Here is a 115,343-nt window from a genome sequence, read left to right on the forward strand (position 1 = left end):
CCAAATTTTGCTGGACTATTAGTTATTCCTGCTAACATAGCGCATTCAGCTAAGTTTAAATCTTTAACATCTTTACCAAAATACACTTTAGCACCTTTTCCTACCCCATAGGCTGATTTACCTAAATATATATTATTTAAGTATATACCTAATATTTCATCCTTAGATATGTTTTTATCCATGGAAGTTGCATTAAACATATCCTTAAGCTTTCTTTTTATAGTTTTATCATCACTTGTAAGTAAGTTTTTAGAAATTTGCATTTCTATAGTGCTTCCGCCCTGAGTTGTATCTGTTAGTAAATTATGTACTACAGACCTTACTAAAGATATAGTATCTACACCATTATGTTTATAGAATCTTTCATCTTCTATAGATACAATAGCATCTTTTAAATACTTTGGTATATCATTATTATCTACCACTTCACTACTTATATAATTTTGCTCTAATAGCTCTTTAGTTACTTTAGGTGAGCCTTTGACCACTGTAAATACATAAATACTAGAAACTATTGATACTAAAGCTAATACTAATAACATTGCTATTAGTAAATTTTTAAATAATTTTAATAACTTTTTATTTTTTTTCCTCTTGCTTTTTTTAGCTCTTGAACGAGAACTATAAGTACTACTTCTTGTTCTTCTATTTATAGTGTTTTCATTTTTTATTTTTTCACTTACACTTCTATTATTAAATACTTTATTATCCGTTTTATTTGTTGTTTTACTTGTACTTGAGCTTACTCTTTTCCGTCTTATTTTATTATCATCATTATTATAACTCATAAAACCTCCTTATTTATAAAGTAATTATACATTGTTATACAAAATAAATCAAAGAACAAATTTGTAAGATTATGACTATACTTAGTTTATGCAACTTTATATATTATTTGTATATTATTTGGCTAAAAAAAATGATTTTTGGAAATTATATAATATATATAATAGCAAAGGAGATTTTGTTATAGCTTATTTTATACATGATACTTGTATAGGTTGCGGCACTTATGAACCAGAGTGTCCTGTTGATATTCATCAACCTATGGAATAATACATAAAAAAAAGAAAAGCAACGCTTTTCTTTTTTACTTTATATTTATGCTATGTACAATTTGTTCTTTACTTTTATCTTCTATATTATTTAACTCTAATTTTATAGGATCTTTAGTATTATGAAGTGTTATTCCCATTTTTATATCTTTATCTTCTCCACCTTTTATATTTCCTATAAATCCTTGTATATCTTCATTAGCTGTTGAAACAAAATACTTAACTGGTTTTCCGCCTTGATATGGATATACATCTATATTAGATAATTCTATGTCGTATTTACTATTATTTCTAACATTCATACTTATTATAGCAGAAGAATTGTAAACATCTCCTACACTTATTTTTTCCTCTACTATATTTATATCCTCTATGCTTATTTTTATATCATCTTTTTCTACATTATTTATTAATATATCTTTATTTAGTATATTGTTTTTTTCTATACATATTGATGTATTTGACATAGCTATAAAAAATAATAAGGTTAAAAGCAAACATTTAGATTTTTTCATATATACCTCCTAGATTTTTATAGTTTATCCAGAAGATGTATTTTTATACATTTTTATTTAAACTAAATTTAATTTTTAATTAAATTTAGTTTAAATAAAAATTTTATAAAACTTTTTTTAAATTTACTATTGCTTTTTTTGTCGAATCTTGTTATTATAAATACAAGGTTATTCCCCTAATAACCGATTATTTACTCCCCAAATAAAATATATTCCCTAATAAACCCCTTTTTATAATATATTTTACCCCTTTTTAATGACCTTACTTGATCGGTTTAAAGTAAGGTCATTTTTTTATTCTTTATAATACTTCTTATAAGCTTATATCCCTTAGCCTTTGTGTCTACTGTATAAATTTTCCCATCACTCAATACTTTCCATACTGTATCTTCTTTGTATAACCTTATATAAGTATTGTAGTTTTTATCTTCTAGTTCCCATACAAAGTCATTTTCTTCTAATTTTTTATATCTCCAATCTAAGTTTCTACTTACACTAGATAAATCATTCATTATTTCTAAAACATCTTCATACCTATCCCTTGGATCTATCATAAGACATTTTTCTATTATATTTATAATTTCTCTTGGTACATGAGGCAAATATTTTTTTCTTATAGGGAACTTCCCTTTAGCGCATGCTATTTTTAAACTATTTAAGTCCTTATATTTTCTGGCTTGATTATTATATTCTTCATTTCCATTACACATTCTATATAATGTAGTACCTATTTGATATATATCAATTTTTTTATCTATTATAGAATTTGTACACTGCTCTGGAGCTATATGCTTATAATATACATTTCTAAGCCTTGCATTTCCTGAATTATTTAAATACAATGCCGAACCAAAATCGGTTAGTATTGCATTATCATTATCACTTATAAGTACATTATTTGGCTTTATGTCACAATGTATTATACCCAAAGAATGGATATATTGTATTGCTGATAAAAAGTCTAATGAATACTTTATAACTTCTCTAATGGTTAAGCTTTTATTCTCTAATAAATTATATAAAGATCCTCTTTCTAGGTATGGCATTGTTATATATATATTATTTTCATCTTGAGATGCTGTATTTATATTCATTATATTTGGATGATTGCACCTATATATCTTCTTAGATTCGTCAAAGTATTTATCTGCAGATTTTAATTTTTTTTTACTTATTTGCTTTAGTATAAATTTACATCCAAGCTGAGTATCTTCTACTAAATATAAATTTGAATTAACCCCTTCAGATTTAATCTTTTTTATTACCTTTAAGTTAACATTTGGATTTATTTGCATATTTCCACCCCACAATTAAATAGAAGTTCCTCTACTATACCTTCTATCTTTATTAACTGTATAGTATCTTCATTTTCTGATTCATTTTTATTTATATAGGATTTATTAATATCATGCTCTTTTATAATAGTACTTACTAATTTTTTTATATAATTTAATCTATTCCCGATATCAAAAGACTTCGGTATAATTAATTTATTTTTAACGATATATATCTTCTTATTTTTTATTTTTTTAAATATTGAAAACTCTATCTCACTTACAGATATATTAAATTCTATAAAATTCATATGTCTAACCCCCTAAAGGTTTTTTAAGATACTATATACTATGAGTTTTAATAAAAATTAACCACTAAATATAATTAGTTTTAAAAATTTTTTATTTTGAATGATATAAATTTATGTCTTATATGAAAATAATTTAAATCATAAAATTCTAACAAAAAAGCAAACTATATTTAAATAATAGTTTGCTTTTTTGTTTATTTTATTTTTAAAAATAATTTAGCTGTAGCTAATGTATCACTATCTGCTCTATGTGCATTTTTATTTTCTATTCCATAATATGCACATGCTGTTTCTAATTTTTTATTTTTGCCTTTATAGTCCTTATTAGCCTTTAACATTTCTAATGTACATATATGGTTAGTTATAGGTTCTAAATTTAATTTATCTAAATAATAATTTAAAAATTTTAAGTCAAATTTAGCATTATGAGCTATTATAGTCCTATTTCCTATATATTTTCTAAATCTAGGTAAAACTTTTTCTATAGGGTCTTCATTTTTAACCATATCATTAGTTATGTTAGTTATATCTGTTATAAATGGCGGTATATCTGAAGTTGGTTTTACAAACCTTGAATAATTCCTAATTATTTCGTTATTTTTTATCTCAGTTATTCCGATTTCTATTATTTCGCAACCCTTATATGGGTCAAGACCCGTGGTTTCTAAATCCACAACTACATATTCTTCCATGTGTAAAACTCCTTTTAGATTCTTGTTTATCTAATCATATATTATATGATAACATGTATTATGTTTTAGCACAAAATTTGCTAATATTTATTTAAATGTACAACTTAATTCATTTATTTCTAAATAAAAAAATAAGTATCTATTAAATTATTTTTTAATAGATACTTATTTTTTATTACCCTATGTATGGCATAGGATTTGTATGCTTTCCATTTATTCTTATTTCAAAATGTAAATGTGGCCCTGTTGATCTTCCTGTATTTCCTATTTTAGTTACTGCTTGTCCTTTTTGAACCTTCTGTCCAACAGATACTAGTAATTGATCGTTATGTGCATATAATGATACCTTTCCATTATCATGTTGTATCATTACAGTATTTCCATAACTTCCTTTAGGTCCTGAATATATAACTGTACCACTATCAGTTGCTACTGCTGGGGTTCCTTTTGGTGCGGGTATATCAATACCTGTATGTATCTTTTGAACATTTAATACTGGATGAAGCCTATATCCATATGGAGAGCTTATTCTAGTATGTCCTGGGACTGGCCAAGATCCACTTGATATTATTGCTCCATTTAAATTTTCATCAATTGATGCAGCACTTTGTTGTGCTTCTTGTGCTTGTTTAGCTGCTGCTTCTGCTGCTAATTTTTCAAGTTCATTTTGTAAATTATCTTCTTCAGTTTCTAGTTCTCTCTTTAAAGCTTCTAGTTCACTTTTATCAGATTGTACCTTTTCATTATTTTCTACTAGAGATATTTTTAAATCTTCTTGCATTTTCTTTTTATAATTTAAATCTTTTTCTTTTTTCTCTACTTCTGATTTATTTTCATCTAATTCTTTTAGTATCTTCTGATCTTGTTCTACAACTTGCTTAACTACATATATGTTATTGAAAAAATCTGATATAGAAGTACTACTTAATATAACCTTAATATATCCCATAGAATAATTATTGTTTATTGCTTTTAATCTTTTACCTAGAGCTTCTTCATTTTTACTTATATTTTCGTTTAGTTTTTCTATTTCAACTTTAGTAGTTTCTATTTCACCATTTAAATTTTCTATTTTATCATTAGTTTCTTTTATATTTCCTTCTATTTCTTTCACTTTAAAATCTAAATCTCTTATTTTAGATTCTAAAGTTGTTTGCTCTTCTCTGTTTTTGTTTAATTTATCATCTACACTCTTTTGTTTAGTTTCTATATTTTTATCTTCAGTATCTGCATATATATATGTTGTTCCAAATACTAAAGAGCATACTGTTAGCACTGTCAATATTTTTTTCACTCAATCTTCCCCCTATTACTTTATACTTTTAAATGTCTTTTAACTGATATAACACTTCCTAATACCCCTATAACTACTCCTGTTATAAGCAGCGTCGATATTAGTGAAGATGATATAGAAGCCAATGGAAGGACTGCACCCGACATAATATTGTTTATTGGATTTATAAATTGCTTTAAATTTTCTACTATATATCCATACATAACCAAACATATACCAATAGCTAAAGTAGCTCCTACTAATCCAATAAAAAAGCCTTCTACTATAAATGGAGATACTACAAATAAGTTACTACCACCTACATATTTTATAATTTGTATTTCTTCTTTTTTACTATATACTCTACTTTTTATCGTATTAGATATTATTACTAGGCATATTAATAGTAAGCCCCCTATTAAAATTGACCCAAATTTCTTAACTGTACTTGATATACTTAAGAAATTTTGTATTATATCTTGAAAATAAGTTATCTCTGTTACACCTTCTAACTTAGATATCTCTCTTGATATTTGCTTTATATTCTCTGGATTATCTATTGTAACAAGGAAGGAATCCTCTAAAGGATTTTGTACACCTTCAAGTAGATATGCTTCTTCTCCAAAACTTCTTTTAAGATCGTTAAAAGAAGCTTCTTTTGTTTTAAACTCAACACCTTTAACACCATTTATATCTTTAATTTTATTTTTTAATTCTATTCTCGCATCATCATTAGTGAATTCTTCTATAGATACCCTAACTTCATTTATTTCGTCTTGTGCATATTTTATAAATTGGTTTATATTTAATACTATAGTTAAAACTATTCCTAGTATTATTAAAGATGCAGATATAGAAATTGTAGATATAATAGTCATAGTTTTATTGTGAAAAGCACCTTTTATTCCTTGCTTTAGACTGTATAAAAATTTAGACATTAATTTCATATTTTTCCCTCTTTGTATCTTTAATTATTTTTCCTTCTTTAAGCTCTATGACTCTCTTTGGAAATAGCTTTAATATTTCTATATCATGTGTTGCCATTATGACGGTAATACCTTCTTCATTTATTTCATTTAATAATTTTAAAATTTGAATAGAATTATGTATATCTAAATTTCCCGTACATTCATCTGCAATTATTATAGATGGTTTATTGACTATAGCTCTAGCTATACCAACTCTTTGAGATTCCCCACCTGATAATTCATGTGGATATTTACTATGTTTTTCAGCTATGCCAACTCTTTTTAACACTTCCATAACTCTTGGTCTAATTTCTTTGGCATTTGTACCTACAACCCTAAGCGCTAATTCTACATTTTCATAGACTGTTTTTTCATTTAATAGTCTAAAATCTTGAAATACTATTCCTAAATTTCTTCTGTAATTATGTACTTTGCTTGCTTTTATTTTAGTTATATCTTCCCCTAAAACAGAAAGTCTTCCTGATGATATTTTTTCTTCTCTAGTCAATAATTTAAGTAAAGTAGACTTTCCTGCTCCTGAATGTCCTACTAAAAACACAAATTCGCCTTGTTTTATTCCTAAATTTACATTATCTAGTGACTTATTACCATCTGAATAAAATTTATCTACATTAGTAAATTTAATCATTTTCATCACTCCAATTTTGCTTTTGTTGCCCTATTTTTTATTTACTATACCATTATACACAATTTAGCATTTTTTTGTAACCTTTTTGTAACTTTAATTGCAAATTTTTATCATTTAATATCAAAAAACTTCGCATATCTAATTTTTTTATAGATATGCGAAGTTTTTTAATTCTTTTTCTTATTTTTAGTTTTAACTTGCGCTAGATATACAAGCCCATTACCTTGAATAGTTCTTGGATAGTTAATAGATTTTGTATGCTTTATAAGTTGAGCATATAATTCAGTTTCACTTAAATCTCTTTGAAATTCTTCCCTTGACCAGTTTTTAAGTAAAGCTAAGCTTCCTGTCACATGCGGTGTTGCCATACTTGTTCCACTTAGTACTTCATATTTGTTATTTGGATAGGTTGAAAGTATTTCTACCCCCGGCGCAATTACATCTATAACTAAATTTGCATTACTAAAACTAGCAGGATTTCCTTTTTTATCAACTGCACCTACTGATATTACTTCTTCATAAACAGCTGGATATGAATATTCAAAACTATCAGCATTTCCATCACCACTATTTCCAGCTGCACATACTACTAATATTCCTTTTTTGACAGCTTCCTTTACTGCCCTTTCTAATTTATCTGAACTTCCACCCATTCCAAGTGACATAGATATTATATCTACCTTTTTTTCCACAGCATAATTTATGGCATTAACTACCCAACTTAATTTTCCTAGTCCATTACCTTCTATAGCTTTTAATACATATATCTGTGCACTAGGTGCTATACCTACTATATTATTATTTGGATTATTTGCCACAATAGTGCCTATAACATGAGTACCATGTCCTACTCTATCAGTTACAATATTTGGATTTTTATTATCTTCATTTGTAAAATTTCTAACTTCTACTATATTATTTTTTAAGCTTTCATGATATATATCACATCCTGAATCTATTACTGCTATACGTACTCCACTTCCTTTATTAGATTCTTTCCACATATCTCTAGCTTTTATCATATCCACTCCATATTGGTTAACTGTATTTCTTCCTCTTGAGTTTGATTCTATTTTAAATGGCAACAACTTAATGTTTAAATCTTCAGATTTATTTTTCATAGATACCACCCCAAAATTTATTCTTATAATTAATTATATATTTTTGAAGTGATAATGTGATTCTGTTCTTTATCATTTTCGAGGTAGTTTTCTATATTATTTAATAAATATTTTTCATTTATTTCACTTACATCTATATTATGTAGGTATCTTTTATTTTCATTACATATATATACACCTTGTGTTATAATATTTTCTTCTATAATTACTTCTAAAATAATATTATTACTTAAGTAGTAGGTTCCTACCTTACCTTTTTTATCTTCTTTAAATTCGCCTACATATTTATATAACTCACAAGTGTATGTTCCTACTCCATGTTTTTTACCTTCTTTAAACTCTCCTTCATAAGTACTTTTATCTTTATATGTATATCTTCCTCTTCCATTTATAATATCATCCTTAAATTCACCTTCATATATTTCACCATTTCTATATTTCATCATACCCTTGCCTTTTTTTAATCCATATTTATACTGACCTTCATATATATTCCCATATTTATCTATGTAGCATCCATGACCATGATATATATTGTCTTTAAATTCACCATTATATTTGCTTCCATCTACAAATTCATATCTGCCTTGTCCATTTTTTTTGCCTTCTACAAAATCCCCTTCATAAATCTGCATATTTACATCAATAAGCCTTCCTTGCCCATGTTTAAGGTTATCTTTCCACATTCCATTATATTTGCTTCCATCTTTACAATATAAAATTCCCTTTCCATGTCTTTTTCCGTCTTTAAAATATCCTTTATATATGTCTTTGTTTTTATAAGTATAAGTTCCTATTCCTTCTATCTTATTTTCTTTAAAATCACCACTATACGACCCTTTATCATGATAAGTATATTTACCTATTCCATGCATTTTATCATCTTTCCAAAGCCCTTCATATCTATCTTTATTCATGTATATACATATACCAAAACCCTCTCTTTTTCCATCTTTAATCTCCCCTTTGTATACATCCCCATTATCATATTGCATAGTTTTCTCTTTACTTGATATACTAGAGTTTTCTATTTGTCTTATATTTTCTTTTACTTTCTTTGTATCTACATTGCTTCTGTCGTCTATCATTAAGCTATTTCTTGTATATCCTCTTGTATGTCCTTTATTTTTAGGCTTGTTATATTTTGCTTTTAATATAATACTTACACCATAAAATAATATAAATATTGATGATAAAGATATAAATACCTTAAATATTATAGAAAAATAATTACTTATTTCTTCCACAAAAACTCCTCCTATTTCCTTTTTTGGTTTCTTATAATTTATATTTATTCTTGTACATATTTATTCATATTAAAAAGCTGTTGATATTTAATTTTATCAACAGCTTTTTTCCAGTATATAGTCAAATTCTATTTCTTCATACTTTAAATCATCAGAAAATAAGTTTATTATACTATTTATTTCTTCTACGTATTCCTCTTGCTTTAGCTTATAAAGCATTAAATCATCTATTAAATCTTTCATATCAAAATATACATTCTCAAGTATATAAAAATGCCCAGTTCTAATATCTTTTAACTTATCTATTGTGTCCATTTTTCTACTTATATCTCTTATTATATCTATATTGTATATTTCTATGTTATTTATAGATTCCAAATACAAATATACAGTTTTTATAACTTCTATGGATATATCAAATTTGCTAGCCTCTTTTGGATTTTTATAGTATATATTTGTGTATTCATCAAAAACTTTTTCTAAGTTTTCATTTAATATTATAAATGGTGGTCTTATAAAATCTTTTATTATTAGTATGTCCCTTATACCTTCATTTTTTTCTAAAACTTCATCTAATACATATAAATTATATGCATCATATAAAGGATCATGTGCGTCTCCTTTAAATTCTACGTTTGCACATTCTAGTAAATTTTTTAACGAAACATAATTCATACATTTTATCCCGCATTCTAAATATTTGTCCTTTATATCTACGAATAAACCTTTTATATTATTTATAAATCTTGGGTGATTGTTTTTTTGAGCGCTCTTTTTATCTGTATTATTAAAGCAAGTTAAATCTAGATTTCCAAAGGTATATATACCCTCTATTTGAGAAAATGTACCTAACCATTTTTTAAATTTTCTCATAACTTCTTCATATGTTGGAGCATCTTTAATATCATCTTGCTTTATATGAGTTAATTCTTCTATATGTGGATATATTTCTTGGTTAGTTACAGGCTTTATTAATGACTTAAATTCTTCTATATTACCTGTATCCGTATCATATTGTATAGCCCCAATTGCAATTATATCTGCATTTAGCATATCTCTTTTATTTCTTACACTTGGCATATTCATTTCAAAGTCTATATAAACTCTTTTCAATCCAAACTCCCACCTTCTAAATATCTTTACTTATATTTTATCATTTTATGATATTTTTTCACTATACATTTATAAAATTTTCGCTTTTCTTGCTTATTCAAATATATTTCATAAAATCAAAAATAAAAGGAAGAATAAAAATTCTTCCTAAATCTATAAATATATTATATCTAATTATACTAAAAATAAATAATGTAAACTTTAAAGAATTTCTAGTTAGTCTTCAAAATTTTCCATAAATGAATGCTTTACTCCATCTTTTTGCCATCCAAGTACAGAATCTATATTTACATTTTCCGCTGCTTTAAATATTGATTTTTCTACATCCTTAAAGTTTTCTCCAAGGCTTTTGATTAAATCTTTTATTTCATATCTCTTATTACCAGTCTTTTTAGCCGCTACCATACATGCACAATTTAGTGGCCATATACCACTATTTTGTATAAATCTTACTATATGCTCTTCTCTTATATAATAAAGTGGTCTTATTATTTGTATACCATCAAAGTTTGTTGAATGTAGTTTAGGTAACATTGTTTTAAAATTAGCCGAACATAGTAGGTTAAGCATTGTTGTTTCTATAACGTCATCATAATGATGTCCAAGTGCTAACTTATTACACCCTAGTTCTTCAGCTTTAGAGTATAGTGCTCCTCTTCTCATTCTTGCACACATATAACATGGATAATCTTTAGCTATTTCATCTGCTATTTCAAATATTCTTGAGTCAAATAAGTGTATTGGTATATCTAAGTATTCACAGTTATCTACAAGTAGTTTTCTTATGTCTTCATGATATCCTGGATCCATAGCTATAAACTCTAATTCAAAGTTTACTTGTCCATGTCTTTTTAACTCTTGAAACATCTTAGCCATAAGTAGACTATCTTTTCCTCCAGATATTGCAACAGCTATTTTATCGCCTTCTTCTACTAGATTATAATCTCTTATAGCTTTTATAAATTTTGACCATAAATGTTTTCTATATCTCTTTATTATACTTCTTTCTATATCTTTTAATGGTTGTCTTTCATCAAAAGGTACTATTATCTCACAGCCTTTTCCCGCTAAGTTGCTCATACTATCACCTCTTATTTATATTTTGGTTATATCTATAATTCATTTTCATTAAATTTCAAATTTAGACTATTTTTAATAAAACATGCAAATTATTTTATCATATATTAAGCTAATAATTCAAGTAATCTACTCATTTATTTTAATGTGTATTTTTGCTCTAAATATAGTTTATATATTTATTAGTAACACTTTTTTACAACTACAATATATTATTATTAAGTTCATTCTCACTTTAAGACAGGAGGTTTAATTTATGCAAGATGATAATAGAAAAAACTGTATGGAACCTAGATATTCCTTAGCTAGACCTTATATTAAGCGTCAAGTCTACACTAAAACGTATAGCTTACCTAAAGCCTTTCAACGTGGTACTCTATTCCCTGAGCTATATCTAATAGATTCTCCAATTTATAACAAGAATTTATATTCAACTCCACTAAGAGAAAAAGGAGGTAGAGAATAATTATGAGTGACTCTAGAAATGAATTAATGCGAAAAATTCAAGAGCTTTGTTTTGCATGTTTAGATATGAATTTATATCTAGATAATAATCCTTGTGATAAAAATGCAATTGCTACTTTTAATTCTCTATGTAATCAATTTTTAGAAGCAAGATGCTTATATGAAAATAAGTATGGACCTTTAACTAACTTTGGATTTTCACCTAGCAAGTATCCTTTTAGATGGGTAGAAAGCCCATGGCCTTGGGAAAGAGAATTTAACGACTAATAATTAAGGAGGATTTAATTTATGTGGATATATCAAAAAACATTACAACATCCTGTTAATCTTAAAACTAAGGATATAACTATGGCTAAATATCTTATAACTCAATTTGGTGGACCTAATGGAGAGTTAGCAGCTGCCCTAAGATATCTTAGTCAAAGATATACTATGCCTACAGGGAAAACTAAAGCACTTTTAACTGATATCGGAACAGAGGAATTAGCACATGTTGAAATGGTAGCTACTATGGTTTATCAACTAACATATGATGCTACTCCTACTGAGTTAGAAGAAGCAGGACTTGGATCTAATTATGCTCAAAATGGATTTGGTATATATCCAACAGATTCAACTGGAAATCCATTTAGTGTTTGTCCTATTGCTGTTATGGGAAATGCCGTTACTGACTTACATGAGGATATGGCCGCTGAACAAAAAGCACTAGCTACCTATTATCAACTTATAAATCTAACTGATGACGCTGATATAATAGAAGTTTTAAGATTTTTAGGTCAAAGAGAAATTACTCATTATCAAAGATTTGGGGAAGCTTTGATGGACGTTTATGATTTTGAAGAAAGTAAACATACATTTTAATCTATAAATTTGTTTTTAATGTCTAAGGCAACCTTTTGATTTGCTTTAGACATTTTTTATGTATAATATTTTTTAATTTAAAACTTTATAATTTAACTTATAATAAAAAGGAGCTAAACTCTATTTTCTTTGAGATAGCTCCTTTTTAATCGGATTCATTATCTATATTCACTTTATTTCTCCTTTTGATATATAATATTACTTATGCTTTAATTATTATTCATTTTCATGTTCAGGTATATAATCATATGCCATTTCCTTTTCATATTCAAATATCATCAAATCTATATTTCTCTCCATTTTTTACCTCCATTTTTTATTTATATAAATTACATTAGTTGATTTAGCAAGATAATTTTTATTTTATTCTTTACTTAATCTAAACTTGAAAAATCCTTTTTACTTTATTCACTTCCACTATCTGGTGTATAATCATATTCTATTTCTTTTTCATATCCAAACATTACTAATTCTAATCTATTATCCAAATTAACATCCCTCCTTCTTTTTATAATACATTAAATATGAAGGATTAATTTTAAATGTTTCATATTTAATGTATTATATGCAAGATATTTATAAATATTTCCTTTTTTGAATTTAATTATTTTATATATTTGAAAGTATCCTTATCTTTACGTCTTCGCTTAGTGTTATAAAATTTGCTATATTTTCTATATCCTCTACTATATATAAATGAAAATAATCACTTAACTCCTTTAAAGCTCTATACTCTTTTCTATCAAAAAAATATAGATATAAATTATTTATATATCTCAAATAACATTTGTGTATTTTTATTTCAGCATAAACATGGCTTGTACTTTTTCTTGCCTCTTGAAATAATTCTTTTAATTTCATATATGCACATTGAGAGTCTTTAGGTATATATTTATCACTTAGAATTTCATTTAAGGCTGATTCAATATTTGGTATTGCTCCTTTATTTATAAATACATCTAAATAATAGTGATCTTTTCTGTATTTGAATTTATAAAAATCTGTTACTACACCCATAGAAACACTCCTTGTTAATCTATAAATTTAATTTACACTATATATTATTTTCAATATATTAGATTATTTATTCATCAAAAATCTTTTTACTTAATATATTAGATTTTTTTATTTTCAAATTTATTCATCTGTATATATTCATAAACAATCAATTATTTTATGCCTAATATAAAATCATTGCATAAAAAAAATAGATGTTTTATTAATAATACATCTATTTTTTATATAGTGAGAAAATTTTTAAGTTATTTATAAGACTCTTCTTGCATTTACATATGCATTATTATAATAATTACTTAATTCGGATATAACTACTTTTCCTTTACTCGATGATGCATGTATCATTTTATTATTACCCATATATATTCCAACATGACTTACATTTCCATCATTTGAACCACTTGTATCAAAAAATATTAAATCTCCTTTTTGAAGGTTATTTTTATTTACATATTGTCCAAATTTTGATTGATCTTTTGATACTCTTGGTATATTTATTCCAGCAGACTTTTTAAATACATATTGAGTAAATCCTGAACAATCAAAACTACTAGGTCCTTCTGCTCCCCATACATATGGCTTTCCTAATAATGTTTGAGCTAAATTTATTACCTTATCGGCGCTTTGAGATGTTGTTCCACCACCATTAGGCATATCTGCTGTTAAGTACTTGCTTGATACATATCCTATTTGTCCATTATATTTTATCTTTGCCCATCCATTTGATTCTGATATTACCCCTACCTCAGCACCATACGGTATTGAACCTATTTTTGAGTGACTTGTACTTGGTCCTTTTCTAATGTTTAGTGAACTTGCATTTACTTTTCTATTATATTTTACTTTTTCTTCACTTGGTGAAGTTGAATCTTCACTACTCTTTAAATATTGACTTGATACATATCCTATTTGTCCATTATAACTTACCTTTGCCCACCCATTTGACTCAGATATTACTCCTACTTTTGTTCCATTAGGTATTGAATCTATCTTTGAGTAACTAGTCCCCGGACCTTTTCTAACATTTAAGGAACTTGCATTTACTATCTTATTGTATTTTATAGTATTATCTGATGTATTTCCTTCAGAAGAGTTTGAAACGTAATTTCCATGTACGTATCCTACTTTTCCATTATACTTAACATTTACCCATTCTCCACTTTTTCCTATGTACTCTACTTTGTCTCCTTTATAAAACTTACCAATTGAACTATAGCTAGTACTTGGTCCTTTTCTAAAGTTTACCGAATTTCCAGTTATCGTTTTATATTCTATGTCTGCTTTTTGTATAGTATCAGCATTTGATACACTAACTGACATTGGAAGTAATATTGATGTTGCTACCAATCCCATTTTTATACTTTGTTTATTCATATTTTATTACTACAGCTTAGAAGCTATAGTATACTCAACTCCTCTCCTTAATTGGTATTTATACCCTAGCTTTAAATTTCATTTTATAATACTTTTTTACTTTATATTTTAACGTTTTGCCCATGCTAATATTATTTCAAATTTGTAAGTTTTTGTCTATATTTTTCGATAACTGTTATATATTTACAATTTATATATATTTTTCTTCTTATAAAATTTTCTTAACATTTAAATCTTATATATCATTTTTAGCTTATAACAAATTGGCATAAAAAAAGAACCTTAAAATAAGGTTCCTTTAAATAAATATAGTCTAATATCCAGTTGATCCAAATCCACCATTTCCTCTTTCAGTGTCATCTAAATCATTAACTTCTAATATATTTATATCATATATAGGTTTAACTACCATTTGAGCTATCTTCATGTTTTTATTTACTGTGAAATCTTCTTTACCATGGTTTATAAGTATTACACCTATTTCGCCTCTATACCCTTCATCTATAGTTCCTGGCGTATTTAGTACTGTTACAGAATGTTTAAGTGCTAATCCACTTCTTGGTCTAACTTGAGCTTCTGTATTTTTAGGAAGTGCTATACTTATTCCTGTTTTTATAAGTCTAGATTCTGAAGCAGGAATAACCACTTCTTCTATAGAATATAAATCCATACCAGCATCTCCCTTGTGGGCGAAATTTGGTATTATTGCATCATCATGTAATTTCTTTATTTTTAATGTATACATTTTAATGTCTCCTTTTATAATTTAATTAAGGGTTATTTTAATATTGTATTAAAATACATTAAATTTAAAATACTAATTCTAGGAGGAACAAATATGAATTTATTACATGCCCCTTGGATGAAAAAAAAACTTGAGGTTATTTACAATAAGAGTATAAACGGTAATCTCTATATTATGTATAATGATATTAAATTTTTAAATTATACTCCAACTACAACTAGTATTTTGATTAATCTATTAGAAGATTATAACATAAATATAGACATAAATAATAAACTTTATCTATATTTACCATTTAACTTAAATATCTTTTTAAAAGATTTAATAATTAATCTAAAATCACTATATGAAAATAACTTATATATAATGCTCTGTGGATATAGTGAAGAATTAAATAATTTAAATCAAGATAATACTTTAAGTAATATTTATTATAAGTATCCAGAACTTAAAGGTCTTATTGATTATTTATTAATTACTGATAAATCAAAATGCTATGAAATATTTACAGCACTATATGATACACAAGGTATTTATATAAGTCCAGATTCATCTTTAACTATATCTTGTGTTACCTTAAATAAACTATGTGATTTAGAGGTAAGTGACTACAACCACATCTCTTTTGTTGAGATAATAGATAATGAAGATAGCAACTATTATTTTAACTCATATATAAAGGGACTTACTAATCATAATAATAATTTTAACTATTATTTATAAAAGACTGCCTTGCAGTCTTTTATTTTTTTATGATAATATATTTAAGTTACAAATGTAGTATTTAAGCACCTTGAAAGGAGTTTTACATGAAACTTATACTAGCAGAAAAGCCATCTGTGGCTAAAACTATCGCATCTTTTTTAGGAGCTAAAACTCGTCTTGATGGTTATTTTGAAGGTAATGGATATATAGTTACTTATGCTGTTGGGCATTTGGTGAGTCTATATGATGTCAAAGACTATGATAAAGATAAATACTCTGGTTCTTGGAAAATGGCTAATTTTCCATTTATTCCACCAGAAAAGTTTAAGTTCAAAGTAGATAGTTCTAAGAAAAAGCAATTTAATACAGTAAAAAAACTGTTACATAGAGATGATATTGAATATGTTATAAATGCAACAGATAATGATAGAGAAGGAGAATTAATTTCTTTTTTAATATTTTTATTATCTAAGAACAAAAAACCTGTAAAAAGAATTTTAGTAAACGAATGGACACCAGAAGATATAACTAGGGGTCTTAATAATTTAAAAGATGATAATGAAATGAGAAATTTACAATCAGCAGGTTACACTAGACTTATAACTGACTGGCTAATAGGTATAAATTTTACATCAGTTGCCACATTAAAGTATGGTAACGGTAAACTACTAAATATAGGTCGTGTAATACTACCTACAGTCAAATTAGTTTATGATAGAGATATGGAAATTAAAAATTTCGTACCAAAAACCTACTATGAAATAGAAGGAAATTTCAAATGCCAAAATGGAAAATATAAAGGTAAGTATATAAAAGGAAAAGAAAGTAAATTTGATACTATAGAAGATGTTAATAAAATTATTAATAGCATAACTTCTAATCAAGGTAAAATACTTGATAAAAAAGTTACAATGTCTAAAGAATATGCACCTAAACTTTTCAGTTTAACTTCACTACAAGGATATATAACTTCTAAACATGCTAATTTCACTTCAGATAAAGTTTTAAGCGTGTGTCAGTCTCTTTATGAGGGTAAAGGTAAGGGTGGTTATATTACTTACCCTAGAACCGATTCTATTTATTTAGAAGAAAGTTTAGCAACTAAAGTGTCTCAAGCTTTAGATAAATTAAAGGCAACAGTTCCTTATAGTGACAAAATCAAATTTACTAAAACTAAAAGGGTTTTCGATTCTTCTAAGGTAGATAGCCATAGTGCAATAATACCTACTTATATAATACCTACTAATCTAACACCTGATGAACTTATAGTATATAACGCCATCAAAGATAGATTCATAGCAAACTTTATGCCTCCTGCAGAATATGAAAATACTGAAATTAAAACTGATGTAGATAAAAATATATTCTTAACTAAGGGTAAAGTACTTAAAACTAAAGGATACTTAGAAGTATACAATAAGGAAGAAAAAGATGATTTACTCCCTATGGTAAATAAGGATGAAATAGTTGATGTCATAGATATTAAACCGATAACTAAACAAACTACACCACCTAAGCCTTATACAGAAGATACCTTACTTAAAGCTATGAAAAATTGCGGTAAAAATGTACCTGATGATGATACTACAGTTTTATCGGGTTATTCAATAGGTACATCTGCTACTCGTGCTGATGTATTAAAAAAGATATCACAAGTAGGATATGTTAATAAAAAAGGTAAGTCTTATTCTGTAACTGATTTAGGTAAAAATTTAGTTGAAATATTCCCAGTAAAAGAGCTATTTGATGTTGATTATACTGGCAAATTAGAAAAAAGTCTAAGTGATATTCAAAAAGGAACTTTCACTAGAAAAGAGTATTTAACCAATATATTTAACTTTATATATAAAAATGTTGAGCTAATAAAACATGATAGCCCTAAAAGCATAAGTACAGAAAATTATGTTTATAATCCTAAAACTAAAAAATTTACTAAAAATATATCTAATACTAAATCTTCTAATAAAAGTGGTGCTAAGAATGATTCTCCTTCAAATGAATCTCTTGGGAAATGCCCTATATGTGGTGGCGATGTTGTTGAGATTCCTAAAGGATATATATGCAACAACTACAAAGAATGTAAATTTGGTATATGGAAAAATGATAAATTTCTAGAATTTTATAAGAAAAAACCTAACAAAACAATGGTTAAAGGTATATTAAAAAATGGTCAAGCCAAAGTTAAATCACTAACAAGTAAAAATGGTACTAAATTTGATGCTATACTTAAATATTCCAAAAAGGCTAATGGTTACTTTGGATGGGATATTGAAATAGAAAAATAATTACTTAAGTGTAACTAATATATAATAATTTACATACTTATATATTAATAAATGTTTTCTTTTCATGTATTAAGTCCTATCTTAAAGAAACCAATTTATGTAAACTTCAATTCTTTCCAAATAAAGGTTGCTCTAAATGCAACCTTTATTCTTTTTCATTTAGTTTATCATCTATTTTACATCTTGCCATTTTTATAAATTCTGTTAAAGTATAATTTTTTAACTTACAGCCACATTTTGGGCAATATTCAAACTTTTTAGATACTAATGCTCTGCAACTTGTTTCTGGGCATCTTATTTTTTCGTTTACTTCTGATACTTTTAGCCCACATCTAGGGCATATACTTCCTGGTCTTGATGATACTTCCTTTGAGCATCTTGGACACTTAATCATACAATCTCCTCCTTACTTATTTATACATCTTATAAGTACATTAGTATATTGTATGATAAATTTATTTTACTGTGATATATGTTAAAATCATATTTTAGTTAGTATGATTAAATCATATCATTTTTAGTATCTTCGCAAAGCTCTTTACTTGCGCTAATTAAAAAACTATGCATAAAATTTGTATTTTGTTTTCTAATAAATTTATATAGTTTGCATCTATATTGTTAATAATTATAATAAGGCATTAGTGTGTATAAAAATACAGGTTTGTGATATAATCACAAACCTGTATTTTTATAGATATTTTATTAAATTTATTTATTTTTCATTTTTTATTACTGCTTGTGCTGCTGAAAGTCTAGCTATTGGTACTCTATATGGTGAACAAGATACATAGTCTAATCCAGCTTTGTAACAAAACTCTATTGATGAAGGTTCTCCACCATGTTCTCCACATATTCCAAGCTTTATATTTGGCTTAACGCTTTTACCTAGTTTAGCTCCTAGCTCTATAAGCTTTCCTACTCCTCTTTGATCTAACACTTCAAATGGATCTTTTTCTAGTAACTCTCTATTTACATATTCGCCTAAGAATTTACCTGCGTCATCTCTTGAATATCCAAATGTCATTTGCGTTAAATCATTAGTACCAAAGCTGAAAAAGTCAGCTTCTTTAGCTATTTCATCTGCTGTTAAACAAGCTCTTGGTACTTCTATCATTGTACCTATTGTATAATCTATTTTCATATTTTCTTTTTCTAATATATTATCTATCGTTTCTTTTATATCTTCTTTTATAACTTTTAATTCTTTAGCTTCTCCAACTAAAGGTATCATTATTTCAGGCATTACTTTTATACCTTCTTTAGTAGCTTCTATTGCACCATTAATTATTGCTTTAGCTTGCATTATATATATCTCAGGGAAAGTTATAGCAAGTCTACAACCTCTATGCCCAAGCATTGGGTTAAATTCATCTAGATCTACTATTCTTCTTTTTATTTCACTAACTGAAACTTTCATTGACTCTGAAAGGCTTTTTATAGTTTCATCATCATGTGGTAAGAATTCATGTAGTGGTGGATCTAATAATCTTATGTTTACAGATTTACCATCCATTACTCTAAATATATCTACGAAGTCTTTTTGTTGCATTGGAAGTAATCTTTCAAGTGCTACTAGTCTTTGTTCTAATGTTTTAGAAAGTATCATCTCTCTTACTGCTGGTATTCTATCTTCGTCAAAGAACATATGCTCAGTTCTACATAATCCTATACCTTCGGCTCCAAACTTTATGGCAGCCTTAGCATCTCTTGGATTATCTGCATTAGTTCTTACCATTAAAGATTTATATTTATTTGCCCAATTCATTAATTTTTCGAAATTTCCAGTTAAAGATACTTCAGTTTTTTCTACCTTACCTATATATACACATCCACTAGAACCATCTAAAGATATATATTCTCCTTCTTTTATAACTACATCTTCAGTTCTTATTTCCTTGTTATACTCATCAACCTTTATGTCTGAACATCCTGCTACACAACATTTACCCATTCCACGAGCTACAACTGCTGCATGAGATGTCATTCCACCTCTTGCTGTAAGTATACCTTCTGCACATACCATACCTTCTATATCTTCAGGTGAAGTTTCAAGTCTTACAAGTATTGATTCTTCTCCCCTATTTTTAGCATCTACTACATCTTCTGCATTAAAGTATACTTTTCCACAAGCAGCACCAGGTGATGCTGGAAGTCCTTTTGCTATAACTATTGCTTCATTTAAAGATTTACTTTCAAATCTAGGATGAAGTAATTGATCTAATTGCTTAGGCTCAATTCTCATTATAGCTTCTTTTTCATTTATTATACCTTCTCCTACTAGGTCTACAGCTATATTTATAGATGCACCAGCTGTTCTTTTTCCACTTCTAGTTTGTAATATATATAATTTTTCATTTTCTATAGTAAATTCTATATCTTGCATATCCTTGTAGTGATTTTCAAGTATAGAAGTAATTTTCATAAATTCATCATAAGCCTTTGGCATCACTTCTTTTAGTGAAGATATGTCCTTTGGTGTTCTTATACCTGCAACAACGTCTTCACCTTGTGCATTCATTAAAAATTCTCCAAATATTTTATTTTCACCAGTTGAAGGATTTCTAGTAAATGCTACTCCAGTTCCACTAGTTTCTCCCATGTTTCCAAATACCATTGATTGTATATTTACTGCTGTTCCTAAATCACTTGGGATATCATTTAATTTACGATATACTATTGCACGTGGATTATTCCATGATTTGAATACTGCTTTTATAGCTAACATTAGTTGTTCTTTTGGATCTTGTGGGAATTGACTTTTTATTTCTTTTGTATATATTTCTTTATATTTTTTTACTAATTCTTTTAAATCTTCTACATTAAGTTCTGTGTCTAAAGTGTATCCTTTAGCTTCTTTTATTTTATCTAGGGCATTTTCAAATTTATATTTTGGTATTCCCATAGCTACATCAGAAAACATTTGTATAAATCTTCTGTAACTATCATATGCAAATCTTTCATTTTGAGTAGAATTTGCTAAAGCTACTACACTTGTATCATTTAAACCTAGATTAAGTATTGTATCCATCATTCCTGGCATTGAAAATACTGCACCAGAACGAACTGATAATAATAGAGGATTAATTTCGCCTCCTAATGTTTTTCCTTGCTTTTCTTGTAATTCTTTAAGCTTTTCTTCTATTTCATTTATTATATTATCACTTATAGTCTCATTATTTTTGTAATAATCATTACAAGCATCTGTGCTTATTGTAAAACCTTGTGGTACTGGTAGACCTATATTTGTCATTTCTGCTAAGTTAGCACCTTTACCACCTAAAACATATCTCATGTCTTTGTTACCTTCTTCAAAACTATAAACATATTTAGCTTCCATTATTTAACCCCCATCATTTTGTATTTTGGTTAGTTTAATATAATTAGCCTTTATGCATCTTAGTTAGTTTAATATAAGGTTTTATTTACTATAAATAACTTGTATTAAATTAACTAAGATGTTTTTAAGGTTTTTCTCTTTAAATTTAACTATCTATCACTATCTTTGTATATGTTTAATCCATTTTCTTTGATAATATCAAGAATTATTCCAGCTGTTTCTTCTATTGCTTTACTTGAAACATCTATTACTGGACATCCTATTTTTTTCATGACTTGTTCTGAGTAGTCTAATTCTTGTAGTATTCTATCTAAGTTAGCATAGTTTGCATTACTTGATAGTCCTAATGCTTTAAGTCTTTCTGCTCTTATTTGATTTAACTTCTCTGGAGTATTAGTAAGTCCTATTATTTTTTTATTATCTATTTCAAATACCTCTTTAGGTATAGGTATTTCTGGAACTAAAGGTACATTTGCTACTTTTATGTTTTTGTTTGCTAGATACATACTAAGTGGTGTTTTAGAAGTTCTAGATATCCCTACTAAAACTATATCTGATTTAAGTATACCTCTTGGGTCTTTACCATCATCATACTTTACTGCAAACTCTATAGCTTCTACTCTTTTGAAATAGCTTTCATCTAACTTTCTGATTATACCAGGCTCTCTTTTAGGTTTCATTTGAGTTTTATTTGCTATTTCTTTTAAAATTGGTGTCATTAGGTCTATATTACTTAAATTTTCTTTTTCACAGAATTTTTTAGTAACATTTAAAAGATTTTCGTCTACTAATGTATATACTATTATAGCATCTTCACTTTTTCCACCTTCTAAAATTTCTAATAAAAAGTTTTCATCCATAACATATGGGAATCTTCTTATTTCACACTCTTCACTAATTTTAAATTGAGAAATAGCAGCTTTTGTTACTTGTTGCGCAGTCTCACCTACTGAGTCTGATATAACATATATAATTAAATTTTTCATTTATTCCTCCTTAATTGTCAGCTAATTCTAGGAAAAATTTTGTTATATTAGTCTTAGATATCCTTCCTACTACCCTTAAGTTGTTTTTGTTATTTTCATCACGTTCAACAACAGGAATAGAATCAACTTCGTGTTCTATTATCTTTTTAGCTGCCAATACTATATCCTCATCTTGATTTATAGTAACTATGTTGGGCATCCTAGTCATTATCATGCCTATTGGCATATGATTTATATCACTAGCACCTATAGTAGCTTTAAGTAGATCTTTTCTAGAAACCACTCCACATAGTATGTCGTCATTATCTATTATGAATATACTTCCTACATCTGATAAGAACATATTGACTATAACTTCATATATACTCATATCTTTTTTTACTAATACAGGTAAACTCATGATGTCTCTTACTTTTTTGTCTTTTATGTTATTGCCTATTAAATTTAATTCGCTAACTCCAGAGTAAAAATATCCAACTTTAGGTCTTGCATCTAATATTCCTGTCATAGTTAATATGGCTAAGTCAGATCTTAGTGTAGCACGAGTTACGTTTAAATGAGCAGCAATGGCTTCACTTGTTATAGGCTCATTCTCTTTTACTATATCAATTATCTTTAATTGTCTATCATTAAGTTGAATAATAGTCACCCTCTTCCTTATGTGCTATACTTTATATTACTTTTTCTTTATATAGTATATTATATACCCATATATATGTAATTGTAAATCTTTTTGTTATACAATTCGCATACTTTTTATTATATTTATTATATACTATTTATTCTTTTGTATATATTAATGGTTTATATACTAAATAATGTAGCTAAATTGTTTATACTAAATCTATTATAATATAACATTGTATATATTAAATAGTTTTAATATATATTATTGATATTTTTTTAATTATTTTAATATTTATTATTTGTATTTTTTCCAAATAAATTATTTTGAATCTTTTTAGGAAAATGTTATTTAAAATAATATAGGGACTAAAAGTGTCCTCTTAGCCCCCGATATATTATTTATAAACTATTTTTGATAAATCACATATACTTAACATTGTATCATATATTTGTTTTAAAAGTCCTAGTCTATTGTTCTTTATAGCTTCATCCTTATCCATTACCATAACAGAATCAAACATATTATCTATTGATGGTCTTAGTGATGCAAATGCATCTAATGACTCACTATATCTCTTTTCACTTAATAAAGATTTTACGCTTTCTTTAACATTTTTAAATTCATTGTATAAAGCCTTTTCAGCATCTTCTACTAATAACTCTTCCTTCACTTCGCTAGAAGTAGCTTTTTGAGCTAATGTAGAAACTCTATTAAATGCTGTTAGCATTTCAACTAACTCATCTTTTTGTAGCCAATTATTAAGTTCTTCTGCTCTTATATACATATCACTTACATTGTCTATGTTTGCACTTAATACTGCATCTATAACATCATATCTTATTCCTAGTTCTCTAAATAAGTTCTTGATTCTTTCATTGAAGAATTCCATCATTTCATTAGCTACAGTTTGCTTGTCAAATTCTAAGTTTGTATAATTTTCTAAAGATATATCAACTAATGATTTTAGACTTATATCTAACTTTCTATCCATTAGTATATTTATAACACCTAATGCTTGACGTCTAAGTGCATATGGATCTTGAGATCCTGTTGGATGTATTCCTATTGCAAAAAATCCTGCTATAGAATCTAATTTATCAGCTATAGATAAAGCTATACCAGCATTAGTTTGTGGAAGTATATCTCCTGCAAATCTTGGTAAATAATGTTCAAATATTGCTTCACTAACAGCTTCATTTTCTCCACCAACTTTTGCATACTCTCTTCCCATTATCCCTTGAAGTTCAGTAAATTCAAATACCATTCCTGTTACTAAGTCAGCTTTACATAATTTAGCTGCTCTTTTAGTATCAGCTTCATCTTGACTTAATCCTAATAAATCAAGTATCTTAACGCTTAATTTTTCTATTCTTAAAGATTTGTCATAAACTGTACCAAGTTTAGCTTGGAATACAACACTCTTTAATTTTTCTATGTAACTTTCTAAGTCTTTTTTAGTGTCTTCTTTGTAGAAGAATAATGCATCTGCAAGTCTTGCTTCTAAAACTTTTTCGTTACCTTTTTTAACATTCTCTATTTTATAGTCATTACCGTTTCTTACAGCTATAAAGTTTGGTAATAATTTCCCATCCTTTAATACTGGGAAATATCTTTGATGTTGCTGCATTGGAGTTGTTACAACTTCTTTAGGAAGTTTAGCGTATTCTTTGTCAAACTCTCCATAAAAAGCTGTTGGATATTCAACTAAATGAGTTACTTCTTCTAGTAAATCTTCGTCAAATTCAATTTCTCCACCTAAAGTGTTAGCAACATTTATGCATTGTTCCTTTATTATAGCTTTTCTCTTATCTTGATCTAATATTACGAAGTTTTCTTCTAATTTAGTTAGATAATCTTCTAAAGAGTTAACTTCAAATTCACTTTGTCCTAAGAATCTATGTCCTTTAGTTACATTTGAAGATATTATACCTTCTAAGTCTATTTCTAGTACCTTATCATTTAGTAATGTAACCATCCATCTTATAGGTCTAGCAAATCTCATGTTTTTTCCACCCCAACGCATAGCCTTAGGGAATACTACCATCTTAACTGCTTGTGGTAATATAGTTTTTAATACTTCACTAGTCTCACAACCAGCTTGTCTTATTGTTCCAAATATATATTCATCTTTTCCAACAGTTTTAAATATTACGTCTTCTTCTTTTAAACCTTTACTTTTCATAAATCCAAGTGCTGGCTTTGTGAAATTTCCATCAGCATCTATTGCTATTTTTTTAGATGGACCTTTTACTTCTTCTTCTAAATCAGTTTGCTTATCACTTATACCTTCAACTATAAACGCTAATCTTCTAGGTGTTCCATAAGCTTTTATATCATCAAATTTTATTCTATTTTCGTTAAATAATTTTGTTAAGTTACCTTTGATTTGGTCTAATGTAGAACTTACAAATCTTGATGGTAATTCTTCAACTCCAACTTCAAATAAAAGATAGTTATTCATATTATTTTCCCTCCTTTATAAGCGGGTATCCCATTTCTTCTCTTTGCTTAACGTAAGCTGAAGAAACATTTCTAGCCATTGTTCTAACTCTTCCTATAAATGATGCTCTTTGACTTACTCCAACAGCTCCTCTAGCATCTAAAGTGTTAAATGTATGAGAACATTTTAACACATAATCGTATGCTGGTATTACAAGTCCTCTTTCTATAAGTCTAGTAGCTTCTTTTTCATATGTATCAAATAAATTAAATAACATATCTGCATCACATTCTTCAAATGCATATACAGAGTTCTCATATTCAGCTTGTCTAAATACATCTCCGTAAGTTAACTCATCATTCCACATTAAGTCATAAACACTATCTACTTCTTGTATATACATAGCAAGTCTTTCTAGTCCATATGTTATTTCTCCAGTTTCAAGTTCACACTCTATACCTCCAACTTGTTGGAAGTAAGTAAACTGAGTTATTTCCATACCGTCTAACCAAACTTCCCATCCAAGTCCCCAAGCTCCAACTGTAGTTGATTCCCAGTTATCTTCAACAAATCTTATATCATGTTCATTTGGATCTATACCTATTTCTTTTAAACTATTTAAATATAATTCTTGTATGTTATCTGGTGATGGTTTTAATATAACCTGGAATTGATGATGTTGGTAAAGTCTATTTGGATTTTCCCCATATCTACCATCCGCAGGTCTTCTTGATGGCTCTACATAGCAAACCTTCCAAGGCTCTGGTCCTAATGATCTTAAAAGAGTATTAGGGTTCATTGTACCTGCACCTTTTTCAACATCATAAGGCTGCATCATGATACATCCTTGCTTTGCCCAATAGTTTTGCAATGTAAGTATCATATTTTGGAAATTCATATGAATACCTCCTATAAATTTTTAATTTTATGTATATTGTTAAAACTATAATTTTTAGTTTAAGTCTTATTATAAGTTTTAAAATATAAATTCCTATATGCTTAACAAAGCCTTTCGAATTAACGAAAGGCCTTTAGTATATTTCAACTTTTAGAATAACAAATACTTGAATTTTTGTCAATCTTATTGAAAAATCATAATTTTATCTCTATTTGTTGTTATCTAAATTTGAATTGTCATATTCATTTATAAGCTCATCTGTTATGTCTTTGTCGTCTTTTTTGCTTTCCACTACAGTATCTTTTATCCCTTTAGCAGTATTACTTAGCATTTGCTTTAACATACTTAACTTTTCTTCATTTAATTCCCCTAAATCAACTATTGAACCATCTTGTTCATTTTGAATCATTATGTTATATTTTCCTATAACTGCAGCTGAAAGTCCAACTAATGTTACCAATGGACCAAGTGCTAAACCTACTACTCCTACTGTAAGAGGTATATTCATTATATTTTTACCATTTTTTTCTACTATAACTCTTATGACGCTACTTTTTTGAAGTAAATCTTTTACTTTATTTTTAAGTTCTTTCATATCTTCACTATCTTTTGAAAATACTTGTTCTACATTCTTTTTAACCTTTTTACTTTTACCACTAAAGCCTATCTGTCCTTCTAGAGATATTATCGCTTCTATAACATCTCCATTAGTTTTTGTTAATGCACTTTTAGCTTGTTCATACGTAGCACCTGGTACTCTTTGTATAACAGCATCTAGTTTTTCTATTGTAATATTTTCATTCACCATTATCCACTCCCTTATAATTATTCTAAACTTACTCATTCAAATCTTCTTTTGAAGATTTTTTCATTTCTCTTAACATGTATAAAGATTTTTGATTTATATTATCTACATGTACCGCTAAGTATTGTTTTAGTATTTTTTCTAGTTCATATATGATATATTTAGATACTTTAGCTTTGGAACATCTTAATATATCATTTGATAATATATATTCCATTAATTTTAACGTTGTTACATCTATACTTATGTTGTCTTGTACATTTTCACTACAACTACTACATAATGCTCCACCTTCGTATACATTAAATGCTGGTGATTTTAAGTCTCTAGTACCACATATTGAGCACCTGTTTATTATTGGTCTAAGACCTATATAATCTAAAAATTTTAATTCAAATACATGTGTTACAAATTTCTTGTCTACATCAACTTGAGTATATAGATATAAAGTTTGTGCAAGTAGTATAAATAACCTATTGTTAGTTTGATTTTCTAAGGTTGAGTTTTCTACTAACTTAGTTATATAGGTAGCATAAGAAAATGCATCTATATCGTAGGATATATCATAAAAACTTTTTATAATATCACTTTGACTTACCCTATACATACTTCCTTGTTTTCTTAATGTATAATTACAATAAGCAAAAAGCTGCGAAGATGAAAGTAGAGCGCTCTTGTTTTTTTTAGCTCCTTTTGCTAATGCTGATACTTTTCCAAGCTTTCTTGTAAATAGAGTTAATATAACATCGTTTTCTTCATATCTTACTGCCTTAAGTACTATCCCCTGGGTGTTCAATACTATCATAGTCTGTTTCTATCTCCCTCATAGTTTCTACTTCTTCATTTAGTGTTTTATAATCTTTTAAATATAAATAGGCTTCTATATTGCCTGTCTTTTTAAAAATTTCCCAACATAAATTGTTCATTTTTAAAAAACCCCCTTCTTACAGTTATATTTATATTTTAAGTAAGAAGAGGGTAAATCATACATTAACTTATTAAACAATTTTTGCCAAAAGCAAAGTTGTTATCATTAAATATATAGCAATTCCTACTATATCAAGAAGTGTTGCTATTATTGGTGCTGATATTATTGATGGATCAACATCCATTTTTTTAAATAAAAATGGCATAAATGCACCTATCATAGCTCCAACTATCATGTTTATAAATAGAGATAAGGATACTACTAACACTATATCTATGTCCCTCATAAATATAAATATTACTATTCCTATTAATATACTACATATTATTCCTGTTATAAGACCTACCATACCTTCTCTTATAACATTTTTAAATTCTAAATCTTTATTCGAAAGAACCATAACAGCAAGTGCTGATGACTGTGTTCCAATGTTTCCTCCCATACCTATAACAACAGGTATAAAAAATACTAAAGATGCATAAGTTGGGTTCATTATAAAATCTAAATTAGAAAATATTACCATAGATAATAATCCACCAAGTAAAGTTATTATAAGCCATGGAATTCTCGCTCTAACTGATGATATTATTTGTTCTTTTGATGTTGGATTAACTTTTTCTACAAAGTCTCTTTCTTGTTCCGAAGTACCTGCAAATTTATACATATCTTCACTTGCTTCTTCTTCCATAACATCTATTATATCATCTACTGTTATTATTCCTTTAAGTCTTTTTTGTCTATCTATTACTGGTATTGCTATTAGATTATACTTAGATACTAATCTTACAGCCTCTTCTCTATCTTCATCTACATATACAGATATTATGTTTTCACTCATTAGATCTTCTATAATGCTAGAATCTCTAGCTGTTATTAACTCTCTTAGAGATAGTACTCCCACTAGCTTTTCAGCATTATCAACTACATATATATAATATATTGTTTCTGCTTCCTCAGCATGACTTCTCATATGTTCAATTGCTTCTTTAGCAGTCATGTCTTTATTTACTTCTATGTATCCAGTGGTCATTATACCACCTGTAGACTCTTCTTCATATATTAAAAGTTCTTTTATATCATCTGCATCTTCTTTACTTAGAAGTTCCATTATATTTTCTATCTCGCCTTCTTCAAGCTGACTTAAAATATCTGCCATATCATCCAAAGACATTAATTCTAAGATATTTTTTCTATGATCAATATCTATCTTAGATAAAGTACTACTGAAAAACTGAGCATCACTTTCTTCTAATATAGATGCTGCTACATCAAGGGGAAGTACTTCAAATAATTTTATTTTCATATCTTCCTCTAAATGTTCCATAATATCAAAGATATCAATTGTATGATATTCTTCTAATAATTCTCTTAATTCTAGTATTTTATTATTTTCAATTAAACTCTTGACTTCGCCCAACAAATCCTGGGAAGCATCCTGTTTCCTATCCATATAATCCACCTTTATTATTTATCAGTATATCCAAAGTTACTCACATAATTTTGTAAGTTTCTCCAGTTTTCTTTTACCTTTACCCATAATTGAAGATTTGCCTTAGAACCTAATAATAGTTCCATATCTTCTCTTGCTGATTTCCCTATACCTTTTAATTTTCTTCCATTCTTACCTATTATTATACCCTTATGAGATTCTCTTTCACAATAGATAACAGCTGATATATCAACAATTTCTTTATCTTTTCTTGATTTCATTTTTTCTATTTCAACTGCAACTCCATGAGGAACTTCATCATGAACATAGTGTAATACTTTTTCTCTTATAAGTTCAGCTACTAACACTCTTTCTGGTTGATCAGTTATCATGTAGTCTGGGAAGTACTTTGGTCCTTCTTCTAAGTAAGTTTTTATTACTTTTATAAGCTCTTTTATGTTTCTTCCCTTAAGTGCTGATATTGGCACTATTCCTTTAAACACATTTTCTTTGTGATACATTTCCATTAATTCAAATAGTTCATCTTCTTGTAATTGATCTATTTTGTTTAATACTAATATAACTGGTCTCTTTACATTTCTTAATTCTTCTATTATTTTTCTGTCTCCAGGTCCTATCTTTTTAGAATCATCCACAACAAATAATACTAAATCAACATTTTTAAATGCATCAGTTGCTGATTTAACCATGAATTCTCCTAATTTATTTTTAGGTTTATGTATACCTGGCGTATCTAAGAAAACTATTTGAGCTTCTTCATCCGTATATACTGCTTGTATTGTATTTCTTGTAGTTTGAGGTTTATCACTCATTATAGCTATTTTTTCTCCAACCACATTATTCATTAAAGTAGACTTACCAACATTTGGTCTCCCTACTATACTAACAAATCCTGATTTAAACATATAAATGTCTCCTGTCTTTTCTTTTGTTTTATTTATGATTATCTACAAAGTCTATTCCTGAGAAATAGTGAGGAACTAACTCTTTTATAGTTGTTTCCTTTATAGTTCCTTCAGAATAACCTGTTATTATTCTTATATCTAACCCAAATTCTATTATAACCTGTCTGCATATTGCACATGGGTATGTTGATTCATTTTTTTCAGAGTTATCACTAGCTACTGCTATTGCTTCTATATCTCTATGTCCTTCTGATATAGCTTTAAATATTGCTGTTCTCTCAGCACAGTTAGTAGCTCCAAAAGATGCACACTCTACATTACATCCTGTGAATACTTTTCCATCTTTAGTTAAAAGAGCTGCTCCAACTCTAAACTTTGAATATGGAGAATAAGAATGTTTTCTCGCTTCTTCTGCTATTTTTAATAATTCTTTATTATTCATAATATATGCCTCCTGATATATCTTATAAATCTATATTATAAAATATATATAATAAATATTCTTATTTCCGTATTTTATATTTAATATATTTATTTAGTACCTTACATTATAACACAAAATTGATAATTTAAGACTTATTTTTTAATAAAATACTCTTAATTTGAGTACTTTAATATATATTTTATATTATTTACAATATATTTTTGTATCTGCCTAATTTCTGCTTTTTAATTCAATATATCTATTAATATAATCAATATACATAACTTACTCATAATATAGGTAGTTAAAATGAAATATAAAAAGAGCCTCCCTAAAAAGATTAAAAGAAGACTCTTATATATTTAATAAAACCATCCTATTTGATATACTGCTAACCCCACTAAAACTCCTAATATTGATCCTGCTACTGTTTCCCAAAATGTATGTATCTTTCCTTCAATTCTACTTTGTGCAACTAAAAACGCCATTAAATATGATAGCGTGGATTGTATAAGTCCACCTGTCATCATAGTTATCATTGTAGCCATTGCAAATGCTAATGCTGAATGTCCGCTTGGCATTCCACCTTTTAGTGGTGTTCCTGTATTTGTCAAGGTTTTTACTACTACAACTGCTATTAAAACTACTACTATACATATTAAAGTTATATGAAGTTCTGACCTTCTTATAGAGTTTATCAAGTTTTCAGCCGGTTTTGATATTTTATCATAAAACACTAAATAGCCTACTACAACTGAATTTAAAGTAGCTATTAATACTCCTCCAGCTGCTACGTCTTTTGATATTTTAGCTAATGGATGATGTTCTTCTGTTACCATGTCTATAGCTTTTTCAATAGCCGTATTAAACATTTCTGATATTACAACTAAGCTTATAGCCATAATTAAAGCTATCATCTCCATTCTAGAAGGCTTAAAAAACATACTAGCTACGAGTACTATTACAGCAACACAATAATGTATTTTCATATTTCTTTCTGACTTAAATGTATATAATATACCTTCTATAGCTACATTAAATGCCTTAACTATCCCCTGACGTTTTTTTGTCCCCTTCATAAACTTACTCCCTTGTTATACTTAACTTATTTAGTATATGCTCTTCCTTTTGTCTCATTTCTTTTGTATTTTCGTCAGTATCATGATCATATCCTAAAAGATGGAACATGCTATGACATACTAAAAAACATACTTCTCTTTCAAAGCTATGATTGTATTCTATACTTTGTTCAAAAGCTCTTTCTAAAGATACTACTATATCACCTAGTGATTTTTCTTCTAATTCTATATCAAAATCATCTTCACTTATCATTGGAAAAGATAACACATCTGTTGGTCTATCAATCCCTCTAAATTGCTTGTTTAACTCATGTATTTCTTTGTTGTCTACAAAAGATAAACTAACTTCATAATCATCGTCATATCCTTCATAGTCCAAACATTCTAATATGATATCTTTTATTTTCTCTATTAATTCTTCACTTATGTCCATTTTATCTTGTCTATTATCCATTATTAATTCCATTTTATTCACTTCTTCCTTAGTTATTTTCTTTTACTTTTTTTTATCTTTTTTGCTTTCTTTCTTATCTAATTCCTTATTGTCAAATCTATCATAAGCTCTTATTATTCTTTGAACTAATTCATGTCTTACTACGTCTTTGTCTGTTAATCTTATACTTCCTATTCCTTCTACTTTATCTAGTACTTTTATAGCATGAAGTAATCCACTTTTACTTTTTCTAGGCAAGTCTGTTTGAGTTAAGTCACCATTTACTACTGCTTTAGAGCCATATCCTAGTCTTGTTAAAAACATCTTCATTTGTTCTGGAGTAGTGTTTTGAGCTTCATCTAGTATTATAAAGGCATTATCTAATGTTCTACCTCTCATAAATGCTAAAGGTGCTACTTCTATAGTTCCTCTTTCTAAATATTTGCTAAACTTTTCAGGACCTAGCATATCAAATAATGCATCATATAATGGTCTTAAATATGGATCTACTTTATCTTTTAAATCCCCTGGTAAAAAACCTAAACTTTCGCCTGCTTCTACCGCTGGTCTTGTAAGTATTATTCTACTTACTTCATCCTTTTTAAAAGCTTTAACAGCCATTGCTACTGCTAGATATGTTTTACCTGTTCCAGCTGGCCCTATTCCAAAAGTTATATCATTTTTCTTTATTAAATCTATATATGTTTTTTGACCAAGAGTTTTTGGCCTAACAGGATTACCTTTTTTAGTTAATACTATAGTTTCTTCTAGGTCTTTTATCTTTTCTTCACTACCTTCAAATAAAAGAGATAAAGAATAAGATATACTTTGCTTGTCTAAATGTTTTCCATTTTGTACTGTTGAATGTAGTTCATCCATTAGTCTTAAGGCTTTTTCTACATATTTTTCTTCACCCATTAAAACTATATTGCCTTCTCTTAATATTACATCTATATTTAAAGCATCCTCTATCAATTTAATATTTTCATCAAAGTTACCAAATAATTCTCTTTCAAACTTCTCTTCTGATACTATAAATTTCTTTTGTACTATCAATTTACGTCCTCCTTAGTTTGTATTTGAATTTTTATCTTTTTCTTTGCTTTTGTCATTTTCTTCTTTATCTTTATCTTCAAATTCATTTCTTATATCATTAATCGGTCTTTTATCAGGATTTTTAGGAATTTCTTCCTCTGACTCATTTTTTTCACTTTCTTTTATATATTCCTCTGCTTCTGACTTGCTAAGTGCGTAAGTATGCGCAATATTCTCAGTTGTTTGTACTGTTAACACATATTCTAACATATTATTTTTATTTACTTTATAATCATGGTCTACTTTTATGATTCTAGCTGATGGAGGTATAATATATTCTATTTCTTTTTGAGCCCTTTCTGATATTTCTTTTTTCAATTCTTCTTTATTCTTGCTTATCTTTTTATTCTTAGCTTCATAGAAAGTACTTACTTCAATTTTTATAGGAAAAGTATAATCTCCTATAGATAATTTATGTGTTTTGTTTTCTATAATATAATCCTTATACTTTATATTTCTCCTTAATGTATATTTTTTATCATAGAAACTTATGGTATATACTCTTTTTTTATTTCCTGTTTTTTCTTTTATAGTATCTTCATAGCTATCAGTTTTTTTAACTTCATAAAAAGTTGTTGCCCATATTTCAGGGAGAGACTTTGTATTTGCGCCACTTACTAACACATCTCCCTTTTTTACTATATCTCCAGGATTTACACTTGGGTTTCCACTTCTTGGTATTACCTTTTCTATTATACCATTTTTACTAGCAATTATATTACAATAATTTGAATCTTTAGTAGATTTTAGAGTTTCTGCTTTTTTCGTTACAGTTACAAATATATTTGTACCTTTAACATTTATAGATATGTATGCTATATCATTAAATTCTAACATTATATGGTCTCTTATTTCTTTTCTATCAATATTCTTTTTATAAACTCCAGGCTTTAGTCCTGCATTATATAGCTCTTTTCGTACATCATCTTTGTTTATCCCTTCTGGAACCTTTATGTATATATCTGTTACAAATTGAGATGTCATAATAAGTAAAAACAACGATATTATAGCACAAATCCACATTCCCTTTAATTTATAGATTCTCTTAAGTATAAAGGGTACACCTGTTTTTTGCTTTACCTTTATATCAAAATTATTTCCCCTATAAGCTCTTTTTAAATCCTTCATATCTTCTCTATTTACACAAAATTCTATTTTAGTCTTACTTATTCTTTTTACATTATAAACTTTTACATTACTTCTTATTAAAAGGTTTATAAACTTTTCTATCTCCACTCCCTCTACACTTATAACATAATATCCCCTTATATAGCTTATCATACGTATTTCCCCCTAATCTATATATTCTACTGTGTATATAACTCCTTTTACACCTATTTCTTCTTCTTGTATATATTTAAGTGAAAGATCACTTCCACATATTTTTATTGTTTTTTCTCTAGTTTTTATTTTTATTAAATCTGATTCATAGGTGATTATAGATATATAATTTTCTATACTTACGAAGGTATTTGAAATTATAGTAACTGTTGGTTTATTTACTAACAATTCTTCTGAAATATCTATCATACTATTCCTCCTTAATTTTTTTACTTATTTTTCTTTTATGGAATTTAAGCCTAATAACTCAATACTAATATGATTATTTTTTTATTTAAATAAAGTCAGCGTGTAAACTTATAATATCTATTTGAATAAAATATCTATATATTTATGTTATTAAAAAAGAGGTGATTAAATGAAAAATATTTTTGTAAAAATCATACAAAATTGCATTTACCTAGATATATATTTAAGCTATCTCATAGATTATTCTTATTCGATTGATACGTTAACTTCTATAAAAGAGGAAAATAGTAGGAATATGAAGCTACTCTCTCAACTTTATAAAAATATATATCATAATTCTCTAGATAATGAATTTATCAGAACAACCAATTCATTATCCATAAATGAGGTAGATTTAAATTCTATACTTATACTTAGCTTTAATATACTTTCCGATCTAAAACGTTTAAAAAAATATGCAATAAGTAATTATTCGAAAAATATACTTACATCTCTTAATAATAGTTATTTTAATTTAATTTCATCTATGCAATCTTTATATCCATTAATTAAACCTAAATCTAAAATTAACTTAAGAAATTCTTATAATTTATCAAATGATTCACGCATATTAAATATATGCGAAAAAACAAAAGATGATACTTTAGATACTACTTCCGATGAATATTTACGTTTTCTTTGTATAAAAACTATAAATGCTATATTTGATGATTCTCTTTGTGAAGAATCTATAATAGATGAAGATTTTGATATATTTTTCGATAATAATGATGCACTTAAGTTTTATCAGTATTTTTTTAAGACTAAAAATAAAATTTACAAAATAAGAATTTCTAAAAAAGATAATAAAATATTTTATATCTATCAGCGACCATATTTTAATTTAAAAATTCTTCCTATTCAAAGCAAAGATTTTTATCAAAAAATAGTTGATGAATTTTTGAAAAATAAATTAAGTAATTCTTCTAATGATTTATACTATGATAAAAACTATATAAAAACTTATCAATATGATAATATAATTGAAAGTTATACATTTAAATATGATTATAAACATAATAATCTTAATAAAAGTTTATATATAAATATAAATACTCTTAATTCTCTAGTATATGAGTTGCTTCTTCTAGAGAATAAAATATAAAAAATACTGAGAAAAATCTCAGTATTTTTTATAAGCTACATATCTTTATTCATGCTCTATTAATCCATACCCACCATTTTTCCTTTTATATACAACATTTATTTCATAATTATCTTGATTTCTAAATATAAAAAAATTATGTCCTAAAAGTTCCATCTGAAGTACTGCCTCTTCTATGCTCATAGGTTTTAGATTGAATTTTTTTCTTCTTTTTATTATTATTTCATCATCTTCTTCAACTTCTTCTGAGCCTTTTATTATTAATGGGTCTGTACTAAATTTCAATTTTGATTTATACCTTATTAGCTTGCTATATACTTTTTCAAAGGCAGCATCTACTGCAGAGTACAAGTCTTCATTTATACTTTCCACTTTTCCAATATTTACATTATCTTCACTCATTAAAACCTCAATGTTATACATGCTTTCATCTTTTTCTATAATAACTTTGACACATCCATCTTCTAAAGAGCTTTTTAACTTATCAAACTTTGAATTAATATACTCTTTTATACCATCCCTTAATTCTACATTTCTACTACATATACTACGTTTCAATCAAATCCTCTCCTTAAAGTCTAATAAAATGGTATTTTATTTTTCACTTTATAGTCTCCCTTAATTTAATCATTAGGTTCTACTAATGTTTTATATTATAAGGTTTTTAATTATGATTAATTAAGTATATGTAGTATGTTATATATTGTTGCTTGTTCTATTTATTTATTATCCATATAAAATAATTTAAATATAAAGCATACATAAGCCATATAATATACGGTATATTTATATAAGCTGCTTTTTTATTTATTTTAAAGAATTTATATGTCATAACTATTACAATTAACAACATTATTACAAGCACTATTAATGCTGTTAGTCTTAAATCAAATCCAAAAAATAATATACTCCATAAAAAATTAAGTCCAAGTTGTAACCAATAGTAAAACATTGCATCTTTTACTTTGGTAGATTCATAACCTTTTTTTAATATTAAATAAGCTGATATTCCCATTAATATGTATAGAATTGTCCATACTATTGGAAATATAAAGCTGGGTGGTGCAAAGTCTGGTTTTATTAAACTTGCATAGTTAGCTGCTGTATTTGTTCCTGCTATTATTTGAGATATCATACTACTAGCATATCCTACTACTAGTGGTATGAGGACACTTATAAAAAAATTTATAACTTCTTTTACGGATATAATCAAAGTTATCCCCCTCTTTTCATTATTTTCTTATTTATAAGTATGTACAAGTTCTCTTTTTTATGACAAGTTTATTTTCGGTATGTCAATATAAAAAATCATATATATAATTTCATAAGCAGTATATCTCTTTCTCAAATTTTATAGTTTTTAATTATAGATTATCAACAAAATAGGTAACTTATGATTTCTTAATATAAATAAAAGCCAATTCTAATTAGAACTGGCTTTTATTTATATTATTCTTTTTTCTTTTTTTTATTATAAATACAATGATACCTATTAAAGCTATAATACCAACTACTAATATAGCTATATTTTTTATATTAGGTATTTTAACTTTAGCATATATATTATCTACTTTTCCTAAGTTAAAATCCCAATTATATGTATGTATACCATCTTTTTCTGAGTTAGATGTTGCATTTGATTCTATCAATTCTAAAGGTGTATTTAAGTGGAAATTCAAATCAAAACCAGAACCAAGTAGACCTAACATACCTACTTCTTCACTACTCATATTTTTTTGCATATAATCTTTTAGCATTATGTTAACATCATATATATTATATAAAAATTTATCTTCTTGATTTATTTTTATTAAATCAGCGTATTTGCTTAAATCCTTGTTGTTATCAATTTTTATATCTTTGATATTTCCTATGTTTTCTGTTATTTTATAACCTGTTTTTCCTGGTTCTGTTATTTTTTCTACATTAGAATATGATTCTTTTAATTTGGCTTCATCTATACCTTTCATTAGGTAATCACTACTTAATATTTGTGCCGATGCACTTATATTTCCCTTTTTGTCTATATCTAATGTTATGTCTGTATTTACACAACCTGTCAAAACAAAAATAGATATAAATATTGTTATTAATGTTGTTAGTTTTTTCATATTATCCTCCAGTTGTTATTGCTATGACTATTTTACCATATTATATGGAAAGTATTTAAATTTTATATTTTAATTCATAATTTATTCCATTTTTAATATAATATAAATACAAGCAAAAGGATATACAAATCTTAATTAGATTTATCTTTACTTTCGTTTTTAGATTTTATAGCTTTGTATACAACTCTTTCAATAGAAGCGTTACATCTTCCACATCCCATACCAGCTTTTGTTTTTTTCCTTACTTCATTTATAGATGTTATCCCTTCATTTACCGCATTTTGTATATCAGCTTTAGTTACTTCAAAGCAACTACAAACTACTTTATTTTTGTTGTCTTTGTTTTCTTTATACTTTTTAATTATATTCTTAAGCATTTTATACTCCTTAAACTTTTATAATATTTATATTGTACCCATAGTTTCATACTTAAAAAACATCTACTACAAAGTGTTTTCTATTTAGTAAATACATTTTTCAAGTATTTTTAATTTTATCTAATAGATAAGTATTACTATATTTAATATAAATTTAAATAACTAGACAATATAAACTCCTTATACTATAATAGTTGCAAAGTAAATGAAGTATTTTATATTATGTAAATTTAAAATATAGAAAGGATAATTATGAATAAAATAGGATTAATATTAGAAGGTGGTGGTATGAGAGGAATTTATACTGCTGGCGTATTAGATTTTTTCATAGAAAAGAATATAGGAGTTGATATGGTTGTTGGAGTTTCTGCTGGAAGTTGCCATGCTTCTTCTTATTTATCAAAACAATATAAAAGAGCTTATCATGCTACTGTAGATTATGTAAATGATAAAAATTACTTAAGCTTTCGTAATTTAATTAAAACAGGTTCTATATTTGGTATGGACTTTATGTTTAACAAAATACCTAATGAGTTAAATGTTTACGATTACGATGCTTTTAATAAATCTACTACTAAATTTATAGCTGTTGCTACTAACTGTGAAACTGGAAAACCAGAGTATTTTACTTTAAGTGATTTAAGAAAAGATATTATTTATCTTCAAGCCTCTTGTTCTATACCTATGTTTGCAAATATAGTTGAGGTAGACAATTATAAGTTGGTTGATGGTGGAGTATCTGATTCAATTCCTATTGAATACGCTATAAATCAAGGATATAGAAAAAATATAGTAGTACTTACTAGAGATTATACTTACAAAAAAAATAAACAAAAATTTACTTCAATTGTAAAAAGAAGATATAAAGCTTATCCTAATCTTGTTAGTGCTATTGAAAATAGACATATTAATTATAATAAAAGCCTTGATTTAGTAGATGAATTATCTAAAAAGGGAGATGTCCTTGTTATTAGACCTAAAAAACCTGTTAAAGTTAGTCAAGTTGAAAAAGATGTTAATAAACTTACAGCATTGTATGAAGAAGGTTATAATGACGCAAAAGAGCTATACGATGAAATATTAAATTTTATAGTTTAAATTTAAAATTCAAATAAGGACTAGAAAAATTTCTAGCCCTTATAATAATCTTCTTTAGTTATCTCACATCTATGGATTTTTCCCATAACCATTTTACCTTGTAGCTTTATTTCTCTTTCTTCACTTCCTAAATATTTCATACCACATTTTTTCATTACATTACCTGATTTTATATTTCCGTCATAAAATTGTGCTTCTATTTTTTCTAATTTTAAATCATCAAATCCAAATTTTATTAGCCTTGTTACAACTTCAGTCATTATGCCTTTATTCCAATAGTCTGGGTTTAGACAATATCCTAGTGTTGCTACTTTATTTTCTATTCTACAAAACCCTGATGTTCCTATAAATTTGTTATTTTCTTTGTATGTTATACCATAATCATAAGATATTCCTTGTTTATACCTTTCTATAAAAAAGCTTTCTATTAAATTTTTAGTATTTTCTAAACTTTCATGTTTTGGAAATGTCATATACCTTACTACTTTCTCTTCTTTTGCGTATTCATACATATCTTTTGCATTTTCTAAACACACCTCTTTTAAAATACACCTTTTAGTTACTAATATTGGTAGCATAATATCCCCCTTAATTAAAAATTTAATACACGCCATATATTAATGATTTTAAAATCCTTCGATTATTTATATATATCTTAAGATTGTAGCAGAACATTATATATATTTCATTAGTCTTTATCTTTATTTATATGGATATATTGTTTTTCAATGGCTATAATTTAAGTAAGTCTTATTTTTTTATATTAATATGGTATGATTTTTATTTAAACTCGCTTTTAGAAACTCTATATCTATTTTTTTATATAATATTTTAAAGGAGGATTTTATATGGATATTCTATTGGATATAGGTGAAATTATTGCCGACTTTATATTAACTATATTTTCCGGTGATGACTTAAAAAAATTAAATAAGCACATTAAAAAACCTAGAGACTAGTCTCTAGGTTTTTCTATCTATTGTAAGTTAGCTTTCACTAACTCGTTTATTAGTTTTCCATCAGCTCTTCCCTTAACTTTAGGTCTAACAACTGACATAATTTTTCCCATATCCTTCATAGAAGTAGCTCCTACTTCAGATATAGTTTCTTTTATAATTGTGTTTAGCTCTTCTTCGCTTAACTGTTGAGGTAGGTACTCTTTTAAAACTTCGATTTCAGCCTCTGCTTCACTTACTAAGTCTTCTCTTCCAGCTTTTTTAAACTCAGCTAAACCATCTCTACGCTGTTTTAACTGCTTAGCTATTATATCTATAATGCCTTCATCATCAAGCTCAACTCTATTGTCAACCTCGAATTGCTTTATAGAAGCTCTTATTAAAGTTACCACAGATTTTCTTACTGTATCTTTATTTTTCATAGAAGACTTTAAATCTTCTTGTAACTTTTGTTTAAGGGACATTACCCTCACCTCTTTATTTCTTTTTTAACTATTTCTTAGCGTTTTTTCTTCTAGCAGCTTCTGCCTTCTTCTTACGTCTAACGCTTGGCTTATCATAGTGCTCTCTTTTTCTAACTTCAGACATGATGCCAGACATTGCACATGAACGCTTGAATCTTCTTAACGCGCTGTCTAATGTTTCGTTTTCTCTTACTCTTACTTCTGACATTTCATTTTCCCTCCCTCCGATAGTGCGAATTCTGCTGTGTCTATAACAAAGATTATAACATTTATATGTATTATAACCTCACACTTTGTTTATTATAAACTACTTTTATTTTTTTTTCAAGTATTTTATTTAAGAAGAATTTTTTAAATTTTTCTTACTTATTCATAGCTTCATACATCGGTAATTTTTGGCCACCTAGTATATGATAATGAAGATGTTTTACTTCTTGACCTCCATTTACGCCACAGTTGTTTATAACTCTGAAACCATCTTTATCAAAGCCTTGTTCTTTAGCTATTTTGTTTATCACCTTATGTATATGCGCCATTATGTCCATTTGTTCCTCAGATATATCTATTAAACTATCAAAATGTTCTTTTGGTATTACTAATATATGTATAGGTGCTACTGGATTTATGTCATTAAATGCTAATACTTTATCATCTTCATAAACTTTAGAACATGGTATTTCTCCATCTATTATTTTACAGAATATGCAACTCATAATATTTCTCCTTTTTGTTTATTATTTAACTTTTTAGGCTACTTAATCTATTTGTATATAATTATTTTACCTACTATTATTTAAAATGCCTTACACAAACCTTTAAACGCGTATTACGCAATTTTTTTAATATATACTGTATTTAATTAAATGTACTAAAAGAAATTATGACAGTTTTTATAAATAGCCATAATTTCTTTTAAGTCATTTTATATTTCTACATATTATACTAAAATTCCTTCTACAAATTCATCATTAACCTTAGTTATCTTAACTTTAAGTATTTGACCTTGTATATCTTTTTCACTATCAACTATAACTCTTATATAATTAGTTGTTAATCCTTCAAATTTATTATCCTTCATTCTATGTTCAAATAGTACTTCTACTTCTTTACCTTCATATTTTGATGCAAACTTTTTAAAGTTTGTATGACCTAAAGCTATAAGCTTATCACTTCTTAACTGCTTCATTTGAGGATCTATTTGATTTTCCATAGTTGCAGCTGGTGTCCCTTTTCTTGGTGAATATTTAAATACATGCATTTGTGAAAGTTCTATTTCTTCTAAGAATTTATTTGTTACACTAAATTCTGCATTAGTTTCCCCTGGGAAACCTACTATAATATCTGTTGTTATTGCAACATCAGGTATATGTGCTCTTAATCTATCAACTATTTCTTTGTATTCTTTAGTTGTATATCTTCTATTCATTCTCTTTAGTGTTTCGTCACATCCACTTTGTAATGATAAATGATAGTGAGGACACACTTTGTCCATTTTAGAAACTTCTTCAACAAACTCTTCTGTGAATAATACTGGTTCAACTGAACTTAATCTTATTCTTTCTATGTTTTCTATTTCATCTATTGCTTTTATAACAGTTAATAAATTCATATTAGCATCTGTTACATCTTTTCCATAAGATGCAACATGTATACCTGTTAGAACTATTTCTTTGTATCCTTTATCTGCTAATTTGTTAGCTTCATTTACTATACTTTCTAAATCTCTACTTCTTACTTTTCCACCTCTAGCATAAGGTATTATACAGTAGGAACAAAATCTATCGCATCCATCTTGTATTTTCATAAATGCTCTAGTTTTTCCGTTTGTTTGATTTATTTCTATTTCTTCAAAGGCTCTTACCTTCATTATATCATCTACTGTACTAGCTTTTTGAGATGCATCTAGTTTTTTAATTTCTTCAACTATTTGTCTTCTTTCGTTAGTACCCATTACTAAGTTTACTTCTTCTATCTCAAGTATTTCTTCTGGTGATACTTGAGAATAGCAACCAACAACTGCTATTATTGCGTCTGGATTTTTCTTTTTCATTCTTCTTATATATTGACGTGATTTTCTATCACTCATATGTGTTACTGTACAAGTGTTTATAACATAAACATCTGCATAGTCTTCGCTTTCAACTTGAACATATCCATCTTTTTTGAACATTTCAAGCATAGCTTCTGTTTCGTATTGATTTACTTTACAACCTAATGTGTAAAATGCTACTTTTTTCACTTATGCTTGTCCTCCTAAGTCACTTAATTCATATAAAACTATAGAAGATGCTACTACTGATGCCGTTTCAGTTCTTAGTATTCTAGGTCCAAGAGATACCGATTGACCATTTATATCTTCTATTTGTTTAATTTCTTCTTCTGCAAATCCACCTTCTGGGCCTACAAATATTCCTATATTATTTATATCTATATCTTTTATAGCTTGTTTTATAGACTTCGTTCTTTCATTTTCATAAGGAACTATATTAAAGTCATTATTTTTCATATCAGCTAATGCTTCTTCGAAACTTAAAACGCCTCTAAGTGTTGGTATTTTTCCTCTTTTACTTTGCTTTGCAGCTTCGTATATTATCCTTTCCCAACGCTCTATTTTTTTGTCTTCTTTTTTATCATCAACTTTGGCTACACTTCTTTTAGTTTGTACTAAGATTATTTCATCCACTCCAACTTCTGTTAACTTTTGAAGTATCATTTCCATCTTAGGACCTTTTGGTAACCCTTGGTATAGCCTTACTTTAAGGTCTGATTCTCTTTTTATATCTATAGTTTCTACTATATCTAGAGTTACTTCTTCTTTAGATATACCCGAAATCTCTGCTATATACTCATTATTGTCATTGTCACATATTTCTAGGCATTCTCCAACTCTACATCTTAAAACTTTTGATATATGTTTTACGTCTTCACCTTCTATTATGCAAGTGTTATTTTCTAGGTTTATGTTTTTCTTTTCTACAAAAAATCTATCCATAATTTCACCTACTTAGCTATTTTAGATACTATAGCATTCCACTCACCTAAAGATTCTACATGTACTATTTCTAATCCATTTGAAACTAGTGCTTCTTTAACTTCATCAACCTTTGCATGTATTATTCCTGAAGATATAAATACTGCATCATCTTTCATAAAGTTTTTGATATCTTTAGCTAATAATTTTATTATATCTGCTATTATGTTTGCAACTACTATATCAGCTTTATCAGTTACAACTTCCATTAAATTACCGTGAAGTGCTTTAACACTTTTAGATACATTGTTAAGTTCTATATTTTCTTTAGATACTTTAACTGCTACTTCGTCTAAGTCAACTGCTAGTACATCTCTAGCTCCAAGCTTTGCAGCCGCTATTGCAAGTATCCCACTTCCACATCCGATATCAAATACTTTACTTTCAGGCTTAACGTATTTTTCTAATTCTCTTATACACATGCTTGTAGTTTCGTGAGTTCCTGTCCCAAATGCCATACCTGGATCTAGCTCTATTATAAGGTCTTCATCACCAGCTTCATATTCTTCCCAAGTTGGTTTTACTACTATTTTTTCTCCTATTTTAGTTGGCTTGTAGTAGTTTTTCCATTCATTAGCCCAGTCTTCTTCATCAACGTATGATAATTCAACTATTGCTTCTCCTACATCTATACCGAACTCTTTTAATCCATCTATTCTTTCTTTTATAGATTTAATATCTTCACTTACATCTCTTTCTTCTGTTATGTATGTTTTTATTATTACTCCGTCGTATCCACTATTAAATATTTCTTCTTCAACGAAATCCCAATCAAATTCATTTTTCTTTTGGAATTTGAAGTCTTTAGGATCTTCTATAGATACTCCTCCTACATTGTGTTCGTATAATATATTAGTTATAGCTTCAACTGCTTCTGTTGAAGTTTTTATTGTTATTTCAGTCCATTTCATGTACTACACCATCCTTTTAGAATTCCTGTTTTTACGTAAATTTTATTATATCATATTTAGTATTATCTTTAAAAATAATCTTTTATACTTTTAAAGAAAATTAATTTTTAAAATTAGTTTTCTTTGAAAGTATTATTAATTAATTTTATAATATTAAAAAAGGCCAAGAAAATTCTTGCCCTAATTTACATTAGCACATTTACCTGTATATTGTATATTTGCCTTTTATAGCTTCTGTTGTCTTTAATTTATTGTCGTGTGCTATGCCACCCATATCTTTGACTACTTGTGTATATATAATATCCAATACAAACATCTGAGCAAGTTTTGAATACATTGAACCACTTTCAAATACTCCTTCATTTGAAATATACGATAAACATATGTCTGATAAGCTCCTAACCTTAGAATCTTTATCATTAGTTACTGAAATTACAGTAGCTTCATTTTTCTTTGCCATTTCTACTGAACTTACTATATCTTCTGTCTCTCCTGTATGAGATACACAAACTATTATATCTCCTTTTTTCATTAAAGAAGACATCATTAATATAGTATGACTATCACTAAAGTAATTACAATTTATCCCTATCCTCATAAATTTATAGTTAATATCTTGTGCTATTATTCCAGAATATCCAACTCCAACGAAATACACTTTATTTGCTTCTCTTATTAGTTTTGAGCACTTATGAATATCTTCATAGTTTATTATTTGTGCTGTATTTTCTAAAACATATATGTTGTTATGTAAAAGCTTTTTAGCAGTTTCTCTTGCATGTTCCTTATTATCTATACTGCTATCTATTATATGCTTGTTCTGGATATTCGTAACTTCTTGTGCTAAGGTTACCTTAAAGTCTTGAAATCCACTAAACCCTATCTTCTTAGCAAATCTAGTTATAGTAGCTTCTCCAATATTATTATCTTTAGCTATTTCTGATATAGATTTATATGAAAAGTTTTCCATATCATTTTTTATGTAATCTATTATTTGTCTTTCTGATTTAGTAAATTTTAAATTTTTATCATCTAATTTATTTATTATACTCATTTAACCAGCCCTTTTTATAATAATTCTTTAACTTCCTTTAATTATTTTTAATATTAAAAGGTGTATAAAATATTATACACCTTTTAAGTATTTAGAAACTATATAAATTATTCATTAGTTCCTAATATATCATTTATTATATTTTTATATAAAACTGCTTTGGCTCCAAATACTGCTTGTATTCCTCCACCAACTTCTAATACATCTATTGCTCCTATTTTTTTAATTTTAGCTTTATCTACTTTATTGACATCTTTAACCGATACTCTAAGTCTTGTTATACATGCATCAACTTCTTCTATATTTTCTGCTCCACCTAATGCTTCTATTATAACAACTGCATCGTCCTTTAAAGAATCTTTATCAGTTACTTTAACTTCTTCAACTTCATCGTCTCCTCTTCCTGGCGTTGGTATATTAAACTTTGTTATGAAGAATCTAAAAGACACATAATATATTGCAAACCATAATAATCCTACTGGTATTACTAACATCCAATTTGTTTTGTCATTTCCTTGTAATACCCCAAATAATGTGAAATCTATTATACCGCCAGAGAAAGTATTACCTATTGATATGTTTAATATGTCTGCCACAAAGAAAGATATACCATCTAGTACTGCATGGAAAACATATAAAAGTGGTGATATAAATAAGAACATAAACTCTATTGGCTCAGTTATACCTGTTACAAATGAAGTTAAAGCTGCTCCTAAGAATAATCCACCTACTAAATTTCTTTTTTCTTTAGGTACACAGTGATACATTGCTAAACATGCTGCTGGTAACCCAAACATCATTGTTGCGAATCTACCTGCAAAGAATCTTGTTCCTTCTGTAAATAACCCTACATGATTTGGATCTGCTAATTGTGCAAAGAATATATTTTGAGCTCCTACTACTTGCTTTCCTGCTACTGTTGCTACTCCTCCAAGCTCTGTCATCCAAAACATTGGATATATCATGTGATGAAGTCCTACTGCTCCACAAATTCTCATTAAGAACCCATAAAAAAATGTTCCTACTGGCCCAAGTACTGCTATCTTCTCACCTAATACTACTAACCAACCTTGGAATGTTGGCCATACTATAAAGAATATCGCTCCTACAAATATTGATGCAAATGCTGTTGCTATTGGAACAAATCTTGAACCACCAAAGAAACCAAGTACTGCTGGTAATTGTATGTTATTGTATCTATTATGTAGCCATACTGCAACTGATGCTATTGCAATTGAACCTATAACTCCAGTATCTATTGCTGGTGCATCTGGTGTAAATATTCCAAGCATTGCTTTTATAGATGCATTCATTATAACGTATCCTACCAACGCCGCTAATGCCGCTGTTCCCTTATCTTTTTTAGCTAACCCTACTGCTAATCCTACTCCTAATATTAATGCTAAATTTCCAAATACAGCGTCTCCTGCTGATGACATTATAGTAAATATTGCTTGTAGCCACGGTATATTTAAAAATGGATAAGCATTTATAGTATTTGGATTTGATAATGCTCCTCCTATTCCTAAAAGTAAACCTGCTGCTGGTAATATTGCTATAGGTAGCATAAATGACTTTCCTACTTTTTGTAAGTATTTAAACATATTTGTCTCCCCTTTATATGATTTTACTTTATAGCATTTACAAACTTTGCTGTTATAAGTTGTGGTCTAGTTATAGCTGAACCTACTACTGCTGAAAATGCCCCATTTTCATATACATCCTTTAAATCCTTTGGTGTATTTATTCTTCCTTCTGCTATAACTGGTATATATAATTCATTTGATAATTTTTTTATAAGCTCTAAATTTGGACCTTCATGCTTTTCTGAGTAAGAAGTATATCCACATAATGTTGTCGATATACAATCACACCCTAGATTTTGAGCATTTAAGGCTTCTTCATATGTTGATATATCTGCCATTACTAAAATACCAAAGCTATGTATATAATCTATTAAATCTTTTAAAGTTTCACCATTTGGTCTAACTCTATCAGTAGCATCTATTGCTATCATTTCACATTTTGTCTTTGAAAGTTCTTCTACTTCTTTTTTGGTAGGTGTTATATATATTTCTGAATCACTATAATTTCTTTTTATAATTCCTATTACTGGTAAATTAGTTGTTTTTTTTATTTCTAATATATCTTCCACGCCTTGTGCTCTTATAGCTACTGCTCCACCTTCTTTAGCTGCTTTTGCCATCTTTCCCATTACAAATGAACTATGTAATGGTTCATTTTCTAAAGCTTGGCACGATACTATAAGTTTTCCTTTTATTTGTGTAAACATCATCTTCCCCTCTTCGCAATCGTTTTTTATGTTCAAATTTTATCATATCATTTTTATTTCTGCAAGTTTTTTTCCTTTTTTATTATTTTTCTCAGTCTATTATTTATATTTTAGAAAAATATTTTCATTTTTGAAATTAATCAAAATATCTATATTAAATTCAATTGTGAGTATTATCTTCTTTGTATATAAAAAGCTGTCTAAAAGTATTTTAACTTCTTTTAGACAGCTTTTTTCTTATGTATCTTGATTAGATATTTGCCTTGGCCACGAAAGTAAATCTTTTCTAGATATTTCTAATTCTTTTTCTTTAGGAAAATGTATACTACAGAAATAATTATGATAATTTGCAGTCCATATATACTTGTCCCATACTCTCATGTTTTCTCTATTTATAAATAATTGTTCTTCTATTTTCTTTTTATGTCTAAGTAATAATTCATATTGAACTCTCTCAAATTCATATTCATTACTACACTCTGTATAATATTAAATATAGTATTTAAGTAATTTAAAAACCAATTTCCATCATTATCTATAAGTATTTTATTTTTCTGAGGTGCTACATCATAATGGTTCATATAAGTTTGTACTTTTGATACGGTATTGTTATCTAATATAATCCTTGGGTAACAAGCAATCTTACTTTCTGTGTTGTGGGCATCCAATAGCGCTGGTCCAAAAACTATATCTTCATTTATATAAAAGTCCCCCATGCTTATACCACCACGAACGAAAAGTCCTTCTAAGGATAGTTTAAACTGATACTCTGCTACATTTTCTAATATTTCATCTAGTTCTTTTTCTCCATCCCCTTTTATAGGATAGGCCACTACCATGTTATCCGTAAATATTTTTATTTTACCTTTACTGTATTTATTAGGTATTATACATTGTTTATTTTTATTTATAAGGTAGTTTATTTCTGTTGGTAGATTATTCCCATATCCATTTTTAGAGGAATTCACTATCATTTGTGAAAATCCTAGTATGTCTATCGCACATACAATAGAGTTTACCAACCTTGGATTGTCTCATCATATTTTATTACATTCATTTTTACAAATCCTTAACTAATAATCATATATATTATACTTTATTTTTTAATAATCTACTATAAGCTTGTATGCGCACATAAATAAAATATATACTACCTTTAACTTATATTTTTTAGTATAAAAATACTCCATATATTTTTTAATATAAAAATATATGGAGTATTTTAGTAATTCTAAGATTTTTTTCTTTATTTATGTTTTTCTATTAATTCCTCAATTTTAGAAATACATCTGCTGCCTTTACATGGACCAGTTGTTGCTTCAGTCTTTTCTTTTACAGCTTCTATACTTGTTGCTCCTTCTTTTATAGCTTTTACTATTGCTTCCTCACTTATGCCTTTGCATAGACATATTATATTTTCACTCATATTTTCCTCCTTATTTTTGCTTGAATGTAGAACATTTTGTTTCCATATATAAGTTTACATTTTCTCCACTTACTTGTACTACATCTGCATTGCATAATTTGTTATTGTTATATGTACATGTAGCTACATTGCATATTAAACAATCACAAGCATTACTTGAATTTTTACCTTCACTTGCATTATTTATTAACGTTGAGTAATGTCTTTTGTCTAAGAAAGAACCACAACATGTTTCTTCTGTATTTTTTGCTCCTTGTCCACCTATATTTACACGATTAGCATAACAAGTATCTTGACAATTATGAGCACAGTTTGTTACACTACAACTTATTTTTTTCATATATACTCATCCTTCTTTTTATATTTTAAACTAAGATTATTTTTAACAATTTAAAAAGTATTATACAACTGTTTACTTAAAAATCTTTTCTGTACTTTATTTTTCTTTTGTATAGATTATAATTTAGATGTCTTATTAGAAGTTTCATACTTTAAAATAAATAACATATGCTAATTATATAAACATAGATGCGATAACTTTTTAAGACATAATATTTTAATTTTTATGATTGAACACCTTTTCCTTGGGTATCTACAATTGTAAGAATACATTAAAGTTTAAAGGAGAATTTAAAATGGAAAATAAAACAGTATGTTTTTGTAAACAAGTTAAATATTTAGATATAAAAAAAGCTATAGAAGAAGGCGCTAAAACAGTAGAAGATATTAAAAATGCTACTGGTGCAGCTACTGGATGTGGTAGATGTGTATCTTCTATAGAAGAAATCTTAAAAGAAAAATAATAAATAAATCTTAAAAATGTTACTCATACAAAAAAAGTGCTTAAATTAAGCACTTTTTTGTTTTATTATTTTTTATTTTTAAGTTTAATTATTTGTTTATAAAATTTATATAATAATTTAACAATAAATGATATAACTTTATATAAAGCTTGTATGTGCCAGGAAACTGGAGTTTATTACTATACTACTTACAACAACAGTCAAATAACTGCTATTGATATATTCAAAGAAAATTTAGATGCAGATACTTTAAAGTCTTTTAAATATATTAATAAACCTGTTATACATTTTGCTAGTTAGTTTATGTAATCTAAAACATACTTTAATTTATTTAAATAAAAAAGAGGATAAGTATCCTCTTTTTTATTTTCTATCTAATTTAGTATAAATACATTTTAAATATATAAATTACGCTCATTTAAGTTTTATTTTTATGCTCCTTTTTTCTCTTTTCTATTTTTAGCATATTCTGCCACGGCTGTAAAAAGCACATCCGTAGAAGAATTTAGTGCTGTTTCACAAGAATCTTGTATAACCCCTACTATAAATCCTACTCCTACTACTTGCATTGCTATATCGTTTGATATACCAAATAAGCTACAAGCTAGAGGTATTAAAAGTAGTGACCCTCCTGCTACTCCAGATGCTCCACAAGCACTTACTGCTGACATTAAACTAAGCAATAATGCCATACCCATATCTACTTCTATTCCTAAAGTATTGACTGCTGCTAATGTTAATACTGATATTGTTATAGCAGCTCCTGCCATATTTATAGTTGCTCCTAGTGGTATTGATACTGAGTATGTGTCTTTATTTAAATTTAATTCTTCACATAGCTTCATGTTTACTGGTATATTTGCAGCTGAACTTCTTGTGAAAAATGCGGTTATTCCACTATTTTTCAAACATTTAAATACTAAAGGATATGGATTTTCTCTCATGTATACATAAGCTATTATAGGATTTACTACTAATGCTATAAATGCCATACATCCTATTAATACTACTATTAAATGTCCATAACTAAGAAGTGATTCTATTCCTTGTGTTGCTATAGAATTAAATACCAATCCCATTATACCAAGTGGTGCAAAATTTATTATCCACCTTACAACCGTTGATAGAGCATCTGATACATTTGATATTACTAATTTTGTTGAACTTGAGGCATTTTTTAAAGCTAATCCTAGCATTAATGACCATGATAATATACCTATATAATTTGCATTTAAAAGTGCACTTACTGGATTATCAACCACATTCATTAGTAATGATTTTAATACTTCTACTATACCTTCTGGTGGTACAACATCTTTAGCTCCCTCTACTAATGTTAATGTTGTTGGAAATATAAAACTTCCCACTACTGCTGTTAATCCAGCTAAAAATGTTCCTAACAAATAAAGTACTAAAATTGATTTCATATTTGTTTGCTGACCTTTTTCATGGCTAGATATCGCTGACATTACTAAGAAAAATACAAGAATTGGTGCTACTGCTTTTAATGCCCCTACGAATAAAGAACCAAAAATCACTATTGGACTTGCTATGTCTTTAGCTGTAAGCGCAAGTATTATTCCTATTATCAGTCCTATTAATATTCTTTTTACCAAACTTATTTTATTCCATTTGTTTATTAAACCCTTCATTATCTCCCCCTTTTTCTTTCTTCTATTTTTAGTTCTTATAGAGTATATATGCTTTTTTACTAATCCTATTCTATTTATTTTTAACTTTATATATAAAGTTAAGTAATCATTTGATTGTATAGATTCTAAATTTGGTAATAGTTAATTTGTTATAATATTTTTTGAATTTTTAGATATGTTTTTTTGATGTGCTTTAGGGTAAGTACACTACTAATAACAAATTTTATAAAAAAGGAAGCGATTTTTATGTTTGATTTACTAAACAAAATAGTTAATGAAAACAAAAAATACATAAAAAATGGTCATGTAGCTACCTATATACCAGCACTTGCTGAAGTTGATGAAAACCAGCTTGGTGTAGCTATTGTAGATTTGAGAGATTGCAATTGTAAGGAATACTTTGCTGGAGATTATAATAAATCTTTTGCAATAGAAAGTACTTCTAAGGTCATAGCTCTTATAATGGCTATGATGGATAATTCACCACAGTATGTTTTTAGAAAAATAGGGGTTGAGCCTAGTGGTTTTGCTTTTAATTCTATTCTTAATATGAAAATAAATAATAAGCCTTATCCATCTAATCCATTTATAAATGCAGGTGCTATTATTGTTAATTCACTTATAATGGGTAAAAATAGTAATGAGAAAACCAATAGAATATTAGAATTTACTAGAAAGTTAACTAACAATCCTAATATTCATGTAATTGAAGATATTTATTTATCTGAAAAAAGAACTGGTGATATAAATAGGTCTTTAGCTTATTACATGAAGGGGCATGGCCTAATTGATAATGTTGAAGATGTTTTAGACTGTTATTTTAGACAATGTTCTATTTCTGTTACTGCTATGGATTTGGCAAGGATTGGGGCTATTTTAGCTAACAAAGGAGTCAGTCCTTTTACTGGCGAAATGATTATACCTAGAGATATTTGTACTATTGTTAAGTCTATAATGGTTACTTGTGGCCTTTATGATGAATCTGGTGATTTTGCAGTACATATTGGAATACCTGCTAAATCTGGTGTTGGCGGTGGTATACTTGCTACTGTACCTAATAAAATGGGAATAGGTGTATTTGGACCTTCACTTGATGCTATGGGTAATAGTGTTGCTGGTGTTAAGATTTTACAACAGTTGTCTAACGAGCTAGTTTTAGATATATTTGATTAAATTAAAAAGATGCTTAAAATAATTATTTTAAGCATCTTTTTATGATTGTATGTTAAGCATATAGATTATTATGTAATCTATTAATTTTCTCTATTGTTGTTTTTTCTCACTTAGCTCTTCTATTAAAATATCAAAACCTCTTTTATTATTTATTGATTTAACATATGCAGTTCCTATATTACTATTAAGACTAACTATATTTACTGGCTCATTTTGATAATATACTGCGATATTTTCCTTTTGCTTTGAGTTCATTATCTCTGCTGCTCTTCTTAATTGCATGATGTTCCTCCTAAATGTTGTTTTAGTCTTAGTTTTTCATTTTTAAATTATTTTATTCTTACATACATATCATAATCCTATATATATCTTTAATATGTTTAATCATATTCCAGTATACTTTTATTTCATCTGCTGCTTTAAATAAATCTCTTTGTCATTCCATAACTCTACTTGTCTATTTATCTTTTCTTGAAGCTCTTTTTGGGTACTTGCCTTTATAATTTTAGTTTCTTTTAAATAAGTATTTTCTATAACTTGTAAACAATTATGTTTCTTTAGCATAATTCCTCCTAAAAACTTTTACATTAGTTTTTTCAAAATTTATTCTATTTATCCATGATTTATCCTTCTAATATTTTAATATTACCATCTGCATATCGCTTTATATGAAACTATTATAAGTTTAGTTGATATATACATTTGTAATTCCTTTTTTTATATGTATAATATATATATAACTTACATTCGATAAACTTTGGTGAATTCAAAGAGATTTATTGCAAGATAAATGTGATTTTTTATTGTTATATAAAAAATCACTTATATACAAATTTAATAGTTTTTTGTAAATTTGATAGATACTATTTTTTATTTCGAACTTAATTAAAAGAGTTGAAAATAGACATTTTTAAATAGGGGTGGTATTATGAAAAAAATAAGTAAAAAGCCTAAAAATCTTTTGCAATACATTTTTTTAATCCTTTTAATGACAGTAACCACTTATTTAGTCGCTAGTACATTAGATATAAATATTTTATCTGATATTTTAAAAGTAATTGATTATAAGTATATAGCTGTTGGATTTTTATTAATGATTTCATATATAATTTTAGAAGGTTATATTTTAAGAGTTATAATAAACTCTATACATGGAGCTAAAACCAAATTTTTAGGATATAAAGTAGGTATATTAGGTCTTTATTATAACTTAGTTACTCCTATGGCATCTGGTAGTCAACCTATGCAAGTTTATGAGTTATCAAAATCTAATATATCAGCTAGCAAAGCTGTTGCAGTTGTCTCTAATAAAACTGTTATATATCAAATTATGGTAACTTTATATTGTATTTTTTTAATGGCTTTTAATGTAGATGTTCTTAAATCTACTTTAAAACCTGTACTTACTTTCATTGCTATGGGTATGTCTCTTAATATAGTTACTTTATGCTTCGGATTTTTTATAGTTTATAGACCAACTCAAACTAAAAAGTTTGTTCACTTTATTTTTAATTTATTAAGTAAAATTAAATTTTTAAAATTTTTAGATAACAAACGACCAAAAGTGAATAGCTTTATAGATGAGTATAATTTTTCCATTAAATCCTTTATAAAGGATAAGAAAGCTTTGTTTAAATCTACATTACTTACAATTGTTCAGCTTACTATTTACTTTAGCATAGCATTTTGTATATATAAAGCTCTTAGATTAAGTGGTGCTTCTTATTTTTATATGCTGTCACTACAAGTCTTTTTATATATGGCTGTTTCTGCTATGCCTACACCAGGCAATGTTGGTGCTAATGAAATAGCATTCTTTACAATATTTGGTGGTATATTCTCTAAAGCTATTATTGGTTATTCTGTATTCTTATATGGAATATTTGTATATTATTTTATTTTAATAGTTTGTGGATTATTTACTATATTATCTCAAGGTAATGTATTTAGAAAAATAAGATTATGGCTTAGATTTGCAAAGTATAAAATGAACACGGCTACTAGTAAGTAGTAGATTCTAATATAAAAATCCAACAGCTTTTACTGTTGGATTTTTATATTTATTTAAAATTACATAATTTATTAATTTATCATATTTATTTTATTACTTTAAAGTTAGTTGTTAAGTTTATATTAGCTTTTTTTCTTATTTTTTCTGCTTGATTCTTTACTTTTTCTAAAAGCTCTACCTCATCTAATACTAATATTTCTTTTTCTTTCATTAACCACTTACCATCACATATTGTTGATTCAATATTTTCACTACTCATAGAGTATACTATATTTCCTATTGGATTATGCATTGGAAGTGAATGTATAGTGTTTGGGTTAAGTATTATCATATCTGCTTTTTTACCAACTTCAAGACTTCCTATTTCCTTTTCTAATAATGCACACTTTGCACCGTTTATAGTAGCCATTTCTAATACTGTCTCTGCATTTACAACTTCTGGGTTTAACGTTCTACCTTTATGTATTAATGATGTTAGGTACATATCTCTCATCATGTCCATTCTATTGTTTGACGGAGCTCCATCTGTTCCTATTGATACAGGTATTCCCTTTTCTAACATTTCAGGTACTGATGCAAACCCTAATACTACTTTCATAGCTGCTGCTGGATTATGTGAAACTTTAACATCATAGAATCTAAATAGCTCTATTTCTCTTTCTGTTAACCATACTGTATGAACAGCCAATAAATTTTTATCTAGCACTCCTAATTTATTTAGATGTTCTACTGTTGTAAGCCCTGCTCTAAGCTTTGCAAATTCAACTTCATCTTCTATTTCAGCAACATGCATATGTATACCTGTTTTGTATTTATCTGCTAATTGTTTAGTTTTAAGTATTAATTCATCAGAGTTATTAAATATTGTTCTAAGAGCAAACCATATTTTTACCCTTTCATTAGATGTATTGTTATATTTATTATATAACTCTTCTTGTGTATCTAATTCTTCTTGTGCAGCTTTATCAAATGCTTTAGGTAATCCTTCCCCCTCATCCATTACTGATTTTGCTAAACATGCTCTTATTCCTGTTTTATTTACTGCTTCTACCATTGCATCTACATATTGTCCGCCTGATTCTAAGAAAGTTGTTACTCCTGAACGTATTAATTCTATACAGCAAGCTGTTGATGATATTAATGAATCTTCATAATCAAAACTACTTTCATAAGGCCATACTCGTTCTCTTAACCAAGTTAATAAATTTACATCATCTGCTATTCCTCTGCCTAGTTGTTGAGACAAATGAACATGAGTATTTACTAATCCTGGCATAAGTATTTTCCCTTTTGCATCATACACTTCTGCACCAGAACTTACTATACTTTCATCAAAATTTCCAACTGCCTTTATTTTATTATCTTCTATTAACAGTTTGCCATTTTCATAAACTTCCCTTTGTCCATTCATTGTTATCAAATATGCATTTTTTATAAGTATCTGCTTCATAATAAACTCCCTTTTTCTCATTTTTTAAAATTATATATTAATCACGAACATTTTTCAATATTTTAAACTTAAAATACGATTTATTTATTTATTATTTTTATTTAATACATCATACTTATTGAATATTTTTTATTAGTATATCATATTTTGTATTTTTTTATAAAAAACTGTTGTATTTTATATAAGTTTTATATTAAAATAAAATCAATCAATGAACATTGGAGGTAAAATATGAGGTTTAAGAAAATATTGACATCAGGGGTTGTTTTATCATTGATGTCTTTTGCTCTTGTGGGATGTAGTTCAAGTAGTGGTAGTAAAGAATCTGATACTTTAAAGATAACTATGATATCTGACTTAGGTGGTATAAATGACCAGTCTTTTAATCAATCAGCTTGGGAAGGACTGCAAAAAGCTGAAAAAGAGCTTGGAGTTGATGTTGAAGTCATACAATCTAAACAAGTGTCTGATTATGCTCAAAATGTTGAAACAGCTGTAGATAATGATTCTGACTTAGTAATTGGTATAGGTTTTCAAATGGATGAAGCTATAAGAGAAGCTGCTGAAAACTATCCAGATCAAAAATTCGCTATTATAGATCATTCTTATGAAAAGCAACCAGCAAATGTAAACTCTATAATGTTTAATGCTGAAGAAGCATCTTATTTAGTAGGATTAATAGCTGGTATGAAAACTGAAACTAATACTGTTGGTTTTATAGGGGGTACTAAAAATCCAATAATAGAAAGTTTTGAGTATGGTTTCTTAGCAGGTGTTGATGATGCAGGAAAGGGTACTAAAGTTTTAAGACAATATGCAGATACTTATTCAGATGCGGCTAAAGGAAAAGCTATTGCTAATCAAATGCATTCAAATAATGTAGATATAATATTTACAGCAGCTGGAGATACTGGTTCGGGAGCTATAGAAGCTGCTAGAGAAAATAATAAAATGGCAATAGGTGTTGATAAAGACCAAAACTCTTTAGCACCTGACAATGTTATAACTTCTGCTATTAAAAGGGTTGATATGGTAGTATATAATACGGTTAAAGATTTAGTTAACGGAGATTTTAAAGGTGGGGAAATAAGTGTTTTCGGAATTAATGAAGATGGAGTTGGAATAGCTCCTACTACTGAAAAAAATGTTAATGAAGAAATTTTAGCATTTGTTAAAGAACAAACTGAAAAAGTGAAAAAGGGAGAAATAACTATTCCTGTTAATCAAAAGGAATATGATAATAGAAAATAATATTTAAAATATATATGACATTTTAGGAGGATTTAGACATGGGATTAACACCACATAACGCTGCAAATTTAGGAGATATAGCTGAAACTATACTTTTACCTGGAGATCCATTAAGAGCTAAATTTATAGCTGAAAATTTTTTAGAAAATGCAGTTGAGTATAATACGGTTAGGGGAATGTACGGATATACAGGATATTACAAAGGTAAAAGAATATCAGTTCAAGGTACTGGTATGGGTGGACCTTCTATGGGAATATATTCTTATGAATTAATACATTTTTATGGTGTTAAAAATCTTATAAGAATAGGTTCTGCTGGTGCTTTAAATAGCAATCTAAAAATACATGATATAGTTATAGGTATGGCAGCTTGTACTGATTCAAATTACGGGTCTCAGTATAATTTACCTGGTACATTTGCTCCAATAGCTAGTTTTGAATTAGTAAAAAAAGCTCATGATATAGCTTTAGAAAAGGGAATAACTCCAGTAGTTGGTAACATATTCTCTAGTGATGTTTTCTACAACGATGGCGGTTTAGATGCATTAAAATCATGGAGTAAGATGAATGTATTAGCTGTTGAGATGGAGGCTGCTGCTTTATATATGAACGCTGCTCGTGCAGGAGTTAATGCATTATGTATGTTAACAATATCTGATTTACCTTTTGAAGGTGTTGCTACTACTGCTATGGAAAGACAAACTGCTTTTACTAAAATGATGGAAATTGCTTTAGAATTAGCTTAATGTTATTATCTATGAAATTATTTCTTTAAGCACTACAATCATGATATAATACCTAAATTTTTACAATCAATTTCAAATTAAATTAAAAAGCTATATAAACTTTAAGTTTATATAGCTTTTTAATTTAATTTTATGAAGACTATCTTTTAATTGAGATATGACTTTACGTATTAATTATTAATTCTAAATATACCCCACATACCTGATTCTATATCCCATCTTATAAGCCCAGATCTATATAAATAGTCCCCAGGTATCATGGATGCTCCATTTAGTAATTCTATATTAAACACATTTCCTATATTCATAGCTCCTTGAGCTGATATGATTCTTGTAAATGGTTCTTCTGGTTGGGCTTTCCATTCATGTCCATGAAGTACAAAGCAAGTATTTCTAGGCTTATCGGCTGGCATTAGAAGTCTTATTATAACTTTTTCTCCTGGTGAAGCTTCAAATATTGGTGTAGCTGGATCTCCATGAACTTTAGAGCTAAATATTTTTGATATATCATAGTTAGGATTATATTTTAATCTATTAAAAAATCTTTCTGATCTGTAATTAAATCCTTTTTCACCTCTATCTTCAAAATCTACTGGTTCAGGTACTTCACCATCTTCATTTACTTGATTAGTTTTTATTAAATTACCATGTGCATCCAAAAGTCTTATTCCATTGTGCATAAACATTACAAACTCTCTAAATTGTTCATTTCCATCTACAGATACTGTTACTTGTTCTTTATAATTGTCTTTATTTCCATTATTGCTAGAACTACGTATTTGTGATCCTTCTGGCTCTATTATTATTGCTCCAAATAAACCATGATATCTATGATTTCTTATATCTGTAAATGATGATAATAAGCAAGTTCCATATTCTTCATCTGCGTACCATAAATATTCTATACTTTCTCCAGGTCCTACAGTTTGATCTACATCGTTATATCCTATATTTATACCACTACTATTTATTGGATCAAATTTTAAAAATTGTGGGCTAATTCCTACCCTCATAGACGGCTTAATTTCTTTATCCACTGGTACTCCTGGAAAATCTTGGTATGGTATTGGTTTAGTGAATAAATTAGTTAAAGTTACTTTTATATATTCACCTTTATTTGCTCTTAATATTAATGGAATTGGTTCCATCGTTCCATTAATTATAGCATCTTTGTGTTCATATGGCACAAATAACAATCCATCTGGATCATGATCTTTAAAATTATTATATAGTATATCTTTTTGGATGGCTGCTATATGAAACTCTCTAGTGATTATATTTTTATTTTTCATTGTATCCATATTATTTATACAATTATTATTATTACCTATAGGCAATAATTTTTCAGTTTTATCTTTATAAACTCTTATTATTCCCCATAAACCTAACCAGAAATCATCTTGTCCTCCAAAGTAATAAATATAATCACCTGCTTTATAGTCATCTGTTATTTTTATATTAAATGCTTCTGATATTCCTAATGTTTGAGATTGAACTAATGGTGATTTTTTATCTGTTATTTCTTTTCTCCACTTCATTCCATTTATATTAAATGCATGTTGCTCTTCTTGTGCTCCATCTAATAATCTTATTACAATTTCATCTCCTGGATATGTTTCTAGTAATGGTGTCACTGGGTCACCATGTACGTTAGAACTAAATACATAAGCTGGATCATTAAATACATGATTTGGGTCATTACCATTTAATCTTTCTCTTAAGGGTTCGCATTTATAATTTATGCCCATAACACCTGGATCATCATGTGACCCTGAAAATGGCGGTGGATTTAATGGATTTTTATCTTTATCAAATAGTAATGCAAAGTCATGAACAAATAATCCAAACTCCCTGAAAGTTCTACCTGAAGGTGTTTTTATTACTGCTTTTGTCCCATATTTTATTGGATTACCTGTTTTCGGATCATGGTATGTGGATCCTTTAGGTTCTATTATAAGACTTCCAAACACTCCATGTTGTTGATGTGAATTTGGATTAAGATGGTCGTGGAAGAAACAAGCATTTAATTCTTCATTAGCATAATATCTTTCTACTATAGTTTCTCCATAAAAAACAGAAGCCATATTATTATATCCATTTGCACCACCATCTGAAGCTATAACATCAAACTTAACTAAATGTATATGAAAGCCTACATTATCAGTTAAAGTTTCTAATTGAAATTCTGTTTTCGGTAATGTTTCTGGTAAGAAATTAGTAAGTCTAACTTCTATACAATCACCCTCATTAGCTCTTATAACTAATGGCTCTACATTAATCTCTTCATTTTCTATTCCAGCTACATACATTTTAGCTAACTTTTCTTTATTTTCATCTGTCATCTTATGTCCTGTATATTCTTCTATTTGCTCTTTCATAACATAAAATCTTCCATATGGATCATTCCACCCTGCATTGTTATATATCAATTTTGCTTGTAGTGCAAATAGTTCAAAAATAGCATCTGGCTCTTTAAAGTAGCATTTACTTGTATCTGGACAAGGTTGAGTGTATAAAGCTCCTCTAGTAACATCCTTCGAAAGGTTTGCTCTTTCAATATCAGTTGGGCACATTTTATTTTGACCGTTTTGATTAAGTATTCCTAAAGGCGGCTGTTTTGCCCTTTCTTTAAACACTCCATTTATAAACCCTGGATACCCTGGATGGTCTAAATCTTTTTTAGGTGGTTTTTCTCTATCTGGTAAAGGATTTAGAGCTTTTATATAAGTTCCATCTGGATATAGTGGACGTATGATTTCTCCATTTTCAAGTATTACATCTTTGCCTGTTTCTAATCTATCAAATACTCTCCATAAAGACCACATTCCTTCATGAAAGTGAGGGTATAAATGACAATGCCATATGTGATCTCCTATAGACCCAGGTAAGCTTCCTGCTCCGTGTAATATATCTATAGTATGACTTTCTTGAGGGCTTACTGATATAGAGTCTATTATAGTAGAATTCGGATCATCTGGTTCTAACTTCCATTGATGTGTATGAAGATGGAATACATGTGTTTCTAATACACCTCCATGTATAAGTCTAAATTTTGAGGGGTCTCCTTTATATGCTCTTGGTATAAAAGTTGATGGATCTCCATAAGTCCATGAGCTCATAGAAACGTCTTCACCATCTACTAGCATATGATTAGGCTCTATTATATCTGTGCGGCTGCAGCTATCCTCTGGATTAAAAGGATTACAACATTTAATACCTCTATCTTTTAGCGGTATTAAATTAGCTCTATTTACCATTGGCTCTGATCTATAACTGATAGCAGTTACTGCCATTGGTTGATTAGTATGAGGATCTATTATTTGATTTCCAAATCTATTTACAACTTCAAGTTCATCATGAAAATACACTGCATATTCTCTAAAACTTGGCTTAAATGGATTGTGTATATCAGCAAATATACCGCTTCGAAGTTCAGATCCATCTACAGGGTCTGTCCATGTAGATCCTTTAGCTTGTACTATAAGTGCTCCAAATAGGCCATGTATATTAGTTGCATCTTCACTAAATCTAGTATCTCCCATATCACTAAAGTAAAATATTCCTTCTCTATCTGCATACCATTCATATATTATCTTTTCACCTGGACCAACTGTAGAGTCTTCATTGTAACCTACATTAGCACCATCAGATTTTATATTTCTGTACTTAAGTCCTTGCATATGAATTGATAACCTTCTATTTTCATTGTGCTCAAACTCTATTCTTACTGTATCTCCGACATTTGCCCTTATTGTAAGAGGTTGAACTTCTTCTGTAGGTATTGGAAGTGGATCTCCTTTTTGATCTTTATTGTTGAAATTTTTCAAAGCCTTCTCTTTCACTTTCCCTTTATCTTCACTTAATATATACATCATTCCATTTGGATCATAGTCGCCAAAAAAGTCATATACAATCGGAATGGATAATACTGTAACATTAAATTTTCTAGTTATATTGTCAAAGTTATTACTATACACCTATATTCCTCCCTTAATTATGTGTTTATATATTAATATGATATATAGTTTCAAACAGTTACACTTTTATTGTTTTTTTGACATATTATAACCTTAGGAGAATTTAAGTAATTTATAATCTACTAATATATAAAAAGCCGTATCATTTGATTGTGATACGGCTTTTTTATTATTTTAATTTTTCATATATATTAGTTATTCTATTTATTACATATACATCTTATAAATTAGATAACTCATCATAACTTGATATAACTTTACTTACTATACCATAATCAACTGCTTCCTCTGCATTTAACCAGTAGTTTCTATCTGTATCTTTTTCTACCTTTTCTAAGGATTGTCCTGTAGCAGCACTAATTATATTATTAATTCTTTTTCGAACTCTTACTATCTCTTTTGCTTCTATATGTATATCTGTAGCTTGACCTCTACATCCACCTAATGGTTGATGTATCATATATCTAGTATTAGGCAGTGAATATCTGTCTTCTTTGTCAGCAGCAAGGTAAATTGTTATACCTGCACTTGCAACCCATCCAGTACCTATTATAATAACGCGAGGTTTAATAAACTTAATCATATCATGTATAGTATCCCCTGCTTCTACATGACCACCTTGACTATTAATAAATATCTTTATTGGTTCGTCTCCCATTTCCTGTAGGATTAATAATTGTGTTGCTACTTTTTCAGCCAACTCTTGGTTTATCTCTCCTGAAATGATTATTGATCTAGAATTTAATAGTTTTTCTACTACTACACTAGATGTATCTTTTACATTCTTTTGATTTTCCCCTTGATTATTCATATGTTCCCCCTATTATTTAGTAAATTTAATAATCTGTTAATAATAAGTATAGCATAATTATTCTAAATTATATTTATATTTTAATACTATATAAATATTTTCATATCCATAATAATATTAAAACTAAATCTTTTATAAAACTCATAATTAGTACTTTCTTTTTTGACATATTACACATAATACATTTATTTATAAGTTAAAAACCGCATCACTTATAGTGATATGTTTTTAACTACTTTGCTATATATAGTATTAATCGGAGGCTTTGATACAGATACATAATCGCCCTCATTTAATGAATTAATAGCTTCTATATCTTCATTTGAAATTTCAAAGTTAAATATGTCTATATTTTCTTTTATTCTATCTTCATTTGACGATTTTGGTATAGGTATAATTCCTCTTTGTATATGCCATCTCAATACTATTTGAGCTATTGTTTTTTTATATTTTTCTGATAAGTTTACCATTAAATCACTAGAAAATACCCTCCCCCTACTTATAGGGCTCCATGCAATAACTTGAATATTATTGTCTTTACAGTAATTTAAAATTTCATTTTTAGTACTAAAAGGATGAATTTCTACTTGATTTATCATTGGCATTATTTTTGCGCTTTTCTTTAGATCTTCTAAGTGATTTACTTTAAAATTGCATACACCTATAGCTTTTACTTTTCCTGTTTCGTATAAGTATTCAAATGCTTTCCATGTTTCATTATTTAATTTATTTGGCCAATGAATTAAATATAAATCTATATAATCTACTTGCAAATTATTTAGTGATTTATTGAAAGCTTCAATAGTTTTTTCATATCCATGGTCATCATTCCAAAGCTTAGTTACTAAAAATATTTCTTCTCTATTTATTTCACTATCTTTTATCCCTTTACCTATGCCAACTTCATTTCCATAAAAATAGGCAGTATCTATCATCCGATATCCTGCATTTAAAGCCTTTATTACTAATCTAGCCGTTTCTTCATCATTTCCTGACTTGTATGTGCCAAAACCAACTAAAGGTATTTTTACATCATTGCTTAATATTTTAAACTTTTCATGCATAATTAATTTTCCCCTTTTAATTAATTTCTCACCTATTGATATATTATTTAAATCAATAAAAAAACATTGCCTAGATATATGCTTTTTTTGCATTATTTCATTATCATCTGAGTATTTAACTAGTTACCTTTTAAGTATAGATTACACATTAAATATTATCAATTCTATTTTCAAATTACTTATATATAAGAGAATATATTTTTAATCTACTTTGTGTTATACTATATGTCGTGAAATTCTTACATAAAAATACAAAATTTTACAATATATATTGTAAATATAGTTACTATTTATATAGCTCATAAGCTTAAGTAACTTCATTAACAAATAATTGAGATCATAGTAAGTTTTTTCTTATCAGATTTAAATCTAATAAAAAAAGAAGGTATGATATGGGTAAAATAAATTTTTTTATTACTAAGGAAAAATTAAATTCCAAGACTGGAATTTCGAATTTAAATTATAAATCTAATTTTTATGAATTTATATATTTTCATATACATATGGCTTCATCATGAGTTTTTTAATGATGAATTGTATTTTATAAATTTTTTGATGAAGTTACATAAATCAACCATTTGAGTAGTATAAGTATGTATTTAGATATTATTAAACTAAAGTACTAAAATTAAGACATATATTTGATGGAGATATATATTATGAATCAGAGAGAAAGTGAATATTTATTAAGTGTTGCCCTTGAAATTGGAAAATCAATGTTAAGTGCTGGTGCTGAAATATGGAGAGTTGAAGATAGTATTAGACGTATTTGTAAGACTTATAGTATAGATAATGTAGAAATTTATGCTTTAACAACCTTAATAATTGCAACTATAAAGACTAAAGAAGGATATCATTCTACTCAATCAGTAAGAATAGAAAAGGTATCAAATAACTTAGGAAAATTAGAGTCTTTAAATGAATTATCAAGATATATTTGTAAAAATGCCCCAAATATAAAAGATATTGAGTATATGACTAAAAAGGCTGTTTCCTCAGTCAATTCCGGCTATTATAACTGTGTTGGATATATTTTATCTTCTCTATCCTTTGCTATATTTTTTGGAGGAAGCTTTTTAGATGGTATATTAGCAGGGGTAATAGGTGGGATTGTTTTCTTTATGGAAAAATATTGTAATTTGAATGGTTCTAATAATTTGATATATACAATGATTTTAAGTTTTATAACAGGATGTTTCGGAATAATTTTAGTTAAATTTGGACTAGGACAAAATGTAGATAAAATTATGATAGGAAATATAATGTTATTTATTCCTACATTAGCGCTAGTAAATGGTGTTAAAGATATATTTTATAGAGATATTATAGCCGGTCTTTATAGAATAATTGAGTCTGTCTTAATTGCATTATCCGTTGCATTAGGATTTGGCTTATCTCTTGTAGTATTTGGTATTTTTCATATATAGTCTTGGAGGATTTTAATTATGGATAGTAATTTAATACAAATTATAACGGCTGTCTCTGGTACAGTTGGCTTTGCTATTTACTTTAATGTAGATAAGTCAAAGTTAATACCAATCTCATTTGGTGCATTTATTTCATGGATAATGTATTTATTCGTTTTGAATATGAGCAATAGTTTATTTCTAGCAAATTTTTTATCTGCTATATTGGTATGTATATATTCTGAGATTATGGCACGTGTGTTAAAAACACCAGCTAATATTTGTTTAATTCCTTCAGTTGTTCCATTACTTCCAGGTAGTAGCTTTTATTATACAATGTTAGCAGCAATAAGTATGAATATGAATGTATTTAGACAAAAGGGAATGGAAACTTTTATGATAATTTTAGGAATATCTCTTGGAATAGTTATTGGTTTTTTCATATTTGTACAATCATTAAAAGTTTTTCATAAAATTAAATCTTATAATCTTAGTTAAATGATTAAAATAAGTACAAAAAAGACCCTATATCGAAAACACGTAAAAGGTATTTATATGAGGTCTTTTCTGTATAATATTAAACTAGGGTATTTTGCTAATTAAAAAAGCTGACTCCTATTAAGTTTAGTAGTCAGCTTTTGGATACTTAATTATACTCTTTATTATATTAATTTTAATTTGATATTATTTCACTAAATATATTTATACTACATCATAAAGTTCATATATATCTGAAAACTCTAGCTGTATCTTTTGTATATCTACTTTGTAAACATTATTTACTATTTTTTTGCTATTTTCCTCTTCTAAAACTTCATTAGGTAATAAAATAGTAAACTCTGTTCCTCTTACCCCATCACTTTTTAAGTTTATATTACCACCCATTAACTCAACAATAGATTTTGTTATACTTAACCCTATTCCACTACCTTCATTTTCTCTTCTTAATGACTTATCACCCTGGACAAATCTATCAAATATCTTATTTTGAATCTCAATAGGTATACCGATCCCCTCATCCTTTACCTTGATACTTACCCACTTGTTTGTAGTTGATATATCTACTAAAATAATTCCACCATTATCACTAAATTTGATAGCATTTGATAATAAATTTAACATGACTCTTTCTATCATATCTGGATCACATTTTATGTTAAGCTCTTCTACATCTGTATCAAATATTACATCAATTTCTTTTACCTTAGCAAAATTTACAACAGATGTACTTATCCCCTCAACAAGTCTTACTATATCATAGTTACTAAAGTCTGGAACTTTAAACCCTACTTCTAATTTAGTTATATCCACTATATTATCTATTAATCTAAGCATTCTTTTGCAATTTATATCTAAGCTATTTTTATATTTTAAGTATATTTCCTTAAAGTTATTTTTATCTAAGCTATAATTTAATAGTTGCATAGTTGAATATATTATATTTAAAGGAGTTTTAAGTTCATGACTTATATTAGCAAAAAATTCATTTTTCATTCTTTCTTCTTTTTTCATATTTTTATATTCTAATAAAGCTGTTTGCATTTTATACTTTTCAGATACATCCTTAATAATTACAACTTTATATCTCTTATCATTTTTTTTAAATAATTGTATAGATATATCTATGAATATATCTTCACCTTCTATGTATATTTCTTTGTTATAATGATCATATTTTTGTAAACATTCTTCTATTTCATAAAAAAATATTTTTCCCTTAAATATCTTGTCAATATTAAGTTTATATTCTCTATCACGGCATAAATAATCTGAATACTCTTCCTTCCTACTTGATATAGCCTTTTTATTTAAATATTTAATGTTATATTTTTCATCACAGATTATTATATTATTATGTTTACTTTCTTCTACTATACTAAAAAATAGACCTTTTTGCTCTTCTAGTTTTTTGTTTTTCTTTACATTTTCGCTAAGTTCTATAAATAACCCTAATATAAACATTATAAAACCTATATAAGTTATTGAAACTGATGTTAATCTAATTTCATCATTCGTATATATATAACTTGCTATAGAATATATAGACTTTGTTGCAAACATGAGTATACTAGATGCTATTACTCCATATATATATTCTTTTTCTGATATACTTTTTATATAAAAAATAACAGCTATAAATAAATATATAAAAAATAGTAGTATATTATATGCTATGAAAAATTCCATATTCATTATACTTTCTGAAATTTTGTAGTTATACTCTATATACGTAACCATAAAAGTGCTAATTACCACTATTATAAATGCTTTAACTTTATTTTCTATAATAAAGCCTTTAAGATTTTCCATGTTACTAATAGATATAAGTGCGATTACAACTCTTATAAACGTTGTCCCTATTGCAAGATATACCTCAACATTATTACTTTCATAGTTTAATTGATTAGAAATACATATATCTAATAAAAAAACTATATACATTAGTGATATTAAAAATAACTCTTTTTTCTTATTGCTACTATATGATAGTAAACAACTTAAAACTCCTAATGCAGCTAAAATCGCATTGAAAAACCTTATAAACTCTGATCTTGTGAATTCAAAATTTGATTGTCCATCTATAAGTGATCCTAATCTTATTATATAAACCCCAAATACTATAATAGATATTAGAAATATAATTATCATATTATTTTTATTTTCTTCTCTTATATCCTCAAAAACATTAAAATTTTTCATTAAAATCCCCCTTCAATACTATGATATGTGATTATATCATATAAATTGTAAATTTTTGTTTTTTAGATTATATTTAATAATATATCTTATTATTTACCATACTAAAAAACTATATATAAACATTAGATTTTATATATAGCTTCTTAGTTTATTTTTTTAATTTTATTATTCTAATCCCTTCATAAACTCCACCTATAATTATACCTAAAAAAAGCCCTAGCATTATTAAAAATTCGATTTCATAAGATTTTACTCCAACCCTAGTTGATAGTACATAAGTTACTAGAACTATTGATGGTACTGTTAAAAATACTATCCATCTAAATACTATCTTTTTCATCTATCTAGTTCCTTTGTTTTAAATATTATTAATAATATTTATGCTAAATTGTAAATATATTATTATAATTAAAAAGCTTTATAGTATATAAGAACTTTCATTATATAACTCATATATATCTGAAAATTCTAATTGTATTCTTTGTATATCTATATCATAATCTTTATGTATAACTTTATTTTGATTGTATTCTTTTAATACTTTATTAGGTAGCAAAATAGTAAATTCTGAACCTATATTTTCCTCGCTTTTTAAGTAAATTTTGCCATCCATCAGCTCAATTATAGATTTTACTATACTCAATCCTATGCCACTACCTTCATTTTCTCTTCTCAAAGATTTATCACATTGAACAAATCTATCAAATACCCTTGATTTAATATGAGAAGGTATACCGATACCTTCGTCCTTTACTTTTATTTTAACCCATTTTTTATTAGTTGATATATCTACTAGGATAGTACCACCTTTATTACTAAATTTTATAGCATTTGATAGCAGATTTAACATAACTCTTTCCATCATGTCTGGGTCTAATTTTATATCAAGTTCCTCTACATCTGTATCAAATATAACTTCTATATTTTTAATACTAGCATAGTTTATAACAGATGTAGTTATCCCCTCAACAATTCCCACTATATCATAGTTTCCATACTGAGGAACCTTATATCCTACTTCAAACTTAGTAACATCTACTATATTATCTATTAGCCTAAGCATTCTTTTACAATTTATATCTAAGCAACCTTTATACCTTAAGTATATATTTTTAAAATCACTTTTTTGTGTACTAGCCGTTAATAATTGCATAGTCGAGTATATTATATTTAATGGTGTCTTTAGTTCGTGACTTATATTAGCAAAAAATTCTGTTTTAATTTGTTCTTGTTGTCTTATATTTTCATACTCTAGTAATGCTTTTTCCATTTTGTACTTTTCAGATACATCCTTTAATCTTACCAACTTGTATATGGTGTTATTTTTTTCAAATTCCTGTATAGAAACATCTACTATCATATCATTTTCTTGTATGTATATACTTTCACTATAATTTTCATCTTTTCTAAGTTTTTTTTCAACTTTATCAAGGACTGATTTGCTTGAATGTATAAACTTTAAGTTATGTTTATCATTATCTCCTTTTGATTCTTTAATATTAAATGCTTTTAGGTTATTATTTCTAGCTCTTTTATTAGCATATTTTATATTGTATTCTTCATCACATATAACAATACTACTGTACTCATTTTCTTCTACTATTTTAAAAAATAAGTCCCTTTGTTCATCTAATTTTCTATTCATCTTTATATTTTGACTAAGTTCTATAAATAGACCTATTATAAATATAATAAAACCCATATATATTACCGATGTTGCAGTTAAGCTAATTTCTTCATTATGTTTTATCAAACTACTATAATCATATATAGATTTTATAGAAAACATTATGGCACTAAAACCTATTACCCCATATATATAATCTTTTTTAACTATACTTTTTATGAAAAATATCCCTGATATAATTAAATATATTATAAATAATGATATGTTATAATTTTTTATAAAATTAATATCTAGAAAATTATTATATAAATTATATTTATACTCTAAGTATATAAATAAAAACGTTATCAATACAATTATTGATGTAGCCTTTATTTTATTTTCATCAATTATATTTTTTAATTTTTCTAGGTTACTAGCTGCTATGCTCATAACTATAAGCCTTATAAAAGATGTTCCTATTGCAAAATATGTATATGTTTTATCACTTTTAATATATATTTGGTTTGATACAAATATATCTATAAAAAATATAGTGTACATTAATGCAACTATAAACAATTCCTTTTTTTTGTTACTATTATAAGATATAATACAACTTAAAATACCTAGTATTGACAAAACGGCATTGAAAAATCTTATAAAATAAGACCTGGTAAGCTCAAATGATACTCCCTCGTTTACAAGCAAATTTAACCTCATTATGTATAAGCTAAATATTATCATTGATATTAAAAGTATTATTACCATACTTATTCTTTTTTGTTCTATGGAATTATTAAAGACATTTCTCACCCTCACTAAAAGCCCCCTTTTATAAATATCTTTACCTAAATTATAACATATAAATTATTCTTTTAACATAAATTGACAAATGCTTTAATTTTTAGAATATGTTTTAATATAGTATTAATTTTTTTAAGATATAATAGCAGAGTATCCATGCCCTTTTTATATATCAATTTTATAATATTACGTTGTAGGTGTTAGTGTCATATTGTAGCCATGTTGTCTAGATAAATAAAAAAATGTTATAAATCTTTTAACATTTTCATTTTCTATATTTAGTTTTTTCATTTCCTTTTTTGCTACTCTTTCTAAAAAATCTATATGATTAAGATTAAATAACATAACCATTCCTGATGTAAAATTTACATCACCTATGCTTATTATTCTTGTAAATACCAAATGGTCTTTATCTAAAGTTCTTGAAAGAGATATATCTATTATATTTATTATTTCTTTTGTATTTATATCTTCTATTTTAATTTTAAAGTCTTTTTTATCTATATCTATTACTTTGTAAAGAGAAGTTTTTGAGTTTTTCATTGATTCTATAAGCTCTATTTCTGATTTGTCTTCTAATTTATGACTTTCTAGAAATAAGTCCACTCCGCTTTTATTATTTAGAGTTTTTTCATATAATATAAAGTCATGACAGTAGTCAAATTCTATATTCTTATCTAAATATACTCTATTATTTTTAAGTAATCCCATTATATTAATATCATTTAACCCTTTTGGGGTAGTTTCTAGATAATCAAATATTTTATCATTTAGTATCTTACTTATTTCTCTATATTCTCTGTATGACTTTATAGATTTTTTTGATTCTAGATAAAGTGTATTTATATCTATCAATTTTAAATCTCCTTTTTTCTTTTTATTGGTATTATGAACTTAATACTACAGATTATACAAATATATATCTTTAAATAAATTAAATTTAATATTTATCATATTGAAAATATATAGATATTACTATATAATAATTTAAGTTATAATAGATATTAGTATCTAGTACTAAAACTAGATTAAAAAGGAGACATAATGAAAAAGACATCTAAGAAGACAGTGTTATTTATAGCCATTATAATGGTGTTATCTCTACTAGGTGGTTCCTACTACTTAGGAAAACTAGTGTATTACGGATCTGTTGGTTCATCTGAAGTTAATAAAAGTGAAAATATAGTTGAAGTATTCTCTCAAAAACATGATAAACCTTTAGATAAGTTAAAAAACTATAAACATGAAAATTTAATGATTAAAACTAAAAACAATTATAAAATAGAATCTTTACTTATAAAGTCTAATAAGAAAACTAATAACACTATAGTAATGGTTCATGGTATTGGTCGTTCTTATTATGATATGCTAAGATACTCTTTTAACTATTTAGATAATGGATATAACGTATTAGTATACAATCAAAGACACACAGGAAAAAGTGGTGGTGATGATTATAGTTTTGGACTTTATGAAAGATATGATTTAGATAGTGCTGTTAAATATATTAAGAAAATATACCCTGATGGAAAAATAGGTGTTCATGGATTTTCTATGGGAGCTGCTACTTCCACTATGCACGTTGCTTTAAATGAAAAGGATAAAAATGTTGATTTTTATATATTAGATTCCCCATATTCTAAAATGGAAGATGCTGTTAGATTAGGTATCGAGGCAGAAAATATTCCTCTTATTCCTACTAGCTATATTAGTTTTTGGGGTGATATTTATACTAAGCTTCATTCTGGATTTAATTTTGATGATGTTATGCCTTATAAAGCTGTTGAAAATTCAACTGTTCCTATAATGCTTATTCATGAGAAAGGCGATAAGGTGTGTGCTTCTGATAATAGTGAAGAAATATATAAATCTATTCCTCATAACAAAAAAGAGCTTTGGATTATAGATGGTAATAATCATATTGGTGGATATGATGATACTGGTAATGAGTATTTTTTTAGAATTTTTAAATTTATAGATAAGTACGCAAAATAATTATAGCACTTTATTGTATAAATAAAGCCTATTTTTCAAAGTTACAATTTTCCTAACTCAAAATTATTTTTTATAATTCTATCTCTATGATTTCTAGCGATTGATTTTATACTTATAAAATTCATTATATTAACTTCAAAGTATTATACTTTTTTGGTATAAATTTCAAAAATATAACTCATATACTACATTGCTAATAACAATATAATATATGAGTTATATTTTACTATTTTTATAGCTACATAATTTATAAAAACTATTAAATTATTAAAATATGTAATTTTAAGCTTTATATTAGTCTTTTAATAATATTATTATTTTGAAGCATCCATTATTTTATCATAATAATTATCCTCTATAGACTTAAATCCTACTTCAATTAAAGATACATAATCATAGGCATTAAAGTTTTTTTCATTTGATATGTAAGTGATTCTAGCCATTATTGTATTATCCTCATGTAAAAAGAAATTAAGTACTAAATTTTCTTCATTAAAAGCATTAATAAGATTTAATAAGTCATTCTTCTTATGTAGATTATCTAATCTACCTATACAATAATATATAGGAGCTAAGTTACCACCATTTAAACTTAAAGATATAATACAATCACCATTCTTTAAAGTTTGCTTAGCTTGGAAAAGTACACTTTTAGAAGTTTCCCTTGAAATAGTAAATATATTGTCTAATCCTCTTTCCTCAAGTGCTTTTATTACTTGAACTTGCTGTAGTTGGTAATTCATAAAAAGACCTCCCCTAAAGTTGATTTGTATAATTTTTTATACCCTATGCAATTTATTGTAAACAAACTAAAAAAAATAGGCAGTATTAAAAATTTTCACAAAATTTTATAATAAATACTTTTCAAGCTTCAAAAGATGATGGTTTAAAGTTAGTTTAGATATGTATAAATTATTTAAAACTTTTGACATACTCTTTAAATACACAATTTAATAAAAATAATTTGAACTACTTATATGTATATTACGCTACCACCAATATCTAATTACAAAGTTTAAAATCATTATCCATTATATTAAATGTTTCTTTAATTCCCTCTGTTATATATACTTCTTTATCATTAGTTATAAATATTGCATCTATATTTTCTAGACTTTCTACAAAATCAAATCCTTCTTCTAGTCCTTTTGTAAAAACTAATGTAGATAAAGCATCTGCATCTACTGAATAATCAGCTATTATTGATACACCTGCTATTTCAGTTTTATAAGGATATCCAGTTTTGGGGTTTAGTATGTGATGATACTTTATATCATTTTCTTCTATAAATCTTTCATAAACACCTGTTGTTACTATAGATTTATTAGCTACTTCTATAGATCCTACTACACTTCCTCTATCGTCAAATGGATTTTGGATACCTATTTTCCATTCTTTATTCCCTTCTTTACTTCCTAGAGCATATATATTTCCACCTAGATCTATTATAGCTTCTTTAACACCCTCTTCTCTTAACAAATTTGCAAGTTCATCTGCAGTATATCCTTTTGCTATACTTCCTAAATCTAGCATCATACCTTCATCACTTAGAAATACTTCTTTGGTTTTATCGTTTATCTTTACTTTTGAATAATCAATAAGTTTTATAACTTCATCAATTTCTTCTTTTGTCGGGACCTTTGCACCTTCAAGGCCTATACTCCAAAGTTTAACTAATGGACCTATAGAAATATCATATCCACCATCAGATAGCTTTGAATATTCTATTGCTTTTTTTATAATTTTATAACTAGTATCACTTAGTTTTACTGAAGATTTACCTGCATTTTTATTAAGTTTATATAATTCTGTACCTTCTTTGTTTATACTCACTAGGTTTTCTATTTCTGAAACTTTACCAAATGCTTTATCTAATATTTCTTTGCTACCCCCGCTATGCAAGGTAATTGTTATTGGTGTCCCCATAAATATTTCCGTTCTTCCTATTTGTTCACCTTGTTCTTCTTTTTGACATCCCACTAAAATGATAGTTAAAATTATTATTATACTAACAACCATTTTTCTGCCCATATTTAATTTCCCCTTATATAATAATATTTGCTATCCCTATAATCTCTAATTATAACTATATTCTGTATACACAATAATTAAAATACTTACCCTTTTTTATTTTTATGATACATAAGTACATTCTTTTATATATAGATTTATCATTATTTGATTGCAAAGTCAATATTTAAACAATTATTTAGTTATAAAAATAATTATATATATTAATAGTTTTTCTTTTTACTTAATTTGTAGTTTTTTTGCTCTTTGAGTTTTAAATTTTTTCTTCAGTTGAAGAACATTCCATTTATAATGGGATTATACACTCTAATTTAGTAAACATATTAATATTTTTTTATAAAATATATTTTTTAGATTGCCATTTATATTTTATATCCTTTAAAATTCAATTATATGAAGATTTAATATTTTTGAATAACCTAAAGGAGAAATCATTTATGAAAAGTTTAAAAAAGCTTGATATTATTATTATTGTATCATTACTTATTTTATCTTTTGTACCGAGTATAATTTTCTCAAAATCCCTTTCTAAAAATTTTAATTCAACTTATGTTAGTATAAAAGTTAATGGTAAATTTTATGATAATATACCTTTATCTTCTTTTAAAGATGAGAAAACCTTTACTATAAAATCTAAACATGGTACTAATGATGTATTAGTAAAAGATAATAAAATAAAAATTATAAAAGCAAATTGCAAAGATGAGCTTTGCATAAAGCAAGGTGAAATATCTAATGTAGGTGAAAATATTATTTGCCTACCAAATGAATTAATAATTGAAATTAAAGGAGCTGAAAAAGATAGTTCATCTGATGATATGATACTATCACACTAATTATGAAATTAAACAAAACTTCTAAAATGATTTATATGTCATTACTCGTGTCAATGGCGTTAATACTATCCTTGATTGAACGAATGATGCCAATTCCATTTGTAACTCCTGGTGCTAAACTTGGACTTGCAAACTTGATTATAATAATATCAATCTATACATTAGATAATTATAAAGATTCTTTTATTATACTTATATTAAGAGTATTTTTAGCTGCAATCTTTGGTGGTAATATATCTACACTGTTGTACAGTGCTACTGGTGGTATATTTAGTTTTATTGCCACTATAATTACTAAAAAATTAGGTGGTAAACATGTTTCTGTAATAGGTGTTAGTTCTTGTGCTGCGGTATTTCATAATGTAGGCCAATTACTTGCAGCATCTCTTATTTTAAATAATTTTGGAGTATTTCTATATCTTCCAGTATTGTCTACAATAGGTATTATTACAGGTATATTTATAGGACTTTCTGCAAATTATCTCTTGAGCCATTTATCCCAATTACCTTATTTTAGAAATAGATTAAATTTGGATAATAAAAAATCTTCATTAAAATATAATTAAAAAAGGAGGTATCTCAAATCGAGATTCGCTCCTTTTTTAATATAGTTTTAATATTTGCTTAATTGTTCCATGAACCAAATATTCATTATAAGATAATATATCCCATATTTAGTTACATAATTTCACTAAAAAATAATACAGATATTACATGTCAAAATAGATTAAACTTCCCCCCTTGAAGTTATACAGAGCTCTTGCAAATAGCAAGTTCATGTCCACCTCCCTCTGTATTTCTAGACTTATCTCCTCAATAGTCATATTTTTAAAGGTAATTTGAACATTTTTATATTCATCTACTATATAAATATACTCTCAAATTTTCCATAAGATATTTACTTATATTTACAAGTAAATTTATAAATGATATATTAAAATAAATTTGTAATTTCCCCAGTATACATATCTACATTATACCATCCTAGAGTAGCTATATGTGAACCCTCTCCCTCTATTTCAACAAGTTCATAAACTTGTATAACATAATTATTACCTTCTATATGATCTACTTTAATTTTTGCATTCAACCCTTCTCCTATTAATTTATCTTTAACTAGATAAATAGCCTCTTCTTCTGATAGTTTATTTGTCATATTTTCAGTAGGTTTTAAATCTTCATTTTTACTATTATCTACATTTATTTTTACTGTTTCTCTTTCTATCTCTGTTCCATCTTTATTAAATCCATAAGCTACTACATAGTATCCTTTATTACCTAATTCATCAGTCCAAGTTATGCAATAGTTTGGTATAGTTTCTGGTTCATGTAGTCTTATTATTATTGAATTATTTTTATCTAATATTACATCCTCAAGTTCTATATAATTAAGTTCACTATATTTTTCTAAGTATGCATCTATATCAACTCCTACATCCATAAATTCTTCACCTAACTCATGTACTCGTATATTTTTTATGGCTCCGTCAGTTTCAAGTAATAATAATACATTTCCTTCTATTTGCGTATTTGTGTATATTTTGCTGCTTTTAGATTTTGATTTTAACTCATCTATACCTTCTTTAGAAGTATCATAAGATTTTTCTATAAATAATGTCTTTTCTTTTAATTCATTACTGTCTTTAGTTATTTTCAAATCTTTACCTGTTTTTCTAGCTGATTCTTTATCTTCTTTTTTAGCTGCCTCCATGACTTCTACCGATACATTTGACTTAGTACTTGTTTTTTCTCTAGGTTTTTCTTCAGCATTAGAACACCCCACTAATAATAAAGAAATTATTAAAATTAATAGATTTAATGTTATTTTAATTTTACTAACTAATATATTTTTCATATAATACCACCTCTATTATATATATGTCCTAATTGAGTATATGATTTTTAATTATTAATTAGTATAAAAGTTTTCTACAATAAGTTGTAATCCTCACTATTTTTCTAAGAATCCTAATTTTGGATAATTCATAGCCAAAGTATACTTAAATATAGTTATAATTTTATAATAATTATATTTAGATTTTCATTTTAATTTTTCACCCCTTGTAAGTTTTATTATTATATAGTAATATGTATAATCAATAATTCGATAAGGAGTCATATTATGAATAAATTTTTAAATGAGTTTAAAGAATTTGCTGTTAAAGGAAATATAATAGATTTAGCAGTAGGTGTTGTTATCGGAGGTGCGTTTTCTAAAATAGTCACTTCTTTAGTCAATGATATTATAATGCCAATAGTAGGAATGGCTACTGGTGGAATAAACTTTTCAGAGTATAAGATAGTATTAAAAGAATCTATAGGATCTATTCCTGCCGTTACTTTGAATGTAGGTAATTTTTTACAGACTTCAGTTGATTTTTTAATAGTAGCATTTTGTATTTTTATATTTGTTAAAGCTATAAACAAGTTAAAGTTTACTAGAAAAAAAGAAGAGGCTGCAACTAAAGAGGAAAATGTTGCTCAAACACCTGAAGAAGTTTTGCTACTTAGAGATATTAAGGATTTATTAAAGAATCAAAATTGATAAAAAAGGATAGACAAATTAAGTCTATCCTTTTTTATTAATTTTTAATTTAGTATAGCATTCTTTAAATTTATACTGAAATCGCTTAAATTTTTAACTATTTTATTTTTTACCATAAAAATTAAAGTTTACTTATATTATTTAATTTACTAAGTTAATACTAAGCAAAATATTCATTAGTGGCTTTTTTTACTTTTGGAACTAATACAATCAATGCTAAAAGATTTGGTATTATAAGAAGCCCAAGAGCACAATCTTGTATCAGCCATACTATATCCATACTAACTAATGCTCCAATAATACTAAATATAGGAAAAACATATTTGAAATTAACTGCTACAGTTTCTCCCAGTACATAATTTAGTCCTACATATCCAAAATACCACTGACTCATAAGAGAAGTTAATGAGAATAAAATTAAACTTAAAGATACAATATACCCCATTAATGGATGTATTGTTTTAAACGCATTTATTACTAAAATAGATGGATGTTCACCACTATTTAATACACCTGTACATCCTAAAATCAATCCTGTTATGGTACATATTACAATTGTATCTATAAATACTTCAGTAACACCAAATATAGCTTGTTCTACAGGATGTTTTACATTTGCTGCCGAATGAATTACTGGAGCAGAACCTTCCCCTGCTTCGTTTGAGTATAAGCCTCTGGCTACACCAAATCTCATAGCTTCTTTGATAGTATGACCTGCCATACCACCTACACCAGCTTCAAATGTAAATGCACTTTTAATTATATCCTCTAATACACCTGGAACTTTATCTATATTAACTAATATTAAAAATAAGCCAAACAATATGTAGAATATAGCCATTATAGGAACAATTTTTTGAGTAACAGTTGCTAATCTTTTAAGTCCACCATAAACTATGGTAAAAACTATAGTAACTAATAATATACCAGTTATCAATGGAGATACGCTAAATGTATTCTTCATCACACTAGATATAGTATTAGATTGTATAAGATTACCACCTATTATTTGAACAGTCATAAGTATAGCAGTTATACTTCCTAATATAGGTAGATTTAACCCTTTAGAAATATAATACATAGGTCCGCCTATATATTCACCTTTATTATTTTTTTCTCTATATAAAATACCTAAAATAATTTCCCCAAACTTAGTTGCCATTCCTAAAAATGCAGCTACCCACATCCAAAAAATTGCACCTATTCCCCCAGATGCAAGTGCAGTAGAAACACCTATAATATTTCCACTACCTACGCAACTTGCTAAAGCTGTGCACATTGCTTGAAATGACGTTATAGACCCCTCAGAACTTGATTTATCTCCTTTAAAATTTTGCTTCATAGGATTTATTATTGTCTGGTTTATTATATACGGAAAATTTTTAAATTGAACAAATCCTGTTGCAAAGGAATATAATAAACCTACTGCTAAAAGGGTAAATAATAACCAATTTCCCCATAAGATACTTGCAAGCTGTCTCAAAAAAAGTTCCAAATTTTCCATACTTCTCCCTCTCAATGTCAATACATTTATTTTGACTTTATATCATCTATAAATATAGGATTGCTCCATGCTATTTTACCATATTTATCAACACATTCTATTCTTATATATGTTTCATTTCCTCTTAGCTCAAACTCTGCTCTTGTAATACTATCTTCTTTAGGCTCTCCCCAATATGAAAAACCACCATTTATAGCATTTCCAGACATAAAGTTGACATGATTTACAGGAGAACATTCTACATATGCAACTCCATCTTTTATACCAAAATCATATATTTGAGGACCTGATGAAGAATAGTAATCTCCATTTATTAATGCATTTATTATATTATCATGTTCTAGAGATTCAGCTTTAACCATTACCCATCCTCCAAATGAATCCGGTAAGAAATCTTCATTATGATTATCATCTGATGCAAATGCAAATACTTTATTTCCTTTTCTCAACATAGTATCCCAATGAGTTGTATCATATCCTGTATTACTTTCTAATACTGTACCATGATTATATATTTCTAAAGCAAAGATTCCTTTTGTATCTATAAAATCTTCTTGGTCTACTCTTGACCATAAAGGGTGATTATAAGTTGATATACACCCCTTAGCTTCCATAAGATTAGCTATGTCTTGAGCGGTTTTAGCACCTTCCCATACTAGAGGTTCTAAAATTTCCATATGTTTGAAAAGCTTACCCTTAGCCTTTTCTTGCATTTCTGTAGTTCCCAATAATCCATGCAAATGATGTATTTTTTTTCTTTGATTATCCTCATCATATAATACACTTGAGCATTCTATCCCAGGTAATATTATAAATCCTTCACTATTTAATTCTCCTCTAAAATCTGTGTATATATCATGCTCACTTAAGCACATAAAATCATATCCATTTCCTTTATACAGATTCACTGATTCCTGTGGAGTTAATTTTCCATCTGAAACTGTAGTATGACTATGTAAATTTCCTTTAAACCATTCTCCATTTCTCTTAAAACCATTTATATTTATATTTTTCATATTATTTTTCTCCTATTTTAAATAATACATGTTCTATGATTTTATATATAATTACTTCTATAACCTATGGATATATCCACAGGTTATAGAAAATTTTTTAATTTTTTATTTAACATATCTCTTATACTTATCTTGCATCTTCTGCTTGCTTACGTTTTATAACTCTAACTAAGTAAGAACTTATAAAAAATCCTAAAATTGAGAATCCTACCATTGTCATAAATACCATTTTATATCCTGATAATCCTGGACTTTTATCTAACATACTTCCATAAAGAGTGTATGCAAATGTTGATGGGAAGTACCCTACAAGAGATCCTATAGACATCGCTGCACCACTTATTTCTTTTGGTACTTTTATTTCATCCATTGGAGCAAAAAATACTGCTCTCATTGTGAATATTATAGCTCCAAATCCTAGTGTTAAGCTCATCCCAGTATATATACTCATTGATTCATGAGGTAAAAATATTATTATTGTCATAGCTATTGCTGCTACAACAAATGCTGCTCTTATATATTTAGCTGTAGATTTAGTAACTTTATCTGCTAGGAATCCTCCCACTGGCCCTCCTACCATCTTTAGTCCATATTGGTTTATTATACCATATGCCCCTACTAATGTTGCTGGCATAGCATATACATCACTTAAAAATGGTATAAAGTATGTAAGGCCACAATATACACAATATACAGAGAATATTGTAAATGCAACAACCCATATTTCTTTCATCTTTATAGCATTAATCATGCCTTGGAATGCAGCTGCATTTTTACCAATTTTTTCGCCTGATTCATTTACTTCCTTTATTTCATCATGTGGAACTGTAAAAAACGATATTATCCCAACTACTATAACAACAGCTGAAAAAAACAGTATACCAGCTTTAAGACCTTGTGCACTTTCACCCATTGCTGAGAATATAGCTAAAGCTGAAAATGCTACTATTGTATCAACTATACCACGTCCAGCTTCTAAAAAACCAAATATTCTACCTTGCTCTTTTTCAGTAGCTATAAGTCTAACTGCTTTTAAAAGTACTGGCCAATAAATAACCTCTCCGAATATAGCAAGTACGGCAAATGCTGCTAAAAATCCTGCATACGGAGGAAATGTTGATAAATAAATACCTACAAGTCCTACTCCTATCAATGAGAAAGATATCATATATTTCTTAGAAAACCTATCTGCTAAATAAATTGAGAATATTAATCCAACCGTTTGTACCATCCCATATGTAGATAAGGCCATACCTATTTGAGTATGATTTAATCCCATATATTGTTGCATAGGTATGTAAAATGCATCTTTAAGTGAACTAAGCTTAAATATAGTTCCTGCACCTAGTACGAGAATTGCAAATGTAAACCACCTATTACAAGCATACTTTGTTTTTATTTGTAATTCTTTTTCGTTCATCTTAAACCTCCATGATTAATTTTATAAAATCGTTTTCAAGGTTAAATATATTTACCCTTTTCTTGTTACGGTTATAATTATAATTGGTTTTTTTTGTAAATACAAGTTTTAAATTGTTTTTTTTTGTTTTAAATTGTTTTTTATAGCTTTTTATATTGTTTTTTATAGCTTTTTATCCTTTTTCCATTACTTTTTTCTATAATAAGTGGATTTTTATAAATTTTTGATATATAATTTATAATTAATACCAAAAATATACAATCTAAAATTGTTTTTATCCAATTAAATCAACATTTTTTGATGTCAATATTTTTAAATTTATTCTGGAGGTGGTATTTATAATAGCTGAAGAAAGATATGCCATAATTTTAGATAAGCTAAAATTTGATGGTATAGTAAAAACATCTGATTTAAAAAAAGAATTAAATGCCTCTTCTGAAACTATAAGAAAAGATCTTAAATATCTTGATGAGGCAGGATACTTAGATAGAGTTCATGGAGGAGCTATTCCTAAATCTGATGTAAAACCTGATGATAATGATGATGATGTATATATATCATTTAAAGTTCGTCAATCACAAAATTCTGATATGAAACAATCTATAGCCCTTAAAGCTGCTGAATTAGTCAAAGAAGGTCAATCAATTGGACTAGATTCTGGGACTACCTCTTATGAGCTTGCTAAGGTTCTAAAGAAAAAATTTAATAACCTTACAATAGTTACTAATTCTTTAATAAATGCTTATGAGCTAGTTGATAAAAAAGGATTCACTGTAATTGCGACAGGGGGAGTACTTACCCCTGATGAAAATTCATTTGTTTCTGATTTCGCTACCCTTATACTGGATAAAATAAATCTGGATATGATGTTTTTAACAACATGTGGCGTTTCCTTAGAAAATGGTATAACAGACCAAAGAATGGATGAAGTTGTTATACATAATAAAATGAAAGATTGTTCAAAAGAAGTTGTGGTTTTATCTGATAGTACTAAATTTAATGAAGTGTCACTTATAACAGTCTGCCCTCTTGAAAGTATAGATTGTATCATTACTGATTCTAACATTGATATAGAATTGGTAGAAAAATTTAGAGCTCAAGAACATAATATAATTATCGCTGAATAATGGTTGTACTAATCAGCAATAAAACGAATTTAGAAGTATAATTGTATATTCTTAAAATTTAATTTAAGTGGTTAATTAAATTTTATATAGGGCTATAACTACTTAGATATAGTCCTTTTTCATAATTTCTATAAAAATAAATTTTATTGCTTATGATATCATTTTAAGTTTAATGTCCTTATATACTCTCTTTTCCCAGTTAAAATTTTTTAATACAAATAAAAAAGGAAGTTTTAAATCACTTCCATTTTTACACTATCCTACAATTCTGTATTAGTTTCAAGTGCTTCCACTATCCTTATAATATCAACCTTAAAAAAATTAACTCCACCTATACACATTCTATCATCTGTATTTTCGTCAACTAAATAAACTAATTCTTCTAATTTTTCCTTAGATAAGCCTTTTAAATGTTCTTCTAATGCTTTAACTTCTTGTTCATATGTTGGTCTCATTTTAATTTCTCCTATTTATTTAAAATTTGATATGAATATCCCTATTTTGAGTAAGAATCTGTAAGTTATTTAATATTCTCACTTTTTATAATAATTTATACCCAAATTAATCATTATAATTCTAACTATATTTCTTAATATATATTATATATAATACTAAGAGAATACTTCAATAATTTTCTTTAGCTTTTAAACTTACTCTTAAATCAAATAAGATTTTATTAGCTTAATAAATATAGTAAATAAAAAAGATATAAGCATCTTAGTCATAGCAGACTATACAACCTATATCTTTAAATATTATATTTAAACACTTAGCTTTACTTATTATATTTTTTACTATAATCTAATTGTACATAAATATCCCTATTAATATAATAGATACAATCAACATAATTATAGTACTACAGATAGTTATAAAGCTTTTTACTTTATTATCATATTTAAATATACTTTTAATGATAGTATAAATACCTATTCCAATAATCCCACCAATCGTATTTGTTATAATATCAGTTATATCACTAGCACCTATACCTAATATATATTGACTAATTTCAAATATAAAACTTATTATAACTATTATACATATACTTTTAGATATCCTTACATCCTTTATTATCATATTTATATATATCCCAAATGGTATAAATAAAATTATATTCCCATATATATCCATTTTATTAAATTTACCCTTAAATATATCATTAAATGGAATTATATTAAGTGTCTGTGAAAAAAACCTATCATTACTGAATATCTCTAATGGAGATACATATTTAAACAAAATATTCCACAAAATAAACAATAAATAGAAAATAAATCCCATAATAAATAGAGTATTAATTATTTTCTTGCGCATTTAATTTCCCCCTAGTTTTATATTAAACGTCTTATACCTACAATATAATTATATTGTAGGTATAAATTATCATATTTAATTATAACTTAAACTCTACTTAGTATCTATAACTTCATGTGCCATTTTAACTAATTCATCTTGTGATAAATTGCCATCTCTAACTAGGAAATTATAGTAAATACCATTTTGCTTCCAATTTAAATATTTAACCTCACTTACCTCTATTTCTTTAGATCCATAGCTAAACACATATTTACCAGATAACTCATCTTTTTTATCTTGTTCTGTCATTTCATAATCACCTGGTACAAGCTTATTTTTATATACATTATAATATATCTCTATACCTTTATAAGTATCAACCACTGTTTCTCTATTGGATTTTTCACCTAATATTCCTTCTTGCATTGAAAGATTTATTTTATCCTTGCCATTTTTATAAACAAAATCTATTGTTTTTGACTTCTCAAGTGAACTTCCTTCCTCATCGATACCTTCATAATTTGTAGTGTATCCATTTTCAAATACATATCCATTACTAAATTTATCTACTAACTTTGGTTCAAAACCAAAATCTTCTTTTACTTCTTTATCTGTTGGCATATCAGTATAAATTGGTATATTACTAGAGTGTCCAACTATAGAAAGTATTTTCCCTGCTGCAAATACAGTTGTCCCTAATGCCATAGTTGCCACTAAAGCGGCTATAATCCTTTTTTTAGCCGATACCTTCTTATACACTTTTCTATCTTCCATTTCACTATTCCCCCTTTTTTCTGGTAAGTTATCTAAAGTATCTCTTACCATATTTTTAAAACTTTGTGGTGTATCTAAAAAAATATTATTTAAATTTTTTTTATTCATAAATTACCTCCATATTTTTTAACTTTATTTTTAATAGCTTTCTTCCTTTTGATAATCTACTTTTTACAGTTCCTGAAGGTATTTTTAAAATTTCTTTAATTTCATCCACGCAATACCCTTCTATATAGTAAAGAACTATTGTAATACGAATTCGTGGAGGTAATTTACAAATAGCCAAATATAGTTCACTATAGTCTTTTTTATCATCATTGTAGACTTCAATGCATTCTTCATAAGGTACTACTTTACTTGCTCTACGTTTTAAACTATAGCATTCATTTATAAGTATTCTAATTAACCAAGTTTTAAAATACTTCTCTTCTTTTAATGTATTCAATTTATCATAAGCTTTTAAAATTGCTCCTTGAACTGCATCCTCACAATCTTGGTCATAAATCAAGATTGACTTAGAAACATGATATAAAGTATGTTCAGCTTCAAGAACTTTCTCTATAAATGTACTTTTATTCAATATACTTCCTACCTTTCCTTGCAAATTATAGCGCTATTTCTTTGCTTTACACTAATTAGATGTTTTAATAGAACAAACGGTTCATTTTATTTTAAAATTTTTTAAACTTAAATTTGTAATTTAATTGCAATCAAAAAGCATCTAGCTTTAAACTAAATGCCTATATTTTATATTATTAAATTATTTTTTATTTTTAAATATGTATTTTATATTCTCTCTACTTTGTATCTAAGCACTGTTTTTAACTTTTCAGGTTCAGTCTTTCTAAAATCTGATAAATATATTTCTCTATGAACTTTAGTCCTTAATCTTAAATTATTTTCATCACAAAACTTTTGCATGATTTCAAAAGTTATAGGCTCATCATCATAAAATCCAATATGTAACATTTGTACAGATAAACTATCTTTAATACTTTCAAATTTCACCTTATCTAATAATCTATGTGGCTTTTTCCTTTTTACTTTTTCCATGGCTCTATTAAATACTTCATCATTTACAAAGCTAGGTTGTCTAATCATTAGTGTATATATTAGCTCATTTTTATCTAAATATTCTAGCCCTCTTCCATTTTCTTTTAAATCCCATAATCCTTCTAGAGGATATACTGTATATTCAAAATATCCTTCTGGTATATTATCACTTTTATGCATCATTCTAACTGTATAAGCTAATTAATATAACACTCCTATAGCTTCACTAAATTCCTCACTATTTGGATTACTTCGCCCCTTTATAGTAAAAAATTTAAACTCTGGTATTTCTATTAACTGCGGTTTTTGCTTTGGTATGTAATATTCCTTTTCTTTTTTTCTCCACTCGTGCTTCATACTTACCTCCTTTATTATTTAATAGCTATCTAAATAATATTATACATTCTTTTTGGTTTAAATTGGCAACACTAAGTGTTTAACTAAAAGAGCCTACTATATTTGTCATAAAAAATAAAAGAGTATCAATATATTAATACTCTTTTATATAAATAGCTATTTATTTCCTTTTAAAATTTTTTTTAATTTACATATATCTAATGGCCTATAATAAACATACCCTTGTACCATGTCACATCTAAACTCCCTAAGTATATCTACTTGCTCTCTACTTTCTATTCCTTCACAAACTACATCGATGTTATACTCCTTGGCTAAATTAATAATAGCCTTTAATAAACTCTTAGTCTTTTCATCTTCTTCTATATCAATTGATAAAGTCCTATCTATCTTTAAAACATCTATATCAAGTCTCTTTAAATTGCTTAGATTTGAAGAACCTGTTCCAAAATCATCCATAGAAACCTTGATACCTAGGCTTTTTATATCTCTTATTCTATTATTAATATAATCAATATCATTTAAGGCTGCAGTTTCTGTTATCTCAAATTCTAAGTATTCTGGTGAAATATCATATCTCTTCATAGTATTTCTTATATAATCTATTAGATTATTTTGATAAAGCTCTACCCTCGATAAATTTATAGCAATAGGAACTATATTATCTTTATTTACTTCGCATTTTTTTATTTCTTTGCAAACTTCTTTTATAACCCATCTTCCTATAAGATTTATATCTCCATTTTTCTCAGCTATTGGTATAAATATATTTGGTGATATATATCCTACATCTTTATGTTTCCACCTTATTAAAGCTTCTGCAGATACTATCTTTTCACTATTAATATCTACCTTAGGTTGATATAATATTTCAAATTCTTCATTTTTTAAAGATCTTTTTAAATCCCTTTCTACTATCAGCTTTTGTTGTATCTTATACTCTAGTTCATCATTATATAAATAGTATAATTTATCTCCTACTTTTTTTGATTCTATCCTAGACTTATTTGCATTATCTAAAGCCTTATCAATTTCAATACATTCCTTTTTCATCTTAAATACACCTATATGGGTATTTAATTCTAATTTTTTATTAATATAACGTTGCTTTGTAACATGCTTATTTATATACTCGATTTTTTTTTCAAAGTCTTCATCGTCCTCTATTTTGAATAATAGTGTGAATATATCTTCCCCTATTCTTGCACTAATATTTTCAAACTCTATACTTCTTATATTATCAGCTATCATCTTCAATACCTTATCTCCCTTATCATAGCCAAATAATTCATTTATAGCTTTGAAATTCTTTATATCAAATGCCACTATTACACAAACATAATCCTTAGCCCTATTTAATATTATCTTTTTTGCATCTAATTTAAACTTTAACAAATTTCTAAGATTAGTTAAGGAATCTACATAACTAGCTTCTTCTAATTCTTTTTTATTTTTTATATCTTCATAAGTACCAATAATTACGTATAAGAATAATGACAATATAATTGTAAATAAAGATAATTTTATTGTACTATGTGTTCCTGTAAATACTTTTGCTATAGGAACTATAGATATAGCATACCAATTGTTACTGTTTTTTACCTTATTATAAGCAATTACATTTTTTTCCCCATGTTCATCAAAACTATCTATACCATTATTTCCTTTTTCATTGATTAATTTTAATATTATATCTCTATACATGCCTAAATTTTCTTTAGACCCTAACACTATGTTCCCATTAGAAGTAACAATATATACCTTTACTTTATCTGAAAATGTATTATTTACCAAATTTTTATCTAATATCTCCTTAGGTTCAATCCCTACAATTGCTCCTTTGATTTTTCCATTTATAATTAATGGTCTTGAATATACTGTACCTAGTTCATATTCTAATCTATTTTCTATAAGTTTACTTACATGGTTCCCCCCAGATATGGCTTTTTTAAAATACTCTCTATCCCCTACATATACCTTTTTATCATTATCACCTATATTTATGTAACCATCCATACCCACTATGCCTATGTACTTAAATAAACTTCCACTACTAATTCTATTTATATTTTTTAAAAATATGTCTTCATTATACTTATCTTTGTATTTTTTCATATCTTCGTTTATATATTTATTTATATAATCTAATTTCTCCATTCCATTGTATATATCTATAGATACTTTATTCGAAACCTGCCTATTAAACTCTGCTATACTTCTTTTAGATTCTTCATACAGATTCATTTCTACTTTGGTTATAAATATTATACTTATTAATGTTATTAACAATATCCCCTTCATTCGCTTTAACATTGATTTAACATTAAATACACTCATGCTTGTGTTGTTGCTATCCATTCTAATTCCTCGTAATTTTTTACATTAGATTTCTTATTTTTAATTATTATACTATATTTTTTAATCCTTTTATATGTTAAAATTAAAATACCACTTCAAAAAAATTACCCTGAAGTGGTATATAACTTAATTTAGCTTTTTTCAAACTTTCTAATAATATAATTTTATCTATTCCCTTTTAACTACTATGATATTTAACTATAATATACTGCCCCTTATTTATTGATATTTATTACTCATATATAAACACATTATAAAACACCCCATATAAATTACAAACAAAATTGCTAGATTCATAAAATACTCTCCCACACTTTAATATTTATTAGTATTTTTTCGATATTATTAATCTACCTTATATGTATTATTAAAAAATTTATTTCCCCAACTCTACACACATAATTATTTATTTAATTCAAAGTTTTTTATTTTTCACTAAATATCTAAATTTATATAATATAAATAATTTCTCTATACTTTTTATAATCATCTCGATGTTGTTTACATATAAATCCCACCAAATATATGATAATCCTAATCAAAATCAAAATCAATTTATTTCCTTTTCATTTTCAATAATTTTATGTAAATAGCAATTTTAAAGTATAATTTAGATTTATATATTAATAATAAATTTACCTATAGATATGCTTATCAAATACTATTTAGCATGAACAATTTCCAAATAAATTATCTAATCTTATCTTAAGTTCTTTATTCTTAGATCTACTTATAGGTATTTCAAATCCTCCTATAATTATAGATTTTTCCCTTAGTTCTTGGATTTTCTTTAAATTTACTAAATAACTATGATGACATCTGTAAAAGTTATAACCTAAAACTTTTCCTTCTAATCTTCTCATACTAGCTTCGATAGTATAAGTTTTTTCTTCTGTATATATTGTAACTTCTTTTTTCCTAACCTCAGCATAAAGTATATCTCTAACTGGCAATACTAAAGTTTTTTTCCTAGATTGTATGGATATTATACTATGTTTTTCTAAATATTCTTTTATAGACTTTCTAAGCTGAAGTCTTATTTCCTCATACTTTAAAGGCTTAGCTAAGCATCTATAAGCTCTTGTTTCAAAAATATAATCTGCTGGCGTAGTAAACATTACCTCTACATTCTTATCAATTTCCCTTATTTTTCTGGCTATATCCGCGCTGCTTATTCCGTTAATTTTAATGTCTAAAAATAATATATCTAAATTTTTAGGATAGTCATTTAATAATTCTTCTTTACAAGAGTATTTAAGCAAATTATATTCTATACTCTCATCTTTTAAAATTTTATCTATATGCTTTTCTAATATTCCTATATTTAATACATCATCATCGCAAATGGCTAATGTAAAGCTCATATTTACTCCCCCTATGTTTCTATATTTAAATTAAAATAAATATCAATAGAGATTTATAAAATTAAAATCTTTATATGTAAAAAAATATTGTCATCTTTATATTACTATATTTTTAATTTATAAACTACTTTTATCTAATATATAATTAGTAGGATATACATTTTTGCATTAATTAATAAAACAAATAACTAATATAACCTTCCTAAATAAAAATAAAAGCCTTCTTTTTTAATATTTTAAAAGAAGGCTTTTGTTTAAGTTTAATCATATATTATATTTCTATTTTTTTCAAAACACCTAAAAATGTTGCTAAGTCATTATCTGGCGTACTTATATGTCTTATATTAAATGTATCTACTAAGTATTGAAGCACATTAGGACGTCTTGAAGTGCTGCTATTTCTGAAGTCTTTCCACATACTCCAACTTTAGTACATCCCTTACTTCCTGATGTTTGTTCACATTGATAACAAAACATCGGATAATCAATATAGTACCTCCTTATTTTTTCATTCTATAATAGATTTACTATATCTCGTCTATATATAATTACTTATAAAATTTTATTTAAACAAAAGCCAAGATTAAATTAATTTAATCTTGGCTTTTTCAATTTATATTTATCCTAATATTTGTATTTCTATATTTTGTCTACCAAAGTTTGTACATTGTTGCTCACTACCCATGAATATATCTATCTTATTACCTTTTATAGCTCCACCACAGTCTTCTGCAACGAATACTTTGTCAAACATAGGTATATAAACTTTAGTTCCATAAGGTATAACAGATGGATCTACTGCTATTGTTCCCCACTTAGGAGTAGTTCCTGTAGCTGTTATGCTATGTCCTGAATAAGCACTTGCATTTACAGTAAGTTTACGCCCTTTAGTGTTTGATGTAGCTTTCTCTTCCTTAACTGGCTCTTTTTTCTCAACTACATTAGATTTACTTGCTGAAGTCTTTGGACTATCTGACGTAGTATTTGATACTACATTATTTACTTTTTCTACTCTTTCTAATTGTTGCATTTGAGCTAATTCTTGTTGTCTTTTAGCCTCTTCTTCTTTTTGCTTTCTTTCTTGAGATTCTGTTAATACATATTCAGCAGAAACCCAACCAGTTTTTTCTTCTTTTTTATCATCATTTGAAGCTTCTTTTTCTGATTTTGTAGCTTCATCTTCTACTAACTTAACTTGGTGCCATACTTCTTTTGTATCTTTATTTTCATCTTTAATCTCTGCTGTTTTTAACACTTCAACAACAGTATTATTCTTTAATGTTTCTAACTTTTCTTCATCTGTAGATGGTCCTTTTCTTAAGTTTAATTCATCTACATTTACCTTAGCTTTTTCTTTAACTGTAAATTCACCACTTACCCAACCTTCTTTTCCATCAGAAAGTTTTATCTTATCCCATCCATCTTTAGTTTCTAATACTTCTACGACAGAACCTTCTTTTAAAGCACCTATTTTGTCTTCATCTTCAGATGGTCCTTTTCTTATATTTAATATATCTGCAACTACTATTTCATTGTTTTCTATTTTCATTTCTTGTTTTTTATCTGAATTTACTTCCACTTTGTTATCTGCATATATATTCCCAGCTGATGCGTACATCCCACCTATTACTAATCCTAATGCCAATATCGTTGATTTATTCATTCTCTTTTTCAAACTCATAAAAACCTCCTAATAAGTAAAATTATATATTATTAACTATCTCATATTTTTTAATTCATATTCTTTTGTTTGTTACTTTTTTGTAACTTTTCTTAACTTGTTATTAATCTTAATACACTTTTTAGGATTTGTAAACACCATTTTAGGCAAAAATTAAAAAAGGGTAACAAATTAGTTACAAATTGTAACAGTCTTAATCTATTGAAGTTCCAACGTTTCTTAAACATTAGATTTTGCTAAAAAATTTTAAAAAATTTTTTTTAAAAAATAGCTATTTAAGCATAAATTTTTGCCTAAATAGCTATTTTAATCATACTTACTAACTATTATTTTTACTAGTAATTAGTAAAAAATAGTTACAATATTAGCTTCATTTTTTATTTTTATATTCATATATAAATTTTATTAAAAACATTAAATTTATATATTAAATTTATAGTCAAATTAAGCTGTAACTTTTGCTTTTTTAGCTTTTACCATTCTTAGTTGATAATAATTTACTCTTAACAACTTATAAAAAATATTCATGTATAAAATCATCTAATGATAAAATATTTAATAAAAAATTAACGATATTATATGATTTAAAGTCTTATATCAGTGTTATTTTATCTGTTAATTTATACTAATATTTAATACTAAAATAAGTTTATAGATATCCATGTAAATTAATTTATAAAACCTAGTTATTTCAAGATATCCACCTTATTTTTTATTATTTTTTTCAATTTTTTCTTCTATTTAAAATGAAACCTGTAAAATATATTTATTTTTTATATTTAATATAAATTTTATAATTTAAGTCTATTAAGTTATTTTTAAAGTATAAGTAAACTATAAAGAACGAATTTTTTGACTTTTGTACAATAATTAAACAATATCTTCAAATATAAAAGTAGTAGTTTTAAATCCTATTAAAACTACTACTTTATTTATATATTATTTATTTACCTACTTATATATATTATAAGAAATACTCACTAATTTACCATTTTCATCCTTGTTAATTATAGCATCAACCTCGTAAACTTCTTTTATAAGTTCTTTAGTCATAACTTCACTAGGAGTCCCATATGCTATAATTTTTCCATCCTTTAAAACATATATTTTATCACAATACATTAATGCAATATTTAAATCATGTATTGCAGCTATTACTTCTATATTTAATCCTTTTACAATACTCATTAACTGCAATTGATGCTTGATATCTAAATGATTTGTAGGTTCATCTAATACTAAGCAATCCGTTTGTTGAGCAAGTGCTCTTGCTAGTATTATTCTCTGTTGCTCTCCTCCTGATAAAGTATTGAAACTTCTTTCCTTAAAATCTATCATACCTACTTTTTCTAAAGCATCATCAACTATTTCAAAATCTTCTTTAGAATCTCTCTCCATTATCTTTTTATGAGGTGATCTTCCCATAAGAACAATATCATATACCTTAAAATCAAAATCATAATAGTTATGTTGAGATAATACAGCTAATTTCTTAGCACTCTCCTTAATAGGTATAGTTGATAAATCTTCATCCCCTAACATAATAACTCCGCTAGATGGCTTTAAATTTCTGTAGATACATTTTAAGAGAGTGGATTTTCCACTCCCATTTGGACCTATTATTCCAACAAATTCTTTATTTTCAACATTTATATCTATTCCTTTTAATATGTCATTGTTACCAATACTTAGTTTTACACCTTCTGTTTTTATATGCATTAACTTTTACCTCCAAAACCATAAGTCTTTCTAATCATCAACCAAACAAAACAAGGTGAGCCTATAATAGATATAAGAATTCCTATAGGTATTTCCGTTCCTTTTATTATACTTCTTGATAATACATCTGCCCATATCAAAAATATTGCACCTAATATAGAAGCTACTGGAATTAATTTTTTATGATCTGTCCCAAATATCATTCTAACTATATGAGGTATAATAAGACCTACAAATCCTATCATTCCAGATGAATAAACTAATAGTCCTATCATAAGAGAGGTTATAATAAGGTATAAATGTCTATATTTATGAAGATCAGTTCCTAGCGTAACTGCAACTTCATCTCCAAGCAACATTAAGTTTAAAATTCTAGATTGAGTAGCAAAAAATATTGCCCCAAATAATATAGAAGGAAGTATAAATACTATTTGTTCCCATTTAGCACCAGCTAAGCTTCCCATAAGCCAAAAAGTTATCTTTTGCATACCTTGTGCGTCATCTGCGATATAAACTATAAAACTAGAAAATGCACTACATACAGAACTAAGTGCCATACCTGCTAATAATAACTTTACAGAGTTTGCTCTTCCTCCTATATTTGCTATAATTAAAACTAATATAGACACAAGAAATGCTCCTATAAATCCAGCTATTCCAATATAGTTTCCACCAAATACGCTTCCGACTCCTAACATTATGGCTAATGTTGCACCTAGTGATGCTCCTGATGATACTCCTAGTATATATGGATCTGCTAATGGATTTTTCACTATAGCTTGCATAACTATTCCAACTACAGATAGACCTATTCCAACTGCAATAGCAAGGACTATCCTTGGCAATCTTATAAGCCATACTACATCATGAATTGCACCATTCGATACTGCTTCATTTTGACTTAAGTTAAATATTTTATTTATTATAATGCTATAAACTTCTCTAATACTTATATCTACCGAACCGATTGTTACAGCAAATCCTATTGATAAAAATAATAATATTAATAATACAACAGAAACACCTATATATATAGGTGTCTCCTTAAATATATTTTTTTTACTTGATGATAGATTGATTCTATTCTCCATAAACTACTCCTACTTATTTAAGTTTGGATATAACCCTTTTGCAAATGCATTTATTCCATCTATTGTTCTTATACCACTACAATACATATCTCCTAGTGGTATAGGGTTTACTCTATTATTTTTAACTGCTTTTAAGCTTGAAAGTGCAGGATTTTTAAGTATTTTATTTACTTCTTCTTGGCCTGCTTTTTCATCTCCTCTGTTCATATAAACAACAAATATTGAATCTGGATTTAATTTTATTAAATCTTCTTCTCCAATATTTCCGCCTTCAGGGTTTAATACTTTACCACCCAATCTAGTTACCATATCTCCACCTAAACTTTTAGCTCCATAAGTATATATTTTCCCGTCCATATACTCTATTATTAAAGTTGTTTGCTCTTTTTGGTCTTTGACACTTTTAGAGACTTCATCTATCTTAGTATTTATTTCATTAGCTATTTTCTCTGCTTTATCTTCTACATTAAATATTTTTCCTAGGTTTAATATATCTGTAATTTCATTTTCAACAGTTCTATCTTCAGCTGCCCCACTATTTAAGGCCATATATGTATTTATATTATTTTTATGCCAATAATCAACATCACCTAATCTCTTATCATCAAATATAGAGTACCAAGATAATATAAAGTCTGGTTGCTCCATTAATACAGTTTCTTTATCTGGTGTAAATTGTTCTGAATAATTTACTTTAGAAAAAGCTTCTTTATATTCATCTTTAACATCATGGTCAAGTCCTGCTGCTAACTTTATTTTATCTCCTAGCCCTAATGCTAACATAGTTTCTATTGAGTTTTGATATACAGCAACGACATTTTCTGGCTCTTTATCAAAAGTTATTTCTACTGGTTCTTTTTTATAATTATGAGTTGTTATAGTAACTGGATAATGTAAATTTGTTTTACTTGATGATTTTACATCACTTTCAGTTTTTTCAGTTTTTGTTCCACTACATCCTGTTATTCCTAGTATCATTATAGAACTTAATATTATAGCTATACTTTTTTTCAATTTTTTCATATTATTCCCCCAAATTTTGTCATTTAACTATTGATATTATAACACACATTTATTTTGTTTTATTGTCGAAATTTACGAACAATTATGTCGTTATTGTGTCATTTTTAGGACATCTTATATAAATTTAATATTTGTTCAAATTTTATCTACTAATTATGTATTTATTTTGGGATATAAACCTTTTGCAAAAGTTTTTATAATAAAAGTATAATCACTTTATTTTAATGTTAGCTCTAAATAAAAATTTAAAAACACTATGTCCTAAGTATTGCCTTTAAAAATTTACATAAAAATAAATCTTAAGAATATTTTTTCTTAAGATTTATTTTTAGATAGTTATGTTTATTTTTAACTTAAAAATGCTGCTCCTATTATACCCGCATCGGCTCCTAAATTTGCACATACTATGTCTGCAAATTCATTGTTTTTGAATACAAGCTGCTCTCTTACTAATTCTTTTAATCCAGGAAGTATAATGTCACTAGCTCCTGACACTCCTCCACCTAGTGATATTATATCTGGGTCTAATGTACTTACCATATTAGCTATTGCCTTAGATAAGTAAAGTTTAAATCTATTTATAGTTTCTACTGCCACTTCATCATTTTCTCTATAAGCATCAAACACTATTTTAGCATTTATATCTTCTGCATTACCATTTGCCATATCTAATATTATACTTGCTCTTCCTTCATTTATTAGCCTTTGTGCATACTTTATTATGGCTGTTGCCGAGCAAAAGGTTTCTAAACACCCGTTATTTCCACAATTACAGTCAAAGTAATTCTCACCTATTATAACATGTCCTAGTTCAGATCCCATACCATGTGCACCTGAAAATGCTTTACCGTTTATTATTATTCCACCGCCTACACCAGTTCCTAGTGTATACATAACAGCACAATTTTTTCCTTTCATACTTCCTGATTTAGCTTCTGCCAATGCTGCAACTGTTGCATCGTTTTCAGCATACACATCAACTTCATTAAATCTATTTTTTAAAGACTCTATAAAATTAACGTCTTCCCAACCTAAGTTTACAGCAGTCGCCATACCTTGTTTGTTTATAAAACCTGGTACACCAAATCCTATAGACTTTATATCTCTCATGTCTAAATTATTTTCTTTTAGTAATCCCCTTACTAAATGTTCTATATCATTCATAACATTTTCAAATCCATTTGAAGAATTAGTCTTACACTCTTTTCTAAAAAGTATTTCACCGTTTTCATTAACTATCCCTGCTTGTATTCCTGTTCCTCCAATATCTACTCCTACAAAATACATGCTTCTCCTCCTTAGTAAATCTAATCATAACATGGTAATTTTTTAACTTAATTATATTATAAATGCTACTTTAATTTAATTCTATCTTATATTATTAATTTTTTTACCAAAATTTAAATTATTTATTTTTTTCTAAAAATACCTTCCTTTTCAATTGAAAATATAATCTAAAAAACATTTTCTTTATTATATATTTCTAATGATTTATACTATATAGTATATATAATAACAACTTAAGGGGGTTTATTATGGAAAGGTTTGAGACATTAAATTTATTTAAAGATATACAAAAAGTATCAGATGTGTATAAAAATTTACAACTTAAAGATGATAATAAAGAAATAGAAGACAATAAAAAATTAAATTCATTACTTGGATTTTATAAGGAAAAGATGGATGATATAACAAACCGCTCTAATCTTTTATTAAAACAAACTAAAGATGAATTAAAAGATAAAAGTTCTAAAGATATACATAAAGTTTTAGTAGATTTAAATACTTTCTCACTTCAAAAACTTAAATCTGTAAAAGGTGCGAATATAGATTCAACTACTGTTATGGCAGTAACTCATGCTACAGTTGATGAACTTAATCTTATAAATGAATCTATAAGAAATAAAGAGTATTTAAACGATAAATATACATACTTTTATATTTATGAAAAAGTTTTATTAAATGCATTCATAACATTCCTGGCTTTAAAGGAGATGGATATGAATAAAAAAACTATCTCAGACCTTTCTCAGGGTATATTTACCCAACTTCAAACATTAGCGATAATATCTATATAAAATTAAAAAAATAGCAATGTATTTAAATATATTTCTATTTTTTATATAATATTTTGTTTTCATATGGTAATTTTTGGGTATGGTTTTTATAGAGGTGAAAAATTATTATGAACAGCATAGACAAAATATTTATAAAAGAATTTCTTTCAAAACTTGACTCAAGTACATTTGAGGTAAAACTTTGGGATGGAGAAGAATTCTTAATTGGGCAAGATGAGCCTAAGTTTAAGGTTTACTTTAATAAGCCAATTAGTAAAAAAGATTTATTAAATAGTACATCGTTGGCTTTAGGGGAAGCATACATGAAAAAAGATATTGATATTGATGGTGATTTACTACTAGTCTTAGATGCTTTATTTAGCTGTCAAAAAGAACATTTTCATACTAACTTTGCAAAATTATCAAAACTATTCCATAAAGCAGGAAATGAAAAGAATCAAAAATTAGAGGTTTGTTCTCACTATGATATAGGAAATGATTTCTATAGCCTTTGGCTAGACGATACTTTAAGTTATTCTTGTGCTTACTTCGAAAATGATGATGATACTTTATACCAAGCTCAAATGAACAAAATACATCATATTTTAAAAAAATTAGATCTATCAGAAGGTGAAACTTTACTAGATATAGGATGTGGTTGGGGATATCTTCTTATAGAAGCCGCTAAGAAATATAAAATTAAAGGAACTGGTATTACACTAAGTGAGGAACAATATAAAAGATTTAATGAAAGAATAGTAGAGGAAGGACTTCAAGACTATTTACAAGTAAAACTTATGGACTATAGAAATCTTGAAACATCTGGTATGATGTTTGATAAAATTGTAAGTGTTGGTATGTTAGAACATGTTGGTCGTGAACACTATGATTTATACTTTAAAAATGTAAATAGTGTATTAAAACCTAAAGGGTTATTCTTATTACATTATATAAGTGGTTTAGTTGAATCTCCTGGCGATGCTTGGATTAGAAAATACATATTCCCAGGTGGAGTTATTCCTTCACTACGTGAAATTATAGACTTACTTCCTAAATATAATTTTTATACATTAGATGTTGAAAGTTTAAGAAGACATTATACTAAAACTTTAGTTGAGTGGTATAAAAACTTTGATAAACAAAGAGATGTTGTAGAGGATATGTTTGATGAAGAATTCGTAAGAATGTGGGACTTATACCTTTCTTCTTGTGCTGCTTGTTTTAATAATGGAGTTATAGACCTACATCAGATCTTAATGAGCAAAGGTGTTAATAATGAAATAAGTATGACAAGAGAATATATTTATAAAGATTAAAAAATGAGTAAATTTTATTCTATAATTTTTTAAATTATATTATGAAATGTGTACATTTTAAAAAAAAAGAGACATAGTTTAAACTATGTCTCTTTTATCTTTTGTTATATTTACTTGTTTATAAATTACTTTCTTTTAAACATGTCTTCTATTTTTTGTCCAAAAGTCTTTTTCTTTTCGTGAACATCTTCTCCACATTCTTTAGCAAATTCTCTTAGTATTTCTTTTTGCTTTTCATTTAATTTCTTAGGAGTATCAACTATAACCTTAACATATTGGTCACCTCTTGAGTTACCTCTAAGTCTTGGTATACCTTTTTCTCTTAGTCTAAATACAGTTCCAGTTTGAGTTCCTTCTGGTATTGTATACTTAACTTTTCCATCTAGTGTTGGAACTTCTATTTCATCTCCTAATGCAGCTTGAACAAATGTTATTGGCATGTCAAAGTATATATCAGTTCCTTCTCTTGTAAATAATGGATGAGGTTTAACATTAACTATTATATATAAATCTCCTCTTGGTCCACCTTTAGATCCAACTTCACCTTGACCTGATAATTTTATCATTTGTCCATCATCTATACCTGCTGGTATATCAACTTCTATAGTCTTAACTTTTCTATTATATCCCTTACCGTGACACTTTGGACATGGTGATTCTATAACTTCACCCTCTCCATTACAAGCACTACAAGGTCTGCTTGATGCTATGTTACCAAATGGAGTTCTTTGAACAGTTCTAACTTCTCCTGTACCATTGCATGTTGGACAAGTTTTCTTAGATGTTCCTGGCTTAGCTCCGCTTCCATGGCATTCTTCGCACTCTTCACTTCTATTTATCTTTACAGATACTTTCTTTCCAAATGCAGCTTCTTCAAAGCTTATACTAACACTTTGTTTTATATCTGCTCCACGCTCTGGACCTCTTCTTCTGGCTCTACCACTGCTAAATCCACCTCCGAATATATCACCAAACATGTCACCAAATATATCTTCAAATCCACCGAATCCTTGACCACCAAATCCTCCTTGGCCACCAAATCCTCCTTGACCGTTTACACCATCATGTCCGAATTGATCGTACATTTGTCTTTTACTATCATCTGATAATACTTCGTACGCTTCATTTATTTCCTTGAATTTTTCTTCTGCTTCTTTATCACCAGGATTTCTATCTGGGTGATACTTCATAGCAAGTTTTCTATATGCTTTTTTAAGGGCTTGAGCATCGGCACTTTTATCTACACCAAGCACCTCATAATAATCTCTCTTAGCACTCATTATTTGTCACCACCTTTATTATTACAAAATAATAGCTTGTAGAATATCATACTACAAGCTATTATTATTTTTAAGTATTAGTATATAACTATCTACTTATGAAAAGATACTCTTTTCTATTATATATTAAACTATATATTTTCGTAACCTATTTTTCGTCATTTACTTCTGTGAAGTCAGCATCTACAACGTTATCGTCTTGAGCACCTTGACCAGTTTCGCCACCCTGAGCCCCAGCCTCAGCTTGTGCTTGTTGATACATCATTTCAGAAACCTTATGGAATTTGTTCATAACTTCATCCATAGCTTTTCTTATTTCTTCACCTGTTGACTCTTCTTTATCTTTAACTGCCTTAAGTTCAGCTATTGCAGCTTCTATAGCACTCTTATCTTCAGCGCTTACTTTGTCACCTAATTCATTTAAAGTTTTTTCTGTTTGGTATATAGTTGAATCAGCTTGGTTTAATGCTTCTATTTTATCTTTCTTTTGCTTATCAGCTTCAGCATTCATTTCAGCTTCTTTAACTTTCTTTTCTATTTCTTCTTCACTTAAATTAGTTCCAGAAGTTATAGTAACTTTTTGCTCTTTTCCAGTTCCTAAGTCTTTAGCAGTAACGTGAACTATACCGTTAGCATCTATATCGAAAGTAACTTCTATTTGAGGTATTCCTCTTGGAGCTGGTGGTATATCAGTTAATTGGAATCTACCTAAAGTAGTGTTATCATATGACATACTTCTTTCACCTTGAAGAACATGTATATCAACAGCAGTTTGGTTATCAGCAGCAGTTGAGAATACTTGTGACTTCTTAGTTGGTATTGTAGTGTTTCTTTCTATTATTTTAGTCATTACGTTACCCATAGTTTCTATACCTAATGATAATGGAGTAACATCTAGAAGTAATAAATCATTAACATCTCCAGATAATACACCTGCTTGTATAGCAGCACCTGCAGCAACACATTCGTCTGGGTTTAATCCTTTGTGTGGCTCTTTTCCTATGAATTTCTTAACAGCTTCTTGAACAGCTGGTATTCTTGTAGAACCACCAACTAATAATACATCATCTATATCAGAAGTTGAAAGACCTGCATCTTGTAATGCCCTTCTTGTTGGTTCCATAGTTTTTTCTACTAAATGAGCAGTTAACTCATCAAACTTAGCTCTTGATATATCCATAGTTAAGTGTTTTGGACCTTCAGCAGTAGCTGTTATGAAAGGTAAGTTTACATTAGTTGTCATTGTTGATGATAACTCTTTTTTAGCCTTTTCAGCAGCTTCTTTTAATCTTTGAAGAGCCATATTATCATTTCTTAAGTCTACACCTTCAGCTTTTTTGAATTCTTCAGCTAAGTAGTCTATTAATACTTGGTCAAAGTCATCTCCACCTAATCTGTTGTTACCAGCAGTAGCTAAAACTTCGAAAGTTCCATCTCCTATTTCAAGAACTGAAACGTCAAATGTTCCTCCACCTAAGTCAAATACTAATATTTTTTTATCTTGGTCTAACTTATCCATACCATAAGCAAGTGCAGCAGCAGTTGGCTCATTTATTATTCTCTTAACATCAAGTCCTGCTATTCTACCTGCATCTTTTGTTGCTTGTCTTTGAGCATCTGTGAAGTATGCTGGAACTGTTATAACAGCTTCAGTTACAGGTTGCCCTAAGTAGCTTTCTGCGTCTGCTTTTAATTTTTGTAAGATTATAGCTGATATTTCTTGTGGTGTATAATCTTTACCATCTATATTAACTTTGTAATCTGTTCCCATGTGAGTTTTTATTGATATTATAGTTCTATCTGCATTTGTAACAGCTTGTCTTTTTGCAGGCTCCCCTACTATTCTGTCTCCGTCCTTAGTAAATGCTACTACTGATGGAGTAGTTCTCATACCTTCTGCATTAGTTATTATTTGTGGTTCTCCACCTTCTAATACTGCTACACAAGAGTTTGTTGTTCCTAAGTCAATTCCTATTATTTTTCCCATGACCAAATTCCTCCTAAATAATTTTTTATGATTTTTATTCTATATAGAATTTAGTTATTATTTATTTTATATATTTAAATATCTAAGTTCTAATTTTGCTAGAACATAAGATATATTTTAGCTAAATTCTTAAACTTTATTGCTATTTATATCAAACTAGCAAGATACTTTAACCATACTTGGTCTTAATACTTTATTTCCTAGTTTGTATCCTTTTTGAAGTACCATTACAACCTTATTTGCTTCAACTCCATCAACACTTTCTTGCATTACTGCTAAGTGTAAATTTGGATCAAAGTCTGCATTTTCAGCTTCTATTGCTTCAACTCCATACTTTGTAAGTATTCCTTGAAGTTGCTTATATACTAAGTCTATTCCTTGGTACATACTTCCTTCTTTGTCATCACAAGCTTCTAAAGCTCTTTCCATACTATCGATAACAGGTATTATATCGTTTAGTATTTTTTCATTTGCAAATAATCCTATAGTTTCTTTTTCTTCATTTGTTCTTCTTCTATAGTTTGCATATTCTGCTTGAAGTCTTTGATGCTTATCATTAAGAGCCTCTAATTCTTCTCTTAATTTATTTTCTTCTAATTTGTCATTTATATCTGTAACATTGTCTTCTACAACTTCCTCAGTCGTTTCTTCAATTTCACTTGAAGTTTCTAATTCTTCTTTTACATTTTCTTTTTCTAAATTATTTTCTTGCAATATGTTACACCCCTTAATCTATTTTTTGTTAAAAATCAAACTCATATAATTAACAATTGTATAAATCTTAGCATAGTCCATTCTTGTAGGCCCTATAAAACTTATACGCCCTACTAGATCTCTACTTATATTATAAGTTGCTGTAACTATACTACAATCTTGCGCTAACTCAAAATCATTATCACTACCAATGATTATATTAACATTATCCTTCTGTATACCTTTTGACTTAGCCATACTAGATATCATTTCCTTATGTTCTAGCATATGTAAAAATGACTTGGCCTTAAGTACATCATTAAATTCGGGATAGTTAAATATATTAGTTGCTCCACTTAGTGAAATTGATGTATCATCATTGGTATCAAAATTTAGTGCATCTATTAATTCATCTATTAACACTGCATGTTCACTTATTTCATATTTTATAAATGCTATAAGTTTTTCATCTAAATCAACTATACTTTTTCCTGATAATTTTCTAGTTAGATTGTCAGAAATTATGTTTAATTTTGATTGATCTAAATGAGTGTTAGTAGCTAAATTTACATTTTTTATATCACCTTTATCTGTAACAACTATTAATAAAATGTTGTTATCACTCATACTAACTAACTGTATGTGTTTTATAACACTTTGATTAACTAAGTTTTTAGTAACAGCTACAGTTGTATAATTAGTAATTTCTGATAATAGCTTAGAAGTCTCATGAATTAAATCTCTTATATCATTAACATTTTTATTTATACAACTCTCTATTAAAATTTTCTCTTCGTCACTAAGTTCACTTTGACTCATAAGAGAATCTACATAAAGCTTGTATCCTTTCTCAGATGGAACTCTACCTGCCGAGGTATGTGGCTGGATTAAATATCCTAATTCTTCAAGGTCAGCCATTTCATTCCTTATAGTGGCAGCACTTACACCTAAGTCATGTTTTTTTGATATAGTTCGTGAGCCTACAGCCTCAGCTGTTTCTATATAATCTTTAACTATAGCTTTGAGGATCTTTAATTTTCTTTCATTTAATTCCATCACCTTCACTCCTCGCTGTTAGCACTCACTACTTTCGAGTGCTAAAAAGATTATATATATTATATATCATTTTATTTTATTCTTGTCAACACTTTCTAATTAATTTATGAATTCAACAAATACAGAATTTGATATTTCTCGTCCCTTTTGGGTAAGCTTAATACCTACTTTACTTTCTTTTATTAAGTCTTTATTTTTCAAATCCTCAATTTGCTTATTATATTTATTTTTGAATTCTATATTAAATTCTTTTTTAAAGTCTTCAAAATATATCCCTTCATTCATTCTAAGTCCCATAAATATTTTTTCTTGTATTTTATCTTCTATACTTAAATTTTCTAAATTACTTATAGGTTTTTCATTTTTTTCTATCATATTATGATACTCATCTAGATTTTCTACATTATTATATCTACTATTTCCTAGATATCCAGATGCCCCTGCACCTAACCCTATATAATGATAACACTTCCAGTATAGTATATTATGCTTACACTCAAAACCTGGCTTTGAATAGTTTGATATTTCATATTGATTGTACCCATTTTGTTTTAGGTAATTTATTGTGTGATTATACATATTTATATCTGTATCTTCATCTATAAGTTCAAATTCATTGTCTTCATACATATCATATAACTTTGTGCCCTCTTCTAATATAAGTGAATAAGCTGATATATGTGATGGGTTTAATGAAATAATTTTTTCTAAGCTTTCTTTCCATTCATCAATGTTATGATTTGGAAGTGCATACATTAAATCTACATTTATATTATCAAAACCAACATCTAAAGCTTCTTTATAATTTTTCTCAAACTCTTCATATGTATGAATTCTTCCTATTTCCTTTAGTTTATTATTTTGTACTGCCTGAAGACCTATACTTAATCTGTTTACTCCACACTTTTTCATAGTTTCTAATTTTTCTCTTGTTAATGTTCCTGGATTGCACTCCATAGTTACTTCAGCATTATCCTTTATATTGAAGTTCTTATAAATATTATTAAATATTTCTTCAATTTCATTAGATGTTAGTATGCTTGGAGTTCCTCCCCCTAAAAATATACTACATATTTCTTTTTCATAATTTTCTTTTTCTATATCTTTCTTATAAAGTTCCATTTCCTTTTTTAAATCATCTATGTATCTTTTCTTTAAGTTTACATCTAATTTGTATGAATTAAAGTCACAGTAGTTACACTTACTCACACAAAATGGAATATGTATATATAATCCTAACATTTATTTTTCTCCTATTCATATATTGCTTACATTATTAAATATATTTTACTATATTATAACAATATATATGTGATAGTTGTTATCTATTTAAAAACGCTTTATTAATTTAAAATAGATAAAAGGCACCTAAATGTAAAGATGCCTTTTACTTATCTTAATTTAATTTTATAAGAATATACTAGTAAACCAATAAGTGTAACTATTATTCCTCCTAATGAAACTAAAGTCATTGTTATTAATTGATTTATTATAACAAAAAGTCCACCTAGTATAGCAACAATAGGAACAATTGGGTATAATGGAACCTTATAAGGTCTTACCATATCTGGTTTTTCTTTTCTAAGCTTAACTACTCCATAGAAAGTAAATATATAAAATACCCATATTATAAATATAGTTAGATCACTTAACAGGTTAAATTGTCCAGATAAAGCATATATACATCCAAGACCGGCTATTAACCAAATAGAGTTGTATGGAGAACCACCTTTATTTAACTTAGAAAATATTTTTGATCCTGGTAATAATCCCTCTTTTGAAAGTACATATGGTACCCTAGGTGCTGTAAGTAAATATCCATTTAGAGCACCAAATACTGATATTAGTATACCTATGGATATTAATTTTCCACCTGTATTTCCAAATATTTTTTGTGCGACAAGTGCAGCTGGAGCTACTGATGTAGCAAGTTCTGATGCTGGCGCTACCCATAAATATGCTAAGTTTATCAGTATATATACAGCCATAACTATTGATAAACCTCCAACTATAGCTAGAGGTAAATTTTTTTCTGGACTTTTCATTTCACCAGCTATAGCTCCAACATTTATCCAACCATCATAAGCAAATAGTGTAGCTATTAATACTTGTCCTAAAGATCCTATGACAGTGGTTTCACCTCCTACTAATGGTGTTAATATTGGGTTTCCATTTCCTTTTATAAATCCAAATATTATTATAAGTATTAAAGGTAATAACTTACAGATAGTAGATACAGTTTGTATAAATCCACCAAAAGATGATCCTACTGTATTTAGCAAAGCTATAAATATTATTATTCCTAAAGATGCTGGTAAAACTACTACCATATTTTGCGGACCATACCCCATAAGTTCTGATACCTGTTGCGAAAATATAACTGCAAGCGCTGCAATAGTACCTGGAAAATATAATACTGTTTGCATCCATCCTGTCAAGAATCCTATTTTTTCTCCATATATTTCACTGAGATAAGTCATCATTCCACCAGTTTTAGGTATGGCTGCTGATATTTCAGCTGCAGTTAATCCTGCTGTAATAGTTATAATACCACCTAATATCCATGCTATTATACCAAGACCTGGTGCACCATTAGTTGCCGTGTATATTGCTTGAGGCTTAAAAAATACCCCAGACCCTATAACCATACCAACAACTGTTGAAAGAGCTGCTGATAGTCCTATAGTACTATTAAGCTTATCACTCATATATATCCTCCTTGTACTATTTATATTTATGATATTTTGTATACTTTGCATTTTTTAGTATTCCCAAGTTTTTATCTATTATTAGAATTTAGATACGAGGACAGGTTTTACACAATATTTTAGTTAATATGACTTATAATTAAAAAAGTCAAAGGAAAAATCCTTTGACTTTAATTATTATTCATCTAATTTTAATACTGACATAAAGGCCTTTTGAGGAACTTCTACAGATCCGATTTGTCTCATACGCTTCTTACCTTCTTTTTGCTTTTCAAGAAGTTTCTTCTTACGAGATATATCTCCTCCATAACACTTAGCTAAAACGTCTTTTCTAAGTGCACTTATAGTTTCTCTGGCAACAACTTTATTTCCAACAGCTGCTTGTATAGGAACTGCAAACTGATGTCTTGGTATTTCATTTTTTAGCTTTTCACACATAGCTTTACCTCTTGGATAAGCACGAGATTCATGTACTATAAAGCTAAGTGCATCTACTTGCTCTTTATTTATTAATATATCAAGCTTAACAAGCTTAGAAGGAGTGTATCCCTTAATTTCATAATCTAAAGATCCATATCCTCTTGTCCTAGACTTTAATGCATCAAAGAAATCGTAAACAACTTCATTTAGTGGTAAGTCATAGTGAAGCATAACTCTCTTTTCATCTATGTATTCCATATTTATCATTGTTCCACGTCTTTCTTGACAAAGCTCCATAACTGTACCGACATAATCTTTAGGGACTATTATATCACCTTTAACGATTGGCTCTTCTATCATATTTATTTCTGATGGTTCTGGTAAGTTTGTTGGATTTTGTATCATTACAACTTCCCCATCATTTTTAGTGACTCTGTATATAACAGATGGTGCTGTTGTTACTAAGTTTAAGTCATATTCTCTTTCTAATCTTTCTTGGATTATTTCCATATGAAGTAGCCCTAAGAATCCACATCTAAATCCAAATCCTAATGCAGCTGAAGTTTCAGCCTCAAATTCTAGCGCTGCATCATTTATTTGCATCTTTTCTAATGCATCTCTTACGTTTTCGTACTTTTCACCTTCACCTGGGTATATACCACAATAAACCATTGGAGTAGCTTTTTTATATCCTGGCATAGGTTCATCAGTTGGATTATTTGCATCTGTTATTGTATCACCAACTTGACAACTTCTTATATCTTTTATACTTGCAGCTATGTATCCAACATCTCCTGCAGCTAACTCATCAAGTTCTCTTTGACCAGGAGCCATAACACCAACTTCAGTTACTTCAAACTTTTTGTTAGTATTCATCATTTTTATAGTCATACCTTTTTTAACAGTTCCTTCATAAACTCTAACATACGCTACAACACCTTTATATGCATCGTAATATGAGTCAAATATTAAAGCTTTTAAAGGAGCATCTTTATCACCTTGTGGTGCTGGTACTTTTTCTACTATGGCTTCTAATACATCTTCTATATTTAGACCACTTTTAGCTGATATTAAAGGTGCATCACTTGCATCAAGTCCTATTATATCTTCTATTTCTGTTTTTATTTCATCTGGTCTAGCACTTGGAAGATCTATCTTATTTATAACTGGTAGTATTTCTAAGTCTTGATCTAATGCTAAATAAACATTAGCTAATGTTTGAGCTTCAACACCTTGTGCTGCATCTACTACTAATAATGCACCTTCACAAGCTGCTAAACTTCTTGATACCTCATAGTTAAAGTCAACATGTCCTGGAGTATCTATAAGATTTAAATAATATTCATTTCCATCCTTAGCCTTATAAACTAATCTAATATTTTGTAACTTTATAGTGATTCCTCTTTCTCTTTCAAGATCCATATTATCTAGTAATTGATCTTTCATTTCTCTTTCACTAACAAGTCCAGTTTTTTGTATTAATCTATCTGCTAAGGTAGACTTACCATGGTCTATATGCGCTATTATACTAAAGTTTCTAGTTCTACTTTGTTTACTGTCCACCTTTATTCCTCCTTTTTAATACTTAAAATTTTATTCTTATTTATCATAACTTTTATTTTATAATATATCCGCATTTATGTAAATAATAAGGACAAAAAATAAGACTTAAGTGCCTATAAGTCTTATTTTTTACTATATATTAAATTGAGAGATTAGTTTTTTAGTGTTATCTGAAAGTATCTCTAACTTATCTTCTATAAATTTTTTTAAATCTTTAATATTTTCTTCTATATTATATGTATCCTCACCTAACATACTTTTGGCACTTTGATTTATTGTAAATATACATACAAATAAATTTGCAGTCATAATCAATATAAATAGTACTTTACTTATGAATTTTCTTTTTCTTTTTTTTATTTTTTTTTGTATATTTCTTTCAACTCTACTCATACTTCAAGTCTACTTCTTTTCTTTAAAATATTCATCTAGTATATTAGCTATATATTTTACACTATTTTGAGCCTGTTCTAAGGTTGTCCCATTACTTCCTACTTCTATAAGAATATGATTATCAGCTACATACTGATTAAATTTACCATATGGTTTTTCTATTACTGGTAAAACTAAATCTGGGTACTTTTGTTTTGCAAAATTTGTAATATCATTAGCTAGTGCTCTTACTTCTTTTACATTTGGATTTCTTTGTCCAACTACAAATAAAAACTTAGCTACTTCTTCACCATTATAATTAGCAACCATTCTATTAGTTTCTTTATCTTTTTTTGCCTTTGTATCTAATGTTCTAGCATCTCTATGTAAGTCAATGGCTATATCTATGCTGTTATGTTCGCTCATTATGCTATTTATAGTCTTTAAACTATTTGAATAAGATGAGTTATAATCTGGAAAATCATGATACTTTGTACTATGAACTACACCCCATCCTTTTTTGTTTAATTCTTCTGTTAAAAGACTTCCAACAGATACTATCGACTTATTGTTATCTTGACATCTATAATTATTTTCTGGATAATCTGAATAACTTTCAGACGCATGAGAATGATATATCATCATTGTTGGTTTTTCTTTTGTTATTCTTATATTATTTGTGTAATTTGATGCTACTTCATTTGAAGTCTCTTTGCTTCCTTCTTCATCACTATTATTTTCTTCCTTTATAGTAGGTATATTTTCTTCTCCTATAAAGAACTCTATATATTCTTCATCTTTACTAGTGCTTTCTTTTTTTTCGTCTTCTTTTACTTCTTCTTTAGCCTCTGGATACGATGAATTCACTAAGAATTTTAGAAAATCATCTTTACTTATGGCATATGAGACTGTTGGTAAAATACAAATCAACACACATGACATGATAAATGTCTTAATGCGTTTATTAAACATATTTTCTCCTCCTTACTTGGTTATCCTCCCCGGATGAAGAGACCTATTTAAGCCCTCGCTTATTATTATAGATAGGTTTTCTATTGTTTCATCTATGTCTTTTGGTGTAACTATAAGATTTTTATCATACGGTTCTAATGATTCTTTAATAAGATGATACTTTTCTTCTTCTTTAAGCTTTTTTAACATATTATAGAAATTATCTGCATTCTCTGATTGATTTATAAGATTGTCTATTGCCAAATCTAATACATCACTAGTTAATGTTGCTGCATCTACTACTGTTGGAACTCCAATTGCTATAACATCTACGCCTAGATATTCTTTATTTAAAGCTTTTCTTTTATTACCGACTCCCCCTCCAGGAGATATCCCTGCTGTTGATATTTGAATAGTTTGATTTACTCTTTCCATTTTTCTAGATGCTAATGCATCTATTGCAATAACTCTGTCTGGTTTTATTCTATCTACTAATGACTTTACAGTTTCACTTGTTTCTATACCAGTAAGTCCCATTACCCCAGGGCTTAGAGCTGATACTTCTGTAAAATCATCATCATAATCCTTATTATAATTTTTAAATATATGTCTTGTTACTAAAGTCTTAGAAACTGACTTAGGACCTAAAGCATCTGATGTTATATTCCAATTTCCTAACCCTATAACTAATGTTTTTTTAGTTTTGTCAGTACCTAATATATCTACAAGTTCATCTTTTAAGTATGTTATAACCTCTTCTCTTGATTCATCATCATCAAACTTCATTAAATTGCTTTCTAATGTTACATATTTTCCTATTCCTTTATTCATTATTTCTGCGCCTTGTTCATTTATAATCTCAACTATTGTTACTGTTGCATTGTCTAATTCTTTTTTATCTAATTTAACTCCAGGTATTTCTTTTGGTTCTTGGCTTTCCTGAACTACTTCACTTGCTTCTAGCGCTAAATCTGTTCTTATATTAATCATACTAAACCTCCAGGTGTAATTTAAATGATACTTATAATTGTTGACAGTTTTTAGCATTTTAAAACCAAATCATATTTAAAAAGTTTAAATTTATAAATCTCTGAATATTTAATTTGGATGTTGTAAATTATTTTTATATAGGTTATAATCTAAAAAGTCAAAACAAAAAGATATTATAAACTTATAAATAATTATCCTTGATTTTTAGATTTATTTCTGTTAAAATCTAATATGTTGACGATGAATAAGATAATAAAGTAAACGAGGGGGTGAACCACGGTGGCAAACATAAAATCAGCTAAGAAGAGAATAAAAGTTATCGAAAAGAAAACTGCTTTAAATAGAGCTAGAAAATCTCAAGTTAAAACTGCAATAAGAAGATTCGAAGAAGCTGTTACTGCAGGAAACAGAGAGGAAGCTACTCAAAGATTCCAATTCGCTCAAAAGAAGATACAACAAGTAGCTTCAAAAGGAACTATACACAAGAACGCTGCAGCTAGAAAAGTTGCTAAGTTAGCTCAAAAGTTAAACGGAATGAACGCTTAATTAACCGTTTAAGTATAGATTTAAACCCTTGATTTATTTCAAGGGTTTTTTGTTTTGCTCAAAATTCAAAATTACCTTATAAAATTTCACCAATATATATCTAAATTTTTTATATAGAAATAAAAAATGAACCCTATTTAGAGTTCATTTATATTACATTATTAAATTCTCTTTTACAATATTTACTAACAAGCATCTCTACTGCTAATGTATCCCTAATTAACCCATTTTTTATCTTATAATCACATTCTAATATATAATTTAACATATCTATTATTATTTCATCTGAAAAGTTTCTACTTTGTTTTATAGCTTTCGTAGCTACAAATGGATGAATTTTCAGTTTTTCAGCTATTACTTTTGATGTGTACCCATCACTTTGTAATTTTCTTGATTGTACAACTACTTTAAACTGTCTTGCTATCATAGAAAATATCCCTAAAACAGATTCACCTTCATTTATCATATCGTTTAATATTTTCATGGCATTAGATGAATTTTTTTCACCTATATAATCTATTAACTTAAATATATCATTTTCTACCTTCTTTTGGGAAAGTTTATCTATTACTTCTCTACTTACAATATTTCCCTTTCCTACAAACGAACTTATTTTATTTATTTCATTTTCTAAATCCGATAATGTTTTTTCACTACTTTTATCTCTATATCCTTCTTGTTCTATAAAATACATTATCTCAGAGTTCTCTACTATTACATTATTGAGTTCAAATTTTTTTCTAACCCATTTAAATAAGTCCATATCAGATAATTTATCACAATTAAATACTATTCCTTTTTTATCTATCTTTTTTACTAGTGACTTTCTTTTATCTATATCCCCATATACTATAAATACTAAAACAGTTGTATCTGGTATATTATCTATATGGTCTATAAAATACTTTTCATCACTATCGCTAAAGTTCTTCTTTTTACCTTTTAATAATTCAAAATCTTTTACTATTACTATTTTTTTATCATCCATAAAAGGGAGTGTCTCTATAGAACTTATAACCTGATCTATAGCAGTTTCCCTTCCATCTATTATATCTAAGTTAAAATCAAGCATTCCTTCGCTTAAACTTTCTTTAAATACTTTTATTGCATTTTCTATTAAATAATATTCTTTTCCATAAAAAAGATATACATTTTCAAAGTTTCTATTTTTTATATTGCCTATAATATCCTTGTAATTCATTTGCCTGCTCCTTCATAACTTTCATTTCTCTATATATCATATATGAAAAAACTACAACATAGTAAATTATTACATATATCAAATTTGGATTTACAATCTCTAAATACAAAAAATCCAACTCACTTATTTTATTTAATATATAATATATATTATCTATTATAATATTATTAAAATACGCTATAAGCTTAGAAATACCCATGTTTACATTAAATAAAATTACACTTACAATACTCATATACATAATAATGCCTATAAAAGGAACTATTATAATATTACTAATTATTGAACTTATTGGTATTCCATTAAAATTATAATATATAATCGGTAATGTTAATATATTTGATGCTATAGTTATTGAAACTAAACTCATATTGATGCTCTTATTTATATATCCGTAAAAGTATATTATAGACAATGTAGAAAGAAAAGACAATTGGAAACTTATATTATATATAATATATGGGTTATTTATTACTAAAAATATGCCTATGAATGATAATGTACTTATACCATCTCTCTTCCTATCAGTAAATATGGATAAGTATAATATAGCAGTAAAAAATATAGCTCTAATTATAGATGGTGACTTATCAATCATCATAGAGTAAAGTGTTAGTAGAGATATAAGTATTATTAATTTATAATATTTATTAATTTTGCCTATTAAAATTGCTATAAAAACACATAAAATCCCCGTATGAAGTCCTGATATAGCAATTATATGACTTGTTCCTGTTCTTGAAAAAACTTCTTTTTGCTCACTAGTCATTTCATATTTTTCACCTAATATCAAAGAATTTATAAAATCAGAATTAACTTTGTATAAATATCTAGTTGTACTTCTTATATATATTTTTAATCTTCCTAAATATTTAAAAATCTTACTTTCACCTATAACTTTATAATCATTTAAATTTATTACTCCTTCATATCCATTGCTTCTCAAGTACTTACCATAATCAAAATCATCAAACTTCATACTATTTAGAGAATTAAATTTTCC

The 115,343-nt window shown here is 27.2% G+C and carries 116 protein-coding genes (2 of these 116 cut by a window edge); 24 read left to right on the forward strand and 92 right to left on the reverse strand.

Features of this window, described 5'->3' with window-relative positions; all coding sequences use genetic code 11:
- Positions 1-788, reverse strand: the 5' portion of a protein-coding gene (locus tag ABHC41_RS02080; protein ID WP_195236861.1) for a biosynthetic peptidoglycan transglycosylase. 133 nt of this gene lie to the left of the window's left edge; the window shows 788 of its 921 coding nt (coding positions 1-788); it begins with the start codon at positions 786-788; its stop codon lies beyond the left edge, outside the window.
- 118 nt (positions 789-906) lie between these two features.
- On the opposite strand from ABHC41_RS02080, the gene ABHC41_RS02085 reads away from it, so the two are divergent.
- The gene (locus ABHC41_RS02085) at positions 907-1,056 is read left to right on the forward strand and encodes a hypothetical protein (RefSeq protein ID WP_176698702.1); all 150 of its coding nucleotides are present in this window, start codon (positions 907-909) and stop codon (positions 1,054-1,056) included.
- A 34-nt stretch (positions 1,057-1,090) separates the two neighbouring features.
- On the opposite strand, the gene ABHC41_RS02090 is transcribed toward ABHC41_RS02085, so the two are convergent.
- The 11 genes from ABHC41_RS02090 to ABHC41_RS02140 all read right to left on the reverse strand — a co-directional run bounded on the left by ABHC41_RS02090 (position 1,091) and on the right by ABHC41_RS02140 (position 11,298).
- Entirely contained in the window at positions 1,091-1,570 is a 480-nt protein-coding gene (locus tag ABHC41_RS02090) for a hypothetical protein (protein WP_092926973.1), read from the reverse strand.
- A 275-nt stretch (positions 1,571-1,845) separates the two neighbouring features.
- Complete coding sequence (locus ABHC41_RS02095; RefSeq protein WP_092926975.1) at positions 1,846-2,865, reverse strand: serine/threonine-protein kinase; 1,020 nt, start codon at positions 2,863-2,865, stop codon at positions 1,846-1,848.
- The gene (locus ABHC41_RS02100; protein ID WP_092926977.1) at positions 2,856-3,155 is read right to left on the reverse strand and encodes a hypothetical protein; all 300 of its coding nucleotides are present in this window, start codon (positions 3,153-3,155) and stop codon (positions 2,856-2,858) included. The genes ABHC41_RS02095 and ABHC41_RS02100 overlap by 10 nt, the downstream gene beginning before the upstream one ends.
- Positions 3,156-3,349: 194 nt before the next feature.
- A complete protein-coding gene (locus ABHC41_RS02105) occupies positions 3,350-3,847 on the reverse strand; it encodes a 3'-5' exonuclease (protein WP_092926979.1) in 498 nt (165 codons plus the stop codon).
- A gap of 175 nt (positions 3,848-4,022) precedes the next feature.
- Complete coding sequence (locus ABHC41_RS02110; RefSeq protein WP_092926981.1) at positions 4,023-5,141, reverse strand: M23 family metallopeptidase; 1,119 nt, start codon at positions 5,139-5,141, stop codon at positions 4,023-4,025.
- Positions 5,142-5,161: 20 nt separating this feature from the next.
- On the reverse strand, positions 5,162-6,067 hold the full coding sequence (gene ftsX / locus ABHC41_RS02115) for a permease-like cell division protein FtsX (protein ID WP_092926983.1): 906 nt from the start codon (positions 6,065-6,067) through the stop codon (positions 5,162-5,164).
- Positions 6,051-6,737 carry a cell division ATP-binding protein FtsE gene (gene ftsE / locus ABHC41_RS02120; protein ID WP_092926985.1) on the reverse strand — a complete coding sequence of 229 codons (687 nt, stop codon included), beginning with the start codon at positions 6,735-6,737 and terminating at the stop codon, positions 6,051-6,053. The genes ftsX and ftsE overlap by 17 nt, the downstream gene beginning before the upstream one ends.
- Positions 6,738-6,904: 167 nt before the next feature.
- Entirely contained in the window at positions 6,905-7,858 is a 954-nt protein-coding gene (locus ABHC41_RS02125; RefSeq protein ID WP_195236858.1) for a S8 family peptidase, read from the reverse strand.
- A gap of 29 nt (positions 7,859-7,887) precedes the next feature.
- Positions 7,888-9,105 (reverse strand): hypothetical protein, encoded by a 1,218-nt coding sequence (locus ABHC41_RS02130; protein ID WP_092926989.1) that lies wholly within the window; start codon positions 9,103-9,105, stop codon positions 7,888-7,890.
- 96 nt (positions 9,106-9,201) lie between these two features.
- Positions 9,202-10,218 (reverse strand): 3'-5' exonuclease, encoded by a 1,017-nt coding sequence (locus ABHC41_RS02135; protein WP_195236857.1) that lies wholly within the window; start codon positions 10,216-10,218, stop codon positions 9,202-9,204.
- Between the two features lie 216 nt (positions 10,219-10,434).
- Positions 10,435-11,298: an ATP-binding protein gene (locus ABHC41_RS02140; RefSeq protein ID WP_092926993.1), complete on the reverse strand. Its 864-nt coding sequence runs from the start codon at positions 11,296-11,298 to the stop codon at positions 10,435-10,437.
- A gap of 253 nt (positions 11,299-11,551) precedes the next feature.
- On the opposite strand from ABHC41_RS02140, the gene ABHC41_RS02145 reads away from it, so the two are divergent.
- Genes ABHC41_RS02145 through ABHC41_RS02155 form a run of 3 tightly spaced genes read left to right on the forward strand, consistent with a single transcriptional unit; the run spans position 11,552 to position 12,621 of the window.
- Positions 11,552-11,761 carry a spore coat associated protein CotJA gene (locus ABHC41_RS02145; RefSeq protein WP_092926995.1) on the forward strand — a complete coding sequence of 70 codons (210 nt, stop codon included), beginning with the start codon at positions 11,552-11,554 and terminating at the stop codon, positions 11,759-11,761.
- Positions 11,762-11,763: 2 nt separating this feature from the next.
- On the forward strand, positions 11,764-12,027 hold the full coding sequence (locus tag ABHC41_RS02150) for a spore coat protein CotJB (RefSeq protein WP_166504964.1): 264 nt from the start codon (positions 11,764-11,766) through the stop codon (positions 12,025-12,027).
- A 21-nt stretch (positions 12,028-12,048) separates the two neighbouring features.
- Positions 12,049-12,621 carry a manganese catalase family protein gene (locus ABHC41_RS02155; RefSeq protein WP_092926999.1) on the forward strand — a complete coding sequence of 191 codons (573 nt, stop codon included), beginning with the start codon at positions 12,049-12,051 and terminating at the stop codon, positions 12,619-12,621.
- 609 nt (positions 12,622-13,230) lie between these two features.
- Here ABHC41_RS02155 and ABHC41_RS02160 read toward each other — a convergent pair.
- The 3 genes from ABHC41_RS02160 to dut form a co-directional block, all read right to left on the reverse strand.
- Positions 13,231-13,638 (reverse strand): hypothetical protein, encoded by a 408-nt coding sequence (locus ABHC41_RS02160; RefSeq protein ID WP_195236856.1) that lies wholly within the window; start codon positions 13,636-13,638, stop codon positions 13,231-13,233.
- 249 nt (positions 13,639-13,887) lie between these two features.
- On the reverse strand, positions 13,888-15,012 hold the full coding sequence (locus ABHC41_RS02165; RefSeq protein ID WP_195236855.1) for a C40 family peptidase: 1,125 nt from the start codon (positions 15,010-15,012) through the stop codon (positions 13,888-13,890).
- A gap of 313 nt (positions 15,013-15,325) precedes the next feature.
- Complete coding sequence (gene dut / locus ABHC41_RS02170) at positions 15,326-15,757, reverse strand: dUTP diphosphatase (RefSeq protein WP_166504962.1); 432 nt, start codon at positions 15,755-15,757, stop codon at positions 15,326-15,328.
- Positions 15,758-15,850: 93 nt separating this feature from the next.
- Between dut and ABHC41_RS02175 the strand changes: the two genes are divergently transcribed.
- Together ABHC41_RS02175 and ABHC41_RS02180 are read left to right on the forward strand one after the other, a co-directional pair.
- Entirely contained in the window at positions 15,851-16,480 is a 630-nt protein-coding gene (locus tag ABHC41_RS02175) for a hypothetical protein (RefSeq protein ID WP_195236854.1), read from the forward strand.
- 86 nt (positions 16,481-16,566) lie between these two features.
- On the forward strand, positions 16,567-18,747 hold the full coding sequence (locus ABHC41_RS02180; protein WP_092927009.1) for a DNA topoisomerase: 2,181 nt from the start codon (positions 16,567-16,569) through the stop codon (positions 18,745-18,747).
- A gap of 145 nt (positions 18,748-18,892) precedes the next feature.
- Here ABHC41_RS02180 and ABHC41_RS02185 read toward each other — a convergent pair whose 3' ends face one another.
- The 17 genes from ABHC41_RS02185 to ABHC41_RS02265 all read right to left on the reverse strand — a co-directional run bounded on the left by ABHC41_RS02185 (position 18,893) and on the right by ABHC41_RS02265 (position 35,685).
- A complete protein-coding gene (locus ABHC41_RS02185; protein ID WP_092927011.1) occupies positions 18,893-19,141 on the reverse strand; it encodes a zinc ribbon domain-containing protein in 249 nt (82 codons plus the stop codon).
- 318 nt (positions 19,142-19,459) lie between these two features.
- Entirely contained in the window at positions 19,460-22,084 is a 2,625-nt protein-coding gene (gene ppdK / locus ABHC41_RS02190; RefSeq protein WP_195236852.1) for a pyruvate, phosphate dikinase, read from the reverse strand.
- Between the two features lie 149 nt (positions 22,085-22,233).
- Entirely contained in the window at positions 22,234-23,070 is an 837-nt protein-coding gene (locus ABHC41_RS02195; protein WP_092927015.1) for a pyruvate, water dikinase regulatory protein, read from the reverse strand.
- Positions 23,071-23,080: 10 nt separating this feature from the next.
- The gene (locus tag ABHC41_RS02200; protein WP_092927017.1) at positions 23,081-23,719 is read right to left on the reverse strand and encodes a helix-turn-helix transcriptional regulator; all 639 of its coding nucleotides are present in this window, start codon (positions 23,717-23,719) and stop codon (positions 23,081-23,083) included.
- Positions 23,720-24,092: 373 nt separating this feature from the next.
- Complete coding sequence (gene glyS, locus ABHC41_RS02205; protein ID WP_195236851.1) at positions 24,093-26,159, reverse strand: glycine--tRNA ligase subunit beta; 2,067 nt, start codon at positions 26,157-26,159, stop codon at positions 24,093-24,095.
- Between the two features lies 1 nt (position 26,160).
- On the reverse strand, positions 26,161-27,036 hold the full coding sequence (gene glyQ / locus ABHC41_RS02210; protein WP_092927021.1) for a glycine--tRNA ligase subunit alpha: 876 nt from the start codon (positions 27,034-27,036) through the stop codon (positions 26,161-26,163).
- Between the two features lie 208 nt (positions 27,037-27,244).
- Positions 27,245-27,880 carry a DUF4342 domain-containing protein gene (locus ABHC41_RS02215; protein ID WP_242871345.1) on the reverse strand — a complete coding sequence of 212 codons (636 nt, stop codon included), beginning with the start codon at positions 27,878-27,880 and terminating at the stop codon, positions 27,245-27,247.
- Entirely contained in the window at positions 27,873-28,646 is a 774-nt protein-coding gene (recO, locus tag ABHC41_RS02220) for a DNA repair protein RecO (RefSeq protein ID WP_092927023.1), read from the reverse strand. The genes ABHC41_RS02215 and recO overlap by 8 nt, the downstream gene beginning before the upstream one ends.
- The gene (locus ABHC41_RS02225) at positions 28,612-28,767 is read right to left on the reverse strand and encodes a YqzL family protein (RefSeq protein WP_092927025.1); all 156 of its coding nucleotides are present in this window, start codon (positions 28,765-28,767) and stop codon (positions 28,612-28,614) included. The genes recO and ABHC41_RS02225 overlap by 35 nt, the downstream gene beginning before the upstream one ends.
- Before the next feature lie 72 nt (positions 28,768-28,839).
- Positions 28,840-30,219, reverse strand: a complete 1,380-nt coding sequence (gene mgtE / locus ABHC41_RS02230; RefSeq protein WP_166504957.1) for a magnesium transporter — start codon at positions 30,217-30,219, stop codon at positions 28,840-28,842.
- 14 nt (positions 30,220-30,233) lie between these two features.
- The gene (gene era, locus ABHC41_RS02235) at positions 30,234-31,124 is read right to left on the reverse strand and encodes a GTPase Era (RefSeq protein WP_092927029.1); all 891 of its coding nucleotides are present in this window, start codon (positions 31,122-31,124) and stop codon (positions 30,234-30,236) included.
- Positions 31,125-31,152: 28 nt separating this feature from the next.
- Complete coding sequence (cdd, locus tag ABHC41_RS02240; protein ID WP_092927031.1) at positions 31,153-31,566, reverse strand: cytidine deaminase; 414 nt, start codon at positions 31,564-31,566, stop codon at positions 31,153-31,155.
- 344 nt (positions 31,567-31,910) lie between these two features.
- Complete coding sequence (locus ABHC41_RS02245; protein ID WP_092927033.1) at positions 31,911-32,627, reverse strand: diacylglycerol kinase; 717 nt, start codon at positions 32,625-32,627, stop codon at positions 31,911-31,913.
- A gap of 4 nt (positions 32,628-32,631) precedes the next feature.
- Positions 32,632-33,093, reverse strand: a complete 462-nt coding sequence (ybeY, locus tag ABHC41_RS02250) for an rRNA maturation RNase YbeY (RefSeq protein ID WP_092927035.1) — start codon at positions 33,091-33,093, stop codon at positions 32,632-32,634.
- Positions 33,094-33,123: 30 nt separating this feature from the next.
- Positions 33,124-34,116 carry a PhoH family protein gene (locus ABHC41_RS02255; protein WP_195236850.1) on the reverse strand — a complete coding sequence of 331 codons (993 nt, stop codon included), beginning with the start codon at positions 34,114-34,116 and terminating at the stop codon, positions 33,124-33,126.
- A gap of 12 nt (positions 34,117-34,128) precedes the next feature.
- Positions 34,129-35,436, reverse strand: coding sequence for a sporulation protein YqfD (gene yqfD / locus ABHC41_RS02260; protein WP_092927039.1), 1,308 nt, complete (start codon positions 35,434-35,436; stop codon positions 34,129-34,131).
- Positions 35,437-35,448: 12 nt separating this feature from the next.
- Entirely contained in the window at positions 35,449-35,685 is a 237-nt protein-coding gene (locus ABHC41_RS02265; RefSeq protein ID WP_092927041.1) for a YabP/YqfC family sporulation protein, read from the reverse strand.
- A gap of 295 nt (positions 35,686-35,980) precedes the next feature.
- Between ABHC41_RS02265 and ABHC41_RS02270 the strand changes: the two genes are divergently transcribed.
- Complete coding sequence (locus tag ABHC41_RS02270; RefSeq protein ID WP_271892012.1) at positions 35,981-36,829, forward strand: hypothetical protein; 849 nt, start codon at positions 35,981-35,983, stop codon at positions 36,827-36,829.
- Between the two features lie 45 nt (positions 36,830-36,874).
- Here ABHC41_RS02270 and ABHC41_RS02275 read toward each other — a convergent pair whose 3' ends face one another.
- From ABHC41_RS02275 to ABHC41_RS02290, 4 genes are all read right to left on the reverse strand, one after another.
- Complete coding sequence (locus ABHC41_RS02275) at positions 36,875-37,387, reverse strand: HPF/RaiA family ribosome-associated protein (RefSeq protein ID WP_271892013.1); 513 nt, start codon at positions 37,385-37,387, stop codon at positions 36,875-36,877.
- Between the two features lie 157 nt (positions 37,388-37,544).
- Positions 37,545-38,042 carry a TspO/MBR family protein gene (locus ABHC41_RS02280; protein ID WP_271892014.1) on the reverse strand — a complete coding sequence of 166 codons (498 nt, stop codon included), beginning with the start codon at positions 38,040-38,042 and terminating at the stop codon, positions 37,545-37,547.
- Between the two features lie 214 nt (positions 38,043-38,256).
- Positions 38,257-38,940 (reverse strand): LPXTG cell wall anchor domain-containing protein, encoded by a 684-nt coding sequence (locus tag ABHC41_RS02285; protein ID WP_271892015.1) that lies wholly within the window; start codon positions 38,938-38,940, stop codon positions 38,257-38,259.
- 131 nt (positions 38,941-39,071) lie between these two features.
- Positions 39,072-39,317 (reverse strand): (2Fe-2S)-binding protein, encoded by a 246-nt coding sequence (locus ABHC41_RS02290; protein WP_092927051.1) that lies wholly within the window; start codon positions 39,315-39,317, stop codon positions 39,072-39,074.
- A 252-nt stretch (positions 39,318-39,569) separates the two neighbouring features.
- On the opposite strand from ABHC41_RS02290, the gene ABHC41_RS02295 reads away from it, so the two are divergent.
- A complete protein-coding gene (locus ABHC41_RS02295; protein ID WP_166504952.1) occupies positions 39,570-40,415 on the forward strand; it encodes a patatin family protein in 846 nt (281 codons plus the stop codon).
- Positions 40,416-40,447: 32 nt separating this feature from the next.
- Here the strand turns inward: ABHC41_RS02295 and ABHC41_RS02300 are convergent, their stop codons facing one another.
- The 14 genes from ABHC41_RS02300 to ABHC41_RS02365 form a co-directional block, all read right to left on the reverse strand.
- A complete protein-coding gene (locus ABHC41_RS02300) occupies positions 40,448-40,993 on the reverse strand; it encodes a GNAT family N-acetyltransferase (RefSeq protein ID WP_271892016.1) in 546 nt (181 codons plus the stop codon).
- A gap of 398 nt (positions 40,994-41,391) precedes the next feature.
- Positions 41,392-41,835 (reverse strand): GatB/YqeY domain-containing protein, encoded by a 444-nt coding sequence (locus ABHC41_RS02305; protein ID WP_092927056.1) that lies wholly within the window; start codon positions 41,833-41,835, stop codon positions 41,392-41,394.
- A 28-nt stretch (positions 41,836-41,863) separates the two neighbouring features.
- A complete protein-coding gene (rpsU, locus tag ABHC41_RS02310) occupies positions 41,864-42,043 on the reverse strand; it encodes a 30S ribosomal protein S21 (protein WP_021125460.1) in 180 nt (59 codons plus the stop codon).
- Positions 42,044-42,197: 154 nt separating this feature from the next.
- A complete protein-coding gene (locus tag ABHC41_RS02315; RefSeq protein WP_092927058.1) occupies positions 42,198-42,548 on the reverse strand; it encodes a histidine triad nucleotide-binding protein in 351 nt (116 codons plus the stop codon).
- Between the two features lie 224 nt (positions 42,549-42,772).
- Positions 42,773-44,074, reverse strand: a complete 1,302-nt coding sequence (gene mtaB, locus ABHC41_RS02320) for a tRNA (N(6)-L-threonylcarbamoyladenosine(37)-C(2))-methylthiotransferase MtaB (protein WP_092927060.1) — start codon at positions 44,072-44,074, stop codon at positions 42,773-42,775.
- Entirely contained in the window at positions 44,075-44,827 is a 753-nt protein-coding gene (locus ABHC41_RS02325) for an RsmE family RNA methyltransferase (RefSeq protein ID WP_092927062.1), read from the reverse strand.
- Between the two features lie 8 nt (positions 44,828-44,835).
- Positions 44,836-45,777, reverse strand: a complete 942-nt coding sequence (gene prmA / locus ABHC41_RS02330; RefSeq protein WP_092927064.1) for a 50S ribosomal protein L11 methyltransferase — start codon at positions 45,775-45,777, stop codon at positions 44,836-44,838.
- A gap of 199 nt (positions 45,778-45,976) precedes the next feature.
- Complete coding sequence (locus ABHC41_RS02335; protein ID WP_092927066.1) at positions 45,977-46,831, reverse strand: MurR/RpiR family transcriptional regulator; 855 nt, start codon at positions 46,829-46,831, stop codon at positions 45,977-45,979.
- Positions 46,832-46,938: 107 nt separating this feature from the next.
- A complete protein-coding gene (locus tag ABHC41_RS02340) occupies positions 46,939-48,435 on the reverse strand; it encodes a PTS transporter subunit EIIC (protein WP_092927068.1) in 1,497 nt (498 codons plus the stop codon).
- 23 nt (positions 48,436-48,458) lie between these two features.
- Positions 48,459-49,124, reverse strand: a complete 666-nt coding sequence (locus ABHC41_RS02345; RefSeq protein ID WP_092927070.1) for an N-acetylmannosamine-6-phosphate 2-epimerase — start codon at positions 49,122-49,124, stop codon at positions 48,459-48,461.
- 237 nt (positions 49,125-49,361) lie between these two features.
- Entirely contained in the window at positions 49,362-49,505 is a 144-nt protein-coding gene (locus ABHC41_RS02350) for a hypothetical protein (RefSeq protein WP_243239961.1), read from the reverse strand.
- A 29-nt stretch (positions 49,506-49,534) separates the two neighbouring features.
- On the reverse strand, positions 49,535-50,098 hold the full coding sequence (locus ABHC41_RS02355; protein ID WP_243239960.1) for a hypothetical protein: 564 nt from the start codon (positions 50,096-50,098) through the stop codon (positions 49,535-49,537).
- 272 nt (positions 50,099-50,370) lie between these two features.
- Complete coding sequence (locus ABHC41_RS02360) at positions 50,371-50,550, reverse strand: (2Fe-2S)-binding protein (RefSeq protein WP_166504947.1); 180 nt, start codon at positions 50,548-50,550, stop codon at positions 50,371-50,373.
- 10 nt (positions 50,551-50,560) lie between these two features.
- Entirely contained in the window at positions 50,561-50,890 is a 330-nt protein-coding gene (locus ABHC41_RS02365; RefSeq protein ID WP_092927074.1) for a DUF1540 domain-containing protein, read from the reverse strand.
- 295 nt (positions 50,891-51,185) lie between these two features.
- On the opposite strand from ABHC41_RS02365, the gene ABHC41_RS02370 reads away from it, so the two are divergent.
- Complete coding sequence (locus tag ABHC41_RS02370) at positions 51,186-51,353, forward strand: (2Fe-2S)-binding protein (RefSeq protein ID WP_092927076.1); 168 nt, start codon at positions 51,186-51,188, stop codon at positions 51,351-51,353.
- A gap of 132 nt (positions 51,354-51,485) precedes the next feature.
- Complete coding sequence (locus tag ABHC41_RS02375) at positions 51,486-51,653, forward strand: linear amide C-N hydrolase (RefSeq protein ID WP_271892085.1); 168 nt, start codon at positions 51,486-51,488, stop codon at positions 51,651-51,653.
- 131 nt (positions 51,654-51,784) lie between these two features.
- Here the strand turns inward: ABHC41_RS02375 and sstT are convergent, their stop codons facing one another.
- Positions 51,785-53,005: a serine/threonine transporter SstT gene (sstT, locus tag ABHC41_RS02380; RefSeq protein WP_092927080.1), complete on the reverse strand. Its 1,221-nt coding sequence runs from the start codon at positions 53,003-53,005 to the stop codon at positions 51,785-51,787.
- 246 nt (positions 53,006-53,251) lie between these two features.
- On the opposite strand from sstT, the gene glsA reads away from it, so the two are divergent.
- Positions 53,252-54,178, forward strand: a complete 927-nt coding sequence (glsA, locus tag ABHC41_RS02385; RefSeq protein ID WP_092927082.1) for a glutaminase A — start codon at positions 53,252-53,254, stop codon at positions 54,176-54,178.
- Between the two features lie 90 nt (positions 54,179-54,268).
- Here the strand turns inward: glsA and ABHC41_RS02390 are convergent, their stop codons facing one another.
- Positions 54,269-54,460, reverse strand: coding sequence for a small, acid-soluble spore protein, H family (locus ABHC41_RS02390; protein ID WP_271892020.1), 192 nt, complete (start codon positions 54,458-54,460; stop codon positions 54,269-54,271).
- 120 nt (positions 54,461-54,580) lie between these two features.
- Positions 54,581-54,742, reverse strand: a complete 162-nt coding sequence (locus ABHC41_RS02395) for a hypothetical protein (RefSeq protein ID WP_166504944.1) — start codon at positions 54,740-54,742, stop codon at positions 54,581-54,583.
- A gap of 364 nt (positions 54,743-55,106) precedes the next feature.
- Here ABHC41_RS02395 and ABHC41_RS02400 point away from each other — a divergent pair, with 364 nt between their 5' ends.
- Positions 55,107-56,189: a lysylphosphatidylglycerol synthase transmembrane domain-containing protein gene (locus ABHC41_RS02400; protein WP_166504943.1), complete on the forward strand. Its 1,083-nt coding sequence runs from the start codon at positions 55,107-55,109 to the stop codon at positions 56,187-56,189.
- An 85-nt stretch (positions 56,190-56,274) separates the two neighbouring features.
- On the opposite strand, the gene ABHC41_RS02405 is transcribed toward ABHC41_RS02400, so the two are convergent.
- On the reverse strand, positions 56,275-57,639 hold the full coding sequence (locus ABHC41_RS02405; protein ID WP_092927088.1) for an amidohydrolase: 1,365 nt from the start codon (positions 57,637-57,639) through the stop codon (positions 56,275-56,277).
- Positions 57,640-57,870: 231 nt separating this feature from the next.
- On the opposite strand from ABHC41_RS02405, the gene ABHC41_RS02410 reads away from it, so the two are divergent.
- Positions 57,871-58,890, forward strand: a complete 1,020-nt coding sequence (locus tag ABHC41_RS02410; protein WP_271892021.1) for a BMP family ABC transporter substrate-binding protein — start codon at positions 57,871-57,873, stop codon at positions 58,888-58,890.
- A 38-nt stretch (positions 58,891-58,928) separates the two neighbouring features.
- Positions 58,929-59,636 (forward strand): purine-nucleoside phosphorylase, encoded by a 708-nt coding sequence (gene deoD / locus ABHC41_RS02415; protein WP_092927092.1) that lies wholly within the window; start codon positions 58,929-58,931, stop codon positions 59,634-59,636.
- A 170-nt stretch (positions 59,637-59,806) separates the two neighbouring features.
- Here deoD and ABHC41_RS02420 read toward each other — a convergent pair whose 3' ends face one another.
- From ABHC41_RS02420 to ABHC41_RS02430, 3 genes are all read right to left on the reverse strand, one after another.
- Entirely contained in the window at positions 59,807-63,613 is a 3,807-nt protein-coding gene (locus ABHC41_RS02420) for a multicopper oxidase domain-containing protein (protein ID WP_195236837.1), read from the reverse strand.
- A gap of 220 nt (positions 63,614-63,833) precedes the next feature.
- The gene (locus tag ABHC41_RS02425) at positions 63,834-64,424 is read right to left on the reverse strand and encodes an ATP-dependent Clp protease proteolytic subunit (RefSeq protein ID WP_092927096.1); all 591 of its coding nucleotides are present in this window, start codon (positions 64,422-64,424) and stop codon (positions 63,834-63,836) included.
- 212 nt (positions 64,425-64,636) lie between these two features.
- The gene (locus ABHC41_RS02430; RefSeq protein WP_271892022.1) at positions 64,637-65,488 is read right to left on the reverse strand and encodes an aldo/keto reductase; all 852 of its coding nucleotides are present in this window, start codon (positions 65,486-65,488) and stop codon (positions 64,637-64,639) included.
- Between the two features lie 659 nt (positions 65,489-66,147).
- Here ABHC41_RS02430 and ABHC41_RS02435 point away from each other — a divergent pair.
- Both ABHC41_RS02435 and ABHC41_RS02440 read left to right on the forward strand, forming a co-directional pair.
- A complete protein-coding gene (locus ABHC41_RS02435) occupies positions 66,148-66,915 on the forward strand; it encodes a threonine/serine exporter family protein (RefSeq protein WP_176698703.1) in 768 nt (255 codons plus the stop codon).
- An 18-nt stretch (positions 66,916-66,933) separates the two neighbouring features.
- Entirely contained in the window at positions 66,934-67,392 is a 459-nt protein-coding gene (locus tag ABHC41_RS02440; protein WP_092927102.1) for a threonine/serine exporter family protein, read from the forward strand.
- A gap of 204 nt (positions 67,393-67,596) precedes the next feature.
- On the opposite strand, the gene ABHC41_RS02445 is transcribed toward ABHC41_RS02440, so the two are convergent.
- From ABHC41_RS02445 to ABHC41_RS02460, 4 genes are all read right to left on the reverse strand, one after another.
- A complete protein-coding gene (locus ABHC41_RS02445; protein WP_271892023.1) occupies positions 67,597-69,594 on the reverse strand; it encodes an MFS domain-containing histidine kinase in 1,998 nt (665 codons plus the stop codon).
- Positions 69,595-69,742: 148 nt separating this feature from the next.
- The gene (locus ABHC41_RS02450; protein WP_092927106.1) at positions 69,743-69,934 is read right to left on the reverse strand and encodes a hypothetical protein; all 192 of its coding nucleotides are present in this window, start codon (positions 69,932-69,934) and stop codon (positions 69,743-69,745) included.
- A gap of 78 nt (positions 69,935-70,012) precedes the next feature.
- Entirely contained in the window at positions 70,013-72,022 is a 2,010-nt protein-coding gene (locus tag ABHC41_RS02455; protein ID WP_092927108.1) for a HAMP domain-containing sensor histidine kinase, read from the reverse strand.
- 171 nt (positions 72,023-72,193) lie between these two features.
- Positions 72,194-72,862, reverse strand: coding sequence for a hypothetical protein (locus ABHC41_RS02460; protein WP_271892024.1), 669 nt, complete (start codon positions 72,860-72,862; stop codon positions 72,194-72,196).
- Positions 72,863-73,051: 189 nt separating this feature from the next.
- On the opposite strand from ABHC41_RS02460, the gene ABHC41_RS02465 reads away from it, so the two are divergent.
- Positions 73,052-74,002, forward strand: a complete 951-nt coding sequence (locus ABHC41_RS02465) for an alpha/beta hydrolase (RefSeq protein ID WP_271892025.1) — start codon at positions 73,052-73,054, stop codon at positions 74,000-74,002.
- Positions 74,003-74,316: 314 nt separating this feature from the next.
- Here ABHC41_RS02465 and ABHC41_RS02470 read toward each other — a convergent pair whose 3' ends face one another.
- Complete coding sequence (locus ABHC41_RS02470; protein ID WP_092927114.1) at positions 74,317-74,745, reverse strand: hypothetical protein; 429 nt, start codon at positions 74,743-74,745, stop codon at positions 74,317-74,319.
- Positions 74,746-75,004: 259 nt separating this feature from the next.
- Complete coding sequence (locus ABHC41_RS02475; protein WP_195580862.1) at positions 75,005-76,033, reverse strand: FAD:protein FMN transferase; 1,029 nt, start codon at positions 76,031-76,033, stop codon at positions 75,005-75,007.
- Between the two features lie 437 nt (positions 76,034-76,470).
- On the opposite strand from ABHC41_RS02475, the gene ABHC41_RS02480 reads away from it, so the two are divergent.
- Both ABHC41_RS02480 and ABHC41_RS02485 read left to right on the forward strand, forming a co-directional pair.
- Positions 76,471-76,869: a NusG domain II-containing protein gene (locus ABHC41_RS02480; protein WP_166504936.1), complete on the forward strand. Its 399-nt coding sequence runs from the start codon at positions 76,471-76,473 to the stop codon at positions 76,867-76,869.
- Positions 76,870-76,904: 35 nt separating this feature from the next.
- Positions 76,905-77,435, forward strand: a complete 531-nt coding sequence (locus ABHC41_RS02485; RefSeq protein ID WP_271892026.1) for a Gx transporter family protein — start codon at positions 76,905-76,907, stop codon at positions 77,433-77,435.
- Between the two features lie 368 nt (positions 77,436-77,803).
- Here the strand turns inward: ABHC41_RS02485 and ABHC41_RS02490 are convergent, their stop codons facing one another.
- Positions 77,804-78,724 (reverse strand): hypothetical protein, encoded by a 921-nt coding sequence (locus tag ABHC41_RS02490; protein WP_092927122.1) that lies wholly within the window; start codon positions 78,722-78,724, stop codon positions 77,804-77,806.
- Between the two features lie 267 nt (positions 78,725-78,991).
- Between ABHC41_RS02490 and mscL the strand changes: the two genes are divergently transcribed.
- Positions 78,992-79,414, forward strand: a complete 423-nt coding sequence (mscL, locus tag ABHC41_RS02495) for a large-conductance mechanosensitive channel protein MscL (RefSeq protein ID WP_092927124.1) — start codon at positions 78,992-78,994, stop codon at positions 79,412-79,414.
- Between the two features lie 160 nt (positions 79,415-79,574).
- Here the strand turns inward: mscL and ABHC41_RS02500 are convergent, their stop codons facing one another.
- The 3 genes from ABHC41_RS02500 to ABHC41_RS02510 all read right to left on the reverse strand — a co-directional run bounded on the left by ABHC41_RS02500 (position 79,575) and on the right by ABHC41_RS02510 (position 83,354).
- Complete coding sequence (locus tag ABHC41_RS02500) at positions 79,575-80,918, reverse strand: sodium:alanine symporter family protein (RefSeq protein ID WP_195580860.1); 1,344 nt, start codon at positions 80,916-80,918, stop codon at positions 79,575-79,577.
- A gap of 26 nt (positions 80,919-80,944) precedes the next feature.
- Positions 80,945-81,934 carry a PHP domain-containing protein gene (locus ABHC41_RS02505; RefSeq protein WP_166504932.1) on the reverse strand — a complete coding sequence of 330 codons (990 nt, stop codon included), beginning with the start codon at positions 81,932-81,934 and terminating at the stop codon, positions 80,945-80,947.
- A gap of 127 nt (positions 81,935-82,061) precedes the next feature.
- A complete protein-coding gene (locus ABHC41_RS02510) occupies positions 82,062-83,354 on the reverse strand; it encodes an MFS transporter (protein ID WP_166504931.1) in 1,293 nt (430 codons plus the stop codon).
- Positions 83,355-83,683: 329 nt separating this feature from the next.
- Here ABHC41_RS02510 and ABHC41_RS02515 point away from each other — a divergent pair, with 329 nt between their 5' ends.
- Positions 83,684-84,481, forward strand: a complete 798-nt coding sequence (locus ABHC41_RS02515; protein WP_092927132.1) for a DeoR/GlpR family DNA-binding transcription regulator — start codon at positions 83,684-83,686, stop codon at positions 84,479-84,481.
- A gap of 260 nt (positions 84,482-84,741) precedes the next feature.
- Here the strand turns inward: ABHC41_RS02515 and ABHC41_RS02520 are convergent, their stop codons facing one another.
- The 13 genes from ABHC41_RS02520 to ABHC41_RS02580 form a co-directional block, all read right to left on the reverse strand.
- Positions 84,742-84,936, reverse strand: coding sequence for a hypothetical protein (locus ABHC41_RS02520; protein WP_092927134.1), 195 nt, complete (start codon positions 84,934-84,936; stop codon positions 84,742-84,744).
- A gap of 346 nt (positions 84,937-85,282) precedes the next feature.
- Complete coding sequence (locus tag ABHC41_RS02525; RefSeq protein ID WP_092927136.1) at positions 85,283-85,798, reverse strand: VanZ family protein; 516 nt, start codon at positions 85,796-85,798, stop codon at positions 85,283-85,285.
- Between the two features lie 93 nt (positions 85,799-85,891).
- A complete protein-coding gene (locus ABHC41_RS02530) occupies positions 85,892-86,662 on the reverse strand; it encodes a hypothetical protein (protein WP_195580859.1) in 771 nt (256 codons plus the stop codon).
- Positions 86,655-87,134, reverse strand: a complete 480-nt coding sequence (locus ABHC41_RS02535) for an RNA polymerase sigma factor (RefSeq protein ID WP_092927140.1) — start codon at positions 87,132-87,134, stop codon at positions 86,655-86,657. Before ABHC41_RS02535 ends, ABHC41_RS02530 begins: the two co-directional genes overlap by 8 nt.
- Positions 87,135-87,340: 206 nt before the next feature.
- Positions 87,341-87,790, reverse strand: a complete 450-nt coding sequence (locus ABHC41_RS02540) for a GyrI-like domain-containing protein (protein ID WP_330615383.1) — start codon at positions 87,788-87,790, stop codon at positions 87,341-87,343.
- 18 nt (positions 87,791-87,808) lie between these two features.
- The gene (locus ABHC41_RS02545; RefSeq protein WP_330405564.1) at positions 87,809-87,964 is read right to left on the reverse strand and encodes a hypothetical protein; all 156 of its coding nucleotides are present in this window, start codon (positions 87,962-87,964) and stop codon (positions 87,809-87,811) included.
- 156 nt (positions 87,965-88,120) lie between these two features.
- On the reverse strand, positions 88,121-90,322 hold the full coding sequence (locus tag ABHC41_RS02550; RefSeq protein ID WP_195580858.1) for a GGDEF domain-containing protein: 2,202 nt from the start codon (positions 90,320-90,322) through the stop codon (positions 88,121-88,123).
- A 665-nt stretch (positions 90,323-90,987) separates the two neighbouring features.
- A complete protein-coding gene (locus ABHC41_RS02555; protein WP_195580857.1) occupies positions 90,988-91,686 on the reverse strand; it encodes a LytTR family DNA-binding domain-containing protein in 699 nt (232 codons plus the stop codon).
- A 619-nt stretch (positions 91,687-92,305) separates the two neighbouring features.
- Entirely contained in the window at positions 92,306-93,367 is a 1,062-nt protein-coding gene (locus tag ABHC41_RS02560) for an SH3 domain-containing protein (RefSeq protein ID WP_166504926.1), read from the reverse strand.
- A gap of 951 nt (positions 93,368-94,318) precedes the next feature.
- On the reverse strand, positions 94,319-95,086 hold the full coding sequence (locus tag ABHC41_RS02565; protein WP_271892027.1) for an ABC transporter ATP-binding protein: 768 nt from the start codon (positions 95,084-95,086) through the stop codon (positions 94,319-94,321).
- Positions 95,086-96,177 (reverse strand): iron ABC transporter permease, encoded by a 1,092-nt coding sequence (locus ABHC41_RS02570; protein ID WP_176579601.1) that lies wholly within the window; start codon positions 96,175-96,177, stop codon positions 95,086-95,088. Before ABHC41_RS02570 ends, ABHC41_RS02565 begins: the two co-directional genes overlap by 1 nt.
- A gap of 9 nt (positions 96,178-96,186) precedes the next feature.
- On the reverse strand, positions 96,187-97,200 hold the full coding sequence (locus tag ABHC41_RS02575) for an ABC transporter substrate-binding protein (RefSeq protein ID WP_271892028.1): 1,014 nt from the start codon (positions 97,198-97,200) through the stop codon (positions 96,187-96,189).
- Between the two features lie 348 nt (positions 97,201-97,548).
- The gene (locus ABHC41_RS02580; protein ID WP_195236826.1) at positions 97,549-98,487 is read right to left on the reverse strand and encodes an ROK family protein; all 939 of its coding nucleotides are present in this window, start codon (positions 98,485-98,487) and stop codon (positions 97,549-97,551) included.
- A 248-nt stretch (positions 98,488-98,735) separates the two neighbouring features.
- Here ABHC41_RS02580 and ABHC41_RS02585 point away from each other — a divergent pair, with 248 nt between their 5' ends.
- Together ABHC41_RS02585 and ABHC41_RS02590 are read left to right on the forward strand one after the other, a co-directional pair.
- Complete coding sequence (locus ABHC41_RS02585) at positions 98,736-99,278, forward strand: hypothetical protein (RefSeq protein ID WP_195236825.1); 543 nt, start codon at positions 98,736-98,738, stop codon at positions 99,276-99,278.
- Between the two features lie 107 nt (positions 99,279-99,385).
- Complete coding sequence (locus ABHC41_RS02590; RefSeq protein ID WP_092927158.1) at positions 99,386-100,573, forward strand: cyclopropane-fatty-acyl-phospholipid synthase family protein; 1,188 nt, start codon at positions 99,386-99,388, stop codon at positions 100,571-100,573.
- A 125-nt stretch (positions 100,574-100,698) separates the two neighbouring features.
- Here the strand turns inward: ABHC41_RS02590 and dnaJ are convergent, their stop codons facing one another.
- From dnaJ to gpr, 10 genes are all read right to left on the reverse strand, one after another.
- Complete coding sequence (gene dnaJ, locus ABHC41_RS02595) at positions 100,699-101,853, reverse strand: molecular chaperone DnaJ (RefSeq protein WP_166504913.1); 1,155 nt, start codon at positions 101,851-101,853, stop codon at positions 100,699-100,701.
- A 148-nt stretch (positions 101,854-102,001) separates the two neighbouring features.
- Complete coding sequence (dnaK, locus tag ABHC41_RS02600; RefSeq protein ID WP_166504912.1) at positions 102,002-103,840, reverse strand: molecular chaperone DnaK; 1,839 nt, start codon at positions 103,838-103,840, stop codon at positions 102,002-102,004.
- Between the two features lie 156 nt (positions 103,841-103,996).
- The gene (gene grpE / locus ABHC41_RS02605) at positions 103,997-104,554 is read right to left on the reverse strand and encodes a nucleotide exchange factor GrpE (protein ID WP_207741676.1); all 558 of its coding nucleotides are present in this window, start codon (positions 104,552-104,554) and stop codon (positions 103,997-103,999) included.
- An 18-nt stretch (positions 104,555-104,572) separates the two neighbouring features.
- The gene (hrcA, locus tag ABHC41_RS02610) at positions 104,573-105,589 is read right to left on the reverse strand and encodes a heat-inducible transcriptional repressor HrcA (protein ID WP_092927166.1); all 1,017 of its coding nucleotides are present in this window, start codon (positions 105,587-105,589) and stop codon (positions 104,573-104,575) included.
- A 99-nt stretch (positions 105,590-105,688) separates the two neighbouring features.
- Positions 105,689-106,831 (reverse strand): radical SAM family heme chaperone HemW, encoded by a 1,143-nt coding sequence (gene hemW, locus ABHC41_RS02615; RefSeq protein ID WP_271892029.1) that lies wholly within the window; start codon positions 106,829-106,831, stop codon positions 105,689-105,691.
- A gap of 149 nt (positions 106,832-106,980) precedes the next feature.
- The gene (locus ABHC41_RS02620) at positions 106,981-108,297 is read right to left on the reverse strand and encodes an amino acid permease (protein WP_271892030.1); all 1,317 of its coding nucleotides are present in this window, start codon (positions 108,295-108,297) and stop codon (positions 106,981-106,983) included.
- Between the two features lie 177 nt (positions 108,298-108,474).
- Complete coding sequence (gene lepA / locus ABHC41_RS02625; RefSeq protein WP_166504910.1) at positions 108,475-110,280, reverse strand: translation elongation factor 4; 1,806 nt, start codon at positions 110,278-110,280, stop codon at positions 108,475-108,477.
- Between the two features lie 132 nt (positions 110,281-110,412).
- Entirely contained in the window at positions 110,413-110,673 is a 261-nt protein-coding gene (locus ABHC41_RS02630; protein WP_271892031.1) for a hypothetical protein, read from the reverse strand.
- Between the two features lie 9 nt (positions 110,674-110,682).
- A complete protein-coding gene (locus ABHC41_RS02635; RefSeq protein ID WP_271892032.1) occupies positions 110,683-111,624 on the reverse strand; it encodes a stage II sporulation protein P in 942 nt (313 codons plus the stop codon).
- 12 nt (positions 111,625-111,636) lie between these two features.
- Complete coding sequence (gpr, locus tag ABHC41_RS02640) at positions 111,637-112,593, reverse strand: GPR endopeptidase (RefSeq protein ID WP_271892033.1); 957 nt, start codon at positions 112,591-112,593, stop codon at positions 111,637-111,639.
- Between the two features lie 279 nt (positions 112,594-112,872).
- Between gpr and rpsT the strand changes: the two genes are divergently transcribed.
- On the forward strand, positions 112,873-113,139 hold the full coding sequence (gene rpsT / locus ABHC41_RS02645) for a 30S ribosomal protein S20 (RefSeq protein ID WP_092927179.1): 267 nt from the start codon (positions 112,873-112,875) through the stop codon (positions 113,137-113,139).
- A 148-nt stretch (positions 113,140-113,287) separates the two neighbouring features.
- Here rpsT and holA read toward each other — a convergent pair whose 3' ends face one another.
- Complete coding sequence (gene holA, locus ABHC41_RS02650; RefSeq protein ID WP_092927181.1) at positions 113,288-114,340, reverse strand: DNA polymerase III subunit delta; 1,053 nt, start codon at positions 114,338-114,340, stop codon at positions 113,288-113,290.
- Positions 114,303-115,343: the 3' portion of a ComEC/Rec2 family competence protein gene (locus ABHC41_RS02655; RefSeq protein ID WP_271892034.1), read on the reverse strand. Its footprint extends 231 nt past the window's final position; only the last 1,041 of its 1,272 coding nucleotides appear in the window; the start codon falls outside the window, past its right edge — the gene reads right to left on this strand; it ends in the stop codon at positions 114,303-114,305. The genes holA and ABHC41_RS02655 overlap by 38 nt, the downstream gene beginning before the upstream one ends.

The sequence above is a fragment of the Romboutsia sp. 1001216sp1 genome, from assembly GCF_039841805.1.
Lineage (GTDB): Bacteria > Bacillota > Clostridia > Peptostreptococcales > Peptostreptococcaceae > Romboutsia_C > Romboutsia_C hominis.

Excerpts from the sequence above, each read along its gene's own strand:
- ABHC41_RS02090 (WP_092926973.1), bottom strand. The coding sequence starts at position 1,570 with ATGAAAAAATCTAAATGTTTGCTTTTAACCTTATTATTTTTTATAGCT.
- ABHC41_RS02095 (WP_092926975.1), bottom strand. The coding sequence starts at position 2,865 with ATGCAAATAAATCCAAATGTTAACTTAAAGGTAATAAAAAAGATTAAA.
- ABHC41_RS02100 (WP_092926977.1), bottom strand. The coding sequence starts at position 3,155 with ATGAATTTTATAGAATTTAATATATCTGTAAGTGAGATAGAGTTTTCA.
- ABHC41_RS02105 (WP_092926979.1), bottom strand. The coding sequence starts at position 3,847 with ATGGAAGAATATGTAGTTGTGGATTTAGAAACCACGGGTCTTGACCCA.
- ftsX (WP_092926983.1), bottom strand. The coding sequence starts at position 6,067 with ATGAAATTAATGTCTAAATTTTTATACAGTCTAAAGCAAGGAATAAAA.
- ftsE (WP_092926985.1), bottom strand. The coding sequence starts at position 6,737 with ATGATTAAATTTACTAATGTAGATAAATTTTATTCAGATGGTAATAAG.
- ABHC41_RS02125 (WP_195236858.1), bottom strand. The coding sequence starts at position 7,858 with ATGAAAAATAAATCTGAAGATTTAAACATTAAGTTGTTGCCATTTAAA.
- ABHC41_RS02140 (WP_092926993.1), bottom strand. The coding sequence starts at position 11,298 with ATGAGCAACTTAGCGGGAAAAGGCTGTGAGATAATAGTACCTTTTGAT.
- ABHC41_RS02145 (WP_092926995.1), top strand. The coding sequence starts at position 11,552 with ATGCAAGATGATAATAGAAAAAACTGTATGGAACCTAGATATTCCTTA.
- ABHC41_RS02150 (WP_166504964.1), top strand. The coding sequence starts at position 11,764 with ATGAGTGACTCTAGAAATGAATTAATGCGAAAAATTCAAGAGCTTTGT.
- ABHC41_RS02155 (WP_092926999.1), top strand. The coding sequence starts at position 12,049 with ATGTGGATATATCAAAAAACATTACAACATCCTGTTAATCTTAAAACT.
- ABHC41_RS02160 (WP_195236856.1), bottom strand. The coding sequence starts at position 13,638 with ATGGGTGTAGTAACAGATTTTTATAAATTCAAATACAGAAAAGATCAC.
- ABHC41_RS02165 (WP_195236855.1), bottom strand. The coding sequence starts at position 15,012 with ATGAATAAACAAAGTATAAAAATGGGATTGGTAGCAACATCAATATTA.
- dut (WP_166504962.1), bottom strand. The coding sequence starts at position 15,757 with ATGTATACATTAAAAATAAAGAAATTACATGATGATGCAATAATACCA.
- ABHC41_RS02175 (WP_195236854.1), top strand. The coding sequence starts at position 15,851 with ATGAATTTATTACATGCCCCTTGGATGAAAAAAAAACTTGAGGTTATT.
- ABHC41_RS02180 (WP_092927009.1), top strand. The coding sequence starts at position 16,567 with ATGAAACTTATACTAGCAGAAAAGCCATCTGTGGCTAAAACTATCGCA.
- ABHC41_RS02185 (WP_092927011.1), bottom strand. The coding sequence starts at position 19,141 with ATGATTAAGTGTCCAAGATGCTCAAAGGAAGTATCATCAAGACCAGGA.
- ppdK (WP_195236852.1), bottom strand. The coding sequence starts at position 22,084 with ATGGAAGCTAAATATGTTTATAGTTTTGAAGAAGGTAACAAAGACATG.
- ABHC41_RS02195 (WP_092927015.1), bottom strand. The coding sequence starts at position 23,070 with ATGAAAAATTTAATTATATATGTTATATCAGACTCAGTAGGTGAGACT.
- glyS (WP_195236851.1), bottom strand. The coding sequence starts at position 26,159 with ATGAATAACTATCTTTTATTTGAAGTTGGAGTTGAAGAATTACCATCA.
- glyQ (WP_092927021.1), bottom strand. The coding sequence starts at position 27,036 with ATGAATTTCCAAAATATGATACTTACATTGCAAAACTATTGGGCAAAG.
- ABHC41_RS02215 (WP_242871345.1), bottom strand. The coding sequence starts at position 27,880 with ATGAGTAAGTTTAGAATAATTATAAGGGAGTGGATAATGGTGAATGAA.
- recO (WP_092927023.1), bottom strand. The coding sequence starts at position 28,646 with ATGATAGTATTGAACACCCAGGGGATAGTACTTAAGGCAGTAAGATAT.
- ABHC41_RS02225 (WP_092927025.1), bottom strand. The coding sequence starts at position 28,767 with ATGAACAATTTATGTTGGGAAATTTTTAAAAAGACAGGCAATATAGAA.
- mgtE (WP_166504957.1), bottom strand. The coding sequence starts at position 30,219 with ATGGATAGGAAACAGGATGCTTCCCAGGATTTGTTGGGCGAAGTCAAG.
- era (WP_092927029.1), bottom strand. The coding sequence starts at position 31,124 with ATGTTTAAATCAGGATTTGTTAGTATAGTAGGGAGACCAAATGTTGGT.
- cdd (WP_092927031.1), bottom strand. The coding sequence starts at position 31,566 with ATGAATAATAAAGAATTATTAAAAATAGCAGAAGAAGCGAGAAAACAT.
- ABHC41_RS02245 (WP_092927033.1), bottom strand. The coding sequence starts at position 32,627 with ATGAAGGGGACAAAAAAACGTCAGGGGATAGTTAAGGCATTTAATGTA.
- ybeY (WP_092927035.1), bottom strand. The coding sequence starts at position 33,093 with ATGGAATTAATAATGGATAATAGACAAGATAAAATGGACATAAGTGAA.
- yqfD (WP_092927039.1), bottom strand. The coding sequence starts at position 35,436 with ATGATAAGCTATATAAGGGGATATTATGTTATAAGTGTAGAGGGAGTG.
- ABHC41_RS02265 (WP_092927041.1), bottom strand. The coding sequence starts at position 35,685 with ATGATAGATATTTCAGAAGAATTGTTAGTAAATAAACCAACAGTTACT.
- ABHC41_RS02270 (WP_271892012.1), top strand. The coding sequence starts at position 35,981 with ATGAAGCTACTCTCTCAACTTTATAAAAATATATATCATAATTCTCTA.
- ABHC41_RS02285 (WP_271892015.1), bottom strand. The coding sequence starts at position 38,940 with ATGAAAAAACTAACAACATTAATAACAATATTTATATCTATTTTTGTT.
- ABHC41_RS02290 (WP_092927051.1), bottom strand. The coding sequence starts at position 39,317 with ATGCTTAAGAATATAATTAAAAAGTATAAAGAAAACAAAGACAACAAA.
- ABHC41_RS02295 (WP_166504952.1), top strand. The coding sequence starts at position 39,570 with ATGAATAAAATAGGATTAATATTAGAAGGTGGTGGTATGAGAGGAATT.
- ABHC41_RS02300 (WP_271892016.1), bottom strand. The coding sequence starts at position 40,993 with ATGCTACCAATATTAGTAACTAAAAGGTGTATTTTAAAAGAGGTGTGT.
- ABHC41_RS02305 (WP_092927056.1), bottom strand. The coding sequence starts at position 41,835 with ATGTCCCTTAAACAAAAGTTACAAGAAGATTTAAAGTCTTCTATGAAA.
- rpsU (WP_021125460.1), bottom strand. The coding sequence starts at position 42,043 with ATGTCAGAAGTAAGAGTAAGAGAAAACGAAACATTAGACAGCGCGTTA.
- ABHC41_RS02315 (WP_092927058.1), bottom strand. The coding sequence starts at position 42,548 with ATGAGTTGCATATTCTGTAAAATAATAGATGGAGAAATACCATGTTCT.
- ABHC41_RS02325 (WP_092927062.1), bottom strand. The coding sequence starts at position 44,827 with ATGGATAGATTTTTTGTAGAAAAGAAAAACATAAACCTAGAAAATAAC.
- prmA (WP_092927064.1), bottom strand. The coding sequence starts at position 45,777 with ATGAAATGGACTGAAATAACAATAAAAACTTCAACAGAAGCAGTTGAA.
- ABHC41_RS02335 (WP_092927066.1), bottom strand. The coding sequence starts at position 46,831 with ATGAGTATAATAAATAAATTAGATGATAAAAATTTAAAATTTACTAAA.
- ABHC41_RS02340 (WP_092927068.1), bottom strand. The coding sequence starts at position 48,435 with ATGTTTAAATACTTACAAAAAGTAGGAAAGTCATTTATGCTACCTATA.
- ABHC41_RS02345 (WP_092927070.1), bottom strand. The coding sequence starts at position 49,124 with ATGTTTACACAAATAAAAGGAAAACTTATAGTATCGTGCCAAGCTTTA.
- ABHC41_RS02350 (WP_243239961.1), bottom strand. The coding sequence starts at position 49,505 with ATGAGAGTATGGGACAAGTATATATGGACTGCAAATTATCATAATTAT.
- ABHC41_RS02355 (WP_243239960.1), bottom strand. The coding sequence starts at position 50,098 with ATGATAGTGAATTCCTCTAAAAATGGATATGGGAATAATCTACCAACA.
- ABHC41_RS02360 (WP_166504947.1), bottom strand. The coding sequence starts at position 50,550 with ATGAGTGAAAATATAATATGTCTATGCAAAGGCATAAGTGAGGAAGCA.
- ABHC41_RS02365 (WP_092927074.1), bottom strand. The coding sequence starts at position 50,890 with ATGAAAAAAATAAGTTGTAGTGTAACAAACTGTGCTCATAATTGTCAA.
- ABHC41_RS02370 (WP_092927076.1), top strand. The coding sequence starts at position 51,186 with ATGGAAAATAAAACAGTATGTTTTTGTAAACAAGTTAAATATTTAGAT.
- sstT (WP_092927080.1), bottom strand. The coding sequence starts at position 53,005 with ATGAAGGGTTTAATAAACAAATGGAATAAAATAAGTTTGGTAAAAAGA.
- glsA (WP_092927082.1), top strand. The coding sequence starts at position 53,252 with ATGTTTGATTTACTAAACAAAATAGTTAATGAAAACAAAAAATACATA.
- ABHC41_RS02390 (WP_271892020.1), bottom strand. The coding sequence starts at position 54,460 with ATGCAATTAAGAAGAGCAGCAGAGATAATGAACTCAAAGCAAAAGGAA.
- ABHC41_RS02395 (WP_166504944.1), bottom strand. The coding sequence starts at position 54,742 with ATGCTAAAGAAACATAATTGTTTACAAGTTATAGAAAATACTTATTTA.
- ABHC41_RS02400 (WP_166504943.1), top strand. The coding sequence starts at position 55,107 with ATGAAAAAAATAAGTAAAAAGCCTAAAAATCTTTTGCAATACATTTTT.
- ABHC41_RS02405 (WP_092927088.1), bottom strand. The coding sequence starts at position 57,639 with ATGAAGCAGATACTTATAAAAAATGCATATTTGATAACAATGAATGGA.
- ABHC41_RS02410 (WP_271892021.1), top strand. The coding sequence starts at position 57,871 with ATGAGGTTTAAGAAAATATTGACATCAGGGGTTGTTTTATCATTGATG.
- deoD (WP_092927092.1), top strand. The coding sequence starts at position 58,929 with ATGGGATTAACACCACATAACGCTGCAAATTTAGGAGATATAGCTGAA.
- ABHC41_RS02425 (WP_092927096.1), bottom strand. The coding sequence starts at position 64,424 with ATGAATAATCAAGGGGAAAATCAAAAGAATGTAAAAGATACATCTAGT.
- ABHC41_RS02430 (WP_271892022.1), bottom strand. The coding sequence starts at position 65,488 with ATGCATGAAAAGTTTAAAATATTAAGCAATGATGTAAAAATACCTTTA.
- ABHC41_RS02435 (WP_176698703.1), top strand. The coding sequence starts at position 66,148 with ATGAATCAGAGAGAAAGTGAATATTTATTAAGTGTTGCCCTTGAAATT.
- ABHC41_RS02440 (WP_092927102.1), top strand. The coding sequence starts at position 66,934 with ATGGATAGTAATTTAATACAAATTATAACGGCTGTCTCTGGTACAGTT.
- ABHC41_RS02445 (WP_271892023.1), bottom strand. The coding sequence starts at position 69,594 with ATGAAAAATTTTAATGTTTTTGAGGATATAAGAGAAGAAAATAAAAAT.
- ABHC41_RS02450 (WP_092927106.1), bottom strand. The coding sequence starts at position 69,934 with ATGAAAAAGATAGTATTTAGATGGATAGTATTTTTAACAGTACCATCA.
- ABHC41_RS02465 (WP_271892025.1), top strand. The coding sequence starts at position 73,052 with ATGAAAAAGACATCTAAGAAGACAGTGTTATTTATAGCCATTATAATG.
- ABHC41_RS02470 (WP_092927114.1), bottom strand. The coding sequence starts at position 74,745 with ATGAATTACCAACTACAGCAAGTTCAAGTAATAAAAGCACTTGAGGAA.
- ABHC41_RS02475 (WP_195580862.1), bottom strand. The coding sequence starts at position 76,033 with ATGGGCAGAAAAATGGTTGTTAGTATAATAATAATTTTAACTATCATT.
- ABHC41_RS02480 (WP_166504936.1), top strand. The coding sequence starts at position 76,471 with ATGAAAAGTTTAAAAAAGCTTGATATTATTATTATTGTATCATTACTT.
- ABHC41_RS02485 (WP_271892026.1), top strand. The coding sequence starts at position 76,905 with ATGTCATTACTCGTGTCAATGGCGTTAATACTATCCTTGATTGAACGA.
- ABHC41_RS02490 (WP_092927122.1), bottom strand. The coding sequence starts at position 78,724 with ATGAAAAATATATTAGTTAGTAAAATTAAAATAACATTAAATCTATTA.
- mscL (WP_092927124.1), top strand. The coding sequence starts at position 78,992 with ATGAATAAATTTTTAAATGAGTTTAAAGAATTTGCTGTTAAAGGAAAT.
- ABHC41_RS02500 (WP_195580860.1), bottom strand. The coding sequence starts at position 80,918 with ATGGAAAATTTGGAACTTTTTTTGAGACAGCTTGCAAGTATCTTATGG.
- ABHC41_RS02505 (WP_166504932.1), bottom strand. The coding sequence starts at position 81,934 with ATGAAAAATATAAATATAAATGGTTTTAAGAGAAATGGAGAATGGTTT.
- ABHC41_RS02510 (WP_166504931.1), bottom strand. The coding sequence starts at position 83,354 with ATGAACGAAAAAGAATTACAAATAAAAACAAAGTATGCTTGTAATAGG.
- ABHC41_RS02520 (WP_092927134.1), bottom strand. The coding sequence starts at position 84,936 with ATGAGACCAACATATGAACAAGAAGTTAAAGCATTAGAAGAACATTTA.
- ABHC41_RS02525 (WP_092927136.1), bottom strand. The coding sequence starts at position 85,798 with ATGCGCAAGAAAATAATTAATACTCTATTTATTATGGGATTTATTTTC.
- ABHC41_RS02530 (WP_195580859.1), bottom strand. The coding sequence starts at position 86,662 with ATGAATAAAAAAAATTTAAATAATATTTTTTTAGATACACCACAAAGT.
- ABHC41_RS02540 (WP_330615383.1), bottom strand. The coding sequence starts at position 87,790 with ATGATGCATAAAAGTGATAATATACCAGAAGGATATTTTGAATATACA.
- ABHC41_RS02545 (WP_330405564.1), bottom strand. The coding sequence starts at position 87,964 with ATGAAGCACGAGTGGAGAAAAAAAGAAAAGGAATATTACATACCAAAG.
- ABHC41_RS02550 (WP_195580858.1), bottom strand. The coding sequence starts at position 90,322 with ATGGATAGCAACAACACAAGCATGAGTGTATTTAATGTTAAATCAATG.
- ABHC41_RS02555 (WP_195580857.1), bottom strand. The coding sequence starts at position 91,686 with ATGAGCTTTACATTAGCCATTTGCGATGATGATGTATTAAATATAGGA.
- ABHC41_RS02560 (WP_166504926.1), bottom strand. The coding sequence starts at position 93,367 with ATGAGTTTGAAAAAGAGAATGAATAAATCAACGATATTGGCATTAGGA.
- ABHC41_RS02565 (WP_271892027.1), bottom strand. The coding sequence starts at position 95,086 with ATGCATATAAAAACAGAAGGTGTAAAACTAAGTATTGGTAACAATGAC.
- ABHC41_RS02570 (WP_176579601.1), bottom strand. The coding sequence starts at position 96,177 with ATGGAGAATAGAATCAATCTATCATCAAGTAAAAAAAATATATTTAAG.
- ABHC41_RS02575 (WP_271892028.1), bottom strand. The coding sequence starts at position 97,200 with ATGAAAAAATTGAAAAAAAGTATAGCTATAATATTAAGTTCTATAATG.
- ABHC41_RS02580 (WP_195236826.1), bottom strand. The coding sequence starts at position 98,487 with ATGTATTTTGTAGGAGTAGATATTGGAGGAACAGGAATACAAGCAGGG.
- ABHC41_RS02585 (WP_195236825.1), top strand. The coding sequence starts at position 98,736 with ATGGAAAGGTTTGAGACATTAAATTTATTTAAAGATATACAAAAAGTA.
- ABHC41_RS02590 (WP_092927158.1), top strand. The coding sequence starts at position 99,386 with ATGAACAGCATAGACAAAATATTTATAAAAGAATTTCTTTCAAAACTT.
- dnaJ (WP_166504913.1), bottom strand. The coding sequence starts at position 101,853 with ATGAGTGCTAAGAGAGATTATTATGAGGTGCTTGGTGTAGATAAAAGT.
- dnaK (WP_166504912.1), bottom strand. The coding sequence starts at position 103,840 with ATGGGAAAAATAATAGGAATTGACTTAGGAACAACAAACTCTTGTGTA.
- hrcA (WP_092927166.1), bottom strand. The coding sequence starts at position 105,589 with ATGGAATTAAATGAAAGAAAATTAAAGATCCTCAAAGCTATAGTTAAA.
- hemW (WP_271892029.1), bottom strand. The coding sequence starts at position 106,831 with ATGTTAGGATTATATATACATATTCCATTTTGTGTGAGTAAGTGTAAC.
- ABHC41_RS02620 (WP_271892030.1), bottom strand. The coding sequence starts at position 108,297 with ATGAGTGATAAGCTTAATAGTACTATAGGACTATCAGCAGCTCTTTCA.
- ABHC41_RS02630 (WP_271892031.1), bottom strand. The coding sequence starts at position 110,673 with ATGAGTAGAGTTGAAAGAAATATACAAAAAAAAATAAAAAAAAGAAAA.
- ABHC41_RS02635 (WP_271892032.1), bottom strand. The coding sequence starts at position 111,624 with ATGTTTAATAAACGCATTAAGACATTTATCATGTCATGTGTGTTGATT.
- gpr (WP_271892033.1), bottom strand. The coding sequence starts at position 112,593 with ATGATTAATATAAGAACAGATTTAGCGCTAGAAGCAAGTGAAGTAGTT.
- holA (WP_092927181.1), bottom strand. The coding sequence starts at position 114,340 with ATGAATTACAAGGATATTATAGGCAATATAAAAAATAGAAACTTTGAA.